The organism is Mesorhizobium sp. M0040, from assembly GCF_040323505.1.
GTDB lineage: Bacteria > Pseudomonadota > Alphaproteobacteria > Rhizobiales > Rhizobiaceae > Mesorhizobium.
Window position 1 is genome coordinate 57,550 of sequence record NZ_JAMYVA010000009.1, and the last position, 110,945, is coordinate 168,494.

A 110,945-nucleotide genomic window follows, 5' to 3' on the forward strand; every position below is an offset into this window, starting at 1 on the left:
TTTAGTGTGATGCCGCTGCTGTGAGAACCTGTTACCCTGACTCGCCGTAAAACAGGCTAGCCGCGCATGGAACGGAGACTTAGCGCGATACTTGCTGCCGATGTGGTCGGTTACAGCCGGCTCATGGGTCTCGACGAGGGCGGCACGCTTTCGGCGCTCAAGACGCATCGGCGAGAACTGGTCGACAGCAAGATCGCCGAGCACCAGGGCCGGATCGTGAAACTCACAGGCGACGGTATGTTGGTGGAATTCCAGAGCGTGGTGAACGCTGTCGCTTGCGCGACCGACATCCAGCGCAGGATGCTCGAGCGCAACGCCGACGTGCAAGAGGAGCGCCGCATCGAATTTCGCATCGGCATCAATGTTGGCGACATTATCTTCGATGACAACGACATCTATGGCGACGGCGTCAACGTGGCGGCGCGAATTGAAAGCATCGCCCGGCCCGGAGGTATCGCTATCTCCGGCGCGGTTCGTGACCATCTTGGCAAGAATCTTGATCTGGATTTCGAGGACACGGGGGAACACGAGCTCAAGAACATCGACCGGCCGGTCAGAGTCTACCACGTCGCACTCGCCGCGCCGTTCAGTTTTGAGGACAGCGCGATGACAGCATCTCCTCAAAGCCACATGAAGGCAAAACCTTCAATCGCTGTCCTGCCGTTCACAAATATGAGCGGCGACCCCGAGCAGGAGTATTTCTCCGACGGAATTACCGAAGACATCATCACCGACCTGTCGAAAATCTCCGGCCTCCACGTCCTCGCCCGCAACACGGTGTTCACCTATAAAGGCAAGCCCGTGAAGGTGCAGCAAGTGGCGCGGGAACTCGGCGTCAAGTTCGTGCTCGAGGGGAGCGTACGGAAGGCAGGTCAGCGCGTCCGTATCACGGGACAGCTTATCGACGGGGCTGATGGCGGTCACGTCTGGGCCGACCGATACGACCGTGAACTCACCGACATCTTCGCGATCCAGGACGAGATCACTCACACCATCGTCGATCAGCTCAAGGTCAAGCTGCTGCCGGCCGAAAAGAAGGCGATCAGGGCTGCGCCCACTGACAATGTAGAGGCCTATACGTATTATCTGAGGGGGAGAGAGTTTTTTCACCGAACGTCCAAAACCTACTATGTGCTGGCGAAGCGGATGTTTGGCAAAGCAATCGAGTTCGACCCACTTTATGCGCGCGCCTATGCGGGCATCGCCGACTGCGACTCCTTTCTATTCCTAAATTACGACGAGAAAGTTTCTCTCGAAAGCATTCTGGCCAACAGCGGTAAGGCGCTCGATATCGAAAGTGGACTTGCAGAAGCACACGCGTCGCGTGGTCTCGCTCTCTCGGTCGGCCAAAGATATGAAGAGGCCGAAAAGGAGTTCGAGCAGGCTATCGCAAGTGATCCCAATCTATTCGAAGCGCATTATTTCTACGCGCGTGCGTGCTATGCACAAGGTAAGCTCAAAGGGGCTGCCCACCATTACGAGCGGGCCGCCGAGATCAAGCCCGATGACTATCAGTCTGTTCTTCTGCTTATGCAGGTTTATCGTTCTCTAGGGCGGCCGGAAGACGAAAGGGAAGCGGCTCGCAAAGGCGTGTTACGCGCCGAGCGCGAATTGGCGAAGTATCCTGAGAACCCCCGGCCAGCCTATCTCGGCGCAAATGCTCTCGCCTTGATCGGGGAGACCGAACGTGCCAAGGAATGGTCGGCACGTGCGCTGGCAATCGATCCGGACGACATTCTGACGCAATACAATACCGCCTGCCTTTGCTGTCATTTCGGCGAGCTCGATCGTGCGCTCGATCTGCTGGAACGCCTGCTGCCTCATGCAAACCACGAGACCAAGGCATGGGTGAAGCAGGATTCTGACTTTGCGCCACTGCACGAGCATCCGCGCTGGCAGCGCGTATTGGAGCTGGCGGCTTAGCCATTGAGCCCTGCCTCACAGCGATGAGCGGCTACATGCCTGACCTTGGTAGCGCAATCGTGTCTCTCAGGGGAGTATGAATAGGCGCTAGGTATACCTTTGGCGACGTTTGTGCCAGTCGCGGTCAGGGACCGCTCAGGGTCACGATTTGCCCTTCAATTTCCTGAAGCGAGAGTTTCGGAAGACGAAATGCCGGAAGTGCCCTCTACGCGGGCCGACTGATGCCAAGTCGCTTCATTTGCCGATTTGCCGTAGCGGATGTCCATGCGACGGACCGTGTCGGGCCCGTTGCGGAACGCGATGGACCGATCGGGTGCTTTGACCAGCTCGCGCCGTGATCGAGTTTGTCGGCGCAGGATGACATTGGTCAACCAGTTCCGACCCAACCAGACCGCCAGCTTCAGCGGAGAGCCGAAAATAGCAGAATGACGGCGAAGATGCCGAACCGCCGACACGTGAAGCAATCAGCACTCCCGTGGCAGAAGGATCAATCCACGACCAGGAAAGGCACACCGTCAGTATGGAACGTCAGATATGGGCGGCTCAGAAGCGGTATGTTATGCCGAGAACCGGACCGGACAGGGTTGCATCAAACACATAGCCGTCGTCATCGTAGTCGATCGCCAAGTGCTTATAGCCGGCGGAAACCGAGAGGTGGTCGGTAAGCAGGTAATTCACGGTTCCCAGCACCTGCCAGGTGAAATCGGCGCCCACCCCGAAGCCCGCCTATATCCGCCTGCGCCATCACGGAAAGCCTGTCGGTGATGTTGTAGAAGGCGCGCGCGCCCCGATCACCGGATCGACCCAGCCGAAATCCTCCTCGCGCGACAAGGAGAACCCAGCATATTGCACTGTCACATCATTCGAGATGTACCAGACGCGGGCGCCGGCAAGCGCGTCGAACGTGAACTGCGGAGTGTCCAGGACACGATCTGTAAGGAGAACGCAAAGTTCACCGAACCTGCTCATTCTACAGATCAGCAGTTGCTCTCGTTGTGGCTAGCTGTTTAGTCCCGGCATTTAATGGGTTGGATTCCGCCAGGCGCGTCAGGCAATACAATGTCGACACGCCTGAGGACAGCTAGGAAAGAAGCTGAACAGGATGTCCTTGCGCTGACAGCAGTTTGACCGCCTTGCGGTCGAAGGAGAGGAATGTCTCCCCGCCCAGCCAGTCGCCGTCGAAGGCAATCACGCCGTCCGCAAAATCACCGCCGGCCTCAAGCACTGCAAGCCCTGCCTCGACAGCTGGCCGGTTGACGACGACATTTGCGGTATTCGCCAAGGCTCGGATTGCCGCCACGATATCTGCGCGTGCGGTTTGATACTGTCGGCCCAAAACCCATGCGAACTCGCACAAGGCCTGAAGGCTAACGGCCACGATGTCTGCCTTCGCCAAGAGATCGACGGCCGTTTCCGCCTGTCGTTCATCGTCGGCGACATAGGCACGCAGCAGAACGTTGGTATCGGCCGTGACTTTCATTCCTTGCTCGATCCCGCTGCAGTACCCGCTTCCGCGATTGCCTCGTTGATCTCTTCAATGCTCAACACCCGGCCATTCGTCTTGCCCTTGAGAAAACCGTAGAGCTCCCGGAATGATCCCTTTGCCCGCGCCGCCTTCAATTCCGCCCGGCCGTCGGGGAGCAGATCAAGTTCGATCTTCTCGCCCGGCCTGATGCCCAGATGCTGCAGAACGTCCTTGCGGAAGGTCACCTGTCCCCGTGCCGTCACGGTCAATGTAGTCATTTTCGCAGCTCCAACTCATCCACACGATTAGATAATGCAAATCTGCATTATTATCAATAGCAAAGGCGTTGTCGAGCAGTTGCGCTCTGGCGGGTCCACAATCACAACGGCCGGAGGCATCCTGTGCGCGTAAAGAATCGCGACATCGGCATCGCCGGCGCGCAGGTACAGCTATTAGCAGCGTGCTCGCCGAGTGCGGCCGCCGGAGCTCGTGCCGGCCGCCCAAGGAGCGCACCTGTCAAATGGAGTGAAATCCTTAGTCGTTCCTTCATTCATCCTGGCTTAAATATTTCCATGGAATGGGGTGCCCGTATCTTGAGGCGGTTTGTTAGCCGTCTGCGACAAACAGGCGAGAGCGGCAACGTTGCTACCATTTTTGCCCTGTCTTTGCCGATTGTCGTCGGCGCAGCGGGTCTCGGTATCGAGACCTCCTACTGGTATTTTAACAGCCTGAAATTACAGGCGGTGGCGGATGCGGCGGCCTATGCTGGCGCTTTGGAAAAAGTTTCGGGATCTGACAAGCCAACGATTGTCTCCGCCGCGACACTGTCAGCGACGACGAACGGCTGGGACCCGGCAACAGGCACAATCGAAATCTTCACGCCTCCGTCTTCCGGCCCGAATGTCGCCCAAAAGGCCGTCGAGGTCATCGTTCATCAGACCCTCGATCGGTTTTTCACATCGATATTCACGCAAAACCCGGTCGGCGCACGGGCAAGAGCGGTGGCTCTTATCACGGATTCTTCAAAGGCCTGCCTTATGGCGCGCAATCCTTCCGATCCGAAAGCGGCGCTGTTTTCCGGCAGTTCGAACCTCAAACTGACCGGCTGCGTCGTGATGTCGAATTCGATAGCCGCGGACGCCATCAAGCTTCAGGGATCGGCAAACCTTCAGGTCGATTGCCTAATATCGGCAGGCGGTGTTTCGTTGAGCAACCCCGTGACGACCGTCTGCGCCAGTCCGATAACCCAGGCGTTGCCCGCTGCCGATCCTTTTGCCGACTTGCCGGCGCCACCGGCCACGAACCCCTGTCAAAACAGCAATCAGTCGACGTTGCAACCTGGAACATACTGCAGGGGGCTCAGCTTGAGCGGCAATGTGACGCTCTCGCCCGGGGTATACGTCATTCAGGGAGGAGATTTCAAAGCGAACTCGAATGCAAATATTTCAGGCGAGGGAGTCATTATCTATCTGGCCGGCAGCTCGGGCGTCAGCATGAACGGCACGGCCATTGTCAAGCTCAGCGCACCGACGTCAGGCACCTATTCGGGGGTGCTGTTTTACGGAGACAAAGCTAACCAGACGGGATCGAACACGTTTAATGGCACGGCAGATTCGCTTTTGACCGGCGCTTTGTATTTTCCAACACAGGATGTCAATTACCTCGGCAATTTCTCGGGCAAAGGTGGTTGCACTCAGGTCGTCGCCAGTACCGTGCAGTGGTCCGGCAATGCGAACGTCAATCAGGATTGCACGAGCCTTGGGATGCGAGACATTCCGGCCACGCAATCGATAAAGCTTGTCGAGTAATCTTCGTGGCACGGTTACCAGCCCGGATGTTCGGGAGCGATTCGGGTATTGCCGCGGTGGAGTTTGCGCTGGTTGTGCCGATCCTTTGCCTGGTACTTCTTGGCATCATTGACGGCTGGTCTTTTGTATCAAGCGCGTTGTCGATGCGTGCGGGCGTGAAAACGGCGGCCAATCTCGTGATGCAAGGCGCAGCCGACGACGCGGCTACCCAGACCGTCGCCCTCTCGAGCTGGGAAAATCATCCCGATGACGCGCAGGTGACGCTGAGCCGGAAATATATGTGCGGGATCATCGTGGTCGATCCATCTGTGCTGTGCGACAGTTTGAAAGCTTCCGCGGTTTTCGTTGAAATACAGGCGACGGCCACCTGGTCCCCGCCCTTCAGTTTCGGCGAGTTTTCCCTCTCGCGCGAGCTCAGCCACAAACAGGTGATACGTGTTCGCTAAAGGGAGAGCCTTCATACGTGAGGCATCAGGCGGAGCCGCACTGGAGTTCGCGCTGATCGCGCCTATTCTGATAATGCTTTTGATCGGCATCTTCGCATTCGGCTGGGCTCTGAATGCCATGTCAAGTGTTCGCTATACTCTGGAAACGTCCTCACGAGCGCTGCAAATGAAGAATTCGCTGACCGAAGCCGAGATAAAAGCGATAGCCACGGCAAAATTGCTGAGTTTGGGATTAACCGATGTCGATATAACAATAGCAATCGACGCCCCCAGCGGCGGCTTTCGAATGGCCCATCTGACCGCCAAATATGCGTTCGCGATCGAGTTTCCGTACTTCGACCGATACTCGATAAATTATGCGACAACTGTCACAGTTCCGTTGGTTGCGTCATGAGCGCACCCAATAGTCTCTTTACGCAACATGCGCAGTGATCGGCTTGTTCTTCTTTGCTTGCGTTCAGGTCTGCTTCACCGCCACCGCCGCAGAACGTAGACTTCGGCGCGGGCCTTCATCCTGGCTATAGATCGGGGACGGCATGTATGATCACGGCCTTTGCCCCGGCAATGCGCGGCTTGCCGTCCCTCACCTCGGCCGCTATTCCCTGCCTAACGCCATCGCCCGCGCGCTGCACAGCGCGGACCGGCGGCAGAGACTCCCTGACGGACATAATGCCGGCCGCCGGCTCCGCGCTCGCTCACGATCTCGCCAGTGCGGAAGTCCATGCACAGCGGGCGCTATCGTTTAACGGCGATCGGCGCCGGCCTGGCGACGAAGAGCACATATTCCGGCAGTTATTCCCTCGCACAGCGCACCTGCGGGTGCCGCGCCGATATCATTCAGGCGCCTGTCGAACATCGGGAGGAGCCGCTTGGTCCGGGCACAAGCCTGGACGATCATCTCTCCGAAAAAAACTGGCGACGCCACGCGAGGACAATTTCGAGCATGCCGTTGGCGAGACGCTTCTGGTCGCGATTGCGCGGCGTCTTGAGAAAGCAATCAGACGTGGTGGCTTGGTTGCGAGATTGGTGGAGATGAATTCGCACTGCTGATGTCCGGCCCTGCGATGGGACCGGCGACCTTAGCCTCCCGACGCGGCTCATGAAGAACTTGGCGCAACGGCTGAAGGCGGACGTTGGCACCCCCTCCGGGCGGACCCATCGGCTACCCGGAAGGGTAGTTCAAGAATCCTGACAGGGCGCTGTATCAGGCCGAGGCAAGGGGCCGAGGCATATGGAAACACCCTTTTGACCCGACTGGACAACGCTCCGCGATTTAATCCGGCTCGCGCGTGGGCGGTTCTGATATACAAGTGGGGTGCCTAACGGAGGTCACAATGGTTGAAGAAGGCAACAACCGCCGCGAACGGAGACAGCGCGTCCTGAAGGGTGCCGCGATCATTAACGGCATCAACAACTCCGAAATCAGCTGCACCATTCGAAACCAGAACGTCGGCGGAGCCGAACTCAAGGTGCCGGTCGAAGCCCTGGTGCCGGAGCATTTCCTTCTCTACGTGCCGACCGATGGCGTTGCCTATCGGTCTGTGTTGCGCTGGCGCAGGAACGACCGTGTCGGTGTGCAGTTCACCGAAACAGTGCCCAAACCGCGCCTTCACTATGGCTGAAGTTCTCGTCGCACCAGCCGAGCACCACCGGTAGCAACAGTTGGCACTGACCTTCAACACAGCAAGGGAAGCCGCCGCACGGCCATGGGCAAAGGCTCAACTCACACAAGCCGTCGATTGTCTCGTCGACCTTCAGGTTCTGACCGCTCAGCGCGGCATCGCGCCAAAATGTCGCCGCATCACGTTGATCAGGAAACGGACGATGATTGGAACCGAACTCGCCAGCGCGGCCTCGCGGCGGTAGACGACCGAGAGGCTCTGCCGCCCCAGGATTTCCCCGGTCAACCGCCGCAACCCCGGCTCGCTATCTCCGATGATGCGGGGCAGCACCGCGAGGCCGAGCCCGCCACGGCCGCCGCGGTGGCCGAACTTGTGAGCACATGGCCCGCTCGGCTACCCGCCGAGCCGACCGAACGCTTCAGGGGCTGGTAGAGCCCAACGCTTGCCGAACTTAGAGTTGCCGTCGAAAAGCCCGGAGTCGGGAGCGTAGTAGGCGAAGTCGCGAGCGGTAGATGCGGCGCTCACATCCGGCGTTAGGGCGGCCGCAACACACGGACTCTTCGGTCGGTGGAGCTTGGGCAGGTCTACTGCCTATTTTCTGTGCGACCACCAATATGCCCTGCAAGATTGCTTCTGACATCAAGCCATCAGCAGCCATCTTGCTAGGAAGCCAAATGAGCCTATATTGCTGTGCCAGGAGTCGGATATGGCCGAGCCACAACTCTCAGTCCGCAGCGCTAAGGCGCGTGATCTTGCACACCGGCTTGCCCGCCGTGAAAACCGCTCGATTGCGGAGGTGGTCGAGCGCGCCCTCGAATCTTACGAGGTCCGCGAGGCCGGTCGTGAGCCTGCTTCTGCCTTCTATCCGCGGCTTTCAGCGCAATCCGGCACAGACATCGACCTTGAGGCGGTGATCCGTGAGAGTCGCCGGCCGAATCGAGGCGTCGAGCTTTGATCTTTGTCGATACCAACGTCGTTTCCGAAACGTTGAAAAAGACCCCAGACGAGGCAGTCATTGCCTGGCTGATCCGATACGATGCCGAACTCGCGCTTCCAACCGTGACGATTGCCGAGATCGCCTTCGGCATCCAGAAGATAAGACCGGATCAACATGCCGAACGGCTGGAGCAAGGGTTGGCCGACTGGCGCCGGCGTTTCGCAGACCGCATCTTCGGTCTGACAGAAGAAGCTGCGCTGGTTTATGGGGAAATTATGGGTGCTGCTGCTCGCCAGGGACGCGGCATGTCGGCACCCGATGGCATGATCGCGGCGATCGCTCGAGTAAACGGTGGCCGCCTCGCCACGCGCAATCTGACTGAATTCGAGAGGGCAGGACTCGTTTTGACATCTCCGTGGGAGTTCTGAAACGTTTTCCTGTCGTCGCTTTTGTTCAAGCCCCATCTGCCAGTCACAGACGGGCTGAAAGGCCGTCAAAGCGCAGGCGAGCGATATCAGGTTCGATTTGCATGCCGTCAAAATCCCTGAAGGTCACTCGAAGCGCCTCACCGGCGGCCTGACCGTAAGGGTACGGCAACCGACCTGCCTTTTCTTCGGGAAAACCATTACGCTCGCTGGGCTTGCGACAAAGCGAGAGATGCCGACGTGAAACAGATGCCGGATGTAAAACAATTGAGATTGCTCGGCGTCGTGGCAGCGACGGCGATCGGTCTATACGTCTGCTATCTGCTGGCGTTGCCTTTTTTGCCGGCATTGACCTGGGCGCTCGTCCTGGCAATCGTTCTGTCTCCGGCTCACCGGTGGGTTGAGAGACGGGTCGGAAATCGAAACCTGGCAGCGCTGATATCGGTAAGTGTCGCGGCGATCGCCGTCGGCCTGCCGCTGGCGCTCGTCGCACAACAGCTCGTTCGCGAGGCGGTAAACGGAGCGACTTATCTGGAGGAGGTCATCCGCGGTTGGGACGCAGACGGCTTCATGTCTGGCTGTCCCACGCTTTCGGCCATTGCCCAATGGATCGAGAACCAATTCGATCCGGCCGGCTCAGTCGCCGCATTCGTGCAATGGCTGACGGGACAAAGCACATCGCTATTGCGTGGCTCCATCTATCAAGTCGCGATGTTCGGGCTGACATTTTATCTTCTGTTCTATTTTCTGCGCGACCGCCAACATGGCCTGCAAGCCGTCGTGGGCCTGTCGCCCCTGCGCGCTCCGGAGACAGCCTACATCTTGTCCCGCTTTGCGGAGACCGTCCATGCAACACTACTCGGCACCGTGTTCGTCGCCGCCGTCCAGGGAACATTGGGTGGCCTGATGTTCTGGTGGCTCGGCCTGCCGACGCCAGTCTTTTGGGGCCTTGTCATGGGACTTCTTGCCATCGTGCCCGTGCTCGGGGCATTTGTGATCTGGGTGCCCGCAGCGGTCTATCTCGCACTGGAGGGAGCTTGGGCCAGTGCGGCGATATTGACCGTCTGGGGCGGCGTCATCGTCGGCGGCATCGACAATCTGCTCTATCCGATGCTTGTCGGGAACCGGTTGCGCCTCCACACGGTGGTGGCCTTTATCGGCGCGGTCGGCGGCATCGTCTTGTTCGGAGCATCCGGCCTTGTCCTCGGACCTGCGGTGATCGCCATCACAATCAGCCTCATCGATGTGCTAAAGACTCGATTGACCGACCGGCGCAAGGCGACGCCGGCGCGCCCTGGTGAGCTACCTCATCAGTCCGTGATGGATTGATCGAGCGCGCGAAAAGGGCGCTGGCCTTCGAGTGGTGGCGCGAAACCTGAACAACCTCTGCGCAGATATCTCAATGAAGGCAAGCACATCAGCCAGGCTGCTATATTGCGGCAAGCTTCCAGTCACCCCCGGCCTGGCGCGTAAAGGTCCACAGTTCGGTTGTCTCCGTCGGCTGATCGGCCTGGCCCTCAATGATCTTGTCGCTGACGCGATCGCGGGTCACGTCGCGAGACTCATAGCGCAAAGCGGCCGTCGCGTAGTCGCGATCACCCTCCCGCCAGCTTTCCGCAATATCGGCCTCCAACAGGCTGACCTCCGACACGTCGTTCCTGACGCCCTTTTTGGCATTGTCGGCAAGTTCCTCGGACAGATAGGACACCATCTCGGGCGTCACCAAGCGGCGCAATGCAGCATGGTCCTCACGCCCGAACGCCTCCTGAACTTCCGTCAGCCGTTGCTGGAAGGTGTCGAGGTCGGTTTTGGTGAGTGTGATCTCATCGGAAGCGTTGGCTTGGCTCGTTCCGCCATATCCTGACCCGATGGCTGGAATAGGGAAAGCTGTGGCGTTGCTCGGCTCGGGCCAGGCTGCTGCGTTTCGCCCAAAATTCCCTGCGCCCCGCAAGGCTCCAGCCGTAGCGGGCGCTGGGTTGTAGGCCGATTGCGAGCGGAAAAAGCGGATCGCCAGCATGATCGCGCCGCCGAACAGCAGCACTTGGAGCAAAAGACCCAACATGCCGGCCAAGCCGCCGAAGCCATGGCCCAGAAGAACGCCGATCAAACCGCCGAGAAGCAGCCCACGCATCATCGATCCGCCGAGGCCGTTGAAGAAGCCCGGGCGCTGGAATGCCTGCGGCTGACGGGCCGCATTGTTCGTGGCCGCATTGGGCGTCATCGAGCGCTCGACCGGTGCGGCCGGTTGCGGCGCAACTCTGGTCGGCGGGACCGGCTGGAAAGTGCGCATGCCGCGACTGCCGAAGCTGCCGCCACGGCGCGCATCGGCGTGATCCACAGCGACCATGGAAAATGCCAGGAACAACCCCGCAAACAAAACTGCAAACCGTCCCCAACGCGAAATCAGCATAGGCAAGTCCTCAAGTGACACTCTTTCCGCTCATATGGGGTGCGTCGATCGAAATATCAGTGAATTGTCCGCCGAGATATTTTCGGGCGGCATGGTCGGCCGCTCGCCGGTGTTCACGACGAGAATGTCTGCCCTACCCAAGCGCGATGATCGCTGTTCGATCACGCAGGCTCCCGCACCCGGCCGACCGGTATCGGTCGCGCCAACAGCATCGGTCATGCAAGCCTCTGGTCATCGATCTCCCTGGCGATGATGCCGAGGGTCTCCCGGCGAAGACTCGATTGACATACAGCTTTCCTATGTACTATCAACATATCTGGAGAACCTGCCATACAGGTTTGCCGACTCCTGAACTGGAGCTTGCGTGAGCACGGCCGCATTCGCAAAACATTCCGACGCAGCGAGCCTGGTCAGCAATACGATCGGCGAGATCACGCGCCATATCCGCGCGCATGAGCTCGGGCCCGGCGACCGGCTGCCCAGCGAGGCCGCGCTTTCGAGACAATTGAGCGTCTCGCGTACCGTGGTTCGCGAGGCCTTCAGCTCGCTCGCCGCCATGCGGCTTATCGACCTGAGGGCGGGCAGACGGGCTACCGTCGCCGAGCTGGATTATGGCGCCATGTCGCTGGTGATCGAGCATGGCGTCCACACCGAGCAGATCACGGTGCAGCAAATCTACGACGTGCGCCGCACGATTGAGACCCGCACCGCCATGCTGGCGGCCTTGCGCAGAACAGCCGACGAAGTGGAAAGGATCAGGACGCACGCGCTCGCCATGCGCGAGAATTTCCAGCGGCCGGAACAGGTCATGGAGCACGATCTCGCCTTTCACCTCGAAATCGCCAAGGCTGCGAAGAATCCGGTTTTCAGCCTCATCGTCGGCGCGTTCGAGCGCGTATCGCGCCAGACCTGGCCGATCGGCTGGCGGACCCGCCCTTCGGATGCCGAGCAGTTGGCGATGATCCAGATCCATATCGACCTCGCCGAAGCAATCGAGACCGGTGATCCCCAGTCGGCGCGTGACCTGATGGCCAGGCATTTTGACGAGAGCGTCAAGGCCCTGCTGGCGGCCGGCATCGCCTGAGGAGCAGGGGCGCAATGAAGATCACGAAACTGGAAACGCTGCGGCTCGAGGAGCGGCCGAACCTTCTCTGGGTCCTGGTTCACACGGACGAAGGCCTCGTGGGACTGGGCGAGACCTTCTTCATGGCTGAAACCGTCGAGACCTATCTGCACGAATATGTCGCGCCGCGCGTGATCGGGCGCGACCCCTTGCAGATCGACCTGCTTGCCGCCGACCTCGTCGGCTATCTCGGTTTCCGATCGACGGGCGCGGAAGTCAGGGGCAATTCCGCTTTCGATATCGCGCTTTGGGATCTGTTCGGAAAGGCGACGGGTCAGCCGATCGCACAACTCCTCGGCGGGTTCACCAGGCACGAGATCAGGACCTACAACACCTGTGCCGGAACCGAATACATCAAGAAGGCCACCGGGCAGACAACGGCCAACTACGGGCTCGATAAGCCCGGCGACGCCTATGATGATCTGAACGGCTTCCTTCACCGCGCCGACGAACTGGCGCATTCGTTATTGGAGGAAGGCATCACGGCCATGAAGATCTGGCCGTTCGACATGGCCGCCGAGAAAACGCGCGGCCAGTATGTATCGCAGCCCGATTTGAATTCCGCGCTGGTGCCATTCGAGAAAATCCGCAACGCGGTCGGCGACAAGATGGACATCATGGTTGAATTCCATTCAATGTGGCAGCTGCTGCCGGCCATGCAGATCGCTCGCGAGCTCGCCCCCTACAACACCTTCTGGCACGAAGATCCGATCAGGATGGACAGCCTGTCCAGCCTGAAACGCTATGCCGAGGCTTCGCTGGCGCCGATATCGGCTTCGGAGACGCTTGGTTCCCGGTGGGCTTTCCGCGACCTTCTCGAGACCGGAGCGGCCGGGGTCATTATGCTCGATATCAGCTGGTGCGGCGGGCTCTCGGAGGCGCGCAAGATCGCTGCCATGGCTGAGGCATGGCACCTGCCGGTCGCGCCACACGACTGCACCGGTCCAGTGGTGCTCGGCGCATCGACCCATCTGTCGCTGAATGCGCCGAACGCACTTGTCCAGGAGAGTGTCAGGGCCTTTTACAAGACCTGGTATCGCGATCTTGTGACCGCTTTGCCGCAGGTGAAGAACGGCATGATCACCGTGCCTCCCGGACCGGGCCTCGGCATGGAACTGAACCCGGAGATCGATCGCGCCTTCACGGCGCTTCGACGGGTGACTGACGCATCGTCTCTCTGAAAATGAACCTGAAGCAGCTTTCTACGGAGGAGAACCATGAAGAAGCTACTTATCTCGGCAGCCTTGGGAGCAGTACTGGCTGGAGGCTCGGCAATCGGCTCACGCGCACAGGAGCCGATGAACATCGTCTTCACGCATCATTCGTCGGCGTCGAACCCGTTCTGGCAGGCGGTGAAGAAGGGGTTTGACGACGCCTGCGCCAAGATCCAGGCCAATTGCCAGATGGTCTTCACCCAGACCGAAGGCTCGATCGAGCAACAATCGGCCAACATGCAGGCGGCACTCGCGGCAAAACCGGACGCGCTGATCACCTCGATCGTCGACAACAATGCCTTCGACCAGATCATCGCCGACGCCCGCGCTGCCGGCGTCACGGTCATCGCGTCCAACGTCGACGACACCGAGGGTGCAGCCGGCAATGCCCGCCAGGCTTTCATCGGCCAGGGCTTCATTCCCGCCGGCTACGAACTCGGCAAGAAGATGTCCGAGTTCTTCCCCAAGGAAGGCAAGATCAGGGCGCTCGTCGGCGTCTCCGCGCCCGGTCAGAACTGGTCGGAACAGCGCGCTGCCGGTGTCATGAAGTTCCTTGAGGAATACAAGGCCGCGAATGCCGGACGCGAAGTGGTCATTGAACGGCTCGACACCGGCACAGATGGCGCCGTCGTCGCCGATCGTGTTGGCGCCTATCTGTCTGCCCACCCGGACACCACGGTGTATTTCGACACCGGCCTTTGGCATGCCTACGTGGCCCAGGTCCTGATCGATCGCGGCATCGAGCCGGGCAAGGTGCTGATGGGCGGCTTCGACATCGTCTCGGAAGTCCTGCAACAGATGGAAGCGGGTTACATCCAGGTCCAGGTCGACCAGCAGCCCTACATGCAGGGCTTCATGCCGGTGATGGAAGCCTATCTCGCCAAGAACGTCGGTCTGCTGCCGGCAGACATCGACACCGGCAAGGGCATCATCGTCAAGGAAGACGTGCCGAAGCTCAAGGAACTGGCCGCACAAGGCGTGCGGTAGGCGCGAAGCCGGCGTCCTCTCCTCGTTCTTTACGCGGAGAGGGCAAGGGCAAGGGCCAGGGAGCAAGGCCCCTGGGCGTCGGCTCCGTCCCATCCTCCAACGGCATCTCCCTTGTCAAGGGCGGTAGAAGACAGACTGCCGCCATCCCCTTGCCGATGCGACAAGCCAGCGCAAACAATCCCAAGCCGGAGCGAATGATGAAGCGCTTGATGAAGATTTATCTGGAGAAGCCGGAGCTTGCGGCGGTCGTGTTCCTGCTCCTCCTCCTCCTCGTCTTTCAGATTCGCTCGAACGGCGTATTTCTGAACACACAGAACGTGCGCGGAATGCTTGGGCTGCTGCCTGAAATGGGGCTGGTCGCGATCGGCGTGACCCTGCTGATGATATGCGGCGAGTTTGATCTTTCCGTAGGCTCGGTATTTGCGCTGACCCCGATGACCATGGCGGTGATGCTGGCGGCAGGCGTGCCGTTCGCGCCGGCCTTTGCCGCCGGGCTCGCGATCGCCGCCCTGATTGGCTTCTTCAACGGGTTCATAACGATTCGTTTCGCGATACCAAGCTTCATCACCACGCTTGGCATGCTGTTCATCGCGCGTTCGCTGACGGTGGTAATCTCCGGTGGCTTCCCTCCTGTCATCCCAGCCAACGCTCTGCCGAAATGGCTGTTTACGATCTATGTGGGACCGGGCGACCTCTTTCGCATGTCGTTCTTCTGGTTTGTCGCCGTGGCAATCCTGGTGACGGTGCTCCTGTCGCGCACGAATTTCGGCAACTGGGTGCGCGCCACCGGCGGCTTTCTGCCCGCCGCCCAGTCGATGGGCATCCCGACGGCCCGGGTGAAGGTCGCCTGCTTCATGATCTGTTCGGTGCTCGCCGGCTTTGCCGGCACCATTCAGGTGATGCGGCTCGGCGCGCCGCTGCCGTCGATCGGCGAGGGGCTGGAGTTGCAAGCCGTGTCGGCTGCCGTCATCGGTGGCGCCTCGCTGGCTGGCGGCATCGGCACCATCTTCGGCGGCATCATCGGGGCTGCCCTGATCCGCGTCATCGACAACGGACTGGTGCTGAGCCAGGTTGACGCCAACTGGTTCAAGATGGCAATCGGCTTCCTGACTATCTTCGCGGTCGTCGTGAACGCCTGGCTTCGAAAGCGGGGCAGGGCAATGAAGGTGGAGACCTGATCATGGCGGCACCCATCATCGCGATCAAGGGACTCCAGAAATGGTATTCCGGCGTCCACGCCTTGAAGAACGTCACTCTGGACATTTATCCAGACGAGGCGCTGGGCCTCGTCGGCGACAACGGCGCCGGCAAATCGACGCTGATCAACATCCTGTCAGGCACCCAAAAGCCCGATGGCGGCGAGATCAGGATCGACGGTGAACCGGTCCGCTTCTCGAACCCGCGCGACGCCATGGATCGCGGCATCGAGACGATCTACCAGTACAATTCGATGGTCCCGACCATGAGCATCGCCCGCAACGTTTTCATCGGACGCGAGCCGGTGAAGGGCTCGGTTTTCGGCATCGGCATCTTGGACCAGAAGCGCATGCGTGACGAAAGTGTCAAGGCGATCGCCGACGTCGATCTGCATCTGAGGTCGCCCGATGCGCTGGTCGGCGAACTGTCGGGCGGCCAGCGCCAAGGCGTGGCGATCGCCCGGGCCATGCACTTCAAGTCGAAAGTCATGATCCTCGACGAGCCGACCAATCATCTCTCGGTGAAGGAGACGCGAAAGGTGATCGGCTTCGTTCGCGCCCTCAAGGCCCAGAACATCACCAGCGTCTTCATCAGCCACAACATGCATCATGTTTTCGAATGCTGTGACCGGGTCGTGGCGATGGCGCGCGGCGAGATCGTTCTCGACAAGCGGATCGGCGAGACTTCGATCGAGGAAATCCACGAGGTTCTGTGACGTGGAGAAGCGATCACTCGCGAGCCACTCTGCTGATAGAGGTCAGTCTGCGCTACGGCTTTTCCGCAAGGATCGCCTCAGCGGTTTTCTCGTCGGTGATCAGCACATCGACGACTCCCAGACGCAACACGGCGCGCAGCACCGGAACCTTGTCGAGGCCGCCGGAGGGCAGGATCACAGTGTCGACGTCGCGCAGATGTTCGGGGGCGAGGCCGATGACACGGCTGTTTAGCGGGTGATCGACGAGTTGTCCGTCGGCGCCGATCCAGTGGCCGCAAATATCGCCGACGGCTCCGGCTTCGCGGAGCGATCTGAGATCATCGTCTCCTACCAGTCCGATCCGAAAGATGGTGGCGTCCTTGTGCACCGCGCCCACCGAAACGAAAGCGGCGTCAACGTCGCGGGCATGAGTAAAAGCATCTTCCAGAATTGACTGGCGCATAAGCAGATCGCGCGTGGCCTCCGTATCCGTGAACACCGGTGCTGCGATGTAGAAGCATTCGGCGTCGAAGAGCGCCGCGAGCCGGGAAGCGATCTCGTAGATGTTGATCGCCGATCCACGTGTGAGCCCGCCAAGCAGGGAAACGACCGACATCCCTTTGACGGGGCGCACGGTCACTGAGCGCAGACTAAGCTGCAGCGTCCGTCCCCATCCCACGCCCACCGATATCCCGTCACGGATTCTATGTGACAGGGCTTCACCGGCAGCGGCTGCGATCACCTGTGGCACCAGGGCAGGATCGGGCGGTGTCGGAACCACGATTGGGTCGGAAACGCCATAGGCCTCCCGCAGCCGGTTCTCCAGCTCGATGCAGTTCGCCACCTTGGAATTGATGCGAATCTGAACGATCCCCCGCTGACGGGCATGCGCCAGCATCCGGTTGACGCGAAGGCGTGTCAGGCCAAGAGACTTGGCGATTTGCGCCTGGGTGAGGTCACCGACATAAGCAAGCCAGGCGGCGCGCACGAGCAGCCCTTCCTCGCGATCGGACGTGACGGAACTCGTTACGGCTTGGCGGCCGTCGCGTTTCTTTCGTGCTGGTTTCTCCATCAGATCATCCTGTCCACTCCGCGGCAGCGGGTCCAGAGCGGCTCGGCGGAGCCATGTGCTCATCGAGATGAGGTATCAATCGAGTTTCCCGGCTCCGCTAGCCTCGATGATAGCGGTCGAAGGACAAAACCAGCGGAGCATCATGGCAAATCGCGTCGATGATGGCCCTCGTCAGCGGCAGGCGATCGTGCGGAAGTACACCCCGGGCCATCATATTCTTCAAAGTCGGACCAAGGTCCAGCGCCAGTTGCGCGCCCTCGACCGTGTCCGAGCTCATATGTTCGCGCTTCGCCACCGAATAGGGCAGGCCGCGGCCGAGCAGGCGCCCCATGCGACCGTTACGGCCCGCCTGGCAGGTCACATAAAGATCGCCGGAGCCGGCCAGCCCCAGCACCGTTTCGACCTTTCCACCCAGAGCTTCGACCAGAATCGCCATCTCGGCGAGGGACTGCGAGAAAAGCGACGAGGCCAGGTTGTGCATGAGCGCGCCATTAGGCGCCTTGCCGTCGCGCTCGAGCAGCCCGACGGGAGCCCCAACGGCGAGTGTGTAGAAATTCTTGAACGCAGCGCAGATCTCGACGCCGACGAGATCGGATGACGATCGCGCATGATAGAAAGGCGCGCGCAGAATGCGGGACGCCGCGGCCACCTGGTCGGGATTGTGCCCGGCCAGGATCACAGAGGTGTCGCGCTGTGCCGCCAGTTCGCCGGCAATGCACGGTCCGCCGACGGCCATGACCGGGACAGACAAGCCAGTGCGTTGCTCGATCTCGCGGGCAAGCAGATGTGGCAGGATTTCCACGCCTTCGTCGCTTGCTGCAAGTCCTTTCGTAATCATCAGTATCGGCACGGGCGACTTGATGCTTTCTGCAATGCGGTCGATCGCCCAAGGAATGCCGGCCGACGAGACGCCGAGTACAAGCAGATCGGGTCCATCGTTCATCGCCGCCCCGAATTCGGTCCAGGAACAGGCGGTTACCACATCAGGCAGAGTGATGTTGAGGCGTGGGTGATGACTTGTGCTGGCCACCGAGCCGACGATCTCCTCATCGAGATGGGTCCCGACAAGAGTGATGCGGTTACCAGCGTGAGCGGCCGGAAGCGTCATGGCAGAGCCCATGACGCCGGCGCCGAGGATGAGGATCCGCGCCATTCAACTTCTTCCCTTGTCCAGCCGCTCGCCGCTACCTTGGTCGAACAGGTGGATTCGCTCAGGCGCCGGCTCCAGATGGATCACAGCTCCTGGAGCGAGCTCCATGCGGTCATGCAGCACCGCGCAGATCGCGATGTTGCCCATGCTGGCAAAGATGTGGATTTCGGGGCCAGTCGGCTCGACAACCGTAATCCTCGCCGGAATGCCGCGCCCGTCGGCCACTGGTCGAAGATGTTCGGGGCGAACGCCGTAGATCACCTTTTGGCCGGGCCGGACCGCAGCCCCTGGCGGCAGCGGGAGCGATAGCTCGTCGGTCCGCACCACCCAGACGTCGCGCTCGGCAGCCACCTCGCCATGGAACATGTTCATTGCGGGCGAGCCGATGAAGGAGGCGACGAAGAGATTTGCCGGGCGATCGTAGACATCGAGCGGGCGCCCGATCTGCTCGATATGGCCGTCGCGCATGATGACGATGACATCGGCCATGGTCATGGCCTCGATCTGGTCATGCGTGACATAGACGGTGGTGGTCTTCAGCCGCTGGTGGAGCTCCTTGATTTCGGTGCGCATCTGCACGCGCAGCTTGGCGTCGAGGTTGGACAGCGGCTCGTCGAACAGGAACACAGTTGGGTCCCGCACGATGGCGCGGCCCATGGCGACGCGCTGCCGCTGGCCGCCCGAAAGCTGGCGAGGGTACCGTTCCAGATAGGGGGTCAGATTGAGGATCGCCGCCGCCCATCCGACCTTCTGTTTGATTTCTTCGGTTGGGCGTTTCTTCAACTGCATGGAAAAGGCCATGTTGTCGAAGACGGTCATGTGCGCATAAAGCGCGTAATTCTGGAAGACCATCGCGATGTTGCGGTCTTTGGGATGGAGCGTGTTGACGACCCTGTCGCCTATGGCGATCTCACCGGATGTGATGGGCTCGAGACCGGCTATCATGCGCAACAGCGTGGACTTGCCGCAGCCGGACGGCCCCAACAGAACGACGAACTGGCCATCCTCGATCGAGAGATCGAGTCCATCGATAATCGAGAGGGCGCCATAGTCCTTCTTTATGTTGCTGATGGTGACAGACGCCATAAATTGCTACCCTTCGATTGCCCTTGCCGGTTGGATCGCATTTTCGCTATGCGAGCTATTGGCGATCGGATGCGCTCTCACCATTCGCTCTCCAGAAACTCTTCCAAGAGTCCCGCATCGGCGGCCAGATTGATGAAGGACCATCGACCGCGGATTTCCCGCGAATAGCGAATGGCGTCGTGCCAAAGCGCTCGCGGCAGGCCTAGTTCCGCGCCGGTGACCGGCCCTCCCGCAGCCTTGAGTGCTGCCTCCATGCGGGCGACCGGCATTGCCATGGGCCGAACCTCCTGGCGCAGCGCCGGCCAGATTTCCGCAAGCCTGCGGTTGAAGATTTCCGACTGGCTGGCGTCGAGTGCCGTCTTCTTCATCTCGGCAATGCAAAGTGGTCCAAGCTGCGCTCCATAGCGTGCCAGCATCGCCGCTTCGTCGATGGCGGTCGGCTTCACCTGCGGCGGCTCTTTCATGTCCAGCAGCCGCGCTTGCAGACGCGCCATGACCAGCGAGGCAACCCCAACCTGCTGGCCATGCGTGGTGCCGGGATGGCGCTCTCCCGCGAACATGTCGACCCAATGGGAAATCTGGTGCTCTCCCATGGACCCGGGATGGGAAACGCCGGCAAAGCACACGCCCATCGAGCACAGCGTCAGGACGCGCTGGAGATGCCCGACAGCGGTGATGTCATGCCTCGCAAGGCCAGGCGCATGGGCCAGCATCGGCTCCTCATCGCCCGCCTGCAGCAGGTAGGGCACCTCGGAATAGTAAGTGTCGAACAGCCGATGCGAAGCCCACCAGTCGATCTGGGCGGTTGAGCGGCAGAGGCTGTCACCAAGCCCGGCAGCGCTGAGCCAGGCGGGCGCTGCGGCCGACACGCCAAGGTCCAGGAAGATGCCCCGGGGCGCGTGTGAGGGCAGCGAGATCTTGAGCCCGGAGGCCAGGGTCACCGACGCTGTCGAGGCGCCGTAGCCATTCATCGAGGCGGCCGTGCCGAAGACGGCATAGGGCCGCTCGTCGAGAAAGGTTGCATGCTTGCAGCCGTCGTTGAGGACGCCCGACCCGACGGCCACGACCCCGTCGGCGTGAGGCGTCTTCTCCCTGACCATCTGGATCATTGCCTCATCGCAGTCGAGGCCGTCAGGCAGCACGATTTCATCGATGTCGGCGATGGCACGCAGCGCCTTCGCGACGCGCCTGCCCATCACATCGACGGTGTTGATATCCGACACAACAGCGATGCGGCTGCCTAGCGCCAGGGGCGCAACGAGATCCGACTCGCGGCCCTCCGTCGTCTCCAGCAGTTCGATCGTCTGGAACGGCAGGACCGCGGCCGCGCCGGTCTTGGGATCTGTCCAGCGTCCCGCGACAACGTCCTCGATCAACGCGTTCCAGTTGGTCGTTTCAGCCATGATCGGCCTCCATGAAGGCCGCGAGGCGCTGGTTCCAGGCTGAAAGCGTTGGCCAAAGATCGGCATGGATCGCAAGAAGTTCGGCGTAGAGCGCGGCCCGTTTCGTGTCCGGTTCGAAGGTTTTGGCCGGCTCGCTGGCCATTGCGAGCGACGCTTCGGCGATAGTGGAAAACCAGCCCACGCCCTTTGCCGCCGCCATCGCCGCGCCAAGCGAGGAGGCTTCGACGGTCGTCGAACGCTTTATGGGACGATCGAGTGCATCCGCCAGAATTTGCATCCACAGGTCGGACTTCGCTCCTCCGCCGATCGCTATGAACTGGTCGATGGTCTGGGCGGCGGCCGCAGCCGCCCGCTGACTTGTCGCGGCCTGATGCAGCGCTATGCCTTCCAGCACGGCGCGATAGATGTCGCCGCGGCGGCTAGAGCCCGAAAGCCCGGCAATCACACCACGGGCCGCACTATCCCAGTGTGGGTCCATGACGCCCTGCCAGTAGGGCAGGAGCATTATGCCGCCTGCGCCGATCGGGCTGGCAGCGGCTTCGGCCTCGAGCGTCTCCAGGGCATCATTTGCGCCATGCAGATCGACGCCAAGCATCTCGCGCGCCATCCAGTCGACAAGAAAAGTGCCGGCGCGAAGGCACGTCTCGTAGATATAGCCGTCATCGGCGACCGCCGTCTCTGTGCGGAAGGCCAAATCATGGACGTAGTCGATGCCGAAGCTGCCGGAGACGACAGCCGTCCCGAGGTTGACGTAAGCGCATCGCGGCTGCAACACACCCGCGCCCGTGCCAGCGCATTGACCGTCGCCGCCGCCGGCGACGATCGGCGTGCCCTCGCGCAGGCCCGTCGAAATGGCCGCTTCCGAAGTCAGTTGGCCCAGAACGGTGCCGGGCCGCGCCAGGTCCGGCATCATGCGCCGGGCGACGCCGGCTGCCTCCAGTATATCGTTCGACCATTCCATAGCTCGCATATCGAGTATGCCCATCGGGTCCGCGGATGCGGTGGACGTCACCCACCGGCCGCTCAAGCGAAAGACCAGATAGCCGTGGACTTCGGCCATTCGCTCCACCCGGGCAAAAATCTCGGGCTCTTGCTCGCGGAACCAGATCATGCGGTAAAGGCAAGGAATGACGTCCAGCGGCTTGCCGGATATTGCGTGGACGCGTGCCGCGCCGAAACTCTCGCCGAAGCGCCGTGCTTTCCCACGGGCGCGCTCATCGAGCCAGAGCGTTGCGGGCCCGACCGCCTGGCCCTGCTCGTCGAAAAGGCCGAAGCTCTCGCGCTGGTTGGCAATCGCAAGGGCGGCAATGCGTCCCGGCGAAACTGTTGCCGCGACACCACGAAGCGCCGTGACCGTCGAGGCCCACCATTCGGCCGGATCCTGCTCGAAATAGCCCGAACGCGGGTTCGACAGCGCAAGCGGTGCACGACTTTCAGCCACGGCCAGACCGTTGCGGTCCCAGGCGATCGCCTTGGTTGCCGAGGTCGAGGAATCAATGCCGATGACGAGATCAGGAACCATTGCCGCCACGTTGCCAACGGGCGAGGGCGGTCGAAACCGCCTTCGCCCAAATCACCGATTACCCACTAAAGACCGGCGTCCTTGACTTTGCCGTCGACAATGCCGGCAATGGCATCCAGGCATGCCTTGGCATCGCCGCCATAGTCTTGGCCCGTAAGCAACTTGCCGAGCTCAACCGGAATGTCGTTGTTCGACAGATCCGCCCAGATCGGCATGTCCGGCTCAGATCCCATCTGATTGTCGATAGTGTATTTGATCGCGTCGAAATGGCGTGTCGTTCCGGGGCCGACAACGGCCTTCGCCTTGACCCGAGGATCTGTAAAAGAGGAATTGCGCATCGGCGAGGCGCCGCCGCCGAGCGTCGATACCCGCGCCATCACATCCTTCGAGCAGACCCACTGCATGAACAGCCATGCCGCTTCCTTGTTCTTGGAATATTGCGACAGCGAGATCGTCGAGCCGCCCTGGTGACCGACGGCAGGGATTTCGTTGAAGCCGCAATCGGCGGCGGCGCGACGGCCAGGAACCTCCTTGGGCGCGGGCAGGGCCTCGAACAGGCCTTTGACCTTGGAATCATTGGCGTCGAAGCCGGGGAAATCTTCGCCCCAGGTGATTGCCATAGCGGCTTGTCCCTGTGTCAGCGCCTGTCCCTGACCGTCCCACGTCCAAGTCGTCGCCGAGGGCGGCGAGTTCTTGACCAGCTCCTGATAGAATTGCAGCCCGGCCACGCCGCGTTCGTCATTGCCGACAAACTTCTTGTCTTTGTTGAAGATCGAACCGCCATGGCCCCACAATGCGAAGGTCCAGTCGCATTCCAGCGAATAGTGGCCGGACTTCGCCTGGCACGCGGTGCCGAAGATGCCGTTGCTTTTTTCTGCCTCTGTGAGCGCCTGCACGGCCTTGAGGTAGGCGTCGAGGTCAGTCGGCAGCGCAATGTTGTGTTTGTCGAAAAGATCCTTGCGGTACATCAGGATGAAGATCGGAATATCGAATGGAATTCCGCACTGTTTGCCGTTGTACATGGCGATGCCGTCGACCAGCGGCTTGGAGAAATCGTCCCAGTCGAAGTTGGGCATCGCCAGGTCTTTGTTCTGGTCGTAATACTCGCGCGGATCGACGACATCCTGGGCAAATGTCGCCATCCAGGACTGGTCGAGATAGTAGACGTCATAGGTGCCAAGCTGGCCCTGTACGTCTTGCGTTGCCTTGGCGAGAACCTGCTCCAGCGGTACGATCTCGACTTCCACCTCAATGCCGGTTGCCTTGGTGAATTCACCCGCGACAAGCTGGTTGGCAACGATCGTTGGCGGCGTCGCTTCCGAAGTGTAGCGGATTTTGGTGCCGGCATATGGCTTGCCGACATCAGCCAGCCACTTCAGCATGTCGGCGTCCTGGGCGCGGGCTTCCTCAACCCCGAGCCCCAGCATCCCCCGATTGGTGCGGCCGCCTCCTAGCATGGCCGATCCGAAGGCAGAAAAGCCGACACCGGCGAGCGCCATCTTCCTCATGAAGTCGCGTTTGGTTATTCGGCGCGCCGTAAAATCGTTGCAGGTATCGGTGACGAATGTCTTCTTGTCGTGTTCACTGAAGCTCATGATCGTTCCTCCATTGCGTTTTTGTCGTCGTTCTTCTCGTCTGCGCCTCACTCCTTCAGCGATCCGAGGGTGAGGCCGCGGACCAGATGCCGTTGAACCAGCAGGATAAAGATGAAGCTGGGTATGATCGCGGACGTGCCGAGCGCTGTGATGTAGCCCCACTCGGTCGCGGTCGAGGTGACAAAGGTCGAGATCTTCACCGGCACAGTGCGGATCGACGTTGTCAGGAACAGTGAGAGCAGGAACTCGGTCCACGAAAAGATGAAACACAGCACAGCCGTCGCAGCGATGCCGCCCTTGACCATGGGAAGGACCACGCGTCGGAACGTCTGCCAGCGCGTCGCGCCGTCAATCAGCGCCGCCTCATCAACCTCGCGCGGAACATCGTCGAAGAACGACTTCAAAAGCAAAACCGCCAGCGGCAGGTTAATCAAACTGTGAACCAGGATGAGCCCCGTATAGGTATCGCGCAAGCCGAGATCCCGGAACATGAAAACGATCGGAATGACGATCGCGATTGGCGGCATGAAGCGCTGCGAGAGAATCCAGAACAGGAAAGACTGCTGGCCGCTGAACTGCATTCGCGACAGGCAATAGGCGGCCAGCGTGGCCAGCAGCAGCGTCAGCGCCGTCGATCCGACGGCTATGACGGCGCTATCGAGCAACGACTGGCGGGAATCGTAGGAGCTGGCGCCACCCTTGATGACCCCGGCCGCCTCGCCGCCCTGTTCCATGCCGATGTCGACGCGCGAAACGCCAAGCAAGGTCACACGGTAATTGTCCGGCGTCGGCGTGAAACCGGTGTAAACCGGTCCGCTGCGGTCGAAGATCGCCGAATAGGGTTTGATGGACGACAGCGCCCACCACGCGATCGGGAACATGAAGATCGCCACCACCAGGACGGCGAGCACGTCACGGGCGATCGTTTGGGCGCGCGACGACTCCATCAGAACCTCACCTTGAACAGCCTGACGAACAGGTTCGACACGACGATCAAGACGACGAGCACGATCAGCGACAGGGTCGCGGCATAGGGAAAGTCTCCGGTGAAGTAGATTCGACCCGCGTAGAATGAAAGTGTCTCGGTGGCCGTGCCTGGCCCGCCGGCGGTGATGATGTAAACGTAGTCGTAGATGCGAAAGAGATCGACGCCGCGGATCAGCACCGCGACCGCTATCACCTTGCGCAGCATGGGCAGTGTGAGGCGCAAGAACGTCTGGATGCCGTTGGCGCCGTCGATCGCGGCGGCTTCGAAAGGTTCCTTCGGCAGCGCCCTGAGCCCTGCTAGGATGATGAGCACCATGAACGGCGTCCATTGCCATATGTCTGCCAGCAGGATCGCCGCCAATGCGGTTCCGGGCTGCGTCAGAATCGGCTGTGCCGGCGAGATCAGGTCGAGGGCATAGAGGTAGAACGACAGGACGCCGAAAGAGCCGTCCTGCATCAGCAGGAACATCATTCCGGTCACGGCAGGCGGCACCACCAGCGGCAGTGTCATCAGCGCCCGCAGCACGCCGTAACCTTTGCGATCGGTGTCAAGCAGAAGGGCAATGAGGATGCCGAGCGCAAGCTGAACCGCAAGCGCGACGAAGGTGTAGATCAGCGTGGTTTCCAGCGAATGCCACATACGCGCATCCGAGAATGCGCGCGTCCATTGGTGGAGCCCGGCGAAGTCAAGTTGCCGGGAAACGACATTGCGTTTGTGAAACGACAGCCAGACTGAATAGGCGAGGGGATAGATGCCGAAAACGAGAAGCATCACCGTGATCGGCGCGAGCCAGGGAAAAGGATGCTCGGCCGTCATGAACCGGGGTAGGGCCCACCTGGAAGTCGGCCGCGTGAGGATAGCGCTGCTCACGTGCAAATCTCCGCTCGGTCACAGAGACGCATCGGCCTTCTCCCTATCGGCCAGATTGTGCCAACTTGAACTTTTGTAAGTTTGTTGTGCCTTTTGTTAAGAACGTGTCGGACGGCCGCCGATTTGTCAAGTGTCGGGTCCGTCAGCGCTCAAGGGATTTGCTCGTGGTAGATCCCGACATCGCCGGTATGAAGTTGTTTTTGGAGGGATCGCCGGTAAATGCGGTGGACCAGCATCAAAAGCACTCAGGGCCGCCGCCAACTTTGGCAGCCCGAGGAAAGCTACGGAAAGCATCGAGGAGATCGGGAGGACAGCCCGGGGGCTTTTGGAACTCCCCTTAATCCGGCAACAGGATCTGAAGCTTTACGTCCGCGGGCCGGGCTTCGACTGCGCGGTCGAAAGCGGTGATGGAATCTTCAAAGGGGAAGGTCGCCGAAATGAGTGGCTTTAGGTCGACCCGGCCCGACCCCATCAGCGCGATTGCCCGCTCATATTGGTGGGCATATCGGAACACAGTCTCGATGCGGACTTCCTTGGTCGACGCGGTGGCAATGTCGAGCGCCACAGGCGCCACCGGCAGGCCGACCACCACCACCGCGCCGCCGGGCCGCGGCAGATCGAGCAGGGTCTCCCATGCCTTGGACGAGCCCGAGCATTCGAAAACGACATCGGCGCCCCAGCCATCGGTCAGGAGCTTTACCTCCGCCGCCAGGTTCTTGTCGCGGATGTTGACCGGGATCACGCCTTGATAGCCGCTGGCGATGTCGAGCTTGGGTTGGGCGAAATCTGCAACAATGGCGCGGGCGCACCCGCCGGCGAGTGCCGCGATCGCCACCATCGTCCCGATCGGCCCGGCGCCAATCACCACCGCCGTGTCACCAGGCGCGATCTTTGCTTTGGCAGCCGCCTGCATGCCGACAGCGAAGGGCTCCACCATGGCGCCTTCGGCGAAGCTGACATCGTCGGGCAGTTTGAATGTGTAGTTGGCGGGGTGGACGACATAGGGCGTCAACACACCGTGGATCGGCGGCGTTGCCCAGAATCTGACAGCTGGGTCAATGTTGTAGAGACCGAGCCGGCTCGCCCGCGAATTGGGATCGGGGATACCCGGCTCCATGCAGACGCGGTCGCCGACCTTCAGATGCTCGACGCCTTCCCCTGTTTCGACGACGGTGCCGGCGGCTTCGTGGCCCAAGACCATCGGCGCTTCGACCACGAACGGGCCGATGCGGCCATGCGTGTAGTAGTGCACGTCCGAGCCGCAGATGCCCACCGTATGGATCTTGATGCGAACTTCGCCCGCGCCGACGGTCTGTGGCAGATCGATCTCACGCAGCTTGAGTTCGTGCTGGCGTTCAAGGACAAGGGCGCGAATGTTCGTCATCGACGTAGTCTCCTCTAAAGCCGACTGTTCGAGGCCTCCGCGACCTTGCTTGCATTCGGCACGTTCATCATAGCCGCTCATTCACGGCTTCAAAATCCAGTTCGGAAACGGGTGTTGCAAGATTCCGACTATCCGTACCAACTTCCCGGCCAAGGGACTTTGAAGGCCGACCATGCCGCTGCCGAATTTCGTTTGGATCATTCAGGGTACTCTGAGGTATTCAAGTGATAGATTCGGCATCAGGATAGCAACCAGTGTCTAGAGGGCGACGTGCACACTCGCTGCACACAAAGTTCTCCCTTCTTTCGGTTCTGTTTTGTCGAAGAGGCAACAGGGCATGCTGTGACGCGATGTTTGAGAAATTGTCGCCCGGCTTCGGCTGCCCGGGCGACAGAGCACCTGACAGGGCGCCGTAGCACGACGAAAGAGGGTCTTTTTACTGGGTGTGCGAGATGCTTCTGAGGGCTTCGGCAAAGCACAGGGTGGCCGAACCCGTCGCGGTCTGACGGCGAAGGCTCCGCGTTAGGCGATGTAGGTGCTGCGTCGATCATGGCTCCACCAGTTGCTGGATTGCGTGCATCGGTAGGACGAGCCGGAGGGAGTCCGGCAGCCGCACGAAGCCGTTTCCCTCATAGAAGGCAGCGGCGCGCTCGCTGATGGCATCCACCACCAGCATCGAGGAACCGACTGTGGCCGCGCTCGCATAGGCGCGCCGCACGGCGTCGGCGAGAAGCATCGCACCCAGGCGTTCGCCCTGACGGGCTTCCGAGACCGCCAGCCGTCCGATCAGCGTGGCGCTGACCAGCGGATAGCGCGGGATGTGCTTGCGCGCGGCGGCCGGCACGTCGCCCTGTGCAAGGCTGGTTGCGCAAAGCGTATAATAGCTCAGCACGACATCCGGTTTATCAGGCTCCACTAGAATGAAGACCCCATTCGCCTTGCGCCGCACATCTTGGCTTGCCTGCGTCCGGAGATAACGGTCGAGTCTGTCGACGCCGCAGGCAAAGCCGTCCCGGTCGTGATGCGACGCGAGCGCCTCGATCTTCAAATCTGGCCGAGACGCCGCCATGCTCAGGACGCGACCCGGCGCTTGTGCTCGGCCAAGGCGCGGACCAGCCGCTCACTCGGCTCTGGCGGATTGACCAGCGCGTCGAAGAATGCCGCGCGGTCGCGATCGGACAGCACCAACGTCTCATGCTCGGCGATCGTGCGGCGCGCGGTGTCAGTGAGCGCAGTGACGCAGAAGTCGCTGACTTTGCGTCGTGACAGATGCGCTGCCCGCTCGATAAGATCCTTAGTCTCTTCATCCAACCGGAATCCGAGGCGTTCGACGCGGTTGGGCGTCTCTCGTTCGATCTGGGGCTGTTTGCGCGGCATTGGGATCACTCCTGTCATGGTCTATGTTTCGCAGACAATGTACGTCACATAGACGAACAAATCAAACCGATTTCTGCCCTTCATCCACGCGCTGGTGGTCGAACATCAGCTTCGCCCGCTGTTCGGCTTCTACTGGGTGCTGACGGTCCAGGCAGGCAGGCTCTTCGACAGCCCGCTTCTTCTGTCCCTGTTGTGGTTTACGCTCGGCCAGCAAGAGTGTTCAATGCGTAACGTGTGTATCGTCGTTCGCCAGTTCTAATCAGTGCACCCTTGGCAACGAGGTCCTGCAAATCTCTTGTCGCTGACGCGCGAGATGCCTGAGTGAAGGCGATGTAATTCTCGGCGCTGAGACCGCCCTTGAAACCATCTATACCTTCGCGGAACATCCGGGTGATGGCCTTTTCCTGTCGCTCGTTGAAGTGACCGTGGTAGCGTTCGTAAAACTTGGCCTTGGCGACGGAGAATTCGACACGGGCAAGCGTTACGCGCTGCGCCTCAAGGATCGTTTTAGCGAAGTAGAGCAGCCAATCCGTAATCGCGTTGCTCTTGTTGCTGGCCTCGAGATTGTCGTAGTAGGCCTTGCGGTGGCGTTCCATCGTGTACGCCAAAGCGATGAGACTGGGCTCACCCAGGCTTTGCGCCAACGCCTTTTCGCAGAGGGCACGCCCTATGCGCCCGTTGCCATCCTCGAACGGGTGAATGCTCTCGAAATAAAGGTGCGCGATTCCGGCACGCGTCAACGCCGGAATCGGTATCTTGCCTTTGGGCGCGGTTACGTTGAACCAAGCCGCGAAGGCGTCCATTTCGGTCTTCACCCGGGCCGACGGCGGCGCTTCGAAATGCACTTTGGGCTTATCCAGCCGATTGGAAACGATTTGCATAGCATCGGCATGCTGGCGGTAGCTGCCGATGGTCCCGATACCCCGCTCACCCGACATCACCATCTTGTGCCAAGCGTAGAGGGTGCGGTGCGAGAGTGTATCGGCGAAATGCAAGTAAACATCGGCCGTCATTTCAGCGATGCCGCGCTCGGCCGGCGGAATGTGCCTGATCTCGCTTCCCAGGCCAAGTTGCTGGCGTAAGGATGATTGCAGACTCTCGCGGTTGAGGTATTCCCCTTCAATCGCGGATGTCTTCAAGGCCTCTTCGCTGATAAGGTCGATGCGGATCTGGTCGCGATCGTTGGCACCCACATGACGAAAGACGCCCAGGAACTCGCCCGATCGCAACAGGAACTCGCTTTCCAGCGGTTCCAATACCTTCTTATCGTAGGTAAAATGCGGCCAGTCAGCCTGCTCCCAATTCCATACCATGAGTTATAGAGCACCTTTCTATAACTCATTATGCCACGACAGGTGAGCTATAGCAATCCTCGCTATGCCTCAGGGTCTTCTCGGATACGTCAACAATTGGCGAACGTGTTCGGGGTTCGAGTTGTAGACCGCTATATCGCAAGACCCACTGTTGAGGAGGCGTTCTTGCGGTCGCGCCAATCTGTTTGATTGCAGTTTGAGCTGATCGATCAACCCCCGGGCGGCACCGCAGATTTTCCTGATTGCGCCGGAGTTGATCCAACCCAGGTCGGCTCTGAAAGGGCCGCTGGACACGTTGAAGGACATAGCTTGAGGCGCCCCGAGAACCGGTCTTTGCACAGCTCCCCTCACGCAGGTATCAAGGGCCGACACGTGTAGCGTCATTATGGAAATCAGCGGCTGTTCGTACCTCACAGGCGTGCGCGGCTTTGCCTGTTCAAGATGTGGGCACGGCTCGGATCTGAACCGGTAGGCTGGAGCACTGAGCCGGCCCCGACGGGCCCTCGGGCTGGGCTCCGGGAACTGTCCTGTCCCTTGGCACTGGAACCCTGATTTCGGGCCAGTCCAACTGGCGGTTGCTAGACGTATAGCAACTCATGCGCCTAAGTTTGCCTACGGCCCGCGCGCACCTGGCAAGCCCGCCCACCCTAGTCCCCCGCTTGGTGCAACAGCGCCCGTCCCGCCCCGCCGCACCAAACCGTGCGGCGGGCTTTTTTTCACGCGGTGGAACACCGGCGCGCAGGGAAGTTCGGGGCATGCCGCATACCCTTCGCCTCACAGTATTGCTGCCGGATCGCTTGCCCTGATCGGCCCACGTCGTCGATCGACAAAGGTTCATTATGGAGCGACAACGCTCGCTAGGGCTTCCCGATGATGGGAGTCATGCTCGGTCCTTTCTCGGCAGAGAGCGGGCAACAAGCCGAAGGCGTTCATAAAGAGTCCAGAACTGCTCGTGCTGAGTTCGGCGATCGTCATAGTTATATGTTTAAGATTCCAAAGGTCAGACAGAGACGGCTGCCGCGCATCCGGTGATTTTCGGGACCTAATGAAGTATCGGCGTTACCTACGCGGGCGGCAACTGGATGGGACTGCGCGGGAGAGCGGGCCAGCTTGGTTCGTCGGCCGTTGGTAGGACGTGCTCAAGCGGCGTTAATCTTCATCTCTGCGCCGAGCACCATCTTTGTCACGGCGGCGAAGTCGAGCTTCCCGGAGCCGAGGACGGGCACTTTCGCAACGACGCGCACTCCGGCGGGCACCATCAGGTCCATGGCGCCGTTGGCCTTAGCGAAGGCCAGGAATTCGGCACGCGTGGCGTTGACGGCCTCGGTGATGAGGATCAGCTTTTCGCCCTTGCGCGCATCTGGCACGGCGGCGACCGCCGAGAGCGAGCCTTTCCACAATTCGCCCGCCAGCGCCTCGACGGCGGCCATCGAGATCATCTCGCCACCGATCTTGGCAAAGCGCTTGGCACGGCCTCGAATGGTGATGAAGCCGACATCGTCGACGGCGACGACGTCGCCGGTGTCATGCCAGCCGTCTTCGAGCGGTTCGAGCACGCCCGGCTTCTCGGCGCGCAGATAGCCTGCCATGACGTTGGGCCCACGCACGAACAGCCGTCCGCCATCCTCGACGCCAGGCACCGGATCCAGGCGATACTCCATACCCGGCATGATTTTGCCGACGCTGCCGGACCGGTTGTACATCGGCGTGTTGATGGAGATCACCGGCGCGGTTTCGGTCACGCCGTAGCCTTCGAGGATGCGCAGGCCGAACTTTTCCATATAGATCGCGCGCGTCGAAGGCTTGACCGGTTCCGCGCCGGCAAAGCAGTAGCGCACTGACCGGAAGTCGTAGGGGTGTGCGGTGCGGGCATAGCCGGCAAGGAACGTATCGGTGCCGAAGATGATCGTTGCGTTCGAGGCGTAAACCAACTCCGGCACGATCCGGTAGTGCAGCGGCGAGGGGTAGAAATAGACCGGCACGCCCGAGATCAGCGGCAGCACCGTGCCCGCCGTCATGCCGAAGGAATGGAAGATCGGCAGCACATTGAAGACCTTGTCGCCCGAGTGGAAGTCGATACGCGAGGCGGCCTGGGCGGCATTGGCCAGGATGTTGCGGTGGGTGAGCACCACGCCCTTGGGCGTGCCTTCGGACCCCGAGGTGAACAGGATCACCGCCGGATCTTCAGACTTGCGGGCGACCCGGGGTGCGCTCTTGCGCAGAAGGCCGAGCAGCTTGTGCCTGAGGCCAATGGTGGCCCGCAGATCATCGAGCCAGACGATGTCGACCGATCGGCCGAGTTCCTCGACCACGGCGCCGAGTTTCGCTTGTTCGACAAAGGCGCGCGAGGTCAGCACGGTGCGCACCTCGGCGGCTTTGCAAGCGGAGAGGATGTTAGCTGCACCGGCAGTGAAGTTCATCATCGCCGGAACCTTGCCGGCCGACATAACGCCGAGCAGCGTCGCACAGGCGCCATTAGCGTTGGGCAGCATGATGCCGAGCGTCTGCTGGCCGGCATAGAGTTTCTTGAATTTCTCGCCAAGCACGGCGGCGGCTGTCAGCAGCTTGCCGTAACTCAGCGAACCGGTGACCGGGTCCTGAACGGCCAGTTGCTTCATGCCGCGTTCGTTCGCCGTCTGGATGATCTTCTCCAGCACAGTCTTGTCGATGTCCTGGGTGCGGAAGACGAGGTCCGACATGACCTGGTAGAGGGCAGCGCCCGCCGCGGCGCGGCGCTTCCGGCCCTTCAGATCCTGCAGTACTTCAAGTTTGACGGGCTCCAGAATGGTCACCTTGACCTTCGGGAACAGCCGGCGGCGAATATGCAGCGAGGTCAGCCGCGAAAAATAGCTCTTCTCCAGCCCGTCGATGCGCACGGGCACGACCATCGAGCCGGTCTTGTCGGCCACCATGGCGGCGCCGTCATAGACCTTCATGAGGCCGCCGGTGACGGTGATCCGCCCTTCGGGGAAGATGACCAGCGGATCGCCGCCTTGCACGATCTTGATCAGCGTGCGGGTCGACATCGGCTTGGCTGGATTGAGCGGCAGCGCACGGGCGAGCTTGAGGAAAGGCTTCATCCACCAGGCCTTGGCGATAGTGTGGTCGATGGCAAAGACGGGCTCTTCCTCGGTCAGCGTCAGGGCCAGCGGACCGTCGAGGAAACTGACATGGTTGAGCGCCAGGATGGGTGCCGGGCCGGCCGCCTTGAGGTTTTCCAGCCCCTCCACCTCCAGACGATGGAAGGCTCGGAACAGAATGGAAACGAAATCGCGGAAGGCGTTTGTCGGAAGGTATCTCAGCATCAGCGAGGCGGCGACCACGTTGAGTGCGGCGAGGCCGAACAGGATACCTCCAGTGGAGACGCCCGCTGCTTGAATCGCGGCGACAAGTATGCCGCCCACCGTCATGAAGCCTGCATTGACGATGCTCACGGCGGCGACGACGCGAGCGCGGCTGGCTTCGGGCGCCCAGGCTTGCACTGCGGCGAAGGTCGGCACGACAAGAAAGGCGCTGGCAATAGCCATGCCGGCAAGGTCGATCGCAACATGGACCGTGTTTGGCCCGGCGAAGAATATTGCGAGCGTTTCGGCCCTGGGCGAGGGCTGCATGCTCCAGATGGTCCAGGCCAGGTCCAAGCCGAATAGTGCCATCAACGCCGTGCCAACCGGGGCTGGCAAGAGCACGATGCGGCCCTGCGACATCCATGCGGCTATGGCAGAGCCAATCGCGATCGAGACGGCGAACACCGCGAGATAGGCGGTGACAGCGATTTCTCCGCCACCGAGCGAATCCTTGACCAACGTAGGCAGGATCGAAAGGACAATGGCCCCGATAAGCCAGAACCACGACGTCATCAGTCCGGCGCGCCAGATCCGCTTGTCGGCACGCAAGCCGTTGACCTGTCGCCACGTCGAGCGAAAGATGTTCCGGTCTATGACGAGGTCGGGTGCAGCAGAACCGGTTGACGGAATGTATCGGCTGACAAACCAGCAACCGATGGCGAGGATCATCATCATCGGCCCGAAGACCGAGACGCCTATGCCATCGGCCGAGACGACGCCTCCGGCGATAGTGCCGCCGAGGATGGCGGCGAAGGTTGCCGATTCGATCCAGGCATTGGCGCGGGGCAATTCCTTGCGCTCGAGATGATCCGGCAGGATGCCGTACTTGATCGGTCCGAACAATGCCGAGATGATGCCGAACATGAGCAACGCCATCATCAGCACCGGGATCGACGACAGCGCGATCCCAACGACAGCGACAGCCGCAGCGGCGATCTCGGTGAATTTCAGCCGACGGGCGATGAGCGCCTTGTCGAACCGGTCGGCGATCTCGCCACCAAGGGCGGACAGGAGCAGGAAAGGAGCCATGAAGACGGCACCCGCCAGGGTGACCAGTGATGCCGCCTTGTCCGCCGCCAGGGTGAACAGAATAAGGAAAACCAGCGTGTTCTTGAGGAAATTGTCGTTGAAGGCGGACAGGAACTGCGTCCAGAAGAGAGGCGCAAAACGCCGTGAAGTCATCAGATGACTGTTCGTGGGGTTGTTCGTGACGATTTCCATAGCGGCGACTTCCATTGGGCAGACCGTTGAAGATCCTGGTCGGATCGATCCGCGGTCTTGCGCGGTTTGAGCCTTTTTGTAGTGGGAACCCGATTACGCTTCGTTACTGCGGCTCACATTGATCAGCAGCTTTCGGTGTTGCCGGTTGATGAAGCGGCTTGCCTCTTTCGCGTCTCGCGGTGTCTTGGTGATGGTTCGAGGTATCCACGAGCCTGGTCGCGGCCATCGGGCAGAACCCCTTGGCGGCTATGCTTGCCCCATGAAATTGATGCGGCCGTCATCATCCAGGCGGCGATAGCGAAAGTGGGCGTGGTCAACGTTTGCAGGCGCTTGAACCCTTGGGAGCATAGCTGTTGGAGGTCATCGATATTGTCTTTTGGTTTCAGGGTGAGGTTGCGCCGGCGTTGGTCTGTTTCCGGGTTCGATACAATCAGCCGGTCTTGCGACAGTCTTTCGCAGCCGGTCGAGGACGGCGTCAGTGAGCCGGCTCGCTTCATCGGCATGAGCGGTGACGGCATACGTCATCAAAGCAATAAGACTGCCCGCATCCTCACCCCGTCGTTTGGTCGAAAGTAAGGTGGGACAATCAGAGTGCGCAAACTTGTCATTACTGATACTGCGCTTCACCCCAGCTTTTAGCGTGCGCCCTTCGGCATATGCGTGGTTCACCATTCCTTCACTTTATTAGCGCACGTTCATATGCGGACATGTTGGTGTAGCTTGTACGTGCCCAAAGCCCCGGCGCATCGACCCAGCGCTGGGGCTTTTTTGTCCGCCTGGTAATCCGCATGTTCCCCAGACAGGGGCGTGAACTGCGCAGTCGCCCTTGAAGGTGAGTTCGCCGCTGTGGTGTCCTCTTGCATCGACCAAGCTCAAGGCAACGCCATCGACTTGAGCCTAGCTGTGCGTGTTTCGACATTTCGACGTCGCGGTGTCGGATTATTTGCATGCAAACCAGTTTTACGACGCTATCCTCCCATCCTCAACGGACCATTCTGGGAGGAACGCATGGCTGCGCATGAGCAACATGCCGTTGAAATCATTAGGGACAAAGAGTGGTCGGTTCGCGTGACGGTCAACGGCACCACCACCACGGTCCCTTTTACATCTGAGAGCTACGCGCGTTCGTTTGCAGACGGTCAGGCGTTCCGACTGGGCGTTCAGGTCGCGGAGATCAAGAAGGCGGCCTAGCTGCGCGCTTGCCCCAAGGCCGCATGGCGATTGAAGCCCGAGTGACCAAAGTCGGTCGAAAAAGCGGCAACGCTTACGGTCTGCCACGCGCGGCAAGTGACCAAGTAGCCTCACTCGCTCATGGCATGAAGCACGTCGTGCTTGATGATCTCGATGCTGCGCAGATTGAGCAGGCGGATGACGCCTTTGTCCTTCAGCCGGGTGAAAACCCGCGACACGGTTTCGATGGTGAGGCCGAGATAATCGCCGATATCCATGCGCGACATCGGCAGTTCGACCTGTCGCAAGCCGCCCTGCCGCTCCGCCATGTCGACCAGGAACGCGGCGACGCGTTCGATGGCATTCTGACGGCCGAGAACCAAGAGATGTTCCTGCGCTCTCGTCAGGCCCTTGAGAGCCAACGGCAGCAGCTGACGGGAGAGATCCGCACCAGTGGCAAAGCGGAAGACGCGGACACCCACGGCGTTGATGGCTTCGGCGAAAAAATGATGGGTGGTGTCGGCTTCGAAACCGAATGTCTCTCCGGCCAGATGGAAGGCACTTATCTGCCTGCGACCGTCCGCAAGCAGGCGGTAAACACGCACGGCGCCAAACTCGACCTGATAGAAGGCTCCGGCCTTTTCACCTTGCGCATAGATTTCCGAACCGCAGCGAAAGAAGCTGACCGGCTGTAGCAGTGTCGGATCGAATGCCGTAGGCAGGCTCGACTGTAAGCCGTGCGACGGCAGTGAAATTCTGGAGGTCGATTGGGCGTGCATGGCTGTTTCCCGGTTGATCCGTAGCACAGCAATCGCGCGAATCAGCAGGTCGCGAAATTCGGTTCTATCCCTACGGGAAACTACCTAGTGCTTGGCTGGGAAAGCGGTGAAGGCCGGCAGCGTGCCTACGCGGCGCTCGCCTTCTCGGGAACTTGCGCATGCTTCTGCCGACTTGTGCCGCATTGAAATTGTCGGAGCACGCAATCATCAGCGTCGGTCGACAGCCATCATACTGGCAGACTGGCAACGGAAACGCGGTTTCGACAGGTCGGCAACCGGGCCGAAATCCGCCGTCTGCAATCGCGACTGAAATCACTGGTGAGGATGCAGGAGTGGGCAAACGAAAGCCAGATCGCCAAGATCGGAATCAGAGCCGTCGACATCATCGACGTCGACATGGCTCGCATTCAGATGATCTTCCCGGCTAAGCCCGACGAGGCGACCGGTGGGCGCTGAAGCCAACGGCTTTCGCTGGTCGCCGTCGTCGCAAGGCACTTGGCAGCGCCATCTTAATGAGGCCCGGACAATGGTGGACGAACGGGTGATGAAAGCCATCACCGTCGAGGACGCCTCGTGAGCCGCGCCGAAAGGGATCGCAATTCTTCGAAGTTATGGAGTTTTTCGGGAATGGCGATCCTTTCTTTGGTGGCGAGGCCGAGGGACAATTGATTGAACAGTTCGCGAGATGCCGATTCGCGCAGTCGCGCCAGCTATGCTCTGGCTGCAACGCATCCAACGTTACCATCCATCCTGACATGAACGCGCCGGCAGTCATGCTACTGTGGAAGCGCAGCTGGCCGATCCTACGACATCGTTCTGGCAGCCTGCCATGAAGTGAAGAGGAGAGTTCACCATGTCCAGAATGAATCGCCGCGCCTTGCTTCTCAACGCCGCCAGCGCCGTTGTCGCCTCGACGGTTGCGGCATCGGCTTTCGCCACAAAGCCGCGACGGGAGGACCGGGAACCGTCCCGCGATCTGCGGGCGCTGATCAATGCGCACAAGGCAGCGTACGCGGCATTCGGCAAGGCGATCCACGAAATGGGCGGCAGTAACCGCGACCACGACAGAGCCAGCCGGGCTGAGAAAAGGGCGCTGCTGGCTGTATGCGCCTATCCTGCGGTCAGGGAAGGTGATCGCCGGTCCAAGGCCCGATATCTTTTGAAGATCGAGGCGCGCGGTGAGCTCGACTTGGCAGAGCATATGCAAGCTCTTCTCCGCTCGACGATGGGGGAGGGATAGGACCGGGATTGCGTGTCCTGCTTCTCGTCGATGGCATTCGTGTGCAGCTAGAACCAGGCGTCGAGCCAGTTGCCTAGGCCTCGCTCGATAGCATATTGCGAGCGGCATAGAGTTCGCCAATGAAGTCGGTGATCAAAGTCGAATTGATGCCGTCCGGCGGGCGCAGGAGTAGCGCGCGGAAATTGACGGCTGGCTCGAATGGCCTGGCCAAAATACCGCCGATCATGCCGTCCGCAATGACGGAGGGATTGACCAAGCCGATTCCCATGCCCTTCGCTGCAAGGATAGCGATGGTCAGGCCGTAGGGCGTTTCGATCAGGATGCGCGGCCGTACCCCATGCGCGGCCAGGATCTTGTCCATCGCGAGCCGAGCCGTATCTTCCGGCGACAATGCCAGGAAGGCCTCGTCGGCGAGATCGGCCGGCGTGATTATCTGCTTCCGCGCCAGCCGGTGGTTCTTCGGCATTACACAGACGGCGCGCGGCGTGGTGAAGATGCTGTGCAGCACGCCGCTGGTATCGACCTCGTCGGCCGCGAGCCCGATGTCGAAACTGCCAGAGGCCACCAGGTCGCGCACGATATTGGAGGTGCGGACCTGATAGCTGATTCGCACCTGCGGATGCCGGCGTGAGAACGCTACGATGGCGCGCGGTACCAGCCCATGCCCGAGTGCCGACAGGCAGGCGACGCGGATGGTACCGGTTCCGACCTCCTTGATCTGGGCCGCCCGCAGCTTGAGCCGGTCGAGCCCGACCAGGTTGGCCTTTACCTCGGCATGGAACAACTCCCCTTCGCGTGTCGGCACCAGCCTGCCACGAATGCGGTCGAAAAGCCTGAAGCCGAGTTCGGCCTCTAGCTTGGCTAGCGAACGGCTGATGGCCGGCTGTGAGGTATCCAGCAGCGCGGCCGCCGCGCCGGCGCCGCGCGTGATCATGATCGCGTTGAAGACATCGATGTCGCGCAGGTTCATAGTCAGCCCATATCAAAAGCGAATTAACTTTATCGCTGCGGTCATAGATGGCAATGGGTGAGCCGGCTAAGCTGCGCCTATGAACCGACGCGATGACACTTCACATGTCCATCCTCCCAAGCGCTCCGAGGAACCGTTCCAGGCGGTGGCGATGCCGGTCGAGCGAGCCTCGACCGTGGTCTTTGACGATCTGGAATCGTTCGAGCTTCGCGTCGAGCGTCTGTACGACGGGTTCAGCTACGGACTTTACGGCACACCGACCAGCCGGCAGCTCGAAGATCATATCGCCGTGTTGGAATGCGGATCGCGGGCTCTCGTCGTCCCGTCGGGCATGGCGGCCATGACGCTGGCGACCATGGCTGTCTGCCGTGGCGGCGAAAGCGTTCTGATCCCGGAGACGCTCTATGGCCCGGCGCGCGACATGGCCGAGCGTTTTCTCGGCCCACTCGGGATCGAGGCGGTTTCCTACGATCCACGGCTGGACGCAAGTATCGCGGCCATGATCGACGGCAGAACGCGGCTGGTCTGGGCAGAATCGCCTGGCTCAGCCACCTTCGAAGTTCAGGATGTGCCAGCCATCACGGCCGCGGCCCACAAGGCCGGCGCGCTCGTTGCGGCCGACAACACCTGGGCCTCGCATCTGCTGTTCAAGCCGCTCGCTCATGGCGTCGACATCTCGATGCAGGCGCTTTCCAAACACGCCGGCGGCCACGGCGACCTCTTGATGGGCTCGCTCGCAGTGCATGACCATGCCCTGTTCCGGCGCCTAAAGGATACAGCGCGTTTCCTTGGCTATGGCGTCTCGCCCGAGGATTGCGCGCTGTGCGAGCGCGGCCTGATGACGATGCCGGTGCGCATGCGCCACGCCGACGGTACAGCGCGCAAGATTGTCGCCTGGCTGTCGGGGCGCCCGGAAGTCGCGCAGATCTTGCATCCTGCGGAGCCTGGCCATCCCGGCCACGCGGTCTGGAAGCGTGACTTCGCCGGATCGGCGGGCGTGTTCTCCTTCGTGCTGCGGCCGGAACTGGCGCCACTGCAATCCGATGTTCTGCGCAGCCTGCGGCTGTTCAGGCTCGGCGCAAGCTGGGGCGGCGTGCATTCGCTGATTGCCGTCAGCGATCCCCGCAAGGGCCGCGCCAGCCTCGACTGGCTGAAGCCCGGCCCGGTCTGGCGCCTGTCGATCGGCCTTGAGGCGCTCGAAGATCTTCTGGCCGACCTTTCTCAGGCCTTCGAACTTTTTGCTGAAGCCCGGCGCAACGGAACCGCCGCGGCCGACGTCAACGCCGCAGAATGACGACAACTCAACGACAAGGGGAATGATTATGAAACATCAAGGTCTGAAATGGCTCACGGGTCTGGCGATAGGATTGGCCAGCCTGACTACGGGCGCCGTGGACGCCAGCGCGCAGGCGGTAATCAACAAGATCAAGGAGCGCGGCTATGTCAGCTGCGGCGCCAGCCAGGGCGTGCCCGGTCTATCCCGGCCGGACGAGAAGGGGTATTATCGCGGGTTCGATTCCGACATCTGCCGCACTTTCGCGGTCGCCATCCTCGGCGACAGAGACAAGATCCGTTACGTGCCCCTTAACGCAGGCCAGCGTTTTGCTGCGCTACAGACTGGGGAAATCGACGTTCTGTCGCGCACATCCACCATCACCTACAGTCGTGATACGGTTGTCCGCTTCGTCTGGATCAATCTCTACGACACGGACGGCATGCTCGTGCGCAAGGCCGATAACATCACCGAGCCCAAACTGCTGGACGGAAAGACCGTCTGCCTGCAAGGCGGTGGCAGCCTGACCGAGAAAGCGATCGAGGAAACCGAGGAAGAGTTCGGGATCGCGATGGAGAAAGTCTATTACGACTCGACCGTTCAAGCGCGCGACGCCTTCTTTGGCGGCCGCTGCGATTCCTACGTCACCGACGGCACCGCGGCAGCAGGACAGCGTGCCTCGGTGGCCAAGAACCCGGACGACTACGACATCATCCGAGTCGGCAGGGCCGCCGAACCCAATGGAGTCGCGGTCGCCCGCGGTGACGATCAGCTTTTCGACGTCGTGCGTTGGACACTCAATGCACTGTTCTGGGCCGAGGCCAACGGCATCACCTCGCAAAACGTCGATGAAAAGCTTGCCTCGGGCAGTCCGGAAGTCAAACGCGTGCTGGGTGAGGAGCCCGGTTTCGGCAAGCCGCTCGGATTGGACGACAAGTGGGCCTACAACGTCATCAAACAAATGGGCAACTACGCCGAGATCTGGGATCGCAATCTCGGCAAGGACAGCCCGCTGAAGGTCGAGCGCGGCCTGAACGCGTTGTGGAAGGACGGCGGCCTCAACTATCCTTTCCCTTGGGATTGAGCTGCACATGAAGGGGACGCGCCCGCCGTTCCCTTTCCCTGCCAACGCCGCGAACCGTCGAGGTCGAAATGCTGAGCGACGCCAGGACCAGATCGATCATCATCCAGTGTGCCCTGGTGGCCGTGGCTGCCGCCTTCGCTGCCCTGCTCGTCAGCACGACTTTCGCCAATCTCAGGGCACGCGGCATCCCGATCGGCTTCGATTTCCTGACGATGCCGTCAAGGATCGTCATCTCCGAAGCAATCCTCACTTACAAGTCGCGGGACCCCTATTACTGGGCGATCGCGACCGGGCTCGCCAATACGGTCTTCATCTCCGCGCTCGTCATCGTCTTTTCATCCGCGCTCGGCCTCGTCGTCGGCATCACCCGGCTGAGCAGCAATCCCCTGGCGGCGGGCACCTGCCGCGTATGGGTGGAGGTTGCACGCAATTCACCGCCGATCGTGCTTCTGATCTTTCTCTACTCGCTGTGGTGGAAGGTGCTGCCGCCGGTCGGCGAAGCGCTCAATCCGCTGCCAGGCGTTTACGCCTCCATGCGCGGCTTTGTGGTGCCGGCCGTCAGCATGGACGTCGCCACCGCGGGATTGCTCGTCATTGCTCTCGCCCTGGCACTGGCGGCCGCTGGCTGGGCGGCGGCGAGAAGAGGATGGCTGCCACCGCTGACCGCGCCGGCGATCCTCGCGGTTGGCATTGCCGGGCTCTGGCTTGCCGATGCGAAGTTCTCCGTCGACTGGCCGACCTTCACTGGGTCGAACTTCAAAGGCGGCAAGGACCTGACGCCCGAACTCAGCACCATCCTCATCGGGCTGACCATCTACACCACCGGCTTCGTCGCCGAGATCGTGCGTGGCGGCGTGCTTTCGGTCGGCCGCGGTCAGTGGGATGCAGGTCATTCGCTCGGCCTGCCACGCGGCAAAATATTGCGTCTGATCATCATCCCGCAGATGCTGCGGGTGATCGTCCCGCCGCTCAACAGCCAATACATCAACGTCGTCAAGAATTGGACGCTGGCGATCGCGGTCGGCTATCCGGACTTCCTTGCGGTCATGAACACCATCATCAGCAAGTCCAGCCATTCGATCGAGGGCGTGTTCATCATCCTCGGCGTCTATCTCGCCCTCAACCTGAGCCTCTCGAGCGCGGCCAATTGGTACAACCGTCGCATCGCCATCGTGGAGCGCTGAACCATGAAGGCCCTGTCTCTTCCCCTTCCGGCCGAGCCAATGCCAGGACAGATCCGCTTCGGCGCTTTGCGGCGGTCAGCCATGCTCCTGTTCGGCACGCCACTCAATGCCGTCCTGACGCTGTTGTTCGGCGTTCTGCTCGTCGCCACGGTACCGCCGATGCTGCGCTGGCTGGTAATCGACGCCGTGCTGTTCGACCCCAGTCCACGCGCGTGCCGGGTGGCCGCCGGAGCGTGCTGGAGCTTCATCTATGCCAAGTCCGGGCAGTTGCTGTTCGGCATCTATCCGCTCGACGAACGCTGGCGCCCCGCCATCGTCTGCGTGCTTATCCTGGCGCTGCTTGCCTGGTCGGTGCGGCCCGCCAGCTGGGCGCCGCGGCTGGCAGCGCTCTGGATGGCGGCGCTCGTCTTGATCTTCTGGCTGATGGCCGGCGGTTTCGGCCTAGCCGAGGTTCCGACCTCGTCCTGGGGCGGCCTGCCGGTGACACTCATCCTCACCGTCGTTGCGATTGGCGTCGCCTTCCCCGTCGGCATCCTCCTGGCGCTGGCCAGGCGCTCGACCATGCCCATGATACGCATCGGCGCTGTGGTCCTGATAGAATCGGTGCGCGGACTACCGCTCTTGTCCATCCTGTTCGTGGCATCGATCATGATGCCGCTGTTCCTGCCCGAGGCCCTCTTGCCTGACAAGTTCGTGCGCGCGCTGGTCGCCCTCACCATCTTCGCCGCGGCTTATCTCGCCGAGGTGATCCGCGGCGGCCTGCAGGCCATTCCGAATGGCCAGTACGAGGCCGCGGCTGCGGTTGGCCTGCCCTTCTGGCGCACTCAATATCTGGTGATCCTGCCGCAGGCGATCCGGGTGGCGATCCCGGCGCTGGCCAACACGATCATCGTCATGATCAAGAACACCAGCCTTGTCCTGGTGGTCGGCCTGTTCGACCTGATCAGCTCCGGTAAAGCGGCGCTGGCCGACCCGGACTGGCCATCGCCAGCGGCCGAGACGTTCCTGTTTATCGGGGCGATCTTCTTCGCACTCTCATTCTCATTCGCCCGCTTCGCCGACTTCCTGGAGCGGCGCGGCCCAACCGCTCACTAGGAAATGTTGTGATGTTGTCGTCCGCCGCCAAGCGCGTTCCGCCCATGACCGATCCCAATGATCCGCCGGCAATCGAAATGACCGGGATGAACAAGTGGTACGGGAACTTCCATGTGCTGAAGGACATCGACTTGACAGTCCTTCGCGGCGAAAAGCTGGTGATCTGCGGGCCCTCGGGCTCGGGCAAGTCGACCATGATCCGTTGCATTAACCGGCTGGAGGAGCACCAGCAGGGACAGATCGTCGTCGACGGCGTCGAACTCACCAATGATTTGAAGAAGATAGACCTAATTCGCCGCGACATCGGCATGGTGTTCCAGCATTTCAACCTGTTCCCGCACCTAACCATTCTGGAGAACCTGACGCTGGCGCCGATCTGGGTGCGCAGGATGCGGCGCGCACAAGCCGAGCAGACCGCCATGCATTATCTGGAACGGGTGAAGATTCCGGACCAGGCGCACAAATATCCCGGCCAGCTTTCAGGCGGTCAGCAGCAGCGGGTTGCGATCGCGCGTGCGCTCTGTATGAGCCCGAAAATCATGCTCTTCGACGAGCCGACGTCGGCACTCGATCCGGAAATGGTCAAAGAAGTGCTCGACACGATGGTCGCGCTGGCTGGGGATGGCATGACCATGCTGTGTGTCACGCACGAGATGGGATTTGCCCGCCAGGTCGCCGACCGCGTCGTCTTCATGGACCAGGGCGAGATCGTTGAGATGAACACGCCCTCGGAATTCTTCTCGCATCCGCGTCACCGGCGCAGCAAACTGTTCCTTGCCCAGATCCTGAACTAGCTCGATCGCATAGAGAGAGTTCATCAGCTACGGATCAATGAGCCACCTCTCCGAGATCCCGCACCAAAATGCCCGTGGCAGCGGACCGGCAATGGATCGCCCGCCCTTTGACCATGCCCTGGCAATCTCGAGCACATCTAGAGCCTGGCTCGGCCCGGCAGAACTCACTTCGAGCGAAATTGGAGAAAGCGTGTGGCGTGTTTCACCTGCCTTTCGCCGGGAACAATTTGATGTCGCAAAGTGTTCCCGCGTGAAGAAGGCGAAGGACCGTGAACATGCGCGCAGTCATCATTGGCGCAGGAATCGCCGGACTTGCAGTTGCCAAGGGACTGCGACTCCTCGGATGGGAGACCGAGATTTACGAGCAGGCGAGCGAACTAAAGCCTCTGGGTACGGGCCTCAGTCTTAGCGCTAATGCGCTTCGTGCCCTTCGTGTGCTCGGGCTCTACGAAACGGTTGTTGCCGAGGCGCAGCCGATACACAGACTCGATCTTCTCGACGACGAAGGACAAGTCCTTCAATCGACGGATTTTCAGCGCTTCAGCCAGCGATATGGTCACCTCAGTATGGCCGTGCTGCACCGCGGCGATCTCCATCGGGCGCTTCTTACGGAGCTGCCGCGCTCTGTTATTCGCACCGACATGGAATGCGTGGATGCCCGCCAGGTCGGCGAGAAAATCGTCCTGCACTTCGCGGATGGGGAGATAGTGGAAAGCGAGCTGGTGCTCGCTTGCGATGGCATTCACTCCGCTGTTCGTAGGGCATTCTTTCCAAAGTCGCGCGAGCATTTCGCCCGCTACGCCTGCTGGCGCGCCATCTCGCCCGGTCTCCCCCAGGGAATGGACCCTGCGCGTCTTACCGAGAGCTGGGGGGCCGGCAAACGCATCGGGCTGGCCGCGATTCCCGGCGAAAGGGTCTACTGGTTTGCGTGCTGCGGGGCCGAGCGCCTACACGATCCCAAGCTGGCTCAGGCCGATCTTGCCGGAGTGAAGGCGATGTTTTCCGGCTTTCACGATCCCGTCCCTGAGGTCCTCGATCGGACACCGGCGGACTCGCTGATCTGGACGGATATACTTGATCTCGATCCGATACCCTCGTTTACGCGCGGAAATGCGGTTTTGCTTGGCGACGCCGCGCATGCCGTGACACCCGATCTAGGGCAAGGAGGTGGACTTGCCATGGAAGACGCGGCAGGTTCTTACAGCGTTGTTCGGACGGCTTCCGGCCGACGAGGCCCTCCGCGAATATGACAAGCGCCGCCTCGACAGGGCACGTAGGGTCGCGGCTGAATCACGCCTCTATGCCAAAGTCGCGCAATGGCAGAACCCGCTTGTCGTCCCCCTTCGCAACTTCCTGGTAAAGAGCATACCGGAGCGTTTCATGGATCAGCAGCTCGACGCGGTTCTCGATGTCACGTTTGAACCCGTGAGGTCCGTCGCCTAACGCGGCGATTTGGCGGCAGCACGTCGCCCGGGCAGTCTTCGGCACGGGCCGCCTGATCCCTGCCTATGGTCCTGACAGGCTCGCGCAGTTTTTCCGGATGCTCTTGACCTTCCAGCAGCTGGAAAGAGTATCTCTCTCGTATCAAATACGAGGAGACACGAATGAACATTGGAGCTGCCTCCGAAAAGTCCGGGCTGCCGCCGAAGACGATTCGTTTGCTGTTGCCTTCGCTGCGGCGACGATCCTTCCGTCGCAGTCGGAGGCCGCCCTTGCGGGACTCCCTCTCGCCGGCAATGCTGATTTTTCTCGCCAGCATGGGCAACGTCCTGGGTTCTGCGGCAAACTGGGGGCTTGGTCGAGGGATTGAACGCTTGCGGGATAGGCCCTGGTTTCCCCTGCGTCCTGCGACGCTCAACCGCGCAACGAACTGGTATTGCCGTTATGGAAGATGGTCGCTCTTGTTGAGCAGGATGCGATCATCGGCGATCCGCTGAGCGTGGTCGCTGGGGTTTTGCGCGAGTGGAGCTTTGTCGTAATCGTCGCTCTCGCGAAGGTCTCGCGTTATTTGGTTGTTGCCGGAGCGGTGCTGAGCCTGACGTAAAACCGAAATCGCCGACATCGCAGCGCGGTTGCGTTCATTTGGGCATGAGCCATAAACAGGCCATACAAAAATGTATGAAAAATATTGTGGCGCATGGCGGCTTCGAGCCATACCGTTCTTGCAACGATCCTCACTTTTGGTTGCACTGCAGCAAACTGGTTGAAGGCGGCCTTGACAAATCAGCCGAACAATTGTGGGAAGGGCCGATGAGGACTGTTGGTCGAATCGCGATCCTAGGAAGCGTACCGCTCCGCGCTCTGCTGGCGGTCGTATTCCTGGTCATGTCGGCGCTTCAGCCTGGTCTATTCGCCACAGCCAATGCCACGGGTTTTCACGCCAGCGCGGATCTGCAAGCCGAGACACCTGCACACGACATGAGCCATCACGGCGCCACGGTGAATGAGGCGGATACGTCGGAGCATCAGCACGGCGACAAGCAATCCGCCGACAAGAGCTGTGAAGTGCATTGCGCGCCGGCACATGCGGTGCCAGTCGATTGTCCCGAGTTGGAGCATGTGATCTCCCGCTGCTTTGCGCCCGTCATTGCCGTCACTTTGCCGCTCGGCGAATATAAAGCGCTGATTAGACCCCCAAGATACATCTGAACTGACGCCTCTTTTGAGGGCGTTCGCGCGCAGCGTTGGGAATTCGCTCCCGCGCGGCCAAATGCACACGTCAAGATTCAGGTCTACAATGAAAATCGCAAGCTCCGCGATGCTCGCATCGCTGTTAGTTGCCGGATGCGCGGCAACCACGCCGCCAGACATCCTTCCAGTCTTCAATCCGGCCGATCCCGCAATGGGCGTCCGTGATGCGCGTCACCACCCGGCCGTCGTCGACTATAACCGTCGGGAGCCGGTCGATCCGAAGAATTGGCGGCGTCTTAATGAAGAACTCTCTCCCGCGAACCCGGGGGCCGGATCATGACGCGCCGGTTACTGACCATAGCTGCGGTATTGACTGTCCCGCTGATTGCCAGCGGATGCGTGTCCAGCGGGACCCTTGATGGCATCTCGGCCCCCGTGGCCGGCTTCACGACAGTCGCGGCGCGTGCCGAAGCCGTAACCGGCAACCAAACGGTGTGGGTTCAGTCCAGCGATGAAGCGCGGACGGTCTCGGAGCACGTGAAGCGCCTGGTCCAGAAGGAGACAATCGGTCCAGACACCGCGGTGCAGGTCGCCTTGCTCAACAATAAAGGCCTGCAGGCCGCCTACGCCGAGATCGGCCTGTCGGCGGCCGACATGTGGCAGGAATCGATGCTCGTCAATCCGACGATCTCGGTCGGCATGATCGGCGTCGATCCTGTGCGGACGATCGAAGGAGCGGTGGTCAGCAACATTCTTGCCATGGCGACGCACAAGCGGCGCGTTGCGGTCGCGGATGCCCGTTTCCGTCAGGCCCAGCTCCGCGCCGCCGAGGAAACGCTACGGCTGGCCGCGGACACGCGGCGGGCCTGGATCAACGCTGTCTCGGCCCGTGAGAGCGTTTCCTATTTGAACAAGGCGCAGGCTGCCGCCGATGCTGCTTCTGAACTCGCGCAAAAACTCGGCGAGACGGGTGCCTTCACAAAGACCGGGCAAGCCCGCGAGCACGTTTTTTATGCCGAGATCACCGGTCAGGCGGCGGAGACGCGGCTTGCGGCACGGACCGCCAAGGAAGAGCTCACCCGGCTGATGGGTCTATGGGGACCGGATGTCGATTACTCAATCCCCAACATGCTTCCAGCCCTGCCCAAAGGCGCCAAGGCCAAACGCGCGATCGAGGCGGAGGCGCTAAAAAATCGCGTCGACCTCGAGATCGCGAAACTTGAGCTGGAAGCTCTGGCGAAATCCTACGGTCTGACCGAGGCAACGCGCTATGTCAGCGACCTGGAACTACTTTCCGGCGTGGAGGTGGAACGCGAGGATACGGAGGAGGGCGGAACCGAGACGAGTGTCTCACCCACTCTCGAACTCGAGTTCGTCATTCCGATCTTCGACACCGGCAAGGCGCGCATTCGCAAGGCCGAGCTTGCCTACATGCAAGCCGCAAACCGGATCGCGGAAAAGGCCGTCAATATCCGGTCAGAGGCTAGATCCGCCTATGATGCCTACCGTTCGACCTACGACATTGCCCGGCACTATCGGAACAATGTTGTGCCGCTGCGCACAAAAATCGAGGCGGAAACGGTCCTCACCTACAACGGCATGATCACCAACACGTTCGAGCTGCTGGCGGACACACGCGCGAAAATCAGCTCGATCATGCTTTCCCTCAATGCCAAGCGCAATTTCTGGCTGGCCGACGTCAATCTCGGAACCGCCATCCACGGTGGCGGCACAGGCTCATCTGGAGCCGGCGATGCACCGGCCCCAGCCGAAGCGGGCGCCGAAGGCCACTGAACTCAAGGAGAACAAAATGCTTTCAAGACGTCAGTTGCTAGGCGCGGGAGCCCTGCTCGCAGGCGCCACTGCATGGACCAAAACATCCGCAATGGGGCTGCCCGACGCTCCGCTCATGGACTCTCCAGACATGCAGCCTCCGATTGTCCCGACGAGCGGACCTGACTACCAACCGGTCGTGACGCTCAACGGCTGGACACTCCCTCATCGCTTGAACAACGGTGTGAAGGAGTTCCACCTCGTGGCCGAGCCGGTCGAGCGCGAAATGTCGCCCGGCATGACCGCCTATCTCTGGGGTTACAACGGCCAGTCCCCCGGCCCGACCATAGAAGCGGTTGAAGGCGACCGCGTCCGCATCTTCGTAACAAACAAGCTGCCGGAGCACACGACGATCCACTGGCACGGCATGATCCTGCCCAACGGCATGGACGGCGTCGGTGGCCTCACCCAGCCGCACATCCAGCCTGGCAAGACCTTCGTCTACGAGTTCGACCTCGTGAAGAGCGGCACCTTCATGTACCATCCTCATGCCGACGAGATGGTCCAGATGGCCATGGGCATGATGGGCTTCTTCGTGATCCATCCCAAGGACCCGAAATACATGCGGGTCGACCGGGATTTCGTCTTCCTGCTGAATGCCTACGACATCGAACCGGGATCCTACGTCCCTAAGGTCATGGAGATGACCGACTTCAACCTGTGGTGTTGGAATAGCCGCATTTTTCCGGGAGTCAGTCCCCTGGTAGTGTCAAAGAACGACAGGGTGCGGGTGAGGGTCGGCAATCTGACCATGACCAATCACCCGATCCACATGCATGGCTATGACTTCGAAGTGACCTGCACCGATGGCGGCTGGGTTCGCCCCGAGGCACGCTGGCCGGAGGTGTCGATCGACATTCCGGTCGGAGCGATGCGCGCCTATGAGTTTGAAGCCAAGTATGAGGGCGACTGGGCGATCCACTGCCACAAATCGCACCACACGATGAACGCCATGGGACACGATGTGCCGACCTTCATCGGTGTCGACAAGACAAAGGTGACCGACAAGATCCGAAAGGTTCAGCCCGACTATATGCCGATGGGCAATCGCGGCATGGCCGATATGGGCGAAATGGAAATGCCGCTGCCCGACAACACCATCAAGATGATGGATGGCTGGGGGCAATTCGGCCCCATCGAGATGGGTTCCATGTTCTCAGTCGTCAAGGTTCGCGAGGGGCTCGCCTCGAACGACTACACCGATCCTGGCTGGTACCAGCACCCCGCGGGAACCGTGGCCTATGAGTGGAAGCGGGATGTCCCCGCTCCGACGAAGTCAGGCGACGCAAGAACTATGGCCCCGGCAGCGCACGGTGGTCACGGCAAACAGGGATGAGAACCGAACCTCGCAACCTCAACAATGAGAGAAAGTGCAGCATGAAACGTATGATCGTAGCGGCCGTTTTGACGGCGCTCAGTTCCGGAGCCGCTCTTGCCGGTGGAAGCCACGCCGGAGGCCATGGCGGTAAAGCCGCCACCATGCCGATCGGCAACCCTGGCGAGGCGAGCAAGGCAAAGCGGACTATCAACATCTCGATGTCGGAGAAGGACGATGGAAAAATGTTGTTCCAGCCGGCCGTCCTCAAGGTGAGGAAGGGCGAGACCGTTCGCCTGAAGTTCGTCAACAAAGGCCAAGTCGACCACGAGTTCGTCATGGACGTCCATGAGGGGATCATGGAGCACAAGGCGCTGATGGAGAAGTTCCCCGAGATGGAGCACGCCGATCCCAACGCGATCCGGCTGGCGCCCGGCGCCAGAGGCGAGATCATCTGGACGTTCGCCAATGCCGGCGAATTCGGTTTCGGCTGCCTTGTGCCGGGTCACTACGATTCCGGCATGAAGGGCGACATCAGCGTCGCCAACTGAATTCGAAAACACAAAGGAAGCAGTCATGACACTATTGGTAAAGACACTCTCAACGCTCGCGCTCGTTCTCGCCATCGGCGGGAGCGCGCTTGCGCAGGAATACGTGAAGGGCGAAGTCATCAAGGTCGACGCCAAACAGCAGAAGCTGACGATTAAGCATGGGCCGCTGACCAATCTCGACATGCCAGCGATGACGATGGTGTTCGTCGTCGCCGAGCAGGGCCTGCTCGACAAGGTCAAAACGGGTCAGGCGATCGAGTTCACAGCCGATCGCGTCAACGGACGCATCACGGTCACCGGTATCAAGTAACCCGGCCAGCGTCGCGGGGTGAAAACCAATCCGAAGCGCAACTGACCGCTCTCGCAAGCGATCCCGGCGCGATCGCTTGCGAGGTGATGAGCGCCGCGGATCAGCCTTGTGCTGGATTTGCGGCACAATGAAGGGATACGCCAAATGACGCTACAAGTGGTCAATAGTCGTGAAAGCTGCAAGGCGCTTTCGCTTGCAAACCGTGTTGTCGATCCAGTCTATGGATGTTGAGACAGCAAAACCCACTACCTAGCTGATGGAAAACTGCGTCACCGACCAATGGCGCCGAGCCAGGCAAGGCCCCACTGAGACATCGCTTCGTCCGCATCGCTGACAGAAGCAAAGGATAAAAGGTCATCAACGCTTGGCGCGCCAGGCCAGATGAGAGATTGCTATTATGAAAATTCTTCTAGTCGAAGACGACGAACAAATCAGCCGTTACGTCGAAAATGGACTGAGCTCTTCCGGCCATGTGGTCGATGTCCTGACAGACGGGCGCGATGCTTTGCTTGTCGGACTGCGCGAGCCCTATGACGTCGCAATTGTGGATCGGATGCTGCCAGGCCTCGATGGTTTGTCGCTCGTGCGGGGTCTTCGAGGCGCCGGCGGAAAGGTCCCAGTGATCTTCCTGACGGCGGTGGGCGGTGTCAACGATCGAGTTGAGGGATTGGAGGCAGGTGCGGACGATTACTTGATCAAGCCCTTTGCATTCTCCGAACTCCTGGCTCGGATCAATGCTCTGCAAAGGCGCCCTCCGATCACCCCCGAAAAGGCAAAGCTGAAGGTGGCTGATCTGGAACTGGATCTCTTCAGCCGCCTCGCCACCCGCGGCGGAACGACGATCGAGTTGCTCCCTCGGGAATTCGCGCTGCTTGAACTCCTCATGCGTAACGAGGGCCGCATACTGACGAAGACCATGCTCCTTGAGCGGATCTGGAACTTCAACTTCGACCCGCAAAGCACCGTGGTGGAAACCCATATCAGCCGACTGCGGGCGAAGATCGACAGACCATTCGATGTTCCGCTCCTGCGCAATACACGCAATACCGGCTACTCCATCCATGGCCAACGCTAGTATCGCCAGAAGTACGTCCATCCGACTCGCCGCGTTCTACATCTCCCTGTTTCTGCTCTCGTTTCTGGGAGCCAATTTCGTCGCTTACAACATGGTCGCCGCCTACCTTTACGAGCGGCTGGATTCCCATGTGATGGAGCGATTCCGGGAGATTTCTTTCGCTTATGACGCGAACGGTGTCGATGGCGCTGCTGCCATGATCCGAAGCCATGGTCCGGCAATCAGGGGACAGGAGACGCTTTACGCACTGAAGGATCCCGAAGGCGGCTTCCTGGCTGGCAACATTGATGTTTCCACTGTGCCGCCCGGATTTTCCACGCGCGCACCGACAAGCCACGAGGCGGCGCCCAATAACTACAGGCTCTACCGGAAGAACCTGGACGGCTACGACCTGACCGTCGGGGTAAGCTATGACGACACAAATCGCTTGCGCAGCATTGCGCTTATCAGCTTCGGCTGGGCAACGGCGATCGTGCTTGCTGGAGGTCTCGGCGCGGGCGCAGTTTTGGCGTTCCGCACGCGACGGCGCATCGCCAGACTCTCGGATGCGATGAAGTCCGTTGGCGCCGGCGATCTCGCTACCCGCTTGCCGGTCTCCTTACGCACCGATGACATCGACGTGCTGGCAACTGAGGTCAACGTCGCGCTGGCACAGCTACAGGCTAGTGTCGCGGCGATGACGCAGGTAACGACCGACATCGCTCACGACCTCAAGACGCCGGTCGGCCGGCTGTTTCTAACGCTTGAGGCTGCTTCCGAAAGCAAAGACCAAACGACCACGAGATCCCTTGTCGAAAAAGCGATGAGCGAAGTCTCGCATATAGCAGGCACCTTCGAGGGCTTGCTGCGCATCTCGCAGATCGAGTCCGGCGCCCGCCGTTCTCGATTTGCGAAGGTGAACATTTCGGAACTGGTCGCCGAAATCTACGATATCTATAGTCACATCGTGGAAGACGCCGAGCGTTCGCTGGTTCAGTCCAATGACAGCCGAAACACGGCCTCATTTATATGGGGCGATGCCGATCTGCTGAAGCAGATGTGCGTGAACCTTATCGTCAACGCAATGCGCCACACACAACGAGGATCTCGGATTGCGATCGGTGTCACGACGCAGGCGAATCGCTGCGCAATCGTCGTCAGCGACAACGGACCGGGCATCCCGGCGGCGGAGCGGCAGAAGGTGTTCAAACGCTTCTATCGCTTAGAAAAGAGCCGGACCACCGAAGGGACAGGGCTCGGCCTCAGCCTGGTCAAGGCGATATCGGACATGCATGGCGCGACAATTTCCCTGAAGGACAATAGCCCCGGCTTAATTGTGGAAACAGAGTTCCCCCGTAACCATAATTGAGATCAGTCACTTAGACGGATGTTCATATCACTTGAGACGAAATTATAAAAAAGGCAAACCAGCCGGCAGTGCTGCCAGCTGGTTTGCCCTGCACTGGCTCCGTGGGAAGATGCGGAACTGCGGTGTTGGTCCTGCTACCGGCCCGCCCAACTGGCGCGCTGGCGGGGGCTCCCGCCCTGCCACGATGAGGGGCTCACAGCTTCGACTCGGTTATAGGGGGAATCGGTCTTCTCGATATCGCCATTGTCGAGCACTTGGGAAGATATGTCGGGGTTGGATGCCGATTTCGTGGTTTCGCCCGTCGATCCATGGCCGTGCAAGACCTCGCCGATGCGCGGGCTTGTCGAGTTCGTGCCGCTGTTGGCGACACCGGTCGTTGCGGCGAAGACAATCAATGCATATCCGATAGTGTGTTTCATGGTTCAGTCCTCTTGTCGAAAGTGAGCGTTCCAACGCTCAGCAACAACAGGCTATCGGGTCGAATTCACGGGCACCTTCGCTCCGATTTACATTTTTGTGATTCTCATGCGTGGCCATGACAAAAGCAAAGTCCGGAAGGTCAGCTTATGAAATGGCACATGCTGCTGGCTGACACAGTTTCTTTGCGGGGATGCATGTCTATCCAATTATCCAATGATGCTTCAAAGGCAAAAGGGCGCGCGCGGAACCAGACATCAATGAAAACGAATGTTTGACTGTCGCGTCTGCTTGAGGCGCTGGGAGATTGCCGCACACGGGGTTGCCTGGGTCGTCCACTATTCCGTTCCTGAGAGATCTGCATCGAGGTCGACAACCACCCGCGGGTGGCCACGAGCCATACGCAAGCCTTACAAAAATGTATGAAAAATGTTGTGGCGCATGGTGTCGTCGAGCAATAGCGTTCTTGCAACGGCCTTCGCTCGCGAGTGCGCGAACCTCGGTTTGAAACAAGATCCTAGCATCGTCGGAGATGTCGCTCGACACCCCGTCGGCGCCATGTGGATGTTGAGCTCGATACCAGAAAAGCGAGAAACTGGCATCGATGGCCACAAGTCGCATTACACGATCCAACGTGGTGGATCACGATGTGCCGACGGTGTTCGGCCTCGATAAGTCGAACGTCACCGACAAGGTACGGCGGGTCCGGCCCGAATACATGGCTCCGGCAGCGCACGGCAAACAGGGATGAGAACCGAACCTCGCAACCTCAACAATGAGAGAAAGTGCAGCATGAAACGTATGATCGTAGCGGCCGTTTTGACGGCGCTCAGTTCCGGAGCCGCTCTTGCCGGTGGAAGCCACGCCGGAGGCCATGGCGGTAAAGCCGCCACCATGCCGATCGGCAACCCTGGCGAGGCGAGCAAGGCAAAGCGGACTATCAACATCTCGATGTCGGAGAAGGACGATGGAAAAATGTTGTTCCAGCCGGCCGTCCTCAAGGTGAGGAAGGGCGAGACCGTTCGCCTGAAGTTCGTCAACAAAGGCCAAGTCGACCACGAGTTCGTCATGGACGTCCATGAGGGGATCATGGAGCACAAGGCGCTGATGGAGAAGTTCCCCGAGATGGAGCACGCCGATCCCAACGCGATCCGGCTGGCGCCCGGCGCCAGAGGCGAGATCATCTGGACGTTCGCCAATGCCGGCGAATTCGGTTTCGGCTGCCTTGTGCCGGGTCACTACGATTCCGGCATGAAGGGCGACATCAGCGTCGCCAACTGAATTCGAAAACACAAAGGAAGCAGTCATGACACTATTGGTAAAGACACTCTCAACGCTCGCGCTCGTTCTCGCCATCGGCGGGAGCGCGCTTGCGCAGGAATACGTGAAGGGCGAAGTCATCAAGGTCGACGCCAAACAGCAGAAGCTGACGATTAAGCATGGGCCGCTGACCAATCTCGACATGCCAGCGATGACGATGGTGTTCGTCGTCGCCGAGCAGGGCCTGCTCGACAAGGTCAAAACGGGTCAGGCGATCGAGTTCACAGCCGATCGCGTCAACGGACGCATCACGGTCACCGGTATCAAGTAACCCGGTCGAGCAATGCCATGGGTACGGAAGTCAGGATGAAGGTGCCGGGCAGAAAATCCTCCAGAGATTTTCTTTCCAGTCGTCACGTGCGGAGCGGCTCAGAGGCATCTCTATGGGATATTTTCGCGCACCTACGCTCACATATGCCGGATAGTTACAGCGAACTTGTGCACGGTGCCTGCCGCCATCTTCATACCTGATGGCGCCGTTCGCGTCCGTCTCGACTAGGCCAATAGCGACGTCAAAGTCATAGTCCCCATATAGCGAGACATTGTTGTTCACGACGCTGAGCTGGACCGACGTGGCATCTGGAAAACTAGCTGTGTAAAAGATCAGCTGCTCCGCCGCCATCGAGGGCGGAGTCACCAACACGCCGGCAAATAGTGCAATGGCGCGCATTTTCCTCCTTCCAAGGTTCCAAGGTCAGACTATCACCTCTCGCGTCAATGTTCGAATCGAATGTCCATGTCGGCGTTGGCGGAGACGTTCAGAGGCTGGATAGTCCTCGTCGCCTGCAGCGCACAAGGCGGCTGGCAGGCTCATTATGCGGGTGCTAAGCACAATGTCTTTGCGCGGCGATAGACTCCGCAAGAACAAACTACTTGTTCTTGCATGGCCTTAAAGAGATCATAGCATGAGTAGAAGCGTTGGCGATCCTAGGCTTTGTGAGCGGTTTCACAAGAAGATCAGGAGACACTATCGACCGGTCCCGTGGTAGCAAAGCTCGACCTCAACGGCCGATATGCGGCGCATGCCCGCTCGTCAGCCTTGGGCTGATTGCGACAGGTTGGCTTTAGGCGGGGACGACACATGAGAGCTGGCCGACATTCAGGTCATCACGACGATGTCGTGACCTGACCCGAGGCATCGTTGCTACTCACCGGAGGGACGCCGCGAGAGGACTAAAAAGAAGACGTTCAAACATAATCCGTCGAAGTGCCGTCTCGCCATAAATGTCGTCCTTTGTTGTCCACCCGCCAGTTCCCGCTGGTTGCCGCCTTTCCCATCGACTTTGCCGTTCCGACACTAGCTATTGAGAGTATTGGACATCGCGCTCCGCGACGGTCACGCCGTCCGTGACCCTGTCGCTCGGGTGCAGTACCACGCGATCGCCTGGGGCAAGGCCCAACAGAACCTCCGCCGTACGGCTGTTTCGCTGACCGATCTTGATGATAGATACCCGTGTATGGCCGTCCCTTACCGCGAATACCGCCCAGTCGTCTCCTTGTCGGAACAGGGCAGCCACCGGGACGGCCAGGATGTCATCGCCCTTCCAGATCGTGACATGCACGATCACGCGGTAATCATGTCCTAGCCCCGACCACTTCGCCGGAGGGTCGGTGAAGTCGATCGTCGTGCGGACCCGTTGTTCCTCGATGCCAAGGGCTGAAACCTTGGTGAAGCCCGCCGGATCGACGCGGGAGACGCGGCCCTGGACCGGCAGTCCACCCCAGTTGTCGATCCAGACCGGCGCGCCTTGCTTTATGCGGACAGCGTCGGTCGACAACAGGTCCGCGACGATTTCGAGATCGAGCGGGTCGCCGATTTCGATCAGCGGTGCACCGGCTTGGACTACCCCTTCGCTCTCCTGAATGATCTTCAGCACGCTGCCTGCCACGGGAGCGCGCAACTGTATGCAGCAGGCGGGATCTGGCTCCGGCGCGGTTCCCGACTGCTCACCAAGCCGGGCTGCAACGCTGTTACGCTCGTTTCGGCGGACCTCGAGTTGGGCTTTCGCACTGGCAAGCGCTGCTTCATTGGTCTCAACGTCGAATTTGGCTGTGTCGAGAACCTTTAGGGAGATCGCTTCTGTGCGCGCCAGCGCCTCCGCCCGCCCCAACTCCGTTCTCGAAAATACAAGCGCAGCCTCGATCCGGCGCATTTCGGCTGCCGCAAGGTTTACCGTCGCATCGGCCGCAGCCAGCGCCGCCAGCAGTTCCTCGTGGGTGCGCGCATCGTGAAAGCTCGGCAGTGTCGGCTGCATCACAGCCACGACGGTTTCGTCCTTGGTGACCTGATCTCCCACGTGACGCGGCGGAGAGATGCGCAGGACTTTGCCGGCGATGGGAGCCGACACTGTATAGACGTGGCGCACGCGCGTTTTCGCTTCGTCGTCGATCGTGACTTCCATGGAACCTTTCGTCACCGTTGCAAGATCCACTGCAATCGGCCGCGGCCATGCGAACCAGACGGCGCTGGCGCCCAAGATGGTCAACGCTGCAATGCCCAACGTTCGCTTCATCCAGATCGTGCGCATGGTTCAATCTCGTGTCTTGAGAACGGTGACAAGGTCCAGCTCGTTGAGCCTTCGGCGAACGACGAGCGCAGAAAGCACGGCCGCGGCGATCACAATCGTGCTGGCGAAGACGTAGGTGGGTTGCTCGACGATCAGGCGCACCCGCATCAGTTCGCCGGCCAGGTTCTTCTGCATAATCCAGGCAAGACCATAGCCAATGAGCCATCCAGGCGGCTGCGCGATCAATGTGAGCAGGGCGAGTTCCAATAGGAGGATGCGCAACACTTCACCCCGGGTGAAGCCAAGGACGCGCAAGCTGGCCAACTCCCGCGCCCGTTCGGAAAGCGAGATCCGGGCGCTGTTGTAGACGACACCGAACGCTATGACGGCAGCCAGCCCGGTGTAGATGCTGGCCATTGTCGTGATCAGCAAGGCAACCAGTTTGCGGAAATTCGCAAGCGAGACGCGCTGCAAAGCCAGGCCACCGACAATCGGCATGTCCTTGATGGCAGCATAGAACGCTTCACGGCTGGTCTGGTCGAGGCTGACATTGACGCTGTTCAGTGACGGCGCTTCGCGCATCAGGCGCGCGAGCGTGTCTGAATCCATCATCCCGCGGATGCCGAAGTAGTCTTCGACCCGGGCTGCCACAGGGACGACAACGGTCCGCCTTGTTCCTTCCAGCAAGTCGAGCTCGACGGGATCGCCAACCCTCACTCCCAGGATACTCGCAAGCATGCTCGAAATCGCCAGACCCCCTTCTGGCAGGCCGACCGGCCGCAGGTCGACATCAATGATGCGGTTGAGATCGGCGTTACGCGGCCTGCCGCTGATCATGATGCGGCGCTGAACGTTGCCGTTCCTTATGCGGACGGGGACCTCGCGGTACGGCTCCGCGGCGAGAACGCCCGGAAGCCGTGCTATCTGAAGGACGACGTCGAGCGGGCGTCTTTCCACGAAACTGACGGTGGCGTCCTGTCGGTCGGCCAGGAAATACGTCACGTCGATCAGGTGCTCCATCGCATCGCCCGTGAAAAGGGAAACGATCAGGATGGCTGTCGCCAGTGCAATTCCGAGCGTCGTGAACAACGACCTGACTGGATGACGAGTGATGTTGCGCAACATCATCGTGGTCGGCTGCGACATCAACCTGTCGACTTTGAAGCTCGCAGGCAGCAGTCTGCGATAGCGCTGGGGCGCCGGCGCCTGCATCGCGACGGCAGGCGCCAATCGCACGACCTCGCGAAGCGCGCGCACCGCCCCGATGATTGCAGCCGCCAGACTGAGGAAGGCGGCGATGACGTAGAGGTCCGGGCTCTTTGTGAAGACGAGGAACGGAAAGTGGAAAAAGTCGCCGAACAGACCGGTGATGCGCATCCCCAGCCAAGTGCCCGCTGCGCTGCCGATTACAATGCCGATCATCACGATGACGGTGATGAATTTGAGGTAGTGCATGACGATGCTGGCGTTGTTGTATCCCAGCGCCTTCATGAGCCCGATCTGCTCGCGTTCCAGAGCTACGAGCCGGCTCAGTGTGAGATTGACCAGGAATGCCGACACCAAAAGGAAAATCGGCGGCAGCGTCCGACTCATGTTGTTGAGCATATCGAGTTCGTGGTTCAGCCAGGCGTGCGAAGTCTGGTCCTTGCGCCCGTAGGCCGCTCGTCCGCCATAGCGCTCAAGCAGGGCGTCGAGGCGCATCATGACCTCACTCTCGGACGCGCCCCGCAGCAGCTTCAACGACACGGACGAGAACGCATCATCGAGATCGTAGGCGCTGGCGAGCGCTTTTTCCGACATCCAGATGAGGCCGAAGCGGCGATCGTCCGGCATGATGTCGCCTGGCCCGACCGCGTAGATGAACTCGGGAGACAGCGCGATCCCGACAATCGTCAATTCACGTTTCCGGCCGTTCAATATTGCCGAGAATCGGGCCCCGGGCTGAAAGCCGTGGGACAAGGCAAAGCCCTCGTTGACGACGACCTCTTCGGCGCGTCCGGGCTCCGGCATGCGACCAACACGCATGTAGAGCAGGTTGAGCGAAGCCTCCTGGGTTTCGGGCAGGGATATGACTTCACCTGTCGCCGGCTCCAGATAACCCGATATGTCAAGCAGCACGAGCTTGGCAATTCGTGTGTCGACCGAAGCAACGCCGGGAATCTCGGCAATCCGGTCGACAAGCGTTTTTGGCGCGCGGCTTACCGAAGCAAAGACGTCGGCGAAGCGGTAGCGTTCGTAGTAGGCAGTGCGCGTCTCGTCGAGGGAACGGTAGGATCCGACGGCGAGGATGAGCGTCGCCACGCCTCCGGCAATGACGAGGGCGATGGCAAGCGCTTGTGCCCAGAGCCGCCCGAAGTCGCGGAGGAGCTTGATGTCCAGCGCGCCCATCCTGTTCACCAGACAAGTTCCGCAGCAGTCCGGCGAACCTCGTTTTTGCGGATTCTGGAGATCTGCCCGTCGGCGAAAAACAGCACGCGGTCGGCGACATCCTGGATGCTGGCGTTGTGCGTGATGATGAGTGTCGTGGTGCCAAGCTGGGCATTGATGCCGAGCAGTGCCTCGATTACCCGGATGCCTGTCTTGGAATCCAGCGCGCCTGTCGGCTCGTCGCAAAGCAACACGTCCGGGCGCTTGGCGATGGCACGGGCAATGGCCACGCGTTGCTGTTCGCCACCGGACAATTGAGCCGGGAAATGGTGCATCCTCGGTTCAAGCCCGACTAGCGCCAAAGCCTCCTCCGGGCGCATCGGATGATCGGAAATCTCCGTGACGAGAGCGACATTTTCATAAGCGGTCAGGCTGGGGATCAGGTTGTAGAACTGGAAAACGAACCCGACGTGCTGCCGCCGATAGGCAGTCAGCCCCCGATCATCGAGGTTGGTCAGTACCTGGTCCCTGAAGAACAACTGGCCGCTCGTGGCGTGGTCAAGCCCGCCCATGATGTTGAGCAGGGTCGACTTCCCGCTGCCCGACGGTCCAAGCAGAACGACCATCTCTCCCGCCGCGATCTCAAGATCCAGCTTACGCAACGCAAGCACTTGCGTCTCGCCCGACGTGTAGGTTTTGGTCAGCGCTCTTGCGGTGAAGACAGTATCAGCCATGGCCGCCAGGGATCGCATGTTCGAGGCACTTGTCGCGTCGGCGCAGACATCAATCCGCGAGGTCGCATGGCACAGTCACCCGTCGAGGTGAGCGCGACATTGATACAAATCAAAACCGCTTCGGGGGCGGTCATGTGTTCCGGTAGCCGCTCGACATGTTGTGGGAGCAGTCGAGTCGCCCGCACCGGTCGGTTCGGAACCGGCATTGACTTGCCTCAAAGAGGTCGGCGGCATTTACGGTACGATGCCGCCGATTGGCGCTCGGGCGCCTGTTCACTTGAACTGAGCCAAGGATGAGGCAGATGAAAGCAAAGGATGTAATGAGTCCAAACATTGTTGCCGTGTCGCCTGACCACAGCGTAAGACATGCAGCGCGGATCATGCTGGATCATCGCATCAGCGGCATGCCTGTCGTCGATGACGAAGGCCGCCTGGCTGGAATTGTGAGCGAGGGTGATTTCCTGCGCAGGTCAGAACTGGGTGCCCCAGTATTTCCGATAGGTGCACCGCGCAGCTATGTGAAGGGCCACAGCTGGAAAGTGGCGGATCTGATGACCTCGGATGTCATCGTGGCGGACGAGGAAACCCCGATAGCGCGAATTGTTGCGCTGATGCAGGAGCACGGCATAAAGCGCATTCCGGTGATGAGAGGACAGCGTCTGGTCGGCGTCGTCAGCCGCGCCGATCTTCTGCGCGTCGTCGTTGCGACGAGGTTTGACCACGCTACGGCGGCAGGTGACGATGCGATCCGGCGCAGCATTCTTACACGGCTGCGAGAGGACGCAGGGGTCGAAGCAGACGCGTTAACGCTTATGGTGACTGATGGCCTGGTGCATTTTTCGGGTGCGGTCAGATCGCAGAGTGAACGGGATGCTGTGCGCGTGGTTGCCGAAGGCGTCAGGGGCGTCAAAGGTGTGTTCGACCATCTGTGTCTGGCGCATCCGTGAACAGCGGGGGGGAACGCACCGCGATGCGAGCGCATTCTCCCGAGACCAACAGCGTCGCGAACACCTCAGCCATGCAAGACGATCTTGCGGCCCTGCAGCGGGAGACATTCGATTACTTCATCCATGAGGCGAACCCCGCCAACGGTCTCATCGTGGACAAGACCGAGGCGAATTGGCCGGCAAGCATCGCGGCCACCGGCCTTGCGCTGGCATGCTATCCAGTGGGCGTCGAGCGCGGGTTCATGACGCGAGCCGCGGCTGTTGAACGCACTTTGACAACGTTGCGCTTCTTCTGGAACAGTCCACAGGGCCTGGAACCGGACGCCACGGGATATCGCGGCTTCTTCTACCACTTCCTGGATATGCAGACCGGCCGACGGGCCTGGCAATGCGAGTTGTCGACCATCGACAGCACGTTGCTGCTGGCTGGCGCGCTGGCTGCAGGGCAGTATTTCGACGAAGAGACCGAGGCCGAAGCCGAGATCCGCGGCTTAGCGGAAGCGCTCTACCACCGGGCCGACTGGCGCTGGGCACAGGACGGGGGAGACACCGTAACCCATGGCTGGACTCCTGAGCACGGGTTCCTGAAATATCGCTGGCAAGGCTACGACGAAGCGCTCTTGCTCTATGTCCTGGGACTAGGTTCGCCGACACACCCTTTGCCCCCGAGCAGCTACACTGCGTGGACCGCGACCTTCCGATGGGAGACCTGTTACGGCTACGATTACCTCTATGCGGGACCGCTGTTCATCCACCAGCTCTCGCACGTATGGATCGATTTTCGTGGCGTGCAGGATGCCTTCATGCGCTGCAAAGGAAGCGACTATTTCGAAAACAGCCGACGCGCCACCTTCGTCCAGCAGCGCTACGCCGTGGACAATCCGCGTGGATTCGAGGGTTATGGCGAAAACTGCTGGGGCATCACCGCAAGCGAGGGTCCCGGCCCTTCGACACTCAACTTGAACGGCATCGAGCGCCGGTTCGAGGGCTATGTCGGGCGCGGTGTTCCTTATGGTCCCGACGATGGCACGCTCGCCCCGTGGGCTGTCGCGGCATCCTTGCCGTTTGCTCCTGAAATCGTCCGACCGGCGATCAGCTTCTGCATCCACCAGGCCAAGCTCAAGGCCGCCAAGGCCTATGGCTTCAAGGCGGCCTTCAACCCGACGCATCCGGGGACATTCGGCAACGCCTTTGGATGGTGGGTTTCGCCTTGGCACTTCGGCCTCAACGAAGGCCCGGTTGTCCTGATGATCGAGAACGACCGCAGCGGCCTCTTGTGGCTGCTGATGCGCTCGTGCCGGTACATCCGCAGCGGCTTGCAACGGGCGGGGTTCGAGGGCGGCTGGTTGAGGGAGCTTGAACCAGGTCCGGCACCAACTGCTTGATCGGCTTGGCCGCGGGCGAATGAACAAAGCCCTGAAACAGGGGAGCGTCGTAGTCACGACCTTTCCTTTGGCGAAGCGTTCCCGGACAATTCGGCGCCGGCCCCGGCCAGCAAACCGCTATGGAAATCACGTTCGACGGATGCGGGATCGAATCCGTGCTCGCGACCTTATTGGCACCGGCCGCCAATAGCTGCGGCTAGGTGCCTTGGATAACGAAGCAGGAAATGAAGCCACAAAATATCGCAAATTGATTCCAGTCTATGACAGTATTCCACGGCATGGGGTTTGGGGCGCTGTTCATGCTGGCGTTTTCGGCGGCGCTTGCCGAACTTTATCGAATGTCTGCGCCTGGAGCCCCATCCATCCCAAGCGCCAGAGAACACAATCTGCTTTTGCTTTATCTCTCGATAATGGTCTTCCTTGCCTGGGGTGCGGTGCTGTCGGGTGCCTAGATAGTGTATCCGTGCTATCGATCGGCGGTGCCCCCAGGGGTTACCGATTTGGCGGACTATCCAAAATTTCTGCTGACCTCCAACCCGAAGACATCCGCGTGGCATAGCTTGGGGATGGAGTGGAAAGAACACGTGGCTTGGCTTGCGCCAATTGCCATGACGATGGTCGCCTATGTCTTCGCCAAATACGGACCGGCTTTGGCCAGGCAGAAAGAAATCCGCACGGCCGTCATCGGCTTCGCGGTTGTTGCCTTCGTGGCGGCTGGTGTAGCGGGTGCTTTCGGGGCGTTTCTCAACAAATACGCCCCGGTTCGTGGTGGCGCGATGATTGAAATCATCGCCGGTGAACAGGAGGGCGAATAGTCATGGCCAATATCAAGCCTATCAGGCCTGACGAGATTCCCAACGGTCCCGGTGCGGCCGCCATCCTGGCCGCTGGAATTGGATCTGCCGCTATGGGGATATTCGCCTTGGCCGGCGATGCCTTTACATCACTCAACCACTTTTTCACGTTTTATACACCAACCGGCGCCTTGTCCGGCGTCTCGACCAGCGCAGTCATCGTCTGGTTGATTGCCTGGTTTATCCTTTCGCGCAGGTGGGCCCAAAGAACGTGGAAATGACAAAGGTCCTTTCTGTGTCCTTCGCGTTGCTGGCGGTAGGCGTATTGCTAACGTTCCCGCCTGTCATGGACCTCATCCAGGGCAGGTAGAGAAGAAACTTCCTTGAGTTGGGCGCGGGCATGGTCCATCGAAAGCGGCCAAGTTCGCGCGATCTATAGCTTCCCCTTGCCACCGGCACACGTTCGCGATCATCGGCGCCGATCGAAATGTCGAGCTGAGAATTCAAAGGCTGAAAACGATCGGCCCGGCGCAATCCACTGTCAGCCAGGTGCTTGCGTTCCGTGCAACGCGTCAATCTACCGGAAAACAGCCTATTCTATTGCCTCCCGGCCCGAAATTTCTTCTACGAGAATCCGGAAGAAAACGTGCGGTGTGCTGTCTGACACGGGAGGTGTGATCGGCCTGAGCGCGCCAGGCTCCCACCAGTCCGTGTGCTTGCTCAACACTGCCCATGCATGACCGCGTTGAAACTCGTGGCCGGTCCGGTCACTCAGTTCTTCAAAGCGGCCGTCGACAATGACGCTTCTCCATCCGCGTCCTTGGCCGTGTTCCTCGACCTGGGCGCACACCAAGGGATTGGCTCTCATCCACTCGATCTTCTTGCCTAGCAAGGAAAACGCGTAGAGGTGAGTGTCAGCGTAGGCGTAGTTGAAACACACGACGTAGGGTTGCCCGTCCTTCGCGCATGCCAAGTGGCCAATACGATTGGCCGCTAGCAACTTCGTACATTCCAGTGAAGACAGCGTGCGGATCAGCATCGATGCGATCTCCTGTTTTTTGTATTTCACATCCTGGCAGCCGCACTCGCAATGACGTGGATCAAACTGCTGCGTCCGCTCGGTCGGCAGGGCTCGACCGCGCCTCGGAATGTGCGCGCGCGAATGGCAGCGGCAGCTTCAGGCTTGCAATCGCGGCGAGGCCCATTGCTGCGGCAGCGGCGAAGAAGGCGGCGCCTTCCAGCCCGGGGAACCCCGAACAGCAGGCCGGCGGCCGCGGAGTCCACTAACGCCCGAGGCTGACCGCTGCCGACTCGATGCCGAGTTCCATACCTTGGCGTCGTGCACTGATGCGCGACACCCAGTAGGCGGGCAGCGGGCTGATCACGCCGGCCGAAGCCGAAACAACGGAAACCGCAAACAGCATTTCTGTGAGCCCGGCAAGTATCGGCACAACCGCCAGACCCATCGCCATCACCAGGAAGGCAGGAGCCACAAGCAGCCTCGCCGCTGCCGGGCTGACGAGCGGCGAGAAGACAAGTCCCTGGACCGCGAACATGACAACGCTACATGTTGCGAACATGAGGCCGAGCGCGGCGAACATGCGGTTCCAGTTCGTTTGCTGCGGCTTCATATGCGGGCGCCATCATCTTGCAGGGCCCGCACCATGGCGCCCAGACATCCACGACAACGGGAAGGGTGCCTCGCTTGAGCTGACGATCGAACGTTCGTGCATCGACGTCCTCGGGGTGGCCTGAGAACAGCTTTTTCCCGCACTTTCCGCATTTTGCGTTTTTGGCATCGCGCGCTGGCGGCAGTCGATTGATTCCGCGCATTTGCTGCACACCACCAGATTTTCCTGCGCCATCGCCCTTCACCACTGGTATACATGCGCCACAGAGTGCCTATCCCCAAGCTGGCTCGGACTTCCAATGTTTTTTTGCGCGATGGACGAATTGGCGTGAAAACGGATTGCACGGCACAATCCACAGCGGCTGTGCGCCCGCGCTGTTCGGAACGGGAAGCACGCTATTCCTTTGCTTCCCGACCCGATGCCTGCTTGATAACGATCCTGAAGAAAACATGCGGAGTGCTGTCCGAAACAGGAGGCGTAACCGGCTTCAGAGCGCCAGGCTCCCACCAGTCGACGTGCTTGCTCAACACCGACCACGCATGGTCGCGCTGAACTTTGTAGCCGATCCGATCAGGCAGTTCTTCATAGACACCATCGACAACCACGCTTCTCCATGCCCGCCCTTGGCCGCGTTCGTCGACCTGGACGCACACCAGCGGATTGGCACGCATCCAGTCGACCTTTTTGCCCCGCATGGAAAATGCATAGAGGTGATTGTCGGCGTGGGCATAGTAGAATGGCACGACGTAGGGGTGTCCATCCTTAGCGCATGCCAAGTGGCCGACCCGGTTGGCCGTCAGCAATTTTGTACATTCCAAAGCAGAAAGCGTGCGGATCAGCATCGGCGCGATCTCCTGTTTTTCGTGACAGCACGGTGTCGCCGGTGCTCCATCGACTCTGGTATTCGGCATCGCGGATCGTAGCCCTGCCGCCAGGGAGGTCATTGATCACGATCAAGGAGTCGGTCGGCCGACAGATGAATCGACAACCATGGCTAGGCCCGCCGGGGACTCGCATGGCGGCCCACGTCAGTGTCAGCGTCCATACCGGAGTGGGGATTTGGAAAATGATCCAGATCAAGGCGGGGCCTGCTGCTCCCACCCATCATAGGGGATGATGTGGAAGCCGATCTCAAGCGCTCCGTTCGATCGTGAGCTGGAACTGGCCGTCCTCGACGAGGACGGCGAACATGCGCTTGTCTTTCCTTGCATCAAGGAGCGGGAAGGCTGGAAGAACGCCGCCACCCGCGCACGCATCGACGTTCACCCGACCCACTGGCGAGACTGGGTGCCGGATGCGATCCCGGCAAACAACCACAGGTCTCTTACTGACTCGCTTTAACGTTTGGACTCCACAACCAAAGCCATGCGCACGAGATGCGACAGACTGCTCGCGGCCATCTTGCTCATGACATTGGCGCGATGGATCTCGACCGTGCGCGGGCTGATGCCGAGGTCATAGGCAATCGTCTTGTTCGGCAGGCCGGACACAAGGCCGTCCAGCACTTGTCGCTCCCGCTCCGACAGGGCCGCCAGACGACCACGGATTTCCACGCCTTGTGGGTGTGTCGCCTCCGTCCGATTGCGACTGTCCAATGCGGAGCGGATCGCTTCGATCAGCACCTCGTCGTCAAACGGCTTTTCGATGAAGTCGGCGGCACCTTCCTTCATCGCCTGAACAGCGAGGGCCACATCGGCATGACCCGTCATGACGATGACCGGAAGCGTATGCCCGCGGCTCCGGAGCTGTCGCAGGAACTCGATGCCGTCAATGCCCGGCATGCGCACATCGGTCACAATGCAGCCGTCGAGATTGCCCGTGGCCGTAGCCAGAAAAGCTGTCGCCGATTCGTACAGGCGCACGGCGAAATCAGCCGTCGCCAAGAGAAAACCAAGCGATTTGCGAACGTCGACGTCGTCGTCGACCACGTGCACCAGATGGTTACCGGTCATCGGCGACCTCTTCCTTCTCCACGATGCGCAAGGTGAACCGGAACGCGGTTCCTCCAGTCGGTATTGCCTCGGCCCAGATGTGGCCACCATGCGACTCAACGATGGTACGGCAAATAGAGAGGCCGACGCCCATGCCCTGTTTCTTGGTGGTGACAAATGGCTGGAAAAGCTGGGCGGAGACTTCCGGCGCGAGACCAGTGCCGGTGTCGATCACGCTTACCTCTGCCATGCCGTCGTCACGGGCCGCGGTTATGACTTGCAACTCGCGGCGTGGCACGCCTTGCATGGCTTCTATCGCGTTGCGCATCAAGTTGAGCAGAACCTGCTGAATCTGGATGCGGTCGGTCAAGACCAGTTCGGCGGCGGGATCAAGGTTGTAGCTGACGCGGACATCTATTTCTCTTGCGCCGACCAGGGCCAGTGACGAGGCTTCCTTGATAATCGCCGGCAGCCGTTCGACCTGGCGCTCGCTCTCGCCTCTTGCGACGAAGTCCCGAAGGTGGCGAATGACGTCTCCGGCCCTCAAGGCCTGTTCCGCTGCCTTTTCGACGGCCTCCCTCAGCATCGGCGCGTTATCTTCCATGCTTTTTTCGAGAAGCCGCCGGCTGCCTTTAAGGTAGTTCGTAATGGCGGTGAGCGGCTGGTTGATCTCGTGGGCAAGTGTCGAGGCCATTTCGCCGAGCGCAGTAAACCGCGCCATGTGGAGAAGCTCCAGCTGCTGCTCCTGTATTCTTGCCTCCGCCCGGTGGCGTTCGGTCAAGTCGCGGCAGAAGCCGGTAAAGAAGCGCCCGGTTCCCGGATGCATCTCGCCGACAGAGAGTTCCATCGGAAAGGTCGAGCCGTCCTTGCGCATTCCAGTGACGATGCGACCGAGCCCGATGATCCGGCGCTCCCCTGTCGCCAAATAGCGGTGAAGATAGGCATCATGCTCTTCGCGGTAGGGCGACGGCATCAGCAGATTGACATTCTGGCCGATGACTTCGCTGGACTGGTAGCCGAACAGCGTTTCGGCAGCCGTGCTAAAGGATTGAATACGGCCTTGTTCGTCGATGACCACCATTGCATCGGGCACTGTCGCCAGGATCGAACGCAAATGATCTTCGCGCAGTCGAAGTGCGGCGTTTGCATAGGAGAGTTCGCTGACGTCGGTGCCTTCGACGAAGATCGCAGTGATGCGACCATCGTCAGCCTTGATGGGCTGATATACGAAATCGAGGATGCGTTCATCGACCGGCTCGCCGTCCTTGTTGCGAAGGGCGACCTTCACGCCTTGACCTCTGTAGGGCTTGCCCGTTTCGTATACTTGGTCCAGCAGTTCATAGAATCCTTGGCCTTCGAGCTCGGGCAGGGCCTCGCGTACCGACCTTCCTATCACTTGCCTGTGGCCAATCAGACGTTGATAGGCGGCATTGGTCAGCTCGAAGACATGACCCGGCTCACGCATCAAGGTCATGAAACCAGGGGCCTGCTCGAACATCTGGGAGAGCCGGTCGTGTTCGGCCGCGACCCGCCCTTCGGCGCGAACGCCGGTCGACAGGTCACGTGTTTGTTTGTCGTCCAAATCAAGTCCTTTGATCAGGGAACCCGCAACGCAGTCTAACTATCATTCATCGCTCTTTCTGCACACGCAAAAACCGGCGTAGTCAGAGGTTCGGGATCCGGTGAGTAGTGTCATTTGACACGCATCAAGGCGTCGAGTGCCGGCGGATGCACTTCATCATAGCATCCAAACGCTCCAGCGAAAGCCGACCACAAATGTGCTACAAGTCAATTATTTAAATCTTGCCGTAGATGCACCTCCTGCAGCCATGGTGAAGTTGGGGATCGAGCCTGCGGAACGGTTCGGGGCTCACCTTATCGGCCTGGCGGCTGCAGACGTCCCGCAGCTCATCGCGGCCGGCGACGGCATGGTTGGTCCATGAAGGTGAAATCATGCAGTTTCAGCGAACGGAAATTGGAAAGCGGCTCGCCGAACTGGGTGCCGAATTCGACACTCGGCACCGGCCGGCCAGTCCTGGTCACCGCAAGCAATGTCGAACATGTCATTGCAAAAACCGTGCTGGCTGCCTGGAAAGACACCGGCAGCGCGGCGAGCGATAGCCGATGCATTCCCTTTTCTGGCCAAGGCCAAATGAAGTCCTGTCGCTGCAATCGGTACTAAACGCGACGAAAGCATCTATGACAGCCTCGCGGACGTCCCCGTCTTTCTCGAGCACCACGGCATCACGCATGCGGTCATAGCCGCCTGCGGGAATAGGCGTTCGGCGGCGTCACGCGTACGCTGATCGAAGAGAGCAGCATCAACCGCTTCATGTTGTATTAGCCGCCGGTCGCATCAGGACCTTCACGCCCGTCGCTTGAGTCACGCACGATATCGCCACGAGGGAGACGCCTGTTGACCGAGATCAATGCAGCGGTCGCCGATATCGCAATGATCTGCCAGAAAACGGGAGCGAAACGACATGAGTTTTCTCGACTACTTGATTTCAGTTGACGCCAGGACCGCCTTGATGAGCCGCATGATGCAGAAGCTCGGCGTCGACAAATATTTGAAGATCGTTCCGGACCATATTGCCGTCACCAATCGAGCGGTCGACCGGTGTCGCTCCTGCGGGCACCAGGATGAATGCTCGACTTGGCTTGATGAACACCAGCAAGCTGATGATCCGCCAGACTATTGCCGTAACCGCGACCTGATCGCACGGCTGCAGCACGCAGCCGGCCAACGATAGAGCGGTCGTGCAGGCATACCGCAGATCGCGTCACCAAGGCCGCGTGCTGCAGCTCCTCGATTTCCTGGGCGGTCATTGCTCGCCCAATGTTTCGCACCTGCTGGCTGATGGCGTTCCGGCGGACACCGCCCGCGAATGCCTGCAACTCCACTCTCATTAAACAGCCGACCGGCCCTCTAGCCACGAGCTGCCCGCCAATAAGATATATTGACAATGTTTCTTTAAGGCGCGATTCCGACCCATACCGACGAAGGTCTCCTTTGAAGCCAATGCATCAATCGTCATCGTGGACGCGACTTCACTCGGTGCGTTGCGGAGCTGTTTGAGTGTGGGAATTATTTTGAGGTCTTTGGGTCTTCGAAAACCAAGAGCATGCACATGATTGCGAATGGTCGGAGCAACAAAACGATCGTCATCGGTGGTACCCCGTTGCCAGACGTGCTTGACGAGGCCATGATCCGTCTTGTGGTTGACGGCTTTTATGATGAGATTCGCCGCGACGACCTTCTCGGCCCCATCTTTCATAACGCTATCCATCCTGAGGCTTGGCCGCGCCATCTGGCTAAGATGTGCGACTTCTGGTCCGCTACGCTGCTCCGGTCGTCCCGTTATGAGGGCCGTCCATTACCGCCACACCTGGCGATCTCCGGCCTTGGAGTGGCGCATTTCCGGCGTTGGCTAAAGCTGTTTCGCGCAACGGTGCGCCGTGTTTGCCCACCCGAGGTTGCGGCGCTGTTCATGGACCGCGCACTGCGCATAGCTCACAGCTTCCGTCTCGCGGTCGCCTTCAGCCGTGGCGAGACTACGATGGGCATAGAACCGATCGTCGAGAAGGACCTGTGATGCGGGGTTGGATTGTAAGTGGCTCCTGTACCAGAATTGCGAAGAGGAACCGTTAGTGCGGTTGACCAATTTCTCGGACTACGCCTTGAGGATGCTAATGTACGCGGCCTCTGCCGGTGATCGCCTGATCACGATCGAGGAGGTGGCACGCACGTTCAAGGTATCCAAAACGCACCTCAACAAGGTCGCCAACACCCTGACTCGCGGCGGTTACTTGAAAGCGGTCCGCGGTCGCTCCGGTGGGCTAGCCCTCGGGCGGAGCCCCGAGATGATCCGGATCGGCGACGTGGTACGGCTGACGGAGCCAGATTTCGCGCTTGTGGAGTGCTTCGGGACCGGAAATCAGTGCGTGCTCACCGGCCGCTGCAAACTTTCAGGAATGTTCGGCGACGCGATGGCCTCCTTCCAGAACACCCTTGATCGTTACACGCTGGCCGACGTCGCATTGATGCCCCAGGACTTTGTCGGCGGGCTGCCTGCATACGAAGCTTCGGCGTACGATAAGCATGGGTAAGGCCTCGATCGACAATTCAACCACAACGCCGCGCGGTTCGCGTCTGCCGGCCCGTGGAGACAAGCATGACTGACCCAGACAAAAATGACACACCGGTGGCCAACCAATTCGAGTCGGGCGTCGACCTGAACAACACGCTGCTCCCTATGCTGATCGGCGGGCTTGTTCTGATTGTCATCGGTGCAATTATGGTCATGACGTTTGTCTAGCTTTTCCTAGCCAAACGGCAATGCTCATCAAAGTTGCGAAAGCGCAAAGAAGGCGGCCTGAGAGGAATCTATTAAGACGCTTCGCAATGGCGGAGACTTCATCGTGAAGGAGCTCAGTTCGTTCAATTCCGACATGGTCGTCGACGAGATCATGAGAAAATGGCCGGCAACGGTGGCTGTCGTGCTGAGATACAGGATGCTTTGCGTCGGTTGTCCAATCGGTACCTTCCATACGGTCGCTGAGGCGTGCCGAGAGCATCAGACCAATGAGACCGCCTTCCTGGTGGATTTGGAATCGGCTGTTCGAGCGCGCAGGTGATAAATCAGCGCTTGGTTCGACTCCCTGAGAGGACCACAAGCCGGTGCGCGTCCTTGACAGTGACTTTCTGGCGTCCGCTGGCAATTATCCCATTCTCTTCCCATTTGCTGAGCAGCCGGCTGACCGTGTGCAGTGTCGTCCCCGTCATTTCGGCAATGTCCTGCCTCGAGATCGGAAAGTCGATTTCGATGCCGCTGTCGGTGTTCCGACCAGTCTGATTTGCCAGTCGCAGCAGCGCGTGAGCAACGCGCTGCTCCACCTGTTCAGTGGACATCTCCACAACCCGCGTCTGGGTTTCTTGCAGCCTGTTTCCGACTGTCCGGTAGGTGGTCGCCCCAAACGCAGGAAACCGCTTCGCCAGTTCCGGCCATAGCGCGTTGGGCCAGGCCAACACCACGCAGTCCACCGCCGCGACTGCGCTGGCGGGGTAAGTCGTCCGGCCAAGGGCTGCGGCGACGCCAAAGATCTCGCCTTCGCTGATGTATCTAGCGATGACCTGCTGTCCATCCGGCGTGGTGCGAACCACGCGGATGTGCCCGGCGATCAGCACGAAGAAGGAATGGGCATCGGCTTCCTGCGCGAAGATCGTCGTCTCCTTGGCATAGCGAGACGACCGCGCATCTCGCAGGATCTCGCTCTGCTCGTCGGGCGTCAGTGCCTGGAAGAGCGGCAGCCGCGATATCAGCGATCGGTCTAGCGCAGCCAAGCGGATCCCTCACAGCCCTCTGGTTCCGCATCAGTCATGCGGGAGACCTTTCTACTCCGAGTTTGCGCCAGCGCAAATTCTGCCGGGGCTTGTCAGGCTAAAAGGCATGGAACGGCCAAATGCCGTGACGACGAAACAAAAGGACGAACCGATGAAACTCACCATTCTCGCCGCCGCAATCTCCATCCTCGCGCTGGCCGGCGGCGCAAGCGCGGAAGAGCATGTGGTGCAAATGCTCAACAAGGGCGAAAAGAGCGCAATGGTTTTCCAGCCGGCCTTCGTCAAGGCAGTACCCGGCGATACCGTCAAGTTCGTGCCGACCGACAAGAGCCATGACGCAGAGTCGATCAAGGGCATGCTTCCGGATGGCGCTGAGCCTTTCAAGGGAAAGCCCAGCGAGGAGATCACCGTCACACTCACCCAGGAAGGTGTGTATGGCGTCAAATGCGCGCCGCACTACGGCATGGGCATGGTCGCGCTGATCGTTGTCGGCAAGCCGGTCAATCTCGATACCGCCAAAGCGGTCAAGCATCCCGGGAAGGCAAAGACAGTGTTCGCCGACCTGTTCACCCAGATCCCGGCCAACTGACAGCATTCGATACAGCCATGCCCGCCACATAAAGCGCGGGCGCGGGCCGGACGGACCGAGGGCGGCGGTTCATCCGGCCCTGTTCATTTGGAGACGCAAATCATGGGGATTCCACGCCTGCGGGCCTACACCGGGCCCGCATTTCTTTCCTACGGATTCAGGCCGTTCTTCTTCCTTGGGTCGCTGTATGCGGCGCTCTCCATTCTGCTTTGGCTGCCGATGTATGCCGGCGAACTCAATGCCCACAGTGCGTTCGTTCCCGTCGACTGGCACATTCACGAGATGCTGTTCGGCTATCTGTCGGCGATCGTTACCGGGTTCTTGCTGACCGCCATTCCCAACTGGACCGGCCGGCTGCCTGTGCAAGGCCTGCCGCTGCTGGCGCTGGTGGTCCTGTGGCTTGCCGGCCGTGTCGCTGTCTTTGTCTCGGCGGATATCGGCTGGGAAGCAGCCGCCGTGATCGATGGCTCATTTCTGCTTGCGGTTGCTGCCGCGGCGGCCCGCGAGATCGTCGCAGGACGGAACTGGCGCAACCTGAAAGTACTGCTGCCGCTTGCCGTCCTGGCTGGCGCCAACGGCACGTTCCATATCGAGGCGCATCGCCAAGGCACATCGGACATCAGCCGCAGGCTCGGCATGGCCGCGGCGATCATGCTCATCTCGCTAATTGGCGGGCGCATCATTCCGAGCTTCACCCGCAACTGGCTCGTCCGCGAAAATCCTGGCCGGCTGCCTGCTCCGTTCGACCGTTTTGACATGGCATCGATAGCCATCTCAGCCATCGCGCTGGGAGCATGGACGTTCGCGCCCGACAACAGCGCCTCAGGAATGCTCCTGGCGGCCGCTGCAATCAGCCAGGCGTGGCGCTTGTCGCGGTGGGCCGGCGAGCGCACCTTGCGGGATCCGCTGGTGCTCGTACTCCATCTCGCATATGCCTTCGTGCCGGTCGGTCTCGCCCTTGTCTCGGTGTCGATCTTCTTCCCCGATGCCGTGCCGGCGGCGGCGGGACTCCACGCACTCGGAACTGGCGCGGTCGGCGCGATGACGCTTGCCGTGATGACCCGCGCAACGCTCGGTCACACCGGGCGAGAGCTCAAGGCTGGAAAAGGCGCCTCGTTCATTTTTGGAGCCGTCCTCCTCGCAGGATCATTGAGAATCCTGGCTGCCTTCGTCCCCTATGACATAGTGATCGACATGGCCGGCACCGCATGGGTGGCGGCATTTGCCGGCTTCATTCTGATCTATGGAAGTGCGTTGATGAGGCCAAAGGTGCGGTGAGGCGGCGGGGAGAGCAGGCGACCGTCGAAACGCGAATGGAAAAGCCGCTTCTGATTTGTCAGGCAATGCCGAGGTAGCCGACGATACGGTTCGCCCACCCCCGATGGTCCCGGACCAGCCTGAAACCCAGATTGTCGGGAGGCGTGCCAACGGCACAGCCGCCGCTTTTTCCGTCGCTGACGAAGTTCGACATGTAGGCTCTGTGAAGCCCTTCAAGGACGTGGACGCCGCAATTGTCGACCGAACTCGCAACGCCGCTTCCATCCGCAGCCAATGTGGTGCGGACATAGCAAGTCGAAGTCCACTCCCAGACATTGCCGGAAAAGTCGGCGAGGCCCAGGGAATTGAAACCAAAAGAGCCGCGGCTCTTGGGCAACGGGTCCGGTTTGCGATCGAGGTCCACCTCGGCCTTGTAGCTGGTGAGCCAGCGTCTGGCGGGGTTGTTGGCATCGTTTTCGACACCCTCAAATTCCCCTGCGAACCGCTCCGCCGCGGCAAACGCCCATTCTTCGTCGGATGGCAGCCGCCATTGGTCGCCCGTCACTTGCGAATACCACCGGGCGTAGGCATTGGCATCGAGATAGCTCACTCCAGTTACGGGAGCGTTGCTTGGGATCGCGCGCGTCTCCTGTGCCGGCTGACAGCTTCCTGCCGACACGCAGTCTGCATAGTCGGCCGTGCTGATCTGGTAGGCCATGATTTCGAGAGGTCTGTTGAGTTGCCGCTTGAGGCGGGGATTGGCTTGCGGGCGTCCCTCCATCAGGAACTCCCCTGGCGTCGGATAGGTGATCGAACCGGAAAGCAAGGTAATCGTCATAGCGATGGGGTGAGGTTGTCGATCCCCGAAGACCGTCTGTATCGAGAGCCCTGCCGGAACGGCAGCGGCAACCAGGGCGACCGGAAGAACCTTGAGGATCAATGGAGACATCGCTTTGTCCATGCCCGGACAGCATCGCTGTCCGGGCAAATTGGAGTGCCGTCAGTTGGTGGCGAGGGGTGTCGGCGCCTCGACCTGCGTCATCAGGTCGTCATTCCATTCGCCCTCGACCATAAAGTGAGCGGTCGCACCGAGTTCCACGGCCTCGATCAGATTGTGATTGACATAGGCGTAGACGCCGGGCTGCAGGAACGTGTAGAGCGCCGACCCCGCGGAGCCGCCACGGATGAACCAGGTTTCTAGATCCTTGGCAGGCGGATTGGCGAATTTGCCCTGTTCCCAGACATAGTCGCCGTGGCCACCGATCAGATGCGGTCGCGTATCGCGGTTGGCCTGCGAATGGACGATCAACACGGTCTCGCCGACCTTCGCCTTCATCGCATTGTCGCCGGTCAGCGAACCGACCTTGCCATTGAACACCACATGCGTCGGGATCAGCCCGCGCATGACCTTGACGATGTCGTCGTAACCGTCGCCGGCCGATTCGTAGGTCTTGAAGTTGCCCTTCTCGTCGCGCGGAATATAGAAGTCGTTCTCGCCGATGTAGAAGATCTTGTCGTACTTTACCGGTTCGCCCTTGTCGTTCCTGAGCCCATCGCGCGGCAGGATCATGATGGCGCCGCTCATGCCGGAGACGACATGCCATGGGATCATCGCGCCGCCAGGTGCGCAGTGATAGACGAACGTACCCGTTCGGGTTGCCTTGAAGCGCAAGGTCACCTGCTCGCCGGGATTGATCAGCGTCAGGGCGCCGCCGCCCAGCGCGCCGGTTGCGGCGTGGAAATCGATGTTGTGAGCGAGTGAGTTGGTGTCGGGATTGATGAGCGTCAGTTCGACATAGTCGTCCTGATGCACGACCATCAGAGGGCTAGGAATCGAGCCGTTATAGGTCATCGCATTGAGCGTCGTGCCGTCGGCATCGATGACGACGGGCTTTTCCGCGATGGTCATGGTGAACTCGACGATTTTCGGTCCACCCGTGGCGATCTGATCGTGCGGATGCACAAAGGGCGGTGCCACGAGCTCGATCTTTTCGCGGGCGAGCCCTCGAATGTCCGTCTTTGTCACCGTTGCCGAAAATACCGGCAGTGCCGCCACGGTGGCAGCGCCAATCGCTGCTCCGAAAAGGGCGTCGCGTCGCGTGATCATGTCAGTCTCCTATCTCTCAACCGTTGCGGATGAGCAGAAGGTATCTGGCCTGACGCAGCGTTTCTTTGCGCTGGCGCAAATTGGTGGCGTTCAGTGTTAGGCAGCAACAACCCCGGAAACAGCAATCGTGCGCGGCATAGTCGCAGTGGGGAAGGGGGTGGGAGCGGTTGGCTGCACCGGCGCTGTTTGTCAGCCCTCGGCCCTGGATCAGCGCTCCAGTCTGTCTTCCCGATCGATAAGGATCCGCTCGGCAGCTCCGTCAAGATCTTCGTACTGGCCACTCCTCAAGGCCCACAGGAAGCCCCCCAGGCCAAGCGCACCAAGGAACAGGGCGACAGGGATGAGGTAGGCAAGGGTGGTCATGAGGATTGGGCCAGTTTGCTGCTGTCGGACAGCCTGTCGCGCCGGACATCTTTCGCCGGCGAATCTGGCATAGAACCTCGCAGACGCAGCGCATTTCCGATGACAAGCAGGGAAGACGCGGACATCGCGATCGCAGCGATAAGAGGGGTGACGTGCCCCAGGATCGCGATCGGCACGGCGACGGCATTGTAGACGATGGCGATCGTGATGTTCTGGCGAATCAAGCTTCCCGCCTTGCGCGAGACGTCCAGCGCGAGGGGGATTGCCAGAAGGCTTTCGCGCAGGAATACGAAATCCGCCGCATTGCGGCCAATGTCGGCGGCCGTGGCCGGCGCGAACGAAACATGCGCCGCGCTCAGCGCAGGCGTGTCGTTCAAGCCGTCGCCAACCATCAGAACCCGGTGTCCCTCTTTCGCCAGGGTTTCGATGCATTCGACCTTGCCGGACGGCAGCAGGCACGGAACGAAATCGCCGATACCCAGCATTTTCGAGATTTCGCTGCAGGCGCCCGCGCTATCGCCCGACAGCATCTGAACCGACATCCCGGCATCGTTCAATCGCTCGATCGCCGCCCTGGCGTCGGCACGCAACGCATCCTCGAAATTGAAGGTCGCGACAACGATCCCGTCTTTCGTCAGGACCGTCCCGCCATAGCCATGTTTGCCTTCGCCGCCGGTGCGGGCCTTCCATCCAGCCCATCCGCGTCTGCCCAGCCGCCAGATACTTCCGACGTCAGTTGCTTCGATACCGAACCCCGGATGCTCGGTGACGGCATCGAATTTGTGCTGCCCGCCGCCAGCGGCAAGGCCGGCCATGGCCTTTGAAAAGGGATGACGCGAATGCGCGGCCATGTCGGCCGCAATCGTCAGCATGGCCGGATCGATCGAGGCCGCATTGACGAGACGGGGCTGGCCGAGCGTGAGCGTGCCGGTCTTGTCGAACACCGCTGCATCAATCGTTGCCAGGCGCTCCATGGCCGAACCGTCCTTGACCATGATGCCGTTCTCGAACAGCCGCCGCGCGGCGACCACCTGGACGATCGGCACGGCGAGCCCGAGCGCGCACGGACATGTGATAATCAAAACGGCGATGGCGATGGTTATCGCCCGATGCCAGTCGCCGGTTGCCGCCATCCAGCCAAGGAATGTCACGAAGGCGGTGAGATGAACAACTGGAGCATAGAGTGCTGAAACGCGATCGGCGATGCGGCGGTAATGTGCGCGACCGCCCTCGGCGGCTTCCATCAGCCGAACCATTTCCGCCAGGAACGAATCCTTCGCGGCGGCTGTCGCCTCGATGGTCAGCGGGCCGGTAAGGTTGAGCACGCCGGCCTGGACGGCATCGTTTGGAGCCACGCTTCTGGGCGTGCTCTCTCCCGAAACCAGCGAGCAGTCGACGTCCGATGTCCCACGCGTGATCTTGCCGTCGACGGGGATCCTTTCGCCGGCCGCTATCAGCAACAGCATGCCCGGTTCGATCTCGCCAACCGGCAGATAGTCGCGTGCGCCACCGTCGCGCAGCACCATGGCGCCACGCGCGGCCAGTTGTGACAGGCCTTTCACGGCGGTGCGGGCGCGTGCGCGCATCACGTGATCCAGCGTGCGGCCGATCAACAGGAAGAACAGCAGAGACACCGACGCGTCGAAATAGGCGTGGTCGCCATGGGTGATCGTCTCATAGAGGCTCATCGCATAGGCCAGCGACACGCCGACCGCGATCGGCACGTCCATGTTCATGCGGCCGTGACGCAAGGCATTCCAGGCCGACTTGAAGAAGATGCCGCCGGCGAAGGCGAGTGCGGGGATGGCGATCAGTGCCGAGACCCAGTGGAACAGGTCGCGGGTCGCGCCCTCGGCACCGGACCAGACCGAAACCGACAGCAGCATGATGTTGCCCGCCGCAAATCCGGCGACAGCGACGGCGCGGATAAGCTCCGAAAGCGTTTTGTCCTTTTCACCAATCTCGGGTTCGAACAAATGCGCCTGGTAACCCAGCCGCCCCAGCAAGGCGACGAATGGTGGGGCCTCGTCCCCGCGCCACCGGACCGAGACCCGCTTCGTTGACAGGTTGACGCGAGCGGCCTCGACGTGATCGAGTTTTGCCATCGCCGTCTCGATTGTCTGCATGCAGGCTGCGCAATGAACCGTCGGAACTGAAAGATCGGTCTGGCTAAGGCCATCGCCAAGCGACCGGCTCGCCAGCTTGATCTCTTCGCTTGACGGCAGGTCGGATGTAGCGTTGCCCAGATCCAGCGCCATTTCCGCGCCCGGTGCACAGCAGCTCATTTCAGCGCTCCATCGGAGATCATGATCCTGCGCACGTCGCGGAAAGGCCTTGCCAGACCGGCATCGGCGTCGATTTCGACGATCCACACACCGTCCCTTGGCATGTGCTGCACTGCAAACTCCTGGCCCGAGGCGGCGGCGAGCGTGATGGACTCATCTTCTTTCTCGTAAGCGGGATGGCGAAACAGCACTTTGACGCCATGCAAGGGAACCGCCTTGCCGGCGTCGTCGGTGACGCCATAGCGGACTTCGCCCCATGCAATGGTCAACTTGCCGGTCCAGCCGAGGGCTGCCTGCGCGCGCCCTTCCTCGGCCTTCCTGTTGAATTGCTGGCTCGCCACATAGGTGTTTTCGACGACAAGGCCGGTCCAGCTTGTGTTGGCGAGCGTCGCCATGGTCAGGTTGACCGTGATCACCACGCCGAAAAAGGCAAGGATGATAGCCAACATGTGCCTGCCGGTGAATTCGCGGGATTTTCGCGTGGTGGCGCTCATCTGGCGGTCTCCGGTGCGTTGAAGGTGGCGGTGTATTCGCTGGACTCGAAACTCGCGTTGTCCTCGACCCGGAGTGTGAAGGTCTGCGCTACGCCATGGATCTGATCAGCAGGCAGGCGCACGAAAACCTTCAACATCTTCAGCCGGTCGGGTTCGACCGGGATCGCAAAAGAGCGATCGGCGGGGAGGTCGACACCGACGATGCTCATCTCTGCGCCTGGCAAGCCTCCAATGGTGACGATAATCGTTCTTGGTTCGGGGATCATGTTCAGCAGCTTGACGGTATAGCCATTGCGGATCGAGCCGTCGGACAGCGTCACGAATTGTGGATTGCGGTCGTGCAAAACATTGATCTCGAGCCGGTCGCGCGTCAGCAGCGAAAAGAGCAGACCCAGGCCGATCAGCGACCACATGGCCATGTAGACATAGGTGCGTGGCCGAAAGATCTTGCGGACATGGAAATGCGCCACCCTGTCCGAAAACAGGCCGTCAGCGGTCCTGACCGATGACGGATTGACCGAACAGGCGCCGCCCGCGGTCGCCAGCATCATGTTGGCATTGTAGTCGGAGAGTGTCGCGTAGGAGATCAAGCCGCGCTCCTTGCCGAGCTTGTCCATGACGCCGTCGCAGGCGTCGATGCAGAGCGCACAGGTGATGCATTCGAGCTGCTGGCCATCGCGAATGTCGATCCCCATCGGGCAGACAGCCACGCAGGCGTTACAGTCGACGCAATCGCCGACTGACTGTCCGGCGGCCTGGACCTTCTTGGTGTGACGCGTGCGCGGTTCGCCGCGCCAGTCATTGTACGTGACGGTGAGCGAACTTTCGTCGAGCATGGCCGCCTGGATGCGCGGCCATGGGCACATATAGGTGCAGACCTGCTCGCGCATCAGCCCGCCGAACGTATAGGTCGTCGCTGTGAGCACAGCGACGGTGATGTAGGCGACAGGCGCTGCCGTGCCGGTGAAGAGTTCGACGAGCAAGGTCGGCGCATCGGCGAAATAGAAGATCCAGGCGCCGCCGGTCGCTGCACCTATGATCAGCCAGATGGCGTGTTTCGACATTCTCAGCGCGAGCTTGCGGGCGGTCCAAGGCCCGGCATCGAGCTTCATGCGCGCGTTGCGGTCGCCCTCGATAGCTCGCTCGACGACTAGGAACAGATCGACCCACACGGTCTGCGGACACGTATAGCCGCACCAGGCACGACCGACAGTCGACGTAACCAGGAAAAGACCGACGCCGGCCATGACCAGAAGGCCGGCCACATAGTAGAATTCCTGCGGCCATATCTCGATGAAGAAGAAGTAGAAACGCCGGTTGGCGACATCGAGCAGCACGGCCTGGTCAGGGGCAAACGGGCCGCGGTCCCACCGCAGCCAAGGTGTCAGATAGTAGATACCAAGCGTGACCGCCATTGCCAGCCATTTGAATCGGCGAAAGCTGCCCGAGGCCCGCTTCGGGAAGATCTTCTTGCGCGCGGCATACATCGGCTGTCGCACTTTGGCCGAGTTGACCGCCTCGGCTTCGAGCCGTTCTACCTGCGTATTGTCCAGCACTGGTTTCTCCCGTCGCGCAGCTTTGATTTCGCCGGGCAAATGTTCTGACTGGGCACAGGCAGGTCAGCGAAATACAGCGTCGAGCGGATTTTGCTGCCGACTGGATTGCGCCGCGTTGATGCAGGTCAATCGCCTGGCCCACGGAAAACAAATCGAGCCCCGGCAGAGCCGGGCCTCGTCGCTTCGGCGGTGAGGGCCGGAGAATAGGCCCCCGTACCTATTCTCCACCGCCTAGCGAATGCACGTAGACCGCCAGCTCCTTGATCCTGGTTTCGCCCAGGCGCGCCCCCCAGGCCGGCATCACGCCTTGTTTCGGCGCTGTGACCTGGGCGGCAATGGCCGTTTCGCCCGATCCGTAGAGCCAGATGGCATCGGTTAGATCAGGAGCGCCGAGCTCCTTGTTGCCCTTTGCGTTGTCGCCGTGACAAGCAACGCAGTTTTCCGCAAAAACCTTGGCACCGGGCGCCACCAAAGATTCGTGGCTGACGGTTTCGGACAGGCCGGCAATATAGGCGCTGACCTGTTTGATCTGGTCGGCAGTGATAATGTCGCCAAAAGCTGGCATTTCCGAAAGCCGCGTATCCGGATCGGATGCGAAGCGGATACCATGCGTGACCGTCTGCTGGATCTGATCCGCCTTGCCGCCCCACAGCCAGTCGTCGTCATTGAGGTTGGGGAAGCCCTTGGAGCCCTGGGCGCCGGAGCCATGACATTGCACGCAATTGACCTTGAACGCGGCGCCACCAGCGGCGATCGCGAATTCGCGCAAACCATCGTCCGCCGCGATCTCCGAAACACTCTTCGATTCTATCGCCGCGACATATTTGCCCTTCGCCGCTTCAGCCACCGATAGCTCGTTCTTGACTTCGTTGCGGCTCGAATAGCCGAGCACGCCCGTTGTTGCCGAATGCAGCAAAGGCCATGCCGGATAGGCGATGGTGTATCCGATTGCCCAGACAATGGTGGCGTAGAAGGTTACGACCCACCAGCGCGGAAGCGGGTTGTTCAGCTCCCGAATGCCATCCCATTCGTGGCCGGTGGTCGAAATGCCAGAGATTTCATCGATGTGCTCGTCGCTCATGATCACTCGTCCTCAAGGGGAATCCGGGCAGCTTCGTCGGCCAGCTTGCGGCTGCCGGGGCGCAGGGCGAAGGCAATTGCGCCGACAAAGAAAAGCGCCATGGCGACCAGGCCCCAGCTGTCGGCAAACTCTCGCATCACACTGTAATCCATAAATAAAACTCCTCAGCGATAGCCGGCGGCTTCGTCGTAGTTCTTGAAGTCGACCAGTGTGCCGAGCATCTGGAGATAGGCGACGAGGGCATCCATCTCGGTGACCCGTTGCGGGTTGCCGTCGAAGTCGCCGATCTTGGCTCTGGGGTAGCGGGCCTCGAGGCCGGATGTGTCGGCGTTGGGATCAGCCTGCGCCATCAAGTCGGCGTTGGCGTGTGCGATCATGTCGTCGCCGTAGGGGACACCGACACGGCTGTTGGCGACCAGATGCGTCGAGAAATCCTTCACCTCGATCGGCGTGTCTTTCAGGAACGCATAGCTCGGCATGATTGATTCAGGCACCACCGAACGAGGATCCGTAAGGTGCTCGACATGCCATTGATTGGAATAGCGGTCGCCAACCCTGGCGAGGTCCGGTCCGGTGCGCTTCGATCCCCATTGGAAAGGATGATCGTACATCGACTCGGCCGCCAGACTGTAGTGACCATAGCGCTCGACCTCGTCGCGGAACGGTCTGATCATCTGGCTATGGCAGAGGTAGCAACCCTCGCGCACATAGATGTTGCGCCCGACAAGTTCGAGCGGCGAGTAAGGGCGCATGCCCTCGACCTTCTCGATCGTGTTGTCGAGATAGAAGAGCGGTGCGATCTCGACGATGCCGCCGACAGTCACCACAAGAAGAGAGCCGATGAGAAGAAGCGTGGCGTTCTTCTCAATGAGCGCGTGTTTGTCCATTAAGCCCATTGTCTGGCTCCTTATTCGGCAGGCTGCAGGACGGGCAGGGAGCCCGGCATCGGCTCTTCCTCGCGCTGGTAGCCGAGGATGGTCATGGCGATGTTCCAGGCCATGATCAGGGCGCCGGAGAGGTACATGGCCCCGCCGATGGCGCGCATGACATAGTAGGGGTGCATGGCGGCCACGGTTTCGGCAAAGGAGTAGACCAGGAAGCCCTGCTCGTCGTATTCGCGCCACATCAGGCCCTGCATGATGCCGGACACCCACATGACGGCCGCGTAGACGACGATGCCGAGCGTCGCCAGCCAGAAGTGCCAGGTGACGAGCCGCAGCGAATAGAGACGTTGGCGGTTCCAAAGCTTCGGCACCATGTAATAGATCGCGCCGAACGAGATCATGCCGACCCAGCCGAGTGCGCCCGAATGGACGTGCCCGATGGTCCAGTCGGTATAGTGCGACAGCGAATTGACCGTCTTGATCGACATCATCGGACCTTCAAAGGTCGACATGCCGTAGAAGGCGATGGCCATCACCATCATGCGGATGATCGGATCGGTGCGCAGCTTGTCCCAGGCGCCCGACAGCGTCATCAGGCCGTTGATCATGCCGCCCCATGACGGCATCCACAGCATGATCGAGAACACCATGCCGAGTGTCTGCGCCCAGTCGGGCAGGGCGGTGTAGTGCAGGTGATGGGGGCCGGCCCAGATGTATAGAAAGATGATCGCCCAAAAATGGACGATCGACAGCCGGTAGGAATAGACCGGCCGGTTCGCCTGCTTGGGCACGAAGTAATACATCATGCCGAGGAAGCCGGCGGTGAGGAAAAAGCCGACGGCGTTGTGGCCGTACCACCATTGCGTCAGGGCGTCCTGGACGCCGGAAAAGGCGGAGTAGCTCTTGGAACCCAGGAATGAGGCCGGCATCGACAGGTTGTTGACCACATGCAGCATCGCGATGGTGACGATGAAGGACAGGTAAAACCAGTTGGCGACGTAGATATGCGGCTCCTTGCGCTTCAGGATCGTGCCGAGGAACAGGATGAGATAGGCGACCCAGACGATGGTCAGCCAGATGTCCACATACCATTCGGGTTCGGCGTATTCGCGGCTCTCGGTGATGCCCAGCAGATAGCCGGTCGCCGCCATGACGACGAAGAGCTGGTAGCCCCAAAACACGAACCAACCGAGATCGCCGCCGAACAGCCGAGCGCGGCAGGTGCGCTGGACGACATACAGGGACGTGCAGAGCAGCGCATTGCCGCCGAAGGCGAAGACGACGCCCGACGTATGCAATGGCCGTAAACGGCCGAAGTTAAACCAGGGCTGAATGTTGAGATCGGGGTAGGCAAGCTGCAGCGCAATGACGACGCCGACCAGCATACCGACGACACCCCAGAACATGGTGGCGATGGCGCCATAGCGGATTGGCCCATCCATATAGGCGGACGGGTCGATCGGAGCAGCCACTTCGAAATTCGTGTTGCGGATGAGGATGGCGACAAAGCCGAGCAGCACAAAAAACAGTACCCACATATGCTGCCGGAATGGCTCGTCCACACCGAACCCGGCTGCCACAAGGGCCGCAAATGTGAACAGGCCCAAGGCGAAGATTTGCGTGCCGAACTTCATGACCTGTCCCCGACCTCGGATTGGGATGCGCGGATACCAATCCGCTTGACACCAATTCAGCAGTCGCGTCGTCGCTGCCTTGATCCATGTCAAAGCCATTTGCTTTTGGATTGGGCAGCTTCCAACTCGCAAACTATCAGGAGGCTTTCATTGGACGGGGAGAACGAGCGGAAATCGTCGCTGTTTGAAGCCCGCCGCGAGATTTCCATGCCGGTCGCACGGTTCGATCGAGAGTTCCTCCCTGGCGCTGTGATGAAACGTGCCCATGGGGAAAAGCTGCGGCTCTGTGACGCCTTGGAAAAGATCGCCGATACGTTACCGGCCGCAGATCGCCTGACCTGTATTGGCGTGGCCAACGCGATCGTTCCGCTGTTGCGCAACATTCACCAATACGAGGAGACGGTTATCTTTCCGGCCTACGAGGCTGCTTTGACTGGCAGCGATGCCAACCTTGCTTCAACTCGTCGATTGCGCGCAGAACACGTCGAGGACGAATGCTTTGCCGGCGAGGTGACTGAAATCCTGCTGGCGATCGGCCATGGCGAGACAGTCGAGAATGGCGAGGCTGTCGGCTTCATGCTGCGCGGCTTATTCGAAAGCTTGCGCCGGCATATCGCCTTCGAACGCGAGCACGTCTTGCCGATGATCGGGGTCGTCGATGCCGGTTAGGCGCCGGACCGTCGCTGCAGCCGGCTCATGTTCTCCACCGTCACGTGCCGGTTGTTGTCGATCCGGATTACGCTGTCTGTTCTCAGCCTGGTCAGTTGGCGGCTGACCGTCTCGATCGTCAAGCCGAGAAAATCGGCGATGTCGGCGCGCGTCAGCGGTAGGTCAAAGCTTGTCGACTGGGCCGCCGGGGCAAGCGTGGGATCGATGTTCCTGGCGATCATCAGGAGAAAGCTCGCCACCTTTTCCGCAGCACTCTTGCGCCCCAGCGTCACCATCCAGTCTCGTGCTTCGTCTAGTTCATTGAGCGTCTGCTTGAAGAGACGATGCTCTAGCTGTGGCGATTCCTTCATCATGCGTTCGATGGCGGCTTTTGGAAACGAACACAGGGAAACGGTCGTTGCGGCTTCGGCGTTGATCGCGCTTTCCAGCTTGAAGGGCCTGCCCAGGAAATCGGGGGCGAACTGGAGGCCGACAATCTGCTGGCGTCCGTCCGACAGGCTCTTTGTGAGCTTCACCACGCCGGAAAGCACGTTCGAATAACGGTCGACGGTCTCGGTGTCACCAATCAGTTCTGCGCCCGGTTCAACGGTATGCTTCGATGAGGTCTTGGCGAGGCCCACCAGTTGATCGGGATCGAGCGCGCCGCAGACGCCATGGTGGCGCGCTTCGCATGATCGGCAAAGCACTGGAATGCCGGCGCTGTGAATATCCTGACGCACTGTCATCATGATCGTCCGAGGACCCAAAGTGCCGGCAAGATAGCATCGGCGGCAGGAAAATCCTTGCGGCAGTTTGTCCACCGCGGACTTTGACCGAAATCAAGGCTGCCGGCCAGTAATGTGGTCAACGTCGGGCCATGCAAAGTGGAGCGGATAGAGACGTGCGGCCAGAATTAGTTGCCAGACTTGGTGAGAACGTGCCGCGCTATACGAGCTACCCGACAGCGCCGCATTTCAATGCAAGCGTCGATGCTGCCGTTTGTCGGGGCTGGCTGCAGGCGCTCGACGAGGGCCACGAGATATCGCTCTATCTGCACATCCCGTACTGCGACAAGCTTTGCTGGTTCTGTGCCTGCCATACCAAGCAGACACGCCACTACGAACCGGTGACCACATATCTTCGCTCACTGCATGCCGAGATCGCCACCGTCGCCGGTCTTGTCGCAGGCAAGGGCCGCGTGCGTGCCGTCCATTTCGGCGGCGGTTCGCCAACGATGCTCAAACCGGAGGATCTGGTGGCGCTGGGAACCGCCCTGCGCAACAGCTTGACCTTTCTTCCCGGCGCCAAGATCAGCGTCGAAATCGAACCCAATGATATGGACGATGCCCGCCTCGACGCACTCGCCGAAATCGGCATGACCCGTGCGAGCCTCGGCGTCCAGGATTTTGACCCGAAGGTGCAAAAGGCAATTAACCGCGAGCAGAGCTTTTTGCAGACCAAAGCGGTAGTCGACGGCGTTCGTTCGCGCGGCGTCGAATCGGTCAATCTGGACCTGCTCTACGGCTTGCCACACCAGACCAGGGAGAGTGTCTCCTCCACCGTCGCGCAGGCACTGACCCTGGAACCGGACCGGATAGCGCTTTTTGGCTACGCCCATGTGCCGTGGTTCAAGAAACATCAGACGATGATCGACGAGGCATGGCTGCCGGGTCCGGCAGAGCGGTTTGCTCAATCGCAACTTGCGGCGCGGGCGATCGTGGACCAGGGATACGAAGCAATCGGGCTCGACCATTTCGCCAAACCGGGCGATGCCCTCGCGCTTGCCGCCCGCGCCGGAACACTGCACCGGAACTTCCAGGGCTATACCGAGGATCGCTGCGAGACCTTGATCGGCCTTGGCCCGTCATCCATCAGCCAGTTTCGCCAGGGCTATGCACAGAACATGCCTTCGACCGCCGAGTATGGACGCATGGTTGCTGATGGCGGGCTGGCCGCTGTTCGGGGTATCGCGCTTTCCGACGACGACCGTGTTCGCGGCTGGATCATCGAGCGATTGATGTGTGACTTCGCCTTCTCGGCGATTGAGCTGGTGGAGCGCTTTGGCGAAGCCGGCCAAAGACTTCTCCTCAAGGCGAGTTCCACGGCTCTTCATGGTCCTGCGCGGCTGCTTGAACTTGATGGTGACCTCTTCGTCGTGCCGGCGGAAAGCCGGCCCTTTGTCAGAAGCATCGCGGCGAAGTTCGATAAATATTTCGAAACCGGTACAGCCAGGCATTCCGTAGCGGTCTGAACGATCGCCCGTTCAGAAATGCTCGCCGGCCTTGAATGGGCCAATGCGGGTGCCGGCCGCGATCAGATAGGCGGTCGACCAGCCAATCAGAAGAAATCCGTTCACGCCCTCTAGAGCCGCGAGGACGCGCCATGCGTGAGCGGGCACAATGTCGCCGTAGCCGACGGTCGAGAAGGTGATGGTGGAAAAGTACAGCGCGGTTTCGAAGTCAGCAAAGATATCGAGCAGCCGGTATAGTCCTGCCCAGAGCCACACCTCTGCGGTCATGATGGCAAAGAGCCCCATCACCACGCTGATCATCGCAACGATGCGGCTGCGGCGCCCGTGCATGCGAAACCGGGCGACCAGGTGACCCATCACATGTGTGACCACGATCAGACCAAAGGTGTGAACCAGGACCGTAAGGCTAATGACGACGGTGCCGATGAGCAGATTGAGGATCATCTTCGGAAGGTAGAGATTGCTGCGGTGCCTTCCTTGCTCGAAATCAAACCGGCAGGTTTCGCCTATGCGGTGCAGATTGTCGACCGGGTCAGGAACCGCTTCTCCCGCCCGTTATCCAGCGAGAACATGCCACCGCGACCCGGCACCACGTCGATGATGAGATCGGTATGTTTCCAAGCCTCGAATTGCGACGCACCGATGTAGAACGGCGCGTCGCCGATGTGGCCGAGCAGCACGTCCTGGTCGCCCACGATGAAGCCGATACGCGGATAGCACATCGGCGAAGAGCCGTCGCAGCAGCCGCCGGATTGATGAAACAGCACCGGACCGTGCTCGGCGACAATCTCGGCGATCAGTTCGAGGGCTGCCGGTGTCGCTGTGACCTTCGCTCGCATCATGTCTTCCGATTTCCAGCCTTTGGCGCGGCCCCTCGCGGAGCCGCGCCTGTGGGTCAAAGCGGCGATCAGAAGAAGCCGAGCTTTTTCGGGCTGTAGCTGACCAGCATGTTTTTGGTCTGCTGGTAGTGGTCGAGCATCATCTTGTGCGTCTCGCGGCCGATGCCGGACTGCTTGTAGCCGCCGAAGGCCGCATGCGCGGGATAGGCGTGGTAGCAGTTGGTCCAGACGCGGCCCGCCTGGATCGCGCGGCCGAACCGGTAGGCGCGGTTGCTGTCGCGTGTCCAGATACCGGCGCCGAGGCCGTAGAGCGTATCGTTGGCTATGCTGAGCGCTTCGTCGTCGTCCTTGAAGGTCGTGACCGAGACCACCGGTCCGAAGATCTCTTCCTGGAAGATGCGCATCTTGTTGTGGCCCTTGAACACCGTCGGCTTCACGTAGTAGCCGCCGGCGAGATCGCCGGGCAGGACGTTGCGCTCGCCACCGGTCAGCAACTCGGCGCCTTCCTGGCGGCCGATGTCGATGTAGGACAGGATCTTTTCCAACTGCTCGGATGATGCCTGGGCACCGATCATCGTTGCCGGGTCGAGCGGATCGCCCTGCACGATCGCCTCGACACGCTTCAGCGCACGTTCCATGAACCTGTCGTAGATCGATTCATGAATGAGCGCGCGGCTCGGGCAGGTGCAGACTTCGCCCTGATTCAGCGCGAACATGACGAAGCCTTCGATCGCCTTGTCGAAGAAATCGTCGTCTTCGGCGACAACGTCCTTGAAGAAGATGTTGGGCGACTTGCCGCCCAGTTCCAGGGTGACGGGGATCAGGTTCTGGCTGGCATACTGCATGATCAGCCGGCCGGTCGTCGTTTCTCCGGTAAAGGCGATTTTGGCAATGCGCGGCGACGACGCGAGCGGCTTACCGGCTTCGAGGCCGAAGCCGTTGACAATGTTGAGCACACCGGGCGGCAGCAGATCGCCGATAAGATCGGCCCACAGCAAGATGGCAGCCGGGGTCTGCTCGGCAGGCTTCAGCACGACGCAGTTTCCGGCGGCAAGCGCGGGAGCAAGTTTCCAGCAGGCCATCAGCAGCGGGAAGTTCCACGGGATGATCTGGCCAACCACCCCGAGCGGCTCATGGAAATGATAGGCGACGGTATCGTCGTCGATCTGCGAAAGGCTGCCTTCCTGGCCACGCAAGGCGCCAGCGAAATAGCGGAAATGGTCGATGGCCAAAGGCAGGTCGGCGGCGGTCGTTTCGCGGATCGGTTTGCCGTTGTCCCAGGTTTCGGCGCATGCGAGGAGATCGAGGTTTTCCTCCATGCGATCGGCGATGCGATTGAGGATGAGTGAGCGCTCGGCCACGCTGGTGCGCCCCCAGGCGTCCTTGGCGGCATGGGCAGCGTCTAAAGCCGCCTCGATGTCCTGGGCATCCGAGCGCGCCACCTCGCAGAGCAGCTGACCATTTATCGGCGAGAAGTTCTCGAAGTAACGGCCCGAACGCGGTTCGGCCCATTTGCCGCCGATGAAATTGCCGTAGCGCTTATCGAAGGGCGCCTTGACCGGGCGTGAGAATTCTACCTTGTTCATGTGTCTTCCTCCGCAAAGCTGGCGCCGCGGAATGCGACGCTTCGGGAAGACACTTGCGATCTCCCACCGCTATTGCCAATGCGCCGGGGACAGTGGGCGGGCGGGTGTGTCGCAGAATTGCGACAGTCATGCGACGTTTCAAAAGTCAGTGGGACCTGTGGACGTCCAGGCGGTTGAGTTTGCGGTGAAGCGTGGCGCGACTGATGCCGAGCGCATGGGCCGCGGCCGAGACATTTCCGTCTGCCCGCGCCAGCGCCCGCTGCAGAACGCCGCGCTCCGCCTCGGCGAGGACTTCGGGGCGGCTCTCGGCCCAACCGAGCAGATCGGCCGCAGGCATCGGCTTGTCGAGACACTGTTGCGTAATTCCAAGCGCCAGGCGAGCCGAACGGGTCGCGCCGACCACAAGGTCGTCCGCATCAACCGCGATCAACGCGCCGGAACCCCTGTCGGGCACCGGCGCCAGCAGAATGCGCGCCTTGGGGAATGCCATTTTGAAGTTCTCGGCCTCGATCCGACGCGCCGCGTCGACGACGGCCATGGAAATAAGGTTGGAGAAGACCTCGGTCAGATCAGCCCGGCAGGAAGACACGTCAAGGGCAGCCGCAAGGTCTCCACGGTGATCATAAATCGGAGCCGTGGTGCAGCTCAGCACGGTGTTGCGCGTGTGAAAATGCTGATCACGGTGGATCGTCAGGACGCGCTGTTCCACCAGACAGGTGCCGATACCGTTGGTGCCCTCGCTCTCCTCGTTCCAGACGGACCCTGTCCATAACCCCCAGGAACGAAACGTCTCGTCGTCCACAGGCGCGCCGCGCCGTTCGACCGGCACGCCGTCGCGATCGGCGAGCAGGACGCAGCATCCAACGCCGCCCACCGCAAGATAGAGCCGGTCCAGGCTTGATTGAGCAACCCGGACGAGCGGCCCGATGCGTTGCCGGGCCTCTCCCAATTCCGCCTCTGTCAGATAGCGTGGGGGGCTGCAATCGGCCGGATCGAGCCGGTGCAGACTGGAAGACCGTCGCCAGGAAGCGACCAGCGCGGACTTCGCCGCCGCGTCCGAAGCGATCGCGGCCTGAACGCGGTCGGCGTGATGACCGGATAGATCCTCACCCATGCTTGTCCTCCCAGAACCCCAGCTCTCTTCCTGTCGGCTACTAGACCACGGCTGCTTCAAGGCAAGCTAACGCTGGTGTCCTGCCAAGTTCCGCTTTCGATCACCGCACTGTCAATTCGACAGAAGAACCAGACATCCGCTATGTTTTCCTGTCAGTCAGTGACGTTGGCCAATGGTAGTCGTCCTCGCCTGTGCCCCCACACACACTCTCTCTCTTCCAGGCAACTGTTCGGCTGATCCCCGCAAGCCTACCGGTATGAACTGGGCATTCATTGATCCATAGCAAAGACGGCTGACCATAATCAGCTGCGGGATCGTGCGGAACAATACGGGAAGCTTTCTGATTGTGGCCTCCAAAAACCCAACAAATCAACCTTTCGGCACATCCTCCGGGCCCACCAAATTATTACATATCTATCGGCTTATCGTCCACGGGTGGCCATCGACAGCCGTTCGTTGACAGCGTACGAGCGAACGCCGATATCGGCGATACCGAAACAGTTCAGGTGCGCGGAATGTTTCTCGGTATACGCTTGCGCGTGCTCGACGCTGTCGAACAAATAGACCCGCCCGCGACATCTCGATCGGGCGCCTCGGTCCACACTTCCAGATTAGCCCGGGCTCATTGATTCTCTGACGGCTGGTTGAAGGCGACAGTATGCTTGCATTCAGCTCAAGGCGTGGCCGGCCAATCCATAGACCCAAGGCCCATTGTCTTGCCGGTTCAGGAAGCGGCGCCCTTTGGACATGGTCGTAACGGTCTCGGCAATGCCGAGGCCGCTCTGCTGGAGAAACGCGGCAAACACGCCATCCTTCTCGCGGGTGTCGACGCGGGCGAATCGTCCTGCCAGTTCCTTCAGATGCAGGGCTGTAAGATGGACCGCGTCGAGATCGTTTCGCGCGACCATGGGGCCGATCACGTGACCACGACCGAACTCGCGACACATGGAATAGCCGACGATTTCGCCGCCGCGGCTCAAAGTGCAGATTGAGGCATCCACTGCGAGCAACGCGAGCAGCCTCTCGCGGTTTATCCCTAACGCGCGCGTATCCAGCGGCGTGATGTCCTTAAGTCTGTCGCTCGACAGCGCCTGCAATTCACCGTTCAAGGCCGGCATAGCCGGGAGTGTTTGTGGGACCTCCCCCTGGCGCTGGTATACGATCGCCTCGGTCGTGAAGCCGAGTGAAACGTAGAGGGGGTAGGCAGCATGGGTCGCGTTGAGTGCCAAATTGCGATCGCCGCACTGCTCAAGGACTAGGTCCATGAGCCATCGGCCGCCTCCTTGCGTTTGTGTGCGCGGCGTTGTGATCACCAGGCCAATGGTGGCAAAGTCGTCCCCGTGGGGAAACCACATCGCGCTCCCGAAAACGCGTCCAATACCATCAACGGCAACAATGCCGCGTCCGGCACGGCGCAGAAAGTCCCAATCCTTCGGCCGGTGAGGCCAGCGGACTGAGATCGACAGCGCGTGCAGTAGCTTGACGTCGACATCATCAATGTCCCGCGCGACCAGTTCGAAGGATTTCAGGCGTACTGATCTCTGCATCTCAATCGATCCGCTCCTTCAACGAATGCGCAAGGCACGCGGTGTTGATCCTGTCATCGATCGCCATGTCGCGACATACCTCTTTTGCCGCAGCATTATACGGGAAAGCCAGCAGGTTTCGCTGGTTCGAGGTGCTTTTTCGCAATCTTCGGCCAAAGCACGACGCAATTCGGCAGGGAACACTGCTGCCCGCGGATAGGCTGGTTGCACCCGGTGATAGTGTGCAAGCAGAGCGGACCGCCATGAACGTGGAAGAAATCCTCGCGACCCTGGTTGCATTTCCCTCTGTTGTGGGCACGCCAAACGGCGCGATCGTCGATTGGATCCGCGACTACTGTCAGGCAGCCGGAGCCGAGGTGACGGTTCTCCCCGGTCCCGAGGGCGACCGGTCCAACCTTTTCCTCACGATCGGCCCGCGCCAGGGTCGGGGCTACATCATCTCCGGGCATATGGATGTCGTCCCGGCCAGCGAGCCGGAATGGAGCTCGGACCCGTTCGTTCTGCGCCGCGAGAGCGGCAGGCTTTACGGCCGCGGCACCTCCGACATGAAGGGCTTCCTCGCCTGCGCATTAGCGGCGCTCCCAGGACTTGCGGCGATGAACCTGCGGCAGCCAGTTCACCTCGCATTCTCATATGACGAAGAGGCGGGGTGCCGTGGTGTGCCGCATCTCCTAGCCGCGTTGCCGAGCTTATGCGAGAGGCCGCTTGGCGCGATTGTCGGTGAGCCGAGCCGGATGCAGCCTGTGCGCGCGCACAAGGGGAAGGCCGCCGCGCGACTCGAGGTGATCGGGCGATCCGGCCATTCCTCACGCCCCGATCTCGGACTCAATGCCGTGCATGCCATGGCCGGCGTCATCGCGCACGCCGTGGCCTACGGCCGATCCCTCGCCGACGGGCCGCTCGATCAAAATTTCGAGCCCCCTTATTCTTCCTTGCAGGTGGGCGTCATCGCCGGTGGACAGGCGGTCAACATCATCCCTGGCCACTGCACAGCCGATATCGAGGCGCGTGCCGTGCCCGGCGTTTCTCCAGCCTCCCTGCTTGAGCCGGTCAAGGCCCGGCTTTTCGCCCTGCGAGACAGCGGCTTCGATGTGACGTGGCACGAGTTGAGCACCTATCCCGCCCTTGCGCCCGCCAACGGGAGCGCGCTAGCGGCCGTTCTGACGGAGCTGACGGGGCAGGAGCCGCTGACAGCTGTGAGTTACGGCACGGAGGCCGGACTTTATCAGCAGGCCGGCATCGATGCGGTCGTTTGCGGACCCGGCGACATCGGCCGTGCCCATCGTACCGACGAATATATCGAGATTGGTGAACTCGCCGCTTGCCGGAAGATGATCGAGGGGCTCGGCGCGCGTCTTGCGGCCTGAAGGAAGGGCGGTCACCATGGCGTTTCTTTTCAATTCCGATACGGCGCGTGCTGCGGTCTTCCGCGAGACCTTTGCGCGCCAGCTCCCGGATCTGGAATTCGTCCATTCCGGGGACGAGATGGAGCCGGAGAAGGTGCGCTATCTCATCACCTGGACGGTGCCGGACGAGATCTCGCGCTACCACAATCTGGAAGTGCTGTTTTCCATCGGAGCGGGCGTCGACCAGTTCAAGCAGGACGTGGTGCCAAGCCATGTGAAGCTCGTGCGCATGGTCGAGGACGGCATCATACGCATGATGCAGGAATACGTCGCGCTCGGCGTGTTGGCGCTCCACCGGGAGATGCCCGCCTATCTCGAGCAGCAGAAAAGATGCCTCTGGCAACCGATTGCCGCTCGACAGGCGGCCGAACGCCGGGTTGGCTTCCTCGGCCTTGGGATGCTGGCGCAGGCGGCTATCGAGCGCTTGAAGCCCTTCCGGTTTCCGCTTGCCGGCTGGAGCCGCAGCGAAAAGCGGATCGAGGACGTCGCCTGTTTTCACGGCACGGACCAACTCGCGGGCTTTCTGAAGCAAACGGATATTCTCGTCTGCCTGCTTCCGCTCACGGAACAAACGCACGGCATGCTCGATGCAGAGTTCTTCGACTTACTGCCCGTCGGGGCGCAGCTGCTGCATGTCGGCAGGGGTCCGCAACTGGACCAGGCCGCGCTGATCAACGCGCTCGACACCGGTCACGTATCTGCGGCGATGCTTGATGTCACCGATCCAGAACCGCTCCCGGAAGACCATCCGCTGTGGTCGCATCCGAAGGTGATGATAACGCCGCACATCGCCTCGGTGACGCAACCGCATACGGCGGCACAATCCGTCGTTGACAACATCCGGCGCCACCGCGCCGGAGAAGAACTGATCGGCCTCGTCGATCGGACACTCGGCTACTAACCAGGAAACATCACATGTCACTTCTGATCACGATCGACACAGTTCCAGACTTCGCGCCGAAGGAGGCACTACCGGCTCCGGAGCGGCTCATTTCCGGCAATCCATCCTTCAAGACCTGGGCGCAGGATGCCTCGAAGGGCGAAAAGGTGCTCACCGGTGTCTGGGAGGCGACGCCCGGCGAGACGCATTCGATCAAGGGCACTATCTACGAGTTCTGCCACATAGTTTCGGGTCTCGTCGAAATCAAAGAGAAGGGCGGTGAGACCAAGACCTACCGCGCCGGCGACAGTTTCGTGATGAAGCCTGGTTTCGTCGGCGTCTGGCGCACTATCGAGACCGTGCGCAAGATCTACGTCTGCGTTTACGACTGAGTTCAGCGCTCAAAGTCCCGCCGAATAGCGCGCGGAGGCTTCAGAACAATCGGCTTTTCAAGTTCCGCCTGACGCGATTCGACGCCGTCACACGGCTCATCCTCGACGGAAAATGCGGCAGGCGGTCGACTATTCTTCCGATGACGTTAGTGCGAATGAGGACCTCCATCAATGAAGACCTACAAGATAGCGCTCATCCCCGGCGACGGCATCGGCAAGGACGTCACGCAGGCGGCATGGCAGGTGCTGCAGGCGGCGGCTAAGCGGGGCGGTTTCGCCCTTGATGACACAAGATTCCCGTGGTCGTGCGCCCACTACCTGGAGACCGGTGCAATGATGCCGTCAGACGGCATCGAGACACTTCGAAAATTCGATGCTATCTATCTCGGCGCTGTGGGCTGGTCCGCGGAAGTGCCCGACTCAGTATCGCTTCACGGACTGCTCCTGCCGATCCGGAAAGGGTTCACGCAGTACGCCAACATACGACCGCACCGGCTGTTGCCGGGCGTTCAGGGGCCGCTCCGCTCCGATGGCTTCGATATCCTGTGCATCCGCGAGAATACGGAAGGCGAATATTCCGGCGCCGGTGGGCGCGTTCATTCCGGCACGGCCGATGAGGTCGCGGTTGAGACTGCGATCTTCACGCGTACGGGTGTCGAACGGATCATCCGTTTCGGTTTCGAACAGGCGCGGGTGCGTCGCAGGAAGCTCGCATCTGTCACCAAATCCAACGCGCAGAAACACACCATGGTTTTCTGGGATGAGGTCACGCGCGAGTTGGCAAAAGACTATGCCGATGTGGAGGTCTCGCACTACCACATCGACGCCATTGCCGCCCGCATGGTCCAGGCGCCGGAAAGCCTCGACGTAATCGTCGCATCGAACCTTTTCGGCGACATCCTCACGGATATTGGAGCGGCCATTCAGGGCGGGCTGGGTTACGCCGCCTCCGCCAATATCAATCCCGATCGCAGCGCGCCTTCCATGTTCGAGCCGGTCCACGGTTCGGCGCCCGACATCGCGCATCTCGGTGTCGCCAATCCGATCGCCGCGATCTGGTCCGGTGCGATGATGCTCGAGCATCTGGGCGAGGGGCAGGCTGCGGCCGAAGTGATGTCGGCAATCGAGTCCGCAACCGCGCGGGGGATTGGCACGATCGCGGGCAAGGACAGGACTGAAACAATCACGCAGGCCGTGCTGGCACGATTGAGCTGAAAGAGCAGAGGAAAGACCATGAATGCGATGACGAAGATTGGCATGTTCAACGATTCCGACCTTTTCCGCCAGCAGGCGCTGATTGGCGGTGTCTGGCGGGATGGCGAAACGAAGGGCGTGGTCGATGTCATTGACCCTGCCAGCCAAAGTGTTCTCGGCACCGTTCCCGCAATGGGCGAGAACGAGACGAGAGCGGCAATCGCTGCCGCGGCTGAGGCCTTCAAAAGCTGGAAGAAGAAGATCCATGCCGAGCGTGCAGGACTTCTGGAGCGCTGGCACGACCTCATTCGCCAGCACGAACAGGATCTCGCGCTCCTGCTGACGCTGGAACAGGGCAAGCCGCTTGCCGAGGCGGTGGCGGAAATCCGCTACGGCGCATCTTTTGTGAAATGGTTTGCGGAGGAGGCGCGCCGGATCGGTGGCTCGACCATTCCGTCACCCACGGCCGATCGCCGCATTCTGGTGCTGAAAGAACCCGTCGGCGTCTGCGCCATCATCACGCCGTGGAATTTCCCCAACGCGATGATCGCACGCAAAGTAGCACCGGCGCTGGCCGCAGGTTGTACGGTTGTCATCAAGCCGTCGGAATTTACGCCATTCTCGGCGCTGGCGCTCGGCGTTCTGGCGGAACGGGCAGGTATCCCTGCAGGCGTGATCAACATTGTGACGGGCATGCCCGTCGAAATCGGCAACGAACTGATGGCCAATCAGACGGTGCGGAAGATCTCGTTCACCGGTTCGACCCGGGTCGGTGCGCTGCTCATGCGTGGTGCGGCCGATAGTATCAAGCGGCTGAGCCTGGAGCTTGGCGGCAACGCACCCTTTATCGTCTTTGACGACGCCGATCTGGATAAGGCAGTTGAAGGGGTGATCGCATCCAAGTTCCGCAATGGCGGTCAAACCTGCGTCTGCGCGAACCGGATTCTTGTGCAGGAAGGCGTTTACGACGCGTTCGCCGAAAAGCTGAGCCAGCGCGTCACGCGGATGAAGGTTGGCGCAGGGACCGACGAGGGCACTGAGATCGGCCCGATGATCAACGCGGCCGCGATCGACAAGATCGAGCGTCACATCGCGGATGCACGGGCGAAAGGTGCGCAGATCATCGCCCAAAGCGAGACGATGCCGGAGGGTAAGCAATATGCACGGCCCGTCGTGCTGGGAGAAGCTACTACGGGGATGCTCCTGGCATCGGAAGAGACGTTCGGTCCGGTGGCGCCGCTTTTTCGCTTCGAGACGGAGGAAGAGGTCATCGCCATTGCGAACGGTACGCCGTTCGGCCTTGCCGCCTACTTCTACACCGACAACCTCAAGCGTTCATGGCGTGTTGCCGAGGCGCTGGAGTTCGGTATGGTCGGGCTCAACACAGGCATGATCTCGACCGAGGTTGCGCCTTTCGGCGGTGTCAAGCAGTCCGGAGTGGGGCGCGAAGGATCGCAGCTCGGCATCGAGGAATATCTCGAGGTCAAGGCGCTTCATGTTGGCGGGCTTAACTAGTGGATGGAATCTAACGCTTGGTGCCCGCGTTTGACGGCGGCAATGATCTTGTCGGGGTCCGGCGATCCAAGAGAAGGGTTTGGGTTGCTGGTTGTGCTCTGCGAGGAAGCGGTTGATTGCCGCTTGGAGGTCGACAACGGAATGGAAGACGCCGCGCTTGAGGCGACGCTTTGACAACTTGGCGAAGAAACCCTCTCCCGCGTTGAGCCACGAGCACGACGTCGGCGTGAAGTGGAAGGTGAAGCGCTGATGGCGGTCGAGCCAAGCGCGCATCTTGGGGTGCTTGTGGGCGGCGTAGTTATCGAGGACGACGTGGACGGCCTTGCTGGCCGGCATTTGCGCCTCGATGGCGTTGAGGAAGCGGATGAACTCCTGATGGCGATGCCGCTGCATGTTCTTGCCGATAACGGTGCCGTCGAGCACGTTGAGGCGGCAAACAGGGTGATCGTGCCATGCCGCTTGTAGTCGTGGGTCATGGTGCCGAGCCTTCCCTTCTTCATAGGCAGGCCGGGCTGGGTGCGGTCGAGCGCCTGGATCTGGCTCTTCTCGTCGACCGACAGCACGATGGCGTGAGCCGGCGGATCGACATAGAGGCCGACGACGTCGCGCAGCTTGTTGACGAACTGGGGATCGTTGGAGAGCTTGAACTGGCGCCAGCGGTTGAGCTGCAGCCCGTGCGCCTTCCAGATGCGACGCACAGCGCTTGCGCTGATGCCAGCCGCTTGCGCCATCATGTCGGCGGTCCAGTGCGTCGTCTCGCCCGGCAGCTTGGCAAGCGTCAGCGCCACCACGCGCTCGGCCACCTCGGGTCCGAGAGGCGGAATGCGCGAGAGGGCCGCGTCTTGTCGCGCAACAGCCCCTCGAAGCCTTCAGTGGCGAAGCGCTCCTGCCAGCGCCACACGCAGGTCTTCGATTTGCCGGTTTGCCGCATGATCTCGACGGTGCCGGTGCCGTTGACGCTCAGCAGGATGATCTCGGCGCGCCAGACATGCTTCTGCGGCGTATTGCGATCCCGGATGAGCGCCGTCAGTCGCTGGCGATCGGTTGGCGAAACGGTGAACGATATTCCTGCGCGGATGCAACAGACTCGCATGCGCACTCGTGAAAAGGAATCCCACCCCACTCTTATGTCACGCCCTGTCCGACGCCGATGCACATCGTGGTGAGCGCGAGCCAGCCTTGCATTTGCTAAGCCTCCAGCGCGGCCCTCCCGGCGATCCGCGCGCCGGACATGCCGAGCGCGATCGCCCCCGCCGTTCGGGTTCGCGTGGTCGGCGTCCTCGGCGATTACGGCGGCTGATGATCCTCGAACCAGAATGATGACTGGCGTCGCGAGATTGTTCCCACCGACGGCAAGGGAAAATGCGATGTCATGACGATACGTCCATTGTCCGAGCAAGCCTCCAGGAATGCCCACCGCGTCCGACGTGCCTGGTCAGGGTCCGTGTCGTACCGAAAGCTCCAGTCGGGGTATAGGCATTGCATCGGCCAATGCATGAGATCGCCGGAAAACACTGCCCCTACGCCTCGAGATCTCAGGCCGATGGCTACGTGCCCCGGGGTGTGGCCCGGCGTCGGCTCCAGCCACACTTCGCCATCGAGTTCATAATCCATATCGACAAGCACAGCCCGACCAGCCTCGACGATTGGCAGCACATTGTCCTGATAGGTCCGTTCGTCGGCATCGCCGGAGGCGGCCTGTGCGGCCTCGAACTCGCGCCGCGCCATGATGTAGCGGGCGTTCGGGAATGTCGGTATCCAACGCCCGTCCACCAATCGTGTGTTCCAGCCGCAATGGTCGATATGAAGATGGGTGCACAGCACATAGTCGATCTGCTCGGGAGCAACACCTGCATTCGCCAAGCGCGCCAAAAAGGTGCCGTCATTGCGGCGATGCCAATGCGGGAAGTATGCGCACGTCTTGTCGTTGCCGACGCAACTGTCGACCAGAATGGTGTGGTGGCCGGTACGAACCAGAAAACTCTGGATGGGAAGAATAAGCCGGCCGGTTGCCGGCGATATCAATCGGGGCGTGAGCCAATGAAGATGCGGTTCGAGTGCTTCGTCGGTGCAGTCGGGGAACCATTCCGACGGCGTCCCCAGAGGGTCGCACATCTCCAGAATTCTGGTTACCCAGATATTCCCGATTCTCCAATCGTCCATTGATGCGATCCTTCTTCGATCGAGGACGGATCGCTAGAGATAACATTTGCGGCAAGATGGCGTCAGACATTTCTTCCGATAGGAAGACGGAGGCGCTCGCGATGTGGCCGCGCTTACGATCGGGTACCAATCGTTAGATCTTAACCACTAGTTATCTTGCAAGCAGGTGGAAACACTTGCAGCCCCTAAAGCGTTGGAACAACAAAGAAGGGGGCGTGAAAACCGTCCCTTCTCTATTGCGACCAGTGAGCATTAGCGTTTTGGGAGCGCCTCAGTCTGGTGCGACTGCGCCAGCAAACAAACGTTCAGGCGAATTCCCGAACGGGCTCCAGTCCGACGGCGCCGGCCAGACCGCCGATATCCTTGATTTCGGTATATTCGTAGAAGGGGTTCGCAGGCTCGTGGCCGCGGTTCACCCAGACCTTGCTCTTGATACCGAGATCACAGGCGGTCATGAGATCGTAGCGAAATGAGGACGACACGTGCGTAATGTCCTCCGGGCCGCAGCCGAGCTTCTCGAACATATATTCGAAGCCCTTCATCTGCGGCTTGTAGGCGCCCGTCTCTTCGGCCGTGATGACCATGTGGAAGGGTGCGCCGAGTTTCTCCACGTTCGACATGATCAGGCTCTTCATGGAGTTCGACAGGATCACCAGCGGAATCTCCTTGGCGACCTTGGCCAGGCCCACCGGGACATCCGGGTGCGGACCCCATGTCGGCACTTCCGCATAGATGCGCTGGGCATCCTCGGGCCGGAATGCGACGCCGTTGCGCTTGCAGGTCCGTTCCACGGAATTGTGCACGACCTCGCTGTACGGCTTCCAGGCGCCAAGGACCTCATCGAGGCGATAGGCCGAGAAATCCTTGATGAACTGCGCCATCCCAACTGGGGAGAGCTGGGCACCATATACGCGTCTCGCCGCGCCGGCCATGTCGAAGTTGGTCAGTGTGCCGTAGCAGTCGAAGGTGATGTATTTCGGTCTGAACTGGGTCATGAGCGTCGATCCTTCCAATCCTGTCGGCACTGCGTGCCTTTAACAGCAAGGATCATAATGAGGACCGGAGAAGACTAGTCGCCGCATTCGATGCGCCCTGAAGCAGATTGTTTTGTATTGCGTGAGAGCTTTGGCAGAGAGTTGCGCCTGAGTTCGTTTCGAGCTTCGGCGGGCGCGCGATCTCTCAGCCGTGCGTGGCATAAGATGCGGTGTCAGCGGCAAAGGAAAGTCAAAACGCCTATCGCTCAGGTTCTGGTCGGGAGGAACTGCTGCCCGCGGCAGCCTATCTTGGACCTAGAGAATTCAGGCCCGGAATGAACCATGACCGCGCAGCAGATCACGCTGGAAAACGAGCTGAAGGACGAAACCACACCACACCGGACTTATGCTCTCGTCAGTCGGGCCCTGCGCTGAATCGGAGGAAGAAATGCTGGCAAACTCACTGATCGAACTCGATCGCGCACATCTGGTTCACCCGTTTTCATGCTATCGGAGCCACGAGGACACGGGCGTGCGGGTGCTCAAATCCGCCAAGGGCGCAACCGTGACCGATGCAAGCGGGAAAACCCTGCTGGACGGATTCGCCGGTCTATGGTGCGTCAACATCGGATACGGCCAGGAAAGCGTCGTTGAAGCAGCCGCAAAGCAGCTAAGAGAGCTTCCCTATGCGACGGGATATTTCGGGCTGGGATCCGAGCCTGCCATTCGCCTTGCTGCCAGGCTTGCCGAACTGGCGCCCGGCGATTTGAACCATGTCTATTTCACGCTTGGCGGCTCCGACGCAGTCGACAGTACGATCCGCTTCATTCGCTATTACCACCATGCCAAGGGTACGCCGCAAAAGGACCAGTTCATCTCGGTCGAGTATGGCTACCATGGATCCTCGACGGCAGGGTCAGGTCTGACCGCGATCCCGGCTTTCCACGCCGGTTTCGGCGTGCCATACGACTGGCAGCACAAGATTCCTTCGCACTACGCCTATCGCAATCCGGTTGGTTCTGACCCGCAGGCGATCATCGATGCATCGGTCGCGGCGCTGCGGGCCAAAATCGCGGAACTCGGCGCCGGCCGCGTCGCGGCCTTCTACGCCGAGCCCATCCAGGGTTCGGGCGGTGTCCTCGTTCCACCGACAGGTTGGCTGAAGGCTCTGCACGCCGTGTGCAAGGAACACGACATTCTGTTCGTTGCCGACGAAGTCATCACTGCCTTTGGCCGTACCGGCCCCCTCTTCGCGTGTGAGGAAGACGAGGTCGTGCCGGATTTCATGACCACGGCGAAGGGACTGACCTCGGGCTACGTGCCGATGGGCGCCGTTTTTATGTCGGCCCAGGTGTACAATACGATCGCGGACGGAGCCGGCAAAGCGGCTGTCGGCCATGGCTATACTTATTCGGCCCATCCCGTGAGCGCGGCGGTCGGGCTCGAATGCCTGCGTCTTTATGAAGATGGCTTGCTCGAGAATGGGCGCAAGGCGGGCAAGCGCCTGATGGAAGGCCTTCGCTCGCTCGCCGACCACCCGCTGGTGGGCGACATTCGCGGTCGCGGCATGCTGGCAGCAATCGAGTTGGTCACCGACAAGGCACGCAAGACGCCGCTGCCGGTGGCGGCCGATCCGGGGCGCCGCATCTTCGAGCGCGCGTGGGCGAACGGCCTTGTCATCCGTGCCTTCAACAGCGGCATTCTCGGCTATGCGCCGCCGCTCTGCTGCACGGACGACGATATTGATGGAATCCTCGAACGCACGCGGATGACGCTGGACCAAACCCTCGAAGACAAGGATGTGCGGGCAGCGATGAAGGGCTGATCAGCGGGCGCATTGCATCGACCAGGGCTAAACTCACGCCGTCCGGGTCTTTCGCATGTTTCCCGGCCTAAGTATCAGGCCGGACGCTTCTTTCTCCGCTATACGAACGGCTCCGAGAACGACATTCAACGCCATGTGGCCCGGCCCAAGATTTCCGGCGAAACCCGCTTACAGGCAGGACGCGCCTGTCGTGATATCTTCCTGGGCCAAATGAAAACCGCTAAAACCTCCGGCCCTCCTTTTGGGACTAGCTTGGCGATCGGCTCGGCGTCACCGAGGCTTCACCTCCAATACTTGCCAAACCTGGTCAGCGGCGGTTTCGCATCCCACTTATCGACTTTTGCCCCTGTCACCCATCGCGCAGCAAAGATGATGGTCCGGCGATTTGTCTCCACGAATCGTCGACCTCGCATCGGCCATTCTGAAGCTCAGCGAGGTCGATCGTGACTCGTTGCACGGCGAGTTCGGGTCTCTTCGGCCTGGAGCCCGCCATTGAGACAATTCCCGCCCGCTCAAGGGCCGCCAAGGAGCGGGATACGTTCGGCTGCGGACGCGCCGCCAACCTGCACAGTTCCGTGATGCTTTGCGGTCGATACCGATGGATCAGCGCCACCAGCCGACAATTCTCAGGGGTCAACGCCCGCAGAACCTCTTCCGGCGCGCACGACTGAGCCATTGGTTCAGGGACCACCAGATGCCCCGCCGCCTGAGCCGTCGCCGCCGCCATCACTGTCGTGCGTGTTTTCCTCAGTAAGGGTGCTTTCCAAGTAAACAATGGCCTCGACGAAAGACGGAAATGCCTCTTTTACTCTGTCGAGGCTTTCCTGCACCTTGTCTGTTTTCAGGTCAAAACCGTACCGATGCCTCACCAGGTAACGGAATCCCTTTAACTCACTCAAGGACTGATAAAGCTCGGGGTCGAGCACAGCCGGCCGGATGCCTGCAACTTCCGCCGACATCTGATCGAGCACGTCCTGGTGCATGGTAGGCCCTTGGGGAACGAGGCCGTCTATGTCGTTGGAGAGGCTGAGCAGGATGTCCTCGATGCCGTTGTAGACATCGTGGACTCCCAGCGAAACTGCTGCGACCGCGCCCCATTCGCCGCGTGACAGCTCACTCCGATGAGCCGCCAGACATTCCTCGATTTGCTGCAGTTCCTTCGCAGCGCGGTCGATTTTTGGCGACAGTTTTGCGAATGCCGGATGCTTAAACGCTGTCATTAAGCAATTCCTGCACTCGTTCGGCCGAAACGTCTGAGGCAAAGATCAGGTCATAAGGAATGTTCGTTCCCCGAAGCTGGTCTGCGACCAAGCGCTCTACCATGGCCCGGCGCGCGGGATCAGTGCGTCCGTTCACCAGCAGATCTAAGTCCGAGTGGACGCGGAAACGGTTTTTCGCGAGGGATCCGACAACGGAGATATCGACGCCGCGGGCTTTGGCGTTCCGGAGAATACGCGATACACAGGCTTGCGCGGTCTTCCGGCGATCGTCAGCTCTTCGGTGGATCAAAGTTTTGATCTTGTTCATCTTTTCGCCTGTTGCCTTTGGTGACCCGAGGCGCGATTGTCGCAACTCCGCAAGCTGTGCGTGCTACCTGCCTATATATCATTGTATGATATATTCAAGCCATTTGACGAGGACAAGGCGAAAACAGGCGTTCGCTGGAAATGTCCAGATGCAGTCGAAGTTTTAGGCTAAGCGCCGTTCAGGCGAGTGGCAATGACGGCCTCCGCCGAATCGTGACACCGTCATTCGACAAATGCCGCGCGCGCAACAAGATGGAGCTTGGCACGAGCGCCGCCGCTTGAGGACCGAGCCGGAGCAGCTTTCTCATTTGTCGAAAATGATGTCGAGAGGCAAATGGGATTTCACGATCGGTGACTTCAGCACGACGAAGCTGAAATATTTGTCGATTCCGATATCCAACTCGATCATGCGCTCCATGATCGTCTGGTACTCGGTGATGCCCGCTGTGACAAACTTCACAAGATAGTCGTAGCCGCCTGAAACCAGATGGCATTCGATGACAGAATCGACTTTCTGAATTGCGGTGAGAAATCTCGCGAAGTCGTTCTGTTGATGGTGCTTGAGCGTGACTTCGGTGAAGATCGTTAGAGTCTGTCCGAGCTTGGACACATCGATCTGGGCGGAATAGCCGGTGATGAAGCCTTCCGCCTGAAGTTTCTTCACCCGCATCAGGCAAGGGCTCGGCGAAAGGTTGACCAGGTCGGCAAGCTCGACATTCGTGACCCGCCCGTTCTTTTGCAGTTGGGATAAGATCTTGATGTCGATCCTGTCGAGCTTCATTGGAAACCTGTCACAGGTTCGAACCGCGGATCGCCCGACAGACGGCGTCCGTCACCTCCTGCGTGGTCGCTGTCCCTCCTACGTCCGGCGTCAGCACGCCTTCACTCGTCACCGCTTCCACAGCGCTCATCAACCGCACCGCCGCTGCGCTCTCGCCCAGATGTTCGAGCATCTGGGCAGCGGTCCAGAAGGTGGCGACCGGGTTGGCAATACCTTTACCGGCGATGTCGAATGCCGAGCCGTGAATTGGCTCGAACATCGAGGGATAGCGCCGCTCGGGATCAATGTTGGCGGTCGGTGCAACGCCGAGACTGCCCGCGAGCGCGCCTGCAAGGTCCGACAATATGTCGGCGTGAAGATTGGTGGCGACGATCGTATCGAGGCTCCGAGGTTTCAACGTCATACGCACTGTCATAGCATCGACTAGCATCTTGTCCCACGCGACGTCCGGGAATTCCTGCGCCACCTCGGCTGCGATTTCGTCCCACATTACCATGCCGTGACGCTGCGCGTTGGATTTCGTAACAACTGTCAGGAGCTTTCGCGGCCGTGACTGCGCCAGCCGGAATGCATAGCGCATGATGCGGGTGACGCCGACGCGCGTGAAGATCGCGACCTCGGTTCCGACCTCCTCGGGGAGTCCGCGATGGGCGCGGCCGCCGTGGCCCGAATACTCGCCCTCGGAATTCTCCCGCACGATCACCCAATCCAGATCGCCAGGGCCAACGCCCGCCAGCGGCGAAACAATCCCAGGCAATATCCTGGTCGGCCGCACGTTGGCGTACTGATCAAAGCCTTGGCAGATCGGCAGCCGGAGGCCCCAGAGCGTGATGTTGTGAGGCAGATCGGAGGCGCCCACCGCGCCAAAGAAGATGGCGTCGAAGCGCTTCAGTTGCGCCACCCCATCTTCGGGCATCATCCGACCGTGGGCCTTGTAATAGTCTGAGCCCCAGTCGAAGTGCTGGACGCGGAGCTTGAAGTCGCCGCAGCGCTGCTGCAGCGCCTCAAGCGCCTGGAGACCTGCGGCAATCACCTCTGGGCCGATCCCGTCGGCAGGAATGGCGGCAATCTCATATTCGCGCATCGTCACTTCCCTGTTTTTTGGTGCTGGCCGCCTCGTGACCTCAATCTCGTGTGCGATCGATTGTATGTTGGCAAGACGGTCTTCTCAGAATTCAGCGACCTTGCCCCACGCAGCAGTCTTCAGGCGCTCGGGCCTATAAGGACGCGGATCGACGATAGGCTCGCTGCCTGTAATGATGTCGGCGATCATATGCCCCGCGCCGGGGCCAATCCCGAAGCCGTGACCGCTGAATCCCGCCGCCAGGATGAAGCCCGGAATCCCCTCCACTTCGCCGACGGCGGGAATGCCATCGGGTGTACTGTCGATATAACCCGCCCACACATCGGAGATCGCGACGCGTTGGAGTTCGGGGATCAATTCGCAGGCTCTTCGATATGTCAGCCGAATCTGTCCCATGTCGGGCTTCGGGTCGAGAATGCGGTTCCGTTCCATTGGCGTGATGTCGTCGAGGGCCCATTTGCGCAGGCTTTCATGGCCTTGACGCCAGCCCTCTAAGGCGCCCGGGGCGAGATTGCGCCAGCGGCGGGCGAACATAGGTACAAACTCGCGGCTGAACCTGAACTGCTGCGGCGTTGGATCGACACGCGCCCGCCCGCTGATCGCCAGCGCGTATCCACCGTTGCTACGCCGCGTCAGAGAGACGCGCGCGGTATGCAGGGCATCCGGCAGGCTGTTTGCGCCGGGTGCCACGGCCAGAATGGACGAACGCACGGCAGCTTGCGGAAAACGAATACCGAGCTGGTTGCAGAAGGAAGAAGCCCACGCGCCTCCGGCCATGACAACGGTCTTTGTCTGGATGGGGCCTGCTTCGGTCACCACAGCGCTCACCCGGCCGGCGCTCAACTCGAGCCCGCGCGCCGCGCAGTGCTGATGTACGGTGCCGCCCGCTGCCATGATGCCGCGCGCGGCAACCGGCACTGCCTTGGAAGGATCCGCCGTTCCGTCAGTTGGCGAGAACACGCCACCTTTCCATTTGCGGCCCGTCGCTTTGCCCCGTTCGGTGGCTTCTTCCGCGCTCAGCATGTGCGTGGTGATCCCGACCGTTCTCGCAAAATCGCGCCACTTCGCCCAGCCTGCCAGCTCATTTTCGTCTTGTGAGAGATAGAGGAGCCCGCAGCGGCGAAAGCCGGTGTCTTGGCCGGTCTCCTGTGCCACCTTCTCCCAGAGATCGAGGCTCTTGGTTGCCATTGGCAACTCGCGCGCATCGCGGTTCTGCTGGCGGCACCAGCCCCAGTTGCGGCTGGACTGCTCGGCCGCGATGCGCCCCTTCTCGACCAGGGCGACCTTGAGGCCGCGGCGCGCCAGATAGTATGCGCTGAACACGCCCACCACGCCGCCGCCGATGACGACGACGTCCGCCTCGCGAGGGAGGGAAGGGCTGCAGTCGATGTGCATGAGCGGCGCGGGCATGGATGGGACTCCGGTAATTTGAAGCAGCCTAACCTGCCGCCCGCAGAGGCAGGCTGCGGAGTTTGTGCCTGGACGGAATTTCCTGCGTTTAGCAGCCTCCAGGACAGGCAATTATTGCGCGAAAAGCTCGCTGCCAGCCAAGCAGGAGTACACTTCATGCAGTCGCGTCATCTGCGGCATGGGCGGCACACGGCGCAGTTGTCGACCATGATCGGCAGCGCCTTTGCCCACATTGCGATGGGCCGCACGGTCACCAATCCGCTCGGCGGCAGCCTGGACATGGTGCCGATGTACACCGGAAAGCCTTGGTCCTATTCCTCATGGGCGCGTATTGCCGGGTGAAGGATATGGTTGCCTGATCCCGGTTTCCGCGTCGAAACGGGAACAGAGTGAAATGCCGAACTGGATGTTCTTTTCAGAAGTTCCTGCCGCGCGAGGGCCAAGTTTCGAAGACTCTGCGGAAACAGAACAGTCAAACTGGCTGGAGAGCGGAGCAACCCTTCCTTATGGCAGGCAGGCTCCAGAGGACATTCGACAGGCAAGGCTTGCCCCTTCGGAGAGTTCTCCAAGAAAAAGGGAACAGAGTCCGGTACACGGACCGGATTTCATAAGGGAGCCGCCAGGATGAGCAGAACCCGTCTCTCGCAGCCTCAGCGCGCGAAGCGCCGAGAAGGCCAGACTACGGCCGCTACGGTGAGGCGCTTCTGCTCAAAGGGCGATGAAGCGGTCCGCAACAGGGTGGACGCGCTCGGTTGAAAGGGGAGGTGATCTCGATGGTCGCAAGCATCCAGGCTGTAGCCCCCCACGATGTGGCGCTTTCGGTGCGCGACCTCACGGTGAATTTGCCGCAAGGCATGGAACGGACCCATGCTGTCAAGGACATTTCCTTCGATCTGAAACGCGGCCAGATACTCTGCATCATAGGCGAGTCCGGATCGGGTAAGTCGGTCACGGCGAACGCGATCATGGGGCTACTGCCCAAGGTGATCCGCCTCTCATCGGGAATAATCCAGCTGGAGGGGATGAACATCATCGGCATGTCGCCCGACAAGCTGCGCAACCTGCGTGGACGGGTCGTGTCGATGATCTTTCAGGACCCGCTCTCGGCGCTCAATCCGCTGATGACGGTGGGCGCGCAGATTGACGAGGTCATGGCCGCGCATGGCTTCGGCACGCCACAAATCTGTCGAAACCGCGCAATCGAACTGCTCACTGAAGTAGGCCTGCCAGATCCCGAACTCATGTATCACCAGTACCCTTTCCGGCTTTCGGGCGGGCAGCGGCAGCGCGTCATGATCGCCATGGCGTTGGCGCTCGAGCCGACGGTGCTGATTGCGGATGAACCAACCACCGCGCTCGACGTCACCACCCAGGCTCAGATCCTGCAACTAATCCGTGACATTCAGCGGCGCAAGGGCATGAGCGTTATGTTCATCACCCACGATTTCGGCGTGGTGGCCGAGATCGCCGACAGCGTCGTGGTGATGGAAAAGGGCAATGTCGTCGAACAGGGCAGCGCCGAACAGGTGCTGAAGTCGCCCAAGCACCCTTATACCCAGCGCCTGATTGCAGCCGTACCGCATTTGACCGGCGAAGATCGCCCTCGTCCGGAGGCTGCCAGCAAGGAGCCGATCCTGAAGGTTGAGGGTCTGGTGAAGACCTATCGCGGCGGCAGCGCGCTGTTCGGCGCGCAACGAGTTGTGACAGCGGTCAACGAGGTTTCGTTCGAACTGGCGCCCGGCCGCACGCTTGGGGTCGTAGGCGAGAGCGGTTCGGGGAAATCGTCGCTGGGCCGGCTGCTGATCAAGCTGCTGGACAATGACGGCGGCGGGATCTTGTTCGAGGGCTGTGACATAGCCAAGCTTTCCGAAGCGAAGTTCCGCCCACTTCGACCGCGGATCCAGATGATCTTCCAGGATCCCTTCGCTTCTCTGAACCCACGCTCGACGGTCGGTCACATCATGACGGTGGGCCCGATGGCGCACGGGATGCCTCATGTCCAAGCGCGCGATGAAGCGCGTGCGCTTCTGGCCCATGTCGGTCTCGATGCCGGCGCTTTTGGCCGCTACCCGCACGAGTTCTCGGGTGGGCAACGCCAGCGCATCGGCATCGCTCGTGCGCTGATGTTCAAGCCGAAGCTGTTGATTGCCGACGAGGCAGTCTCCGCACTCGACGTGTCGATCCAGGCGCAGATCCTGCAGCTTCTGGACCAGATCCAGCGCGAGACGGGCGTGTCGATGGTCTTCATCACGCACGACCTGCGCGTCGCCAGCCAGATCTGCGACGAAATCGCGGTGATGCAGAAGGGCCGGATCGTCGAGCGCGGACCGCCCTCGCAAATATTCCTGAACCCGCAAGCAGCCTACACGCGCCAACTGGTAGCGGCAATTCCAGGAGAGCGGCCGGGCAATGCCCGTCCAGTAGCAGCAAACGCATAAGAAATAACAAGAGAGGAACTACCATGACCAAAAATTCATCGACTACGTCCAACTACTCGAGGCGCGAAGCGCTGCGACTGATGGCGATAGGTGGGGCTGCAGGCCTCATCGCGCCCAATCTGTTGGGCAAGCCCGCCTTCGCCAAGACCCCTCCTGCAGGCCCGGCCGGTCGCGTCATCGTCGGCCTCTCCCAAGAGCCGACCGTGTTCAATCCGCTGATGGCGCATATCGAAGTCGATGACGCGGTCCATTTCTCGGTTTTCGACGCGCTGGTCCGCATGGATCCCCAAGGTGGCCTACATCCAAACCTCGCAGCCGAGGTGCCAAGCCAAAAGAACGGCGGCATTTCGGAGGACGGTCTCAACTGGCGCATCCGGTTGCGTGACAATGCCCGCTGGCACGACGGTGAGCCCTTCACGGCCGAGGACGTGAAATTCACCCTTGAACTCATCACGAACCCGAAGTTTCGCGCTTGGCGCACGAGCGGCCATTCGCTCGTGCAGGACATCACAGTGGT

General features: G+C 60.6%; 118 protein-coding genes and 4 pseudogenes (1 of these 122 running past the window's edge). 59 read left to right on the forward strand and 63 right to left on the reverse strand.

What is annotated here, in order from left to right; all coding sequences use genetic code 11:
• Window positions 1-66 precede the first annotated feature (66 nt).
• Window positions 67-1,923 carry a TPR end-of-group domain-containing protein gene (locus NKJ91_RS10625; protein WP_352455490.1) on the forward strand — a complete coding sequence of 619 codons (1,857 nt, stop codon included), beginning with the start codon at window positions 67-69 and terminating at the stop codon, window positions 1,921-1,923.
• Window positions 1,924-2,078: 155 nt separating this feature from the next.
• Here the strand turns inward: NKJ91_RS10625 and NKJ91_RS10630 are convergent, their stop codons facing one another.
• The 4 genes and pseudogenes from NKJ91_RS10630 to NKJ91_RS10645 all read right to left on the reverse strand — a co-directional run bounded on the left by NKJ91_RS10630 (window position 2,079) and on the right by NKJ91_RS10645 (window position 3,666).
• Window positions 2,079-2,387: a hypothetical protein gene (locus NKJ91_RS10630; RefSeq protein ID WP_352455491.1), complete on the reverse strand. Its 309-nt coding sequence runs from the start codon at window positions 2,385-2,387 to the stop codon at window positions 2,079-2,081.
• 79 nt (window positions 2,388-2,466) lie between these two features.
• A pseudogene (locus tag NKJ91_RS10635) lies at window positions 2,467-2,853 on the reverse strand (porin family protein); the annotation flags it as partial.
• 151 nt (window positions 2,854-3,004) lie between these two features.
• Entirely contained in the window at window positions 3,005-3,403 is a 399-nt protein-coding gene (locus NKJ91_RS10640) for a type II toxin-antitoxin system VapC family toxin (RefSeq protein ID WP_352455492.1), read from the reverse strand.
• Window positions 3,400-3,666 (reverse strand): AbrB/MazE/SpoVT family DNA-binding domain-containing protein, encoded by a 267-nt coding sequence (locus NKJ91_RS10645; RefSeq protein ID WP_059186960.1) that lies wholly within the window; start codon window positions 3,664-3,666, stop codon window positions 3,400-3,402. The genes NKJ91_RS10640 and NKJ91_RS10645 overlap by 4 nt, the downstream gene beginning before the upstream one ends.
• A 123-nt stretch (window positions 3,667-3,789) precedes the next feature.
• Between NKJ91_RS10645 and NKJ91_RS10650 the strand changes: the two genes are divergently transcribed.
• The 4 genes from NKJ91_RS10650 (at window position 3,790) to NKJ91_RS10665 (ending at window position 7,264) form a co-directional block, all read left to right on the forward strand.
• A complete protein-coding gene (locus NKJ91_RS10650) occupies window positions 3,790-5,196 on the forward strand; it encodes a pilus assembly protein TadG-related protein (RefSeq protein WP_352455493.1) in 1,407 nt (468 codons plus the stop codon).
• Between the two features lie 26 nt (window positions 5,197-5,222).
• Window positions 5,223-5,642: a TadE/TadG family type IV pilus assembly protein gene (locus tag NKJ91_RS10655; RefSeq protein WP_352455494.1), complete on the forward strand. Its 420-nt coding sequence runs from the start codon at window positions 5,223-5,225 to the stop codon at window positions 5,640-5,642.
• The gene (locus tag NKJ91_RS10660) at window positions 5,632-6,036 is read left to right on the forward strand and encodes a TadE/TadG family type IV pilus assembly protein (protein WP_352455495.1); all 405 of its coding nucleotides are present in this window, start codon (window positions 5,632-5,634) and stop codon (window positions 6,034-6,036) included. The genes NKJ91_RS10655 and NKJ91_RS10660 overlap by 11 nt, the downstream gene beginning before the upstream one ends.
• Window positions 6,037-6,976: 940 nt before the next feature.
• Window positions 6,977-7,264 carry a PilZ domain-containing protein gene (locus NKJ91_RS10665; RefSeq protein WP_352455496.1) on the forward strand — a complete coding sequence of 96 codons (288 nt, stop codon included), beginning with the start codon at window positions 6,977-6,979 and terminating at the stop codon, window positions 7,262-7,264.
• Between the two features lie 147 nt (window positions 7,265-7,411).
• On the opposite strand, the gene NKJ91_RS10670 is transcribed toward NKJ91_RS10665, so the two are convergent.
• On the reverse strand, window positions 7,412-7,594 hold the full coding sequence (locus NKJ91_RS10670; protein ID WP_352455497.1) for a hypothetical protein: 183 nt from the start codon (window positions 7,592-7,594) through the stop codon (window positions 7,412-7,414).
• Between the two features lie 376 nt (window positions 7,595-7,970).
• Between NKJ91_RS10670 and NKJ91_RS10675 the strand changes: the two genes are divergently transcribed.
• The 3 genes from NKJ91_RS10675 to NKJ91_RS10685 all read left to right on the forward strand — a co-directional run bounded on the left by NKJ91_RS10675 (window position 7,971) and on the right by NKJ91_RS10685 (window position 9,955).
• On the forward strand, window positions 7,971-8,219 hold the full coding sequence (locus tag NKJ91_RS10675; protein ID WP_352455498.1) for a plasmid stabilization protein: 249 nt from the start codon (window positions 7,971-7,973) through the stop codon (window positions 8,217-8,219).
• Complete coding sequence (locus NKJ91_RS10680) at window positions 8,216-8,629, forward strand: type II toxin-antitoxin system VapC family toxin (RefSeq protein ID WP_352455499.1); 414 nt, start codon at window positions 8,216-8,218, stop codon at window positions 8,627-8,629. Before NKJ91_RS10675 ends, NKJ91_RS10680 begins: the two co-directional genes overlap by 4 nt.
• Before the next feature lie 246 nt (window positions 8,630-8,875).
• Window positions 8,876-9,955 carry an AI-2E family transporter gene (locus tag NKJ91_RS10685; RefSeq protein WP_352455626.1) on the forward strand — a complete coding sequence of 360 codons (1,080 nt, stop codon included), beginning with the start codon at window positions 8,876-8,878 and terminating at the stop codon, window positions 9,953-9,955.
• Window positions 9,956-10,055: 100 nt separating this feature from the next.
• On the opposite strand, the gene NKJ91_RS10690 is transcribed toward NKJ91_RS10685, so the two are convergent.
• On the reverse strand, window positions 10,056-11,033 hold the full coding sequence (locus NKJ91_RS10690) for a Tim44 domain-containing protein (RefSeq protein WP_352455627.1): 978 nt from the start codon (window positions 11,031-11,033) through the stop codon (window positions 10,056-10,058).
• A 33-nt stretch (window positions 11,034-11,066) separates the two neighbouring features.
• Window positions 11,067-11,255, reverse strand: coding sequence for a hypothetical protein (locus NKJ91_RS10695; protein ID WP_352455500.1), 189 nt, complete (start codon window positions 11,253-11,255; stop codon window positions 11,067-11,069).
• 145 nt (window positions 11,256-11,400) lie between these two features.
• On the opposite strand from NKJ91_RS10695, the gene NKJ91_RS10700 reads away from it, so the two are divergent.
• The 5 genes from NKJ91_RS10700 to NKJ91_RS10720 all read left to right on the forward strand — a co-directional run bounded on the left by NKJ91_RS10700 (window position 11,401) and on the right by NKJ91_RS10720 (window position 16,272).
• Window positions 11,401-12,120 (forward strand): FadR/GntR family transcriptional regulator, encoded by a 720-nt coding sequence (locus tag NKJ91_RS10700; protein WP_352455501.1) that lies wholly within the window; start codon window positions 11,401-11,403, stop codon window positions 12,118-12,120.
• Between the two features lie 14 nt (window positions 12,121-12,134).
• On the forward strand, window positions 12,135-13,340 hold the full coding sequence (locus NKJ91_RS10705; protein ID WP_352455502.1) for a mandelate racemase/muconate lactonizing enzyme family protein: 1,206 nt from the start codon (window positions 12,135-12,137) through the stop codon (window positions 13,338-13,340).
• A gap of 36 nt (window positions 13,341-13,376) precedes the next feature.
• Complete coding sequence (locus NKJ91_RS10710) at window positions 13,377-14,360, forward strand: sugar ABC transporter substrate-binding protein (protein ID WP_023678770.1); 984 nt, start codon at window positions 13,377-13,379, stop codon at window positions 14,358-14,360.
• 197 nt (window positions 14,361-14,557) lie between these two features.
• Window positions 14,558-15,538, forward strand: coding sequence for an ABC transporter permease (locus tag NKJ91_RS10715; protein ID WP_352455503.1), 981 nt, complete (start codon window positions 14,558-14,560; stop codon window positions 15,536-15,538).
• A gap of 2 nt (window positions 15,539-15,540) precedes the next feature.
• The gene (locus tag NKJ91_RS10720; RefSeq protein WP_352455504.1) at window positions 15,541-16,272 is read left to right on the forward strand and encodes an ATP-binding cassette domain-containing protein; all 732 of its coding nucleotides are present in this window, start codon (window positions 15,541-15,543) and stop codon (window positions 16,270-16,272) included.
• A gap of 52 nt (window positions 16,273-16,324) precedes the next feature.
• On the opposite strand, the gene NKJ91_RS10725 is transcribed toward NKJ91_RS10720, so the two are convergent.
• From NKJ91_RS10725 to NKJ91_RS10795, 15 genes are all read right to left on the reverse strand, one after another.
• Window positions 16,325-17,323, reverse strand: coding sequence for a sugar-binding transcriptional regulator (locus NKJ91_RS10725; RefSeq protein WP_352455505.1), 999 nt, complete (start codon window positions 17,321-17,323; stop codon window positions 16,325-16,327).
• A 97-nt stretch (window positions 17,324-17,420) separates the two neighbouring features.
• Window positions 17,421-18,476: a hypothetical protein gene (locus tag NKJ91_RS10730; RefSeq protein WP_352455506.1), complete on the reverse strand. Its 1,056-nt coding sequence runs from the start codon at window positions 18,474-18,476 to the stop codon at window positions 17,421-17,423.
• Window positions 18,477-19,559, reverse strand: a complete 1,083-nt coding sequence (locus NKJ91_RS10735; RefSeq protein ID WP_352455507.1) for an ABC transporter ATP-binding protein — start codon at window positions 19,557-19,559, stop codon at window positions 18,477-18,479. It lies immediately after the preceding gene.
• Window positions 19,560-19,636: 77 nt separating this feature from the next.
• Window positions 19,637-20,962, reverse strand: coding sequence for an iron-containing alcohol dehydrogenase (locus NKJ91_RS10740; protein ID WP_352455508.1), 1,326 nt, complete (start codon window positions 20,960-20,962; stop codon window positions 19,637-19,639).
• On the reverse strand, window positions 20,955-22,484 hold the full coding sequence (locus tag NKJ91_RS10745) for a xylulokinase (protein ID WP_352455509.1): 1,530 nt from the start codon (window positions 22,482-22,484) through the stop codon (window positions 20,955-20,957). The genes NKJ91_RS10740 and NKJ91_RS10745 overlap by 8 nt, the downstream gene beginning before the upstream one ends.
• A 65-nt stretch (window positions 22,485-22,549) precedes the next feature.
• Entirely contained in the window at window positions 22,550-24,079 is a 1,530-nt protein-coding gene (locus NKJ91_RS10750) for an ABC transporter substrate-binding protein (RefSeq protein WP_352455510.1), read from the reverse strand.
• A 47-nt stretch (window positions 24,080-24,126) separates the two neighbouring features.
• Entirely contained in the window at window positions 24,127-25,026 is a 900-nt protein-coding gene (locus NKJ91_RS10755) for a carbohydrate ABC transporter permease (protein WP_352455511.1), read from the reverse strand.
• A complete protein-coding gene (locus NKJ91_RS10760) occupies window positions 25,026-25,937 on the reverse strand; it encodes a carbohydrate ABC transporter permease (RefSeq protein WP_292655834.1) in 912 nt (303 codons plus the stop codon). The genes NKJ91_RS10755 and NKJ91_RS10760 overlap by 1 nt, the downstream gene beginning before the upstream one ends.
• Before the next feature lie 337 nt (window positions 25,938-26,274).
• The gene (locus NKJ91_RS10765; protein ID WP_352455512.1) at window positions 26,275-27,321 is read right to left on the reverse strand and encodes an NAD(P)-dependent alcohol dehydrogenase; all 1,047 of its coding nucleotides are present in this window, start codon (window positions 27,319-27,321) and stop codon (window positions 26,275-26,277) included.
• Window positions 27,322-27,868: 547 nt separating this feature from the next.
• Window positions 27,869-28,369 (reverse strand): GNAT family N-acetyltransferase, encoded by a 501-nt coding sequence (locus tag NKJ91_RS10770; RefSeq protein ID WP_352455513.1) that lies wholly within the window; start codon window positions 28,367-28,369, stop codon window positions 27,869-27,871.
• 23 nt (window positions 28,370-28,392) lie between these two features.
• A complete protein-coding gene (locus NKJ91_RS10775) occupies window positions 28,393-28,698 on the reverse strand; it encodes a type II toxin-antitoxin system TacA family antitoxin (protein WP_352455514.1) in 306 nt (101 codons plus the stop codon).
• A 61-nt stretch (window positions 28,699-28,759) separates the two neighbouring features.
• Window positions 28,760-28,912, reverse strand: a complete 153-nt coding sequence (locus NKJ91_RS10780; RefSeq protein WP_352455515.1) for a hypothetical protein — start codon at window positions 28,910-28,912, stop codon at window positions 28,760-28,762.
• Window positions 28,896-30,011, reverse strand: coding sequence for a Fic family protein (locus NKJ91_RS10785; RefSeq protein ID WP_352455516.1), 1,116 nt, complete (start codon window positions 30,009-30,011; stop codon window positions 28,896-28,898). Before NKJ91_RS10785 ends, NKJ91_RS10780 begins: the two co-directional genes overlap by 17 nt.
• 1,139 nt (window positions 30,012-31,150) lie before the next feature.
• Entirely contained in the window at window positions 31,151-34,576 is a 3,426-nt protein-coding gene (locus NKJ91_RS10790) for an acyl-[ACP]--phospholipid O-acyltransferase (protein WP_352455517.1), read from the reverse strand.
• Window positions 34,577-34,698: 122 nt separating this feature from the next.
• Entirely contained in the window at window positions 34,699-35,094 is a 396-nt protein-coding gene (locus NKJ91_RS10795) for a hypothetical protein (protein WP_352455518.1), read from the reverse strand.
• Between the two features lie 490 nt (window positions 35,095-35,584).
• On the opposite strand from NKJ91_RS10795, the gene NKJ91_RS10800 reads away from it, so the two are divergent.
• Window positions 35,585-35,767 (forward strand): hypothetical protein, encoded by a 183-nt coding sequence (locus tag NKJ91_RS10800; protein ID WP_023679139.1) that lies wholly within the window; start codon window positions 35,585-35,587, stop codon window positions 35,765-35,767.
• Window positions 35,768-35,877: 110 nt separating this feature from the next.
• Here the strand turns inward: NKJ91_RS10800 and NKJ91_RS10805 are convergent, their stop codons facing one another.
• Complete coding sequence (locus NKJ91_RS10805; RefSeq protein ID WP_352455519.1) at window positions 35,878-36,525, reverse strand: helix-turn-helix domain-containing protein; 648 nt, start codon at window positions 36,523-36,525, stop codon at window positions 35,878-35,880.
• Window positions 36,526-36,843: 318 nt separating this feature from the next.
• Here NKJ91_RS10805 and NKJ91_RS10810 point away from each other — a divergent pair, with 318 nt between their 5' ends.
• The 3 genes from NKJ91_RS10810 (at window position 36,844) to NKJ91_RS10820 (ending at window position 37,765) form a co-directional block, all read left to right on the forward strand.
• Window positions 36,844-36,981 (forward strand): hypothetical protein, encoded by a 138-nt coding sequence (locus tag NKJ91_RS10810; protein ID WP_352455520.1) that lies wholly within the window; start codon window positions 36,844-36,846, stop codon window positions 36,979-36,981.
• Window positions 36,971-37,102 (forward strand): hypothetical protein, encoded by a 132-nt coding sequence (locus NKJ91_RS10815; protein ID WP_352455521.1) that lies wholly within the window; start codon window positions 36,971-36,973, stop codon window positions 37,100-37,102. Before NKJ91_RS10810 ends, NKJ91_RS10815 begins: the two co-directional genes overlap by 11 nt.
• 276 nt (window positions 37,103-37,378) lie before the next feature.
• Window positions 37,379-37,765, forward strand: a complete 387-nt coding sequence (locus tag NKJ91_RS10820; protein WP_352455522.1) for a hypothetical protein — start codon at window positions 37,379-37,381, stop codon at window positions 37,763-37,765.
• Window positions 37,766-37,838: 73 nt separating this feature from the next.
• Here the strand turns inward: NKJ91_RS10820 and NKJ91_RS10825 are convergent, their stop codons facing one another.
• The gene (locus NKJ91_RS10825) at window positions 37,839-38,735 is read right to left on the reverse strand and encodes a LysR family transcriptional regulator (protein ID WP_352455523.1); all 897 of its coding nucleotides are present in this window, start codon (window positions 38,733-38,735) and stop codon (window positions 37,839-37,841) included.
• Between the two features lie 79 nt (window positions 38,736-38,814).
• Between NKJ91_RS10825 and NKJ91_RS10830 the strand changes: the two genes are divergently transcribed.
• From NKJ91_RS10830 to NKJ91_RS10900, 15 genes and pseudogenes are all read left to right on the forward strand, one after another.
• Window positions 38,815-40,029: a trans-sulfuration enzyme family protein gene (locus NKJ91_RS10830; protein WP_352455524.1), complete on the forward strand. Its 1,215-nt coding sequence runs from the start codon at window positions 38,815-38,817 to the stop codon at window positions 40,027-40,029.
• Window positions 39,974-41,092, forward strand: a complete 1,119-nt coding sequence (locus NKJ91_RS10835; protein WP_352455525.1) for a transporter substrate-binding domain-containing protein — start codon at window positions 39,974-39,976, stop codon at window positions 41,090-41,092. Before NKJ91_RS10830 ends, NKJ91_RS10835 begins: the two co-directional genes overlap by 56 nt.
• 68 nt (window positions 41,093-41,160) lie before the next feature.
• Window positions 41,161-42,276: an ABC transporter permease subunit gene (locus NKJ91_RS10840; RefSeq protein WP_352455526.1), complete on the forward strand. Its 1,116-nt coding sequence runs from the start codon at window positions 41,161-41,163 to the stop codon at window positions 42,274-42,276.
• 3 nt (window positions 42,277-42,279) lie between these two features.
• Window positions 42,280-43,371 (forward strand): amino acid ABC transporter permease, encoded by a 1,092-nt coding sequence (locus NKJ91_RS10845; protein ID WP_352455527.1) that lies wholly within the window; start codon window positions 42,280-42,282, stop codon window positions 43,369-43,371.
• Between the two features lie 11 nt (window positions 43,372-43,382).
• Complete coding sequence (locus NKJ91_RS10850) at window positions 43,383-44,165, forward strand: amino acid ABC transporter ATP-binding protein (RefSeq protein WP_352455528.1); 783 nt, start codon at window positions 43,383-43,385, stop codon at window positions 44,163-44,165.
• A gap of 275 nt (window positions 44,166-44,440) precedes the next feature.
• A complete protein-coding gene (locus NKJ91_RS10855; RefSeq protein WP_352455529.1) occupies window positions 44,441-45,415 on the forward strand; it encodes an FAD-dependent monooxygenase in 975 nt (324 codons plus the stop codon).
• A 434-nt stretch (window positions 45,416-45,849) separates the two neighbouring features.
• Window positions 45,850-46,209 (forward strand): annotated as a pseudogene (locus NKJ91_RS10860) (YqaA family protein).
• 44 nt (window positions 46,210-46,253) lie between these two features.
• Complete coding sequence (locus tag NKJ91_RS10865; RefSeq protein ID WP_352455530.1) at window positions 46,254-46,814, forward strand: hypothetical protein; 561 nt, start codon at window positions 46,254-46,256, stop codon at window positions 46,812-46,814.
• Between the two features lie 88 nt (window positions 46,815-46,902).
• Window positions 46,903-47,136 (forward strand): hypothetical protein, encoded by a 234-nt coding sequence (locus NKJ91_RS10870; protein ID WP_352455531.1) that lies wholly within the window; start codon window positions 46,903-46,905, stop codon window positions 47,134-47,136.
• Window positions 47,133-48,590: a TolC family protein gene (locus NKJ91_RS10875; RefSeq protein ID WP_352455532.1), complete on the forward strand. Its 1,458-nt coding sequence runs from the start codon at window positions 47,133-47,135 to the stop codon at window positions 48,588-48,590. Before NKJ91_RS10870 ends, NKJ91_RS10875 begins: the two co-directional genes overlap by 4 nt.
• A gap of 16 nt (window positions 48,591-48,606) precedes the next feature.
• A complete protein-coding gene (locus NKJ91_RS10880) occupies window positions 48,607-49,965 on the forward strand; it encodes a multicopper oxidase family protein (RefSeq protein WP_352455533.1) in 1,359 nt (452 codons plus the stop codon).
• A gap of 41 nt (window positions 49,966-50,006) precedes the next feature.
• On the forward strand, window positions 50,007-50,495 hold the full coding sequence (locus tag NKJ91_RS10885; RefSeq protein WP_352455534.1) for a cupredoxin domain-containing protein: 489 nt from the start codon (window positions 50,007-50,009) through the stop codon (window positions 50,493-50,495).
• A 25-nt stretch (window positions 50,496-50,520) separates the two neighbouring features.
• Window positions 50,521-50,805, forward strand: coding sequence for a copper-binding protein (locus NKJ91_RS10890; protein ID WP_352455535.1), 285 nt, complete (start codon window positions 50,521-50,523; stop codon window positions 50,803-50,805).
• 397 nt (window positions 50,806-51,202) lie between these two features.
• Window positions 51,203-51,880 carry a response regulator gene (locus NKJ91_RS10895; RefSeq protein WP_352455536.1) on the forward strand — a complete coding sequence of 226 codons (678 nt, stop codon included), beginning with the start codon at window positions 51,203-51,205 and terminating at the stop codon, window positions 51,878-51,880.
• Window positions 51,867-53,228, forward strand: coding sequence for a sensor histidine kinase (locus tag NKJ91_RS10900; RefSeq protein WP_352455537.1), 1,362 nt, complete (start codon window positions 51,867-51,869; stop codon window positions 53,226-53,228). The genes NKJ91_RS10895 and NKJ91_RS10900 overlap by 14 nt, the downstream gene beginning before the upstream one ends.
• A gap of 134 nt (window positions 53,229-53,362) precedes the next feature.
• On the opposite strand, the gene NKJ91_RS10905 is transcribed toward NKJ91_RS10900, so the two are convergent.
• Window positions 53,363-53,647 (reverse strand): hypothetical protein, encoded by a 285-nt coding sequence (locus NKJ91_RS10905; protein ID WP_352455538.1) that lies wholly within the window; start codon window positions 53,645-53,647, stop codon window positions 53,363-53,365.
• 602 nt (window positions 53,648-54,249) lie between these two features.
• On the opposite strand from NKJ91_RS10905, the gene NKJ91_RS10910 reads away from it, so the two are divergent.
• From NKJ91_RS10910 to NKJ91_RS10920, 3 genes are read left to right on the forward strand one after another with little or no spacing between them, the layout of a single operon-like run.
• Window positions 54,250-54,396 (forward strand): hypothetical protein, encoded by a 147-nt coding sequence (locus NKJ91_RS10910; protein WP_352455539.1) that lies wholly within the window; start codon window positions 54,250-54,252, stop codon window positions 54,394-54,396.
• A gap of 41 nt (window positions 54,397-54,437) precedes the next feature.
• Window positions 54,438-54,926: a cupredoxin domain-containing protein gene (locus NKJ91_RS10915; protein WP_352455534.1), complete on the forward strand. Its 489-nt coding sequence runs from the start codon at window positions 54,438-54,440 to the stop codon at window positions 54,924-54,926.
• A gap of 25 nt (window positions 54,927-54,951) precedes the next feature.
• On the forward strand, window positions 54,952-55,236 hold the full coding sequence (locus tag NKJ91_RS10920) for a copper-binding protein (protein ID WP_352455535.1): 285 nt from the start codon (window positions 54,952-54,954) through the stop codon (window positions 55,234-55,236).
• Between the two features lie 30 nt (window positions 55,237-55,266).
• Here the strand turns inward: NKJ91_RS10920 and NKJ91_RS10925 are convergent, their stop codons facing one another.
• From NKJ91_RS10925 to NKJ91_RS10940, 4 genes are all read right to left on the reverse strand, one after another.
• Window positions 55,267-55,635, reverse strand: coding sequence for a hypothetical protein (locus tag NKJ91_RS10925; protein WP_352455540.1), 369 nt, complete (start codon window positions 55,633-55,635; stop codon window positions 55,267-55,269).
• Between the two features lie 631 nt (window positions 55,636-56,266).
• A complete protein-coding gene (locus NKJ91_RS10930; RefSeq protein WP_352455541.1) occupies window positions 56,267-57,493 on the reverse strand; it encodes an efflux RND transporter periplasmic adaptor subunit in 1,227 nt (408 codons plus the stop codon).
• Between the two features lie 3 nt (window positions 57,494-57,496).
• The gene (locus NKJ91_RS10935; RefSeq protein ID WP_352455628.1) at window positions 57,497-59,860 is read right to left on the reverse strand and encodes an ABC transporter permease; all 2,364 of its coding nucleotides are present in this window, start codon (window positions 59,858-59,860) and stop codon (window positions 57,497-57,499) included.
• Window positions 59,861-59,865: 5 nt separating this feature from the next.
• Window positions 59,866-60,573 (reverse strand): ABC transporter ATP-binding protein, encoded by a 708-nt coding sequence (locus NKJ91_RS10940; protein WP_352455542.1) that lies wholly within the window; start codon window positions 60,571-60,573, stop codon window positions 59,866-59,868.
• Between the two features lie 302 nt (window positions 60,574-60,875).
• Between NKJ91_RS10940 and NKJ91_RS10945 the strand changes: the two genes are divergently transcribed.
• The 5 genes from NKJ91_RS10945 (at window position 60,876) to NKJ91_RS10965 (ending at window position 63,980) form a co-directional block, all read left to right on the forward strand.
• On the forward strand, window positions 60,876-61,520 hold the full coding sequence (locus NKJ91_RS10945; protein WP_352455543.1) for a CBS domain-containing protein: 645 nt from the start codon (window positions 60,876-60,878) through the stop codon (window positions 61,518-61,520).
• Between the two features lie 23 nt (window positions 61,521-61,543).
• Window positions 61,544-62,905 (forward strand): glucoamylase family protein, encoded by a 1,362-nt coding sequence (locus NKJ91_RS10950; RefSeq protein WP_352455544.1) that lies wholly within the window; start codon window positions 61,544-61,546, stop codon window positions 62,903-62,905.
• A gap of 260 nt (window positions 62,906-63,165) precedes the next feature.
• On the forward strand, window positions 63,166-63,357 hold the full coding sequence (locus NKJ91_RS10955) for a hypothetical protein (RefSeq protein WP_352455545.1): 192 nt from the start codon (window positions 63,166-63,168) through the stop codon (window positions 63,355-63,357).
• 48 nt (window positions 63,358-63,405) lie between these two features.
• Window positions 63,406-63,720: a hypothetical protein gene (locus tag NKJ91_RS10960; RefSeq protein WP_352455546.1), complete on the forward strand. Its 315-nt coding sequence runs from the start codon at window positions 63,406-63,408 to the stop codon at window positions 63,718-63,720.
• Between the two features lie 2 nt (window positions 63,721-63,722).
• Window positions 63,723-63,980: a hypothetical protein gene (locus tag NKJ91_RS10965; RefSeq protein WP_352455547.1), complete on the forward strand. Its 258-nt coding sequence runs from the start codon at window positions 63,723-63,725 to the stop codon at window positions 63,978-63,980.
• Window positions 63,981-64,291: 311 nt separating this feature from the next.
• Here the strand turns inward: NKJ91_RS10965 and NKJ91_RS10970 are convergent, their stop codons facing one another.
• The 4 genes and pseudogenes from NKJ91_RS10970 to NKJ91_RS10985 form a co-directional block, all read right to left on the reverse strand.
• Window positions 64,292-64,738, reverse strand: coding sequence for a pyridoxamine 5'-phosphate oxidase family protein (locus NKJ91_RS10970; protein ID WP_352455548.1), 447 nt, complete (start codon window positions 64,736-64,738; stop codon window positions 64,292-64,294).
• A gap of 244 nt (window positions 64,739-64,982) precedes the next feature.
• Window positions 64,983-65,330: a hypothetical protein gene (locus NKJ91_RS10975; protein ID WP_352455639.1), complete on the reverse strand. Its 348-nt coding sequence runs from the start codon at window positions 65,328-65,330 to the stop codon at window positions 64,983-64,985.
• Window positions 65,293-65,564 (reverse strand): annotated as a pseudogene (locus tag NKJ91_RS10980) (thioredoxin domain-containing protein); the annotation flags it as partial. The gene NKJ91_RS10975 and the pseudogene NKJ91_RS10980, both read right to left, overlap by 38 nt.
• A gap of 161 nt (window positions 65,565-65,725) precedes the next feature.
• Window positions 65,726-66,172, reverse strand: coding sequence for a pyridoxamine 5'-phosphate oxidase family protein (locus NKJ91_RS10985; RefSeq protein ID WP_352455549.1), 447 nt, complete (start codon window positions 66,170-66,172; stop codon window positions 65,726-65,728).
• Window positions 66,173-66,446: 274 nt separating this feature from the next.
• On the opposite strand from NKJ91_RS10985, the gene NKJ91_RS10990 reads away from it, so the two are divergent.
• Entirely contained in the window at window positions 66,447-66,671 is a 225-nt protein-coding gene (locus NKJ91_RS10990; protein WP_352455550.1) for a hypothetical protein, read from the forward strand.
• On the opposite strand, the gene fixJ is transcribed toward NKJ91_RS10990, so the two are convergent.
• From fixJ to NKJ91_RS11005, 3 genes are all read right to left on the reverse strand, one after another.
• On the reverse strand, window positions 66,668-67,282 hold the full coding sequence (fixJ, locus tag NKJ91_RS10995; RefSeq protein ID WP_352455551.1) for a response regulator FixJ: 615 nt from the start codon (window positions 67,280-67,282) through the stop codon (window positions 66,668-66,670). The genes NKJ91_RS10990 and fixJ overlap by 4 nt on opposite strands.
• Complete coding sequence (locus NKJ91_RS11000) at window positions 67,272-68,759, reverse strand: PAS domain S-box protein (RefSeq protein WP_352455629.1); 1,488 nt, start codon at window positions 68,757-68,759, stop codon at window positions 67,272-67,274. Before NKJ91_RS11000 ends, fixJ begins: the two co-directional genes overlap by 11 nt.
• A 410-nt stretch (window positions 68,760-69,169) precedes the next feature.
• Window positions 69,170-69,391, reverse strand: a complete 222-nt coding sequence (locus NKJ91_RS11005; protein ID WP_352455552.1) for a hypothetical protein — start codon at window positions 69,389-69,391, stop codon at window positions 69,170-69,172.
• Between the two features lie 353 nt (window positions 69,392-69,744).
• On the opposite strand from NKJ91_RS11005, the gene NKJ91_RS11010 reads away from it, so the two are divergent.
• The 5 genes from NKJ91_RS11010 to NKJ91_RS11030 all read left to right on the forward strand — a co-directional run bounded on the left by NKJ91_RS11010 (window position 69,745) and on the right by NKJ91_RS11030 (window position 71,899).
• Complete coding sequence (locus tag NKJ91_RS11010; protein ID WP_352455553.1) at window positions 69,745-70,014, forward strand: DUF6455 family protein; 270 nt, start codon at window positions 69,745-69,747, stop codon at window positions 70,012-70,014.
• A gap of 372 nt (window positions 70,015-70,386) precedes the next feature.
• Window positions 70,387-70,857, forward strand: a complete 471-nt coding sequence (locus NKJ91_RS11015) for a group III truncated hemoglobin (protein WP_352455554.1) — start codon at window positions 70,387-70,389, stop codon at window positions 70,855-70,857.
• A 55-nt stretch (window positions 70,858-70,912) separates the two neighbouring features.
• Window positions 70,913-71,371, forward strand: coding sequence for an RrF2 family transcriptional regulator (locus NKJ91_RS11020; protein WP_352455555.1), 459 nt, complete (start codon window positions 70,913-70,915; stop codon window positions 71,369-71,371).
• Window positions 71,372-71,436: 65 nt separating this feature from the next.
• Window positions 71,437-71,580, forward strand: a complete 144-nt coding sequence (locus NKJ91_RS11025) for a hypothetical protein (RefSeq protein WP_352455556.1) — start codon at window positions 71,437-71,439, stop codon at window positions 71,578-71,580.
• Window positions 71,581-71,713: 133 nt separating this feature from the next.
• A complete protein-coding gene (locus NKJ91_RS11030) occupies window positions 71,714-71,899 on the forward strand; it encodes a DUF1858 domain-containing protein (protein WP_352455630.1) in 186 nt (61 codons plus the stop codon).
• Between the two features lie 4 nt (window positions 71,900-71,903).
• Here the strand turns inward: NKJ91_RS11030 and NKJ91_RS11035 are convergent, their stop codons facing one another.
• Window positions 71,904-72,605, reverse strand: coding sequence for a Crp/Fnr family transcriptional regulator (locus tag NKJ91_RS11035; protein WP_352455557.1), 702 nt, complete (start codon window positions 72,603-72,605; stop codon window positions 71,904-71,906).
• Window positions 72,606-72,756: 151 nt separating this feature from the next.
• Between NKJ91_RS11035 and NKJ91_RS11040 the strand changes: the two genes are divergently transcribed.
• Together NKJ91_RS11040 and NKJ91_RS11045 are read left to right on the forward strand one after the other, a co-directional pair.
• Complete coding sequence (locus NKJ91_RS11040; protein WP_352455558.1) at window positions 72,757-73,194, forward strand: pseudoazurin; 438 nt, start codon at window positions 72,757-72,759, stop codon at window positions 73,192-73,194.
• A 102-nt stretch (window positions 73,195-73,296) separates the two neighbouring features.
• Window positions 73,297-74,472, forward strand: coding sequence for an NnrS family protein (locus tag NKJ91_RS11045; protein WP_352455559.1), 1,176 nt, complete (start codon window positions 73,297-73,299; stop codon window positions 74,470-74,472).
• A 58-nt stretch (window positions 74,473-74,530) separates the two neighbouring features.
• Here NKJ91_RS11045 and NKJ91_RS11050 read toward each other — a convergent pair whose 3' ends face one another.
• The 10 genes from NKJ91_RS11050 to ccoN all read right to left on the reverse strand — a co-directional run bounded on the left by NKJ91_RS11050 (window position 74,531) and on the right by ccoN (window position 84,855).
• Window positions 74,531-75,412: an SUMF1/EgtB/PvdO family nonheme iron enzyme gene (locus tag NKJ91_RS11050; RefSeq protein ID WP_502903571.1), complete on the reverse strand. Its 882-nt coding sequence runs from the start codon at window positions 75,410-75,412 to the stop codon at window positions 74,531-74,533.
• 39 nt (window positions 75,413-75,451) lie between these two features.
• Complete coding sequence (gene nirK, locus NKJ91_RS11055) at window positions 75,452-76,558, reverse strand: copper-containing nitrite reductase (protein ID WP_352455560.1); 1,107 nt, start codon at window positions 76,556-76,558, stop codon at window positions 75,452-75,454.
• A 207-nt stretch (window positions 76,559-76,765) separates the two neighbouring features.
• Complete coding sequence (gene ccoS, locus NKJ91_RS11060; RefSeq protein WP_352455561.1) at window positions 76,766-76,921, reverse strand: cbb3-type cytochrome oxidase assembly protein CcoS; 156 nt, start codon at window positions 76,919-76,921, stop codon at window positions 76,766-76,768.
• Window positions 76,918-79,206, reverse strand: coding sequence for a heavy metal translocating P-type ATPase (locus tag NKJ91_RS11065; protein WP_352455562.1), 2,289 nt, complete (start codon window positions 79,204-79,206; stop codon window positions 76,918-76,920). Before NKJ91_RS11065 ends, ccoS begins: the two co-directional genes overlap by 4 nt.
• Entirely contained in the window at window positions 79,203-79,700 is a 498-nt protein-coding gene (locus NKJ91_RS11070) for a FixH family protein (RefSeq protein WP_352455563.1), read from the reverse strand. Before NKJ91_RS11070 ends, NKJ91_RS11065 begins: the two co-directional genes overlap by 4 nt.
• Window positions 79,697-81,256 (reverse strand): cytochrome c oxidase accessory protein CcoG, encoded by a 1,560-nt coding sequence (ccoG, locus tag NKJ91_RS11075; RefSeq protein ID WP_352455564.1) that lies wholly within the window; start codon window positions 81,254-81,256, stop codon window positions 79,697-79,699. The genes NKJ91_RS11070 and ccoG overlap by 4 nt, the downstream gene beginning before the upstream one ends.
• A 217-nt stretch (window positions 81,257-81,473) precedes the next feature.
• Window positions 81,474-82,337, reverse strand: a complete 864-nt coding sequence (gene ccoP / locus NKJ91_RS11080) for a cytochrome-c oxidase, cbb3-type subunit III (protein ID WP_352455565.1) — start codon at window positions 82,335-82,337, stop codon at window positions 81,474-81,476.
• Between the two features lie 2 nt (window positions 82,338-82,339).
• On the reverse strand, window positions 82,340-82,489 hold the full coding sequence (locus NKJ91_RS11085; RefSeq protein ID WP_352455566.1) for a cbb3-type cytochrome c oxidase subunit 3: 150 nt from the start codon (window positions 82,487-82,489) through the stop codon (window positions 82,340-82,342).
• A gap of 12 nt (window positions 82,490-82,501) precedes the next feature.
• A complete protein-coding gene (ccoO, locus tag NKJ91_RS11090; protein WP_352455567.1) occupies window positions 82,502-83,233 on the reverse strand; it encodes a cytochrome-c oxidase, cbb3-type subunit II in 732 nt (243 codons plus the stop codon).
• An 11-nt stretch (window positions 83,234-83,244) separates the two neighbouring features.
• Window positions 83,245-84,855 carry a cytochrome-c oxidase, cbb3-type subunit I gene (gene ccoN / locus NKJ91_RS11095; RefSeq protein WP_352455568.1) on the reverse strand — a complete coding sequence of 537 codons (1,611 nt, stop codon included), beginning with the start codon at window positions 84,853-84,855 and terminating at the stop codon, window positions 83,245-83,247.
• Window positions 84,856-85,107: 252 nt separating this feature from the next.
• Here ccoN and NKJ91_RS11100 point away from each other — a divergent pair, with 252 nt between their 5' ends.
• Window positions 85,108-85,524, forward strand: coding sequence for a hemerythrin domain-containing protein (locus tag NKJ91_RS11100; protein WP_352455632.1), 417 nt, complete (start codon window positions 85,108-85,110; stop codon window positions 85,522-85,524).
• Here NKJ91_RS11100 and NKJ91_RS11105 read toward each other — a convergent pair.
• Window positions 85,521-86,249 (reverse strand): Crp/Fnr family transcriptional regulator, encoded by a 729-nt coding sequence (locus NKJ91_RS11105; RefSeq protein ID WP_352455569.1) that lies wholly within the window; start codon window positions 86,247-86,249, stop codon window positions 85,521-85,523. The genes NKJ91_RS11100 and NKJ91_RS11105 overlap by 4 nt on opposite strands.
• 155 nt (window positions 86,250-86,404) lie before the next feature.
• Here NKJ91_RS11105 and hemN point away from each other — a divergent pair, with 155 nt between their 5' ends.
• Entirely contained in the window at window positions 86,405-87,754 is a 1,350-nt protein-coding gene (gene hemN / locus NKJ91_RS11110) for an oxygen-independent coproporphyrinogen III oxidase (protein ID WP_352455570.1), read from the forward strand.
• 12 nt (window positions 87,755-87,766) lie between these two features.
• Here hemN and NKJ91_RS11115 read toward each other — a convergent pair whose 3' ends face one another.
• The 6 genes from NKJ91_RS11115 to NKJ91_RS11140 all read right to left on the reverse strand — a co-directional run bounded on the left by NKJ91_RS11115 (window position 87,767) and on the right by NKJ91_RS11140 (window position 92,840).
• Window positions 87,767-88,198, reverse strand: coding sequence for a potassium channel family protein (locus NKJ91_RS11115; RefSeq protein WP_352455571.1), 432 nt, complete (start codon window positions 88,196-88,198; stop codon window positions 87,767-87,769).
• Between the two features lie 62 nt (window positions 88,199-88,260).
• The gene (locus NKJ91_RS11120; protein WP_352455633.1) at window positions 88,261-88,593 is read right to left on the reverse strand and encodes a DUF779 domain-containing protein; all 333 of its coding nucleotides are present in this window, start codon (window positions 88,591-88,593) and stop codon (window positions 88,261-88,263) included.
• 68 nt (window positions 88,594-88,661) lie between these two features.
• The gene (gene adh, locus NKJ91_RS11125; RefSeq protein WP_352455572.1) at window positions 88,662-90,179 is read right to left on the reverse strand and encodes an aldehyde dehydrogenase; all 1,518 of its coding nucleotides are present in this window, start codon (window positions 90,177-90,179) and stop codon (window positions 88,662-88,664) included.
• A gap of 145 nt (window positions 90,180-90,324) precedes the next feature.
• A complete protein-coding gene (locus NKJ91_RS11130) occupies window positions 90,325-91,293 on the reverse strand; it encodes a helix-turn-helix domain-containing protein (RefSeq protein ID WP_352455634.1) in 969 nt (322 codons plus the stop codon).
• 422 nt (window positions 91,294-91,715) lie between these two features.
• Complete coding sequence (locus NKJ91_RS11135; protein ID WP_352455573.1) at window positions 91,716-91,895, reverse strand: YdhR family protein; 180 nt, start codon at window positions 91,893-91,895, stop codon at window positions 91,716-91,718.
• A gap of 66 nt (window positions 91,896-91,961) precedes the next feature.
• Window positions 91,962-92,840 carry a GNAT family N-acetyltransferase gene (locus tag NKJ91_RS11140; protein ID WP_352455574.1) on the reverse strand — a complete coding sequence of 293 codons (879 nt, stop codon included), beginning with the start codon at window positions 92,838-92,840 and terminating at the stop codon, window positions 91,962-91,964.
• 242 nt (window positions 92,841-93,082) lie between these two features.
• Here NKJ91_RS11140 and argE point away from each other — a divergent pair, with 242 nt between their 5' ends.
• The 5 genes from argE to NKJ91_RS11165 all read left to right on the forward strand — a co-directional run bounded on the left by argE (window position 93,083) and on the right by NKJ91_RS11165 (window position 98,227).
• The gene (argE, locus tag NKJ91_RS11145) at window positions 93,083-94,207 is read left to right on the forward strand and encodes an acetylornithine deacetylase (RefSeq protein ID WP_352455635.1); all 1,125 of its coding nucleotides are present in this window, start codon (window positions 93,083-93,085) and stop codon (window positions 94,205-94,207) included.
• Between the two features lie 16 nt (window positions 94,208-94,223).
• Window positions 94,224-95,147, forward strand: coding sequence for a 2-hydroxyacid dehydrogenase (locus tag NKJ91_RS11150; protein ID WP_352455575.1), 924 nt, complete (start codon window positions 94,224-94,226; stop codon window positions 95,145-95,147).
• Between the two features lie 14 nt (window positions 95,148-95,161).
• Window positions 95,162-95,518: a cupin domain-containing protein gene (locus NKJ91_RS11155; protein WP_352455576.1), complete on the forward strand. Its 357-nt coding sequence runs from the start codon at window positions 95,162-95,164 to the stop codon at window positions 95,516-95,518.
• Window positions 95,519-95,689: 171 nt separating this feature from the next.
• On the forward strand, window positions 95,690-96,733 hold the full coding sequence (locus tag NKJ91_RS11160; RefSeq protein WP_352455577.1) for a tartrate dehydrogenase: 1,044 nt from the start codon (window positions 95,690-95,692) through the stop codon (window positions 96,731-96,733).
• An 18-nt stretch (window positions 96,734-96,751) separates the two neighbouring features.
• Window positions 96,752-98,227: an NAD-dependent succinate-semialdehyde dehydrogenase gene (locus NKJ91_RS11165; RefSeq protein WP_352455578.1), complete on the forward strand. Its 1,476-nt coding sequence runs from the start codon at window positions 96,752-96,754 to the stop codon at window positions 98,225-98,227.
• Here the strand turns inward: NKJ91_RS11165 and NKJ91_RS11170 are convergent.
• From NKJ91_RS11170 to NKJ91_RS11180, 3 genes and pseudogenes are all read right to left on the reverse strand, one after another.
• Window positions 98,224-99,305 (reverse strand): annotated as a pseudogene (locus NKJ91_RS11170) (IS630 family transposase). The gene NKJ91_RS11165 and the pseudogene NKJ91_RS11170 overlap by 4 nt on opposite strands.
• 209 nt (window positions 99,306-99,514) lie before the next feature.
• Window positions 99,515-100,390 (reverse strand): MBL fold metallo-hydrolase, encoded by an 876-nt coding sequence (locus tag NKJ91_RS11175; protein ID WP_352455579.1) that lies wholly within the window; start codon window positions 100,388-100,390, stop codon window positions 99,515-99,517.
• A gap of 305 nt (window positions 100,391-100,695) precedes the next feature.
• Window positions 100,696-101,385 carry a haloacid dehalogenase type II gene (locus tag NKJ91_RS11180; protein WP_352455580.1) on the reverse strand — a complete coding sequence of 230 codons (690 nt, stop codon included), beginning with the start codon at window positions 101,383-101,385 and terminating at the stop codon, window positions 100,696-100,698.
• A 427-nt stretch (window positions 101,386-101,812) separates the two neighbouring features.
• Here NKJ91_RS11180 and NKJ91_RS11185 point away from each other — a divergent pair, with 427 nt between their 5' ends.
• Complete coding sequence (locus tag NKJ91_RS11185) at window positions 101,813-103,189, forward strand: aspartate aminotransferase family protein (protein ID WP_352455581.1); 1,377 nt, start codon at window positions 101,813-101,815, stop codon at window positions 103,187-103,189.
• Window positions 103,190-103,538: 349 nt separating this feature from the next.
• Here NKJ91_RS11185 and NKJ91_RS11190 read toward each other — a convergent pair whose 3' ends face one another.
• The 6 genes from NKJ91_RS11190 to NKJ91_RS11215 form a co-directional block, all read right to left on the reverse strand.
• Complete coding sequence (locus tag NKJ91_RS11190) at window positions 103,539-103,916, reverse strand: HVO_A0114 family putative DNA-binding protein (protein ID WP_352450644.1); 378 nt, start codon at window positions 103,914-103,916, stop codon at window positions 103,539-103,541.
• Window positions 103,870-104,409 (reverse strand): ribonuclease toxin HepT-like protein, encoded by a 540-nt coding sequence (locus NKJ91_RS11195; RefSeq protein WP_352455582.1) that lies wholly within the window; start codon window positions 104,407-104,409, stop codon window positions 103,870-103,872. Before NKJ91_RS11195 ends, NKJ91_RS11190 begins: the two co-directional genes overlap by 47 nt.
• On the reverse strand, window positions 104,396-104,716 hold the full coding sequence (locus NKJ91_RS11200) for a nucleotidyltransferase domain-containing protein (protein WP_352455583.1): 321 nt from the start codon (window positions 104,714-104,716) through the stop codon (window positions 104,396-104,398). Before NKJ91_RS11200 ends, NKJ91_RS11195 begins: the two co-directional genes overlap by 14 nt.
• Before the next feature lie 303 nt (window positions 104,717-105,019).
• Window positions 105,020-105,496, reverse strand: coding sequence for an Lrp/AsnC family transcriptional regulator (locus NKJ91_RS11205; RefSeq protein ID WP_352455584.1), 477 nt, complete (start codon window positions 105,494-105,496; stop codon window positions 105,020-105,022).
• 10 nt (window positions 105,497-105,506) lie between these two features.
• A complete protein-coding gene (locus tag NKJ91_RS11210; protein WP_352455585.1) occupies window positions 105,507-106,580 on the reverse strand; it encodes a tartrate dehydrogenase in 1,074 nt (357 codons plus the stop codon).
• A gap of 84 nt (window positions 106,581-106,664) precedes the next feature.
• Window positions 106,665-107,990 carry an NAD(P)/FAD-dependent oxidoreductase gene (locus NKJ91_RS11215; protein WP_352455586.1) on the reverse strand — a complete coding sequence of 442 codons (1,326 nt, stop codon included), beginning with the start codon at window positions 107,988-107,990 and terminating at the stop codon, window positions 106,665-106,667.
• A gap of 156 nt (window positions 107,991-108,146) precedes the next feature.
• Between NKJ91_RS11215 and NKJ91_RS11220 the strand changes: the two genes are divergently transcribed.
• The 3 genes from NKJ91_RS11220 to NKJ91_RS11230 form a co-directional block, all read left to right on the forward strand.
• Entirely contained in the window at window positions 108,147-108,332 is a 186-nt protein-coding gene (locus tag NKJ91_RS11220) for a hypothetical protein (RefSeq protein ID WP_352455587.1), read from the forward strand.
• 431 nt (window positions 108,333-108,763) lie between these two features.
• Complete coding sequence (locus NKJ91_RS11225) at window positions 108,764-110,428, forward strand: ABC transporter ATP-binding protein (RefSeq protein ID WP_352455588.1); 1,665 nt, start codon at window positions 108,764-108,766, stop codon at window positions 110,426-110,428.
• 23 nt (window positions 110,429-110,451) lie between these two features.
• Window positions 110,452-110,945: the beginning of a peptide ABC transporter substrate-binding protein gene (locus tag NKJ91_RS11230; RefSeq protein ID WP_352455589.1), read on the forward strand. It continues 1,177 nt past the right edge of the window; 494 of the gene's 1,671 nt are visible here — the first part of the coding sequence; its start codon is at window positions 110,452-110,454; its stop codon lies off the right edge, out of view.

Excerpts from the sequence above, each read along its gene's own strand:
- NKJ91_RS10900 (WP_352455537.1), top strand. The coding sequence starts at position 51,867 with ATGGCCAACGCTAGTATCGCCAGAAGTACGTCCATCCGACTCGCCGCG.
- NKJ91_RS10845 (WP_352455527.1), top strand. The coding sequence starts at position 42,280 with ATGAAGGCCCTGTCTCTTCCCCTTCCGGCCGAGCCAATGCCAGGACAG.
- NKJ91_RS11140 (WP_352455574.1), bottom strand. The coding sequence starts at position 92,840 with ATGCAGAGATCAGTACGCCTGAAATCCTTCGAACTGGTCGCGCGGGAC.
- NKJ91_RS10925 (WP_352455540.1), bottom strand. The coding sequence starts at position 55,635 with ATGCGCGCCATTGCACTATTTGCCGGCGTGTTGGTGACTCCGCCCTCG.
- NKJ91_RS10855 (WP_352455529.1), top strand. The coding sequence starts at position 44,441 with ATGCGCGCAGTCATCATTGGCGCAGGAATCGCCGGACTTGCAGTTGCC.
- NKJ91_RS10850 (WP_352455528.1), top strand. The coding sequence starts at position 43,383 with ATGTTGTCGTCCGCCGCCAAGCGCGTTCCGCCCATGACCGATCCCAAT.
- NKJ91_RS10895 (WP_352455536.1), top strand. The coding sequence starts at position 51,203 with ATGAAAATTCTTCTAGTCGAAGACGACGAACAAATCAGCCGTTACGTC.
- NKJ91_RS11185 (WP_352455581.1), top strand. The coding sequence starts at position 101,813 with ATGCTGGCAAACTCACTGATCGAACTCGATCGCGCACATCTGGTTCAC.
- fixJ (WP_352455551.1), bottom strand. The coding sequence starts at position 67,282 with ATGACCGGTAACCATCTGGTGCACGTGGTCGACGACGACGTCGACGTT.
- NKJ91_RS10905 (WP_352455538.1), bottom strand. The coding sequence starts at position 53,647 with ATGAAACACACTATCGGATATGCATTGATTGTCTTCGCCGCAACGACC.
- NKJ91_RS11165 (WP_352455578.1), top strand. The coding sequence starts at position 96,752 with ATGAATGCGATGACGAAGATTGGCATGTTCAACGATTCCGACCTTTTC.
- NKJ91_RS11040 (WP_352455558.1), top strand. The coding sequence starts at position 72,757 with ATGAAACTCACCATTCTCGCCGCCGCAATCTCCATCCTCGCGCTGGCC.
- NKJ91_RS10730 (WP_352455506.1), bottom strand. The coding sequence starts at position 18,476 with ATGGCGCGGATCCTCATCCTCGGCGCCGGCGTCATGGGCTCTGCCATG.
- NKJ91_RS10885 (WP_352455534.1), top strand. The coding sequence starts at position 50,007 with ATGAAACGTATGATCGTAGCGGCCGTTTTGACGGCGCTCAGTTCCGGA.
- ccoN (WP_352455568.1), bottom strand. The coding sequence starts at position 84,855 with ATGAAGTTCGGCACGCAAATCTTCGCCTTGGGCCTGTTCACATTTGCG.
- NKJ91_RS10720 (WP_352455504.1), top strand. The coding sequence starts at position 15,541 with ATGGCGGCACCCATCATCGCGATCAAGGGACTCCAGAAATGGTATTCC.
- NKJ91_RS10975 (WP_352455639.1), bottom strand. The coding sequence starts at position 65,330 with ATGAAGCCGCAGCAAACGAACTGGAACCGCATGTTCGCCGCGCTCGGC.
- NKJ91_RS10645 (WP_059186960.1), bottom strand. The coding sequence starts at position 3,666 with ATGACTACATTGACCGTGACGGCACGGGGACAGGTGACCTTCCGCAAG.
- ccoS (WP_352455561.1), bottom strand. The coding sequence starts at position 76,921 with ATGACCACCCTTGCCTACCTCATCCCTGTCGCCCTGTTCCTTGGTGCG.
- NKJ91_RS10825 (WP_352455523.1), bottom strand. The coding sequence starts at position 38,735 with ATGAACCTGCGCGACATCGATGTCTTCAACGCGATCATGATCACGCGC.
- NKJ91_RS10990 (WP_352455550.1), top strand. The coding sequence starts at position 66,447 with ATGTGGAAGCCGATCTCAAGCGCTCCGTTCGATCGTGAGCTGGAACTG.
- NKJ91_RS10985 (WP_352455549.1), bottom strand. The coding sequence starts at position 66,172 with ATGCTGATCCGCACGCTTTCTGCTTTGGAATGTACAAAATTGCTGACG.
- NKJ91_RS10965 (WP_352455547.1), top strand. The coding sequence starts at position 63,723 with ATGGCCAATATCAAGCCTATCAGGCCTGACGAGATTCCCAACGGTCCC.
- NKJ91_RS10695 (WP_352455500.1), bottom strand. The coding sequence starts at position 11,255 with ATGACCGATGCTGTTGGCGCGACCGATACCGGTCGGCCGGGTGCGGGA.
- NKJ91_RS10715 (WP_352455503.1), top strand. The coding sequence starts at position 14,558 with ATGAAGCGCTTGATGAAGATTTATCTGGAGAAGCCGGAGCTTGCGGCG.
- NKJ91_RS10940 (WP_352455542.1), bottom strand. The coding sequence starts at position 60,573 with ATGGCTGATACTGTCTTCACCGCAAGAGCGCTGACCAAAACCTACACG.
- argE (WP_352455635.1), top strand. The coding sequence starts at position 93,083 with ATGAACGTGGAAGAAATCCTCGCGACCCTGGTTGCATTTCCCTCTGTT.
- NKJ91_RS10675 (WP_352455498.1), top strand. The coding sequence starts at position 7,971 with ATGGCCGAGCCACAACTCTCAGTCCGCAGCGCTAAGGCGCGTGATCTT.
- NKJ91_RS10750 (WP_352455510.1), bottom strand. The coding sequence starts at position 24,079 with ATGAGCTTCAGTGAACACGACAAGAAGACATTCGTCACCGATACCTGC.
- NKJ91_RS10865 (WP_352455530.1), top strand. The coding sequence starts at position 46,254 with ATGAGCCATAAACAGGCCATACAAAAATGTATGAAAAATATTGTGGCG.
- NKJ91_RS10840 (WP_352455526.1), top strand. The coding sequence starts at position 41,161 with ATGCTGAGCGACGCCAGGACCAGATCGATCATCATCCAGTGTGCCCTG.
- NKJ91_RS10655 (WP_352455494.1), top strand. The coding sequence starts at position 5,223 with ATGTTCGGGAGCGATTCGGGTATTGCCGCGGTGGAGTTTGCGCTGGTT.
- NKJ91_RS10950 (WP_352455544.1), top strand. The coding sequence starts at position 61,544 with ATGCGAGCGCATTCTCCCGAGACCAACAGCGTCGCGAACACCTCAGCC.
- NKJ91_RS10785 (WP_352455516.1), bottom strand. The coding sequence starts at position 30,011 with ATGGTATGGAATTGGGAGCAGGCTGACTGGCCGCATTTTACCTACGAT.
- NKJ91_RS10765 (WP_352455512.1), bottom strand. The coding sequence starts at position 27,321 with ATGACGAACATTCGCGCCCTTGTCCTTGAACGCCAGCACGAACTCAAG.
- NKJ91_RS10625 (WP_352455490.1), top strand. The coding sequence starts at position 67 with ATGGAACGGAGACTTAGCGCGATACTTGCTGCCGATGTGGTCGGTTAC.
- NKJ91_RS10800 (WP_023679139.1), top strand. The coding sequence starts at position 35,585 with ATGGCTGCGCATGAGCAACATGCCGTTGAAATCATTAGGGACAAAGAG.
- adh (WP_352455572.1), bottom strand. The coding sequence starts at position 90,179 with ATGAACAAGGTAGAATTCTCACGCCCGGTCAAGGCGCCCTTCGATAAG.
- NKJ91_RS10740 (WP_352455508.1), bottom strand. The coding sequence starts at position 20,962 with ATGGCTGAAACGACCAACTGGAACGCGTTGATCGAGGACGTTGTCGCG.
- NKJ91_RS10710 (WP_023678770.1), top strand. The coding sequence starts at position 13,377 with ATGAAGAAGCTACTTATCTCGGCAGCCTTGGGAGCAGTACTGGCTGGA.
- NKJ91_RS11030 (WP_352455630.1), top strand. The coding sequence starts at position 71,714 with ATGGTCGTCGACGAGATCATGAGAAAATGGCCGGCAACGGTGGCTGTC.
- NKJ91_RS11150 (WP_352455575.1), top strand. The coding sequence starts at position 94,224 with ATGGCGTTTCTTTTCAATTCCGATACGGCGCGTGCTGCGGTCTTCCGC.
- NKJ91_RS10795 (WP_352455518.1), bottom strand. The coding sequence starts at position 35,094 with ATGCCGTCACCGCTCATGCCGATGAAGCGAGCCGGCTCACTGACGCCG.
- NKJ91_RS11195 (WP_352455582.1), bottom strand. The coding sequence starts at position 104,409 with ATGACAGCGTTTAAGCATCCGGCATTCGCAAAACTGTCGCCAAAAATC.
- NKJ91_RS10945 (WP_352455543.1), top strand. The coding sequence starts at position 60,876 with ATGAAAGCAAAGGATGTAATGAGTCCAAACATTGTTGCCGTGTCGCCT.
- NKJ91_RS10755 (WP_352455511.1), bottom strand. The coding sequence starts at position 25,026 with ATGGAGTCGTCGCGCGCCCAAACGATCGCCCGTGACGTGCTCGCCGTC.
- NKJ91_RS10665 (WP_352455496.1), top strand. The coding sequence starts at position 6,977 with ATGGTTGAAGAAGGCAACAACCGCCGCGAACGGAGACAGCGCGTCCTG.
- NKJ91_RS10890 (WP_352455535.1), top strand. The coding sequence starts at position 50,521 with ATGACACTATTGGTAAAGACACTCTCAACGCTCGCGCTCGTTCTCGCC.
- NKJ91_RS11215 (WP_352455586.1), bottom strand. The coding sequence starts at position 107,990 with ATGCCCGCGCCGCTCATGCACATCGACTGCAGCCCTTCCCTCCCTCGC.
- NKJ91_RS10820 (WP_352455522.1), top strand. The coding sequence starts at position 37,379 with ATGTCCAGAATGAATCGCCGCGCCTTGCTTCTCAACGCCGCCAGCGCC.
- NKJ91_RS11120 (WP_352455633.1), bottom strand. The coding sequence starts at position 88,593 with ATGCGAGCGAAGGTCACAGCGACACCGGCAGCCCTCGAACTGATCGCC.
- NKJ91_RS11105 (WP_352455569.1), bottom strand. The coding sequence starts at position 86,249 with ATGACAGTGCGTCAGGATATTCACAGCGCCGGCATTCCAGTGCTTTGC.
- NKJ91_RS10880 (WP_352455533.1), top strand. The coding sequence starts at position 48,607 with ATGCTTTCAAGACGTCAGTTGCTAGGCGCGGGAGCCCTGCTCGCAGGC.
- NKJ91_RS11115 (WP_352455571.1), bottom strand. The coding sequence starts at position 88,198 with ATGATCCTCAATCTGCTCATCGGCACCGTCGTCATTAGCCTTACGGTC.
- NKJ91_RS10955 (WP_352455545.1), top strand. The coding sequence starts at position 63,166 with ATGACAGTATTCCACGGCATGGGGTTTGGGGCGCTGTTCATGCTGGCG.
- ccoP (WP_352455565.1), bottom strand. The coding sequence starts at position 82,337 with ATGAGCGACGAGCACATCGATGAAATCTCTGGCATTTCGACCACCGGC.
- ccoO (WP_352455567.1), bottom strand. The coding sequence starts at position 83,233 with ATGGGCTTAATGGACAAACACGCGCTCATTGAGAAGAACGCCACGCTT.
- NKJ91_RS10725 (WP_352455505.1), bottom strand. The coding sequence starts at position 17,323 with ATGGAGAAACCAGCACGAAAGAAACGCGACGGCCGCCAAGCCGTAACG.
- NKJ91_RS10910 (WP_352455539.1), top strand. The coding sequence starts at position 54,250 with ATGGCCACAAGTCGCATTACACGATCCAACGTGGTGGATCACGATGTG.
- NKJ91_RS11225 (WP_352455588.1), top strand. The coding sequence starts at position 108,764 with ATGGTCGCAAGCATCCAGGCTGTAGCCCCCCACGATGTGGCGCTTTCG.
- NKJ91_RS10935 (WP_352455628.1), bottom strand. The coding sequence starts at position 59,860 with ATGGGCGCGCTGGACATCAAGCTCCTCCGCGACTTCGGGCGGCTCTGG.
- NKJ91_RS11065 (WP_352455562.1), bottom strand. The coding sequence starts at position 79,206 with ATGAGCTGCTGTGCACCGGGCGCGGAAATGGCGCTGGATCTGGGCAAC.
- NKJ91_RS11010 (WP_352455553.1), top strand. The coding sequence starts at position 69,745 with ATGAGTTTTCTCGACTACTTGATTTCAGTTGACGCCAGGACCGCCTTG.
- NKJ91_RS11160 (WP_352455577.1), top strand. The coding sequence starts at position 95,690 with ATGAAGACCTACAAGATAGCGCTCATCCCCGGCGACGGCATCGGCAAG.
- NKJ91_RS10790 (WP_352455517.1), bottom strand. The coding sequence starts at position 34,576 with ATGGAAATCGTCACGAACAACCCCACGAACAGTCATCTGATGACTTCA.
- NKJ91_RS11000 (WP_352455629.1), bottom strand. The coding sequence starts at position 68,759 with ATGTTCGAGCAGGCCCCTGGTTTCATGACCTTGATGCGTGAGCCGGGT.
- NKJ91_RS10735 (WP_352455507.1), bottom strand. The coding sequence starts at position 19,559 with ATGGCGTCTGTCACCATCAGCAACATAAAGAAGGACTATGGCGCCCTC.
- NKJ91_RS11180 (WP_352455580.1), bottom strand. The coding sequence starts at position 101,385 with ATGACCCAGTTCAGACCGAAATACATCACCTTCGACTGCTACGGCACA.
- NKJ91_RS11050 (WP_502903571.1), bottom strand. The coding sequence starts at position 75,412 with ATGGACAAAGCGATGTCTCCATTGATCCTCAAGGTTCTTCCGGTCGCC.
- NKJ91_RS11205 (WP_352455584.1), bottom strand. The coding sequence starts at position 105,496 with ATGAAGCTCGACAGGATCGACATCAAGATCTTATCCCAACTGCAAAAG.
- NKJ91_RS11045 (WP_352455559.1), top strand. The coding sequence starts at position 73,297 with ATGGGGATTCCACGCCTGCGGGCCTACACCGGGCCCGCATTTCTTTCC.
- NKJ91_RS10805 (WP_352455519.1), bottom strand. The coding sequence starts at position 36,525 with ATGCACGCCCAATCGACCTCCAGAATTTCACTGCCGTCGCACGGCTTA.
- NKJ91_RS11220 (WP_352455587.1), top strand. The coding sequence starts at position 108,147 with ATGCAGTCGCGTCATCTGCGGCATGGGCGGCACACGGCGCAGTTGTCG.
- NKJ91_RS11015 (WP_352455554.1), top strand. The coding sequence starts at position 70,387 with ATGCACATGATTGCGAATGGTCGGAGCAACAAAACGATCGTCATCGGT.
- NKJ91_RS11200 (WP_352455583.1), bottom strand. The coding sequence starts at position 104,716 with ATGAACAAGATCAAAACTTTGATCCACCGAAGAGCTGACGATCGCCGG.
- NKJ91_RS11175 (WP_352455579.1), bottom strand. The coding sequence starts at position 100,390 with ATGGACGATTGGAGAATCGGGAATATCTGGGTAACCAGAATTCTGGAG.
- NKJ91_RS10745 (WP_352455509.1), bottom strand. The coding sequence starts at position 22,484 with ATGGTTCCTGATCTCGTCATCGGCATTGATTCCTCGACCTCGGCAACC.
- NKJ91_RS11210 (WP_352455585.1), bottom strand. The coding sequence starts at position 106,580 with ATGCGCGAATATGAGATTGCCGCCATTCCTGCCGACGGGATCGGCCCA.
- NKJ91_RS11005 (WP_352455552.1), bottom strand. The coding sequence starts at position 69,391 with ATGCATCGGCTATCGCTCGCCGCGCTGCCGGTGTCTTTCCAGGCAGCC.
- NKJ91_RS10970 (WP_352455548.1), bottom strand. The coding sequence starts at position 64,738 with ATGCTGATCCGCACGCTGTCTTCACTGGAATGTACGAAGTTGCTAGCG.
- NKJ91_RS10775 (WP_352455514.1), bottom strand. The coding sequence starts at position 28,698 with ATGCCGCGCAAACAGCCCCAGATCGAACGAGAGACGCCCAACCGCGTC.
- NKJ91_RS10875 (WP_352455532.1), top strand. The coding sequence starts at position 47,133 with ATGACGCGCCGGTTACTGACCATAGCTGCGGTATTGACTGTCCCGCTG.
- NKJ91_RS11155 (WP_352455576.1), top strand. The coding sequence starts at position 95,162 with ATGTCACTTCTGATCACGATCGACACAGTTCCAGACTTCGCGCCGAAG.
- NKJ91_RS10705 (WP_352455502.1), top strand. The coding sequence starts at position 12,135 with ATGAAGATCACGAAACTGGAAACGCTGCGGCTCGAGGAGCGGCCGAAC.
- NKJ91_RS10685 (WP_352455626.1), top strand. The coding sequence starts at position 8,876 with ATGCCGGATGTAAAACAATTGAGATTGCTCGGCGTCGTGGCAGCGACG.
- NKJ91_RS11070 (WP_352455563.1), bottom strand. The coding sequence starts at position 79,700 with ATGAGCGCCACCACGCGAAAATCCCGCGAATTCACCGGCAGGCACATG.
- NKJ91_RS11100 (WP_352455632.1), top strand. The coding sequence starts at position 85,108 with ATGAAACGTGCCCATGGGGAAAAGCTGCGGCTCTGTGACGCCTTGGAA.
- NKJ91_RS10830 (WP_352455524.1), top strand. The coding sequence starts at position 38,815 with ATGAACCGACGCGATGACACTTCACATGTCCATCCTCCCAAGCGCTCC.
- NKJ91_RS10640 (WP_352455492.1), bottom strand. The coding sequence starts at position 3,403 with ATGAAAGTCACGGCCGATACCAACGTTCTGCTGCGTGCCTATGTCGCC.
- NKJ91_RS11190 (WP_352450644.1), bottom strand. The coding sequence starts at position 103,916 with ATGGCGGCGGCGACGGCTCAGGCGGCGGGGCATCTGGTGGTCCCTGAA.
- nirK (WP_352455560.1), bottom strand. The coding sequence starts at position 76,558 with ATGATCACGCGACGCGACGCCCTTTTCGGAGCAGCGATTGGCGCTGCC.
- NKJ91_RS11085 (WP_352455566.1), bottom strand. The coding sequence starts at position 82,489 with ATGGATTACAGTGTGATGCGAGAGTTTGCCGACAGCTGGGGCCTGGTC.
- NKJ91_RS10930 (WP_352455541.1), bottom strand. The coding sequence starts at position 57,493 with ATGCGCACGATCTGGATGAAGCGAACGTTGGGCATTGCAGCGTTGACC.
- NKJ91_RS10870 (WP_352455531.1), top strand. The coding sequence starts at position 46,903 with ATGAAAATCGCAAGCTCCGCGATGCTCGCATCGCTGTTAGTTGCCGGA.
- NKJ91_RS11025 (WP_352455556.1), top strand. The coding sequence starts at position 71,437 with ATGACTGACCCAGACAAAAATGACACACCGGTGGCCAACCAATTCGAG.
- NKJ91_RS11130 (WP_352455634.1), bottom strand. The coding sequence starts at position 91,293 with ATGGGTGAGGATCTATCCGGTCATCACGCCGACCGCGTTCAGGCCGCG.
- NKJ91_RS10915 (WP_352455534.1), top strand. The coding sequence starts at position 54,438 with ATGAAACGTATGATCGTAGCGGCCGTTTTGACGGCGCTCAGTTCCGGA.
- NKJ91_RS10920 (WP_352455535.1), top strand. The coding sequence starts at position 54,952 with ATGACACTATTGGTAAAGACACTCTCAACGCTCGCGCTCGTTCTCGCC.